Annotated in this window: 94 protein-coding genes and 1 pseudogene (2 of these 95 cut by a window edge); 39 read left to right on the top strand and 56 right to left on the bottom strand. The window is 65.5% G+C overall.

Annotated features, from left to right (window positions below; translation table 11 throughout):
- The 4 genes from J8G26_RS04375 to J8G26_RS04390 form a co-directional block, all read right to left on the bottom strand.
- Positions 1–677 carry the 5' portion of an FAD-dependent monooxygenase gene (locus J8G26_RS04375; protein ID WP_210568075.1) on the bottom strand. It extends 532 nt beyond the left edge of the window, so only the first 677 of its 1,209 coding nucleotides appear in the window; the start codon lies at positions 675–677; the stop codon falls past the left edge of the window.
- Between the two features lie 76 nt (positions 678–753).
- Positions 754–3,684 carry an aconitate hydratase gene (locus J8G26_RS04380; RefSeq protein ID WP_210568076.1) on the bottom strand — a complete coding sequence of 977 codons (2,931 nt, stop codon included), beginning with the start codon at positions 3,682–3,684 and terminating at the stop codon, positions 754–756.
- Between the two features lie 551 nt (positions 3,685–4,235).
- Positions 4,236–4,523, bottom strand: coding sequence for an H-NS histone family protein (locus J8G26_RS04385; protein ID WP_087747103.1), 288 nt, complete (start codon positions 4,521–4,523; stop codon positions 4,236–4,238).
- Between the two features lie 125 nt (positions 4,524–4,648).
- On the bottom strand, positions 4,649–5,953 hold the full coding sequence (locus J8G26_RS04390; RefSeq protein WP_087747105.1) for a hemolysin family protein: 1,305 nt from the start codon (positions 5,951–5,953) through the stop codon (positions 4,649–4,651).
- A gap of 24 nt (positions 5,954–5,977) precedes the next feature.
- On the opposite strand from J8G26_RS04390, the gene J8G26_RS04395 reads away from it, so the two are divergent.
- On the top strand, positions 5,978–6,823 hold the full coding sequence (locus tag J8G26_RS04395; RefSeq protein ID WP_087747108.1) for a symmetrical bis(5'-nucleosyl)-tetraphosphatase: 846 nt from the start codon (positions 5,978–5,980) through the stop codon (positions 6,821–6,823).
- 197 nt (positions 6,824–7,020) lie between these two features.
- On the opposite strand, the gene J8G26_RS04400 is transcribed toward J8G26_RS04395, so the two are convergent.
- From J8G26_RS04400 to J8G26_RS04455, 12 genes are all read right to left on the bottom strand, one after another.
- The gene (locus J8G26_RS04400) at positions 7,021–8,514 is read right to left on the bottom strand and encodes a DEAD/DEAH box helicase (RefSeq protein WP_210568077.1); all 1,494 of its coding nucleotides are present in this window, start codon (positions 8,512–8,514) and stop codon (positions 7,021–7,023) included.
- Positions 8,515–8,736: 222 nt separating this feature from the next.
- Entirely contained in the window at positions 8,737–9,609 is an 873-nt protein-coding gene (locus J8G26_RS04405) for a neutral zinc metallopeptidase (protein WP_210568078.1), read from the bottom strand.
- 305 nt (positions 9,610–9,914) lie between these two features.
- Positions 9,915–12,245 carry an esterase-like activity of phytase family protein gene (locus tag J8G26_RS04410; RefSeq protein WP_210568079.1) on the bottom strand — a complete coding sequence of 777 codons (2,331 nt, stop codon included), beginning with the start codon at positions 12,243–12,245 and terminating at the stop codon, positions 9,915–9,917.
- Positions 12,246–12,369: 124 nt separating this feature from the next.
- On the bottom strand, positions 12,370–12,942 hold the full coding sequence (gene dcd, locus J8G26_RS04415; RefSeq protein ID WP_210568080.1) for a dCTP deaminase: 573 nt from the start codon (positions 12,940–12,942) through the stop codon (positions 12,370–12,372).
- Between the two features lie 54 nt (positions 12,943–12,996).
- Positions 12,997–14,295, bottom strand: a complete 1,299-nt coding sequence (gene guaD, locus J8G26_RS04420; RefSeq protein WP_210568081.1) for a guanine deaminase — start codon at positions 14,293–14,295, stop codon at positions 12,997–12,999.
- 45 nt (positions 14,296–14,340) lie between these two features.
- The gene (locus tag J8G26_RS04425; RefSeq protein ID WP_210568082.1) at positions 14,341–15,441 is read right to left on the bottom strand and encodes a BMP family ABC transporter substrate-binding protein; all 1,101 of its coding nucleotides are present in this window, start codon (positions 15,439–15,441) and stop codon (positions 14,341–14,343) included.
- Between the two features lie 127 nt (positions 15,442–15,568).
- On the bottom strand, positions 15,569–16,618 hold the full coding sequence (locus J8G26_RS04430) for an adenosine deaminase (protein WP_210568083.1): 1,050 nt from the start codon (positions 16,616–16,618) through the stop codon (positions 15,569–15,571).
- Positions 16,618–17,595 (bottom strand): aromatic ring-hydroxylating dioxygenase subunit alpha, encoded by a 978-nt coding sequence (locus tag J8G26_RS04435; protein ID WP_210568084.1) that lies wholly within the window; start codon positions 17,593–17,595, stop codon positions 16,618–16,620. Before J8G26_RS04435 ends, J8G26_RS04430 begins: the two co-directional genes overlap by 1 nt.
- 68 nt (positions 17,596–17,663) lie before the next feature.
- Entirely contained in the window at positions 17,664–18,824 is a 1,161-nt protein-coding gene (locus tag J8G26_RS04440) for a BMP family ABC transporter substrate-binding protein (protein WP_210568085.1), read from the bottom strand.
- A 45-nt stretch (positions 18,825–18,869) separates the two neighbouring features.
- Complete coding sequence (locus J8G26_RS04445) at positions 18,870–19,790, bottom strand: ABC transporter permease (protein ID WP_087747129.1); 921 nt, start codon at positions 19,788–19,790, stop codon at positions 18,870–18,872.
- 2 nt (positions 19,791–19,792) lie between these two features.
- Positions 19,793–20,809 carry an ABC transporter permease gene (locus tag J8G26_RS04450; protein WP_246881245.1) on the bottom strand — a complete coding sequence of 339 codons (1,017 nt, stop codon included), beginning with the start codon at positions 20,807–20,809 and terminating at the stop codon, positions 19,793–19,795.
- 43 nt (positions 20,810–20,852) lie between these two features.
- The gene (locus J8G26_RS04455; RefSeq protein ID WP_246881238.1) at positions 20,853–22,478 is read right to left on the bottom strand and encodes an ABC transporter ATP-binding protein; all 1,626 of its coding nucleotides are present in this window, start codon (positions 22,476–22,478) and stop codon (positions 20,853–20,855) included.
- Positions 22,479–22,745: 267 nt separating this feature from the next.
- Between J8G26_RS04455 and xdhA the strand changes: the two genes are divergently transcribed.
- Positions 22,746–24,257, top strand: coding sequence for a xanthine dehydrogenase small subunit (gene xdhA, locus J8G26_RS04460; RefSeq protein ID WP_210568086.1), 1,512 nt, complete (start codon positions 22,746–22,748; stop codon positions 24,255–24,257).
- Positions 24,254–26,602, top strand: coding sequence for a xanthine dehydrogenase molybdopterin binding subunit (gene xdhB, locus J8G26_RS04465; protein WP_210568087.1), 2,349 nt, complete (start codon positions 24,254–24,256; stop codon positions 26,600–26,602). Before xdhA ends, xdhB begins: the two co-directional genes overlap by 4 nt.
- 1,012 nt (positions 26,603–27,614) lie before the next feature.
- On the opposite strand, the gene J8G26_RS04470 is transcribed toward xdhB, so the two are convergent.
- Both J8G26_RS04470 and J8G26_RS04475 read right to left on the bottom strand, forming a co-directional pair.
- On the bottom strand, positions 27,615–29,729 hold the full coding sequence (locus J8G26_RS04470; RefSeq protein ID WP_210568088.1) for a diguanylate cyclase: 2,115 nt from the start codon (positions 29,727–29,729) through the stop codon (positions 27,615–27,617).
- Positions 29,730–29,905: 176 nt separating this feature from the next.
- Positions 29,906–30,529 (bottom strand): Crp/Fnr family transcriptional regulator, encoded by a 624-nt coding sequence (locus tag J8G26_RS04475; RefSeq protein ID WP_210568089.1) that lies wholly within the window; start codon positions 30,527–30,529, stop codon positions 29,906–29,908.
- Positions 30,530–30,785: 256 nt separating this feature from the next.
- Between J8G26_RS04475 and J8G26_RS04480 the strand changes: the two genes are divergently transcribed.
- Complete coding sequence (locus J8G26_RS04480) at positions 30,786–31,808, top strand: porin (protein WP_210568090.1); 1,023 nt, start codon at positions 30,786–30,788, stop codon at positions 31,806–31,808.
- A gap of 139 nt (positions 31,809–31,947) precedes the next feature.
- Here the strand turns inward: J8G26_RS04480 and J8G26_RS04485 are convergent, their stop codons facing one another.
- From J8G26_RS04485 to J8G26_RS04500, 4 genes are all read right to left on the bottom strand, one after another.
- Positions 31,948–33,291: a glycerate kinase gene (locus J8G26_RS04485; protein ID WP_210568091.1), complete on the bottom strand. Its 1,344-nt coding sequence runs from the start codon at positions 33,289–33,291 to the stop codon at positions 31,948–31,950.
- 141 nt (positions 33,292–33,432) lie between these two features.
- On the bottom strand, positions 33,433–34,893 hold the full coding sequence (locus J8G26_RS04490; protein WP_210568255.1) for an efflux transporter outer membrane subunit: 1,461 nt from the start codon (positions 34,891–34,893) through the stop codon (positions 33,433–33,435).
- A gap of 7 nt (positions 34,894–34,900) precedes the next feature.
- Positions 34,901–38,059, bottom strand: a complete 3,159-nt coding sequence (locus J8G26_RS04495; protein ID WP_210568092.1) for an efflux RND transporter permease subunit — start codon at positions 38,057–38,059, stop codon at positions 34,901–34,903.
- Positions 38,060–38,071: 12 nt separating this feature from the next.
- A complete protein-coding gene (locus tag J8G26_RS04500) occupies positions 38,072–39,385 on the bottom strand; it encodes an efflux RND transporter periplasmic adaptor subunit (protein WP_210568093.1) in 1,314 nt (437 codons plus the stop codon).
- A 178-nt stretch (positions 39,386–39,563) separates the two neighbouring features.
- Between J8G26_RS04500 and J8G26_RS04505 the strand changes: the two genes are divergently transcribed.
- A complete protein-coding gene (locus J8G26_RS04505; protein ID WP_210568094.1) occupies positions 39,564–40,196 on the top strand; it encodes a TetR family transcriptional regulator in 633 nt (210 codons plus the stop codon).
- A gap of 11 nt (positions 40,197–40,207) precedes the next feature.
- On the opposite strand, the gene J8G26_RS04510 is transcribed toward J8G26_RS04505, so the two are convergent.
- Positions 40,208–41,431 (bottom strand): urate hydroxylase PuuD, encoded by a 1,224-nt coding sequence (locus J8G26_RS04510; protein WP_210568095.1) that lies wholly within the window; start codon positions 41,429–41,431, stop codon positions 40,208–40,210.
- A 186-nt stretch (positions 41,432–41,617) separates the two neighbouring features.
- The gene (gene xdhC / locus J8G26_RS04515) at positions 41,618–42,493 is read right to left on the bottom strand and encodes a xanthine dehydrogenase accessory protein XdhC (RefSeq protein ID WP_210568096.1); all 876 of its coding nucleotides are present in this window, start codon (positions 42,491–42,493) and stop codon (positions 41,618–41,620) included.
- 139 nt (positions 42,494–42,632) lie between these two features.
- On the opposite strand from xdhC, the gene J8G26_RS04520 reads away from it, so the two are divergent.
- Positions 42,633–43,103: a hypothetical protein gene (locus J8G26_RS04520; protein WP_087748348.1), complete on the top strand. Its 471-nt coding sequence runs from the start codon at positions 42,633–42,635 to the stop codon at positions 43,101–43,103.
- A gap of 115 nt (positions 43,104–43,218) precedes the next feature.
- On the opposite strand, the gene uraH is transcribed toward J8G26_RS04520, so the two are convergent.
- Positions 43,219–43,569: a hydroxyisourate hydrolase gene (gene uraH / locus J8G26_RS04525; protein WP_086911577.1), complete on the bottom strand. Its 351-nt coding sequence runs from the start codon at positions 43,567–43,569 to the stop codon at positions 43,219–43,221.
- Between the two features lie 280 nt (positions 43,570–43,849).
- Between uraH and puuE the strand changes: the two genes are divergently transcribed.
- The 10 genes from puuE (at position 43,850) to otnI (ending at position 56,004) form a co-directional block, all read left to right on the top strand.
- On the top strand, positions 43,850–44,800 hold the full coding sequence (gene puuE, locus J8G26_RS04530; protein WP_086911576.1) for an allantoinase PuuE: 951 nt from the start codon (positions 43,850–43,852) through the stop codon (positions 44,798–44,800).
- Between the two features lie 64 nt (positions 44,801–44,864).
- Positions 44,865–46,643, top strand: a complete 1,779-nt coding sequence (gene uraD / locus J8G26_RS04535) for a 2-oxo-4-hydroxy-4-carboxy-5-ureidoimidazoline decarboxylase (protein ID WP_210568097.1) — start codon at positions 44,865–44,867, stop codon at positions 46,641–46,643.
- Entirely contained in the window at positions 46,640–47,890 is a 1,251-nt protein-coding gene (locus J8G26_RS04540; protein ID WP_210568098.1) for an ArgE/DapE family deacylase, read from the top strand. The genes uraD and J8G26_RS04540 overlap by 4 nt, the downstream gene beginning before the upstream one ends.
- 348 nt (positions 47,891–48,238) lie before the next feature.
- The gene (locus J8G26_RS04545) at positions 48,239–50,545 is read left to right on the top strand and encodes an NADP-dependent malic enzyme (RefSeq protein ID WP_210568099.1); all 2,307 of its coding nucleotides are present in this window, start codon (positions 48,239–48,241) and stop codon (positions 50,543–50,545) included.
- Between the two features lie 224 nt (positions 50,546–50,769).
- The gene (locus tag J8G26_RS04550) at positions 50,770–51,801 is read left to right on the top strand and encodes an ABC transporter substrate-binding protein (RefSeq protein WP_210568100.1); all 1,032 of its coding nucleotides are present in this window, start codon (positions 50,770–50,772) and stop codon (positions 51,799–51,801) included.
- Positions 51,802–51,898: 97 nt separating this feature from the next.
- A complete protein-coding gene (locus J8G26_RS04555; protein WP_086911571.1) occupies positions 51,899–52,723 on the top strand; it encodes an ABC transporter ATP-binding protein in 825 nt (274 codons plus the stop codon).
- A 23-nt stretch (positions 52,724–52,746) separates the two neighbouring features.
- Complete coding sequence (locus tag J8G26_RS04560; protein WP_210568101.1) at positions 52,747–53,514, top strand: ABC transporter permease; 768 nt, start codon at positions 52,747–52,749, stop codon at positions 53,512–53,514.
- Between the two features lie 162 nt (positions 53,515–53,676).
- The gene (locus tag J8G26_RS04565; RefSeq protein ID WP_210568102.1) at positions 53,677–54,729 is read left to right on the top strand and encodes a patatin-like phospholipase family protein; all 1,053 of its coding nucleotides are present in this window, start codon (positions 53,677–53,679) and stop codon (positions 54,727–54,729) included.
- 120 nt (positions 54,730–54,849) lie between these two features.
- Positions 54,850–55,173 (top strand): GntR family transcriptional regulator, encoded by a 324-nt coding sequence (locus J8G26_RS04570; protein ID WP_210568103.1) that lies wholly within the window; start codon positions 54,850–54,852, stop codon positions 55,171–55,173.
- A 33-nt stretch (positions 55,174–55,206) separates the two neighbouring features.
- Positions 55,207–56,004 carry a 2-oxo-tetronate isomerase gene (gene otnI, locus J8G26_RS04575; protein WP_210568104.1) on the top strand — a complete coding sequence of 266 codons (798 nt, stop codon included), beginning with the start codon at positions 55,207–55,209 and terminating at the stop codon, positions 56,002–56,004.
- A gap of 30 nt (positions 56,005–56,034) precedes the next feature.
- Here the strand turns inward: otnI and J8G26_RS04580 are convergent, their stop codons facing one another.
- Positions 56,035–57,030: an isopenicillin N synthase family oxygenase gene (locus J8G26_RS04580; RefSeq protein ID WP_210568105.1), complete on the bottom strand. Its 996-nt coding sequence runs from the start codon at positions 57,028–57,030 to the stop codon at positions 56,035–56,037.
- A gap of 437 nt (positions 57,031–57,467) precedes the next feature.
- Between J8G26_RS04580 and J8G26_RS04585 the strand changes: the two genes are divergently transcribed.
- The 13 genes from J8G26_RS04585 to J8G26_RS04645 all read left to right on the top strand — a co-directional run bounded on the left by J8G26_RS04585 (position 57,468) and on the right by J8G26_RS04645 (position 68,171).
- Positions 57,468–57,995, top strand: coding sequence for a nucleoside deaminase (locus J8G26_RS04585; RefSeq protein ID WP_043566080.1), 528 nt, complete (start codon positions 57,468–57,470; stop codon positions 57,993–57,995).
- Positions 57,996–58,062: 67 nt separating this feature from the next.
- Positions 58,063–58,719, top strand: a complete 657-nt coding sequence (locus J8G26_RS04590; protein ID WP_110959840.1) for a TetR/AcrR family transcriptional regulator — start codon at positions 58,063–58,065, stop codon at positions 58,717–58,719.
- A gap of 189 nt (positions 58,720–58,908) precedes the next feature.
- A complete protein-coding gene (locus J8G26_RS04595; RefSeq protein ID WP_210568106.1) occupies positions 58,909–59,211 on the top strand; it encodes a 2Fe-2S iron-sulfur cluster binding domain-containing protein in 303 nt (100 codons plus the stop codon).
- A gap of 32 nt (positions 59,212–59,243) precedes the next feature.
- A complete protein-coding gene (locus J8G26_RS04600; protein ID WP_210568107.1) occupies positions 59,244–59,831 on the top strand; it encodes an NAD(P)H-dependent oxidoreductase in 588 nt (195 codons plus the stop codon).
- Positions 59,832–59,854: 23 nt separating this feature from the next.
- Positions 59,855–61,195 carry an amidohydrolase family protein gene (locus tag J8G26_RS04605; protein WP_210568108.1) on the top strand — a complete coding sequence of 447 codons (1,341 nt, stop codon included), beginning with the start codon at positions 59,855–59,857 and terminating at the stop codon, positions 61,193–61,195.
- Positions 61,192–61,668, top strand: a complete 477-nt coding sequence (locus tag J8G26_RS04610; protein ID WP_210568109.1) for a RidA family protein — start codon at positions 61,192–61,194, stop codon at positions 61,666–61,668. Before J8G26_RS04605 ends, J8G26_RS04610 begins: the two co-directional genes overlap by 4 nt.
- A 29-nt stretch (positions 61,669–61,697) precedes the next feature.
- Entirely contained in the window at positions 61,698–62,561 is an 864-nt protein-coding gene (locus J8G26_RS04615) for a creatininase family protein (RefSeq protein WP_210568110.1), read from the top strand.
- Between the two features lie 86 nt (positions 62,562–62,647).
- Complete coding sequence (locus J8G26_RS04620; protein WP_210568111.1) at positions 62,648–63,652, top strand: ABC transporter substrate-binding protein; 1,005 nt, start codon at positions 62,648–62,650, stop codon at positions 63,650–63,652.
- 113 nt (positions 63,653–63,765) lie between these two features.
- On the top strand, positions 63,766–64,566 hold the full coding sequence (locus tag J8G26_RS04625; protein ID WP_210568256.1) for an ABC transporter ATP-binding protein: 801 nt from the start codon (positions 63,766–63,768) through the stop codon (positions 64,564–64,566).
- 131 nt (positions 64,567–64,697) lie between these two features.
- Entirely contained in the window at positions 64,698–65,483 is a 786-nt protein-coding gene (locus J8G26_RS04630; protein ID WP_043566071.1) for an ABC transporter permease, read from the top strand.
- A gap of 101 nt (positions 65,484–65,584) precedes the next feature.
- On the top strand, positions 65,585–66,970 hold the full coding sequence (locus tag J8G26_RS04635; protein ID WP_210568112.1) for an FAD-binding oxidoreductase: 1,386 nt from the start codon (positions 65,585–65,587) through the stop codon (positions 66,968–66,970).
- 92 nt (positions 66,971–67,062) lie between these two features.
- Complete coding sequence (locus J8G26_RS04640) at positions 67,063–67,899, top strand: urease accessory protein UreD (RefSeq protein WP_210568113.1); 837 nt, start codon at positions 67,063–67,065, stop codon at positions 67,897–67,899.
- Positions 67,887–68,171: a hypothetical protein gene (locus tag J8G26_RS04645; protein WP_210568114.1), complete on the top strand. Its 285-nt coding sequence runs from the start codon at positions 67,887–67,889 to the stop codon at positions 68,169–68,171. Before J8G26_RS04640 ends, J8G26_RS04645 begins: the two co-directional genes overlap by 13 nt.
- A gap of 617 nt (positions 68,172–68,788) precedes the next feature.
- Here J8G26_RS04645 and alaC read toward each other — a convergent pair.
- Positions 68,789–70,018 (bottom strand): alanine transaminase, encoded by a 1,230-nt coding sequence (gene alaC, locus J8G26_RS04650; protein WP_210568115.1) that lies wholly within the window; start codon positions 70,016–70,018, stop codon positions 68,789–68,791.
- Between the two features lie 174 nt (positions 70,019–70,192).
- Between alaC and J8G26_RS04655 the strand changes: the two genes are divergently transcribed.
- On the top strand, positions 70,193–70,939 hold the full coding sequence (locus tag J8G26_RS04655) for a haloacid dehalogenase type II (protein ID WP_210568116.1): 747 nt from the start codon (positions 70,193–70,195) through the stop codon (positions 70,937–70,939).
- A 28-nt stretch (positions 70,940–70,967) separates the two neighbouring features.
- On the opposite strand, the gene J8G26_RS04660 is transcribed toward J8G26_RS04655, so the two are convergent.
- The 3 genes from J8G26_RS04660 to J8G26_RS04670 all read right to left on the bottom strand — a co-directional run bounded on the left by J8G26_RS04660 (position 70,968) and on the right by J8G26_RS04670 (position 74,185).
- Positions 70,968–72,050: an adenylate/guanylate cyclase domain-containing protein gene (locus tag J8G26_RS04660; protein WP_210568117.1), complete on the bottom strand. Its 1,083-nt coding sequence runs from the start codon at positions 72,048–72,050 to the stop codon at positions 70,968–70,970.
- 211 nt (positions 72,051–72,261) lie between these two features.
- Positions 72,262–73,083: a metallophosphoesterase gene (locus J8G26_RS04665; protein WP_210568118.1), complete on the bottom strand. Its 822-nt coding sequence runs from the start codon at positions 73,081–73,083 to the stop codon at positions 72,262–72,264.
- Positions 73,084–73,126: 43 nt separating this feature from the next.
- On the bottom strand, positions 73,127–74,185 hold the full coding sequence (locus J8G26_RS04670) for a diacylglycerol kinase family protein (RefSeq protein ID WP_210568119.1): 1,059 nt from the start codon (positions 74,183–74,185) through the stop codon (positions 73,127–73,129).
- Positions 74,186–74,487: 302 nt separating this feature from the next.
- On the opposite strand from J8G26_RS04670, the gene J8G26_RS04675 reads away from it, so the two are divergent.
- The gene (locus J8G26_RS04675) at positions 74,488–75,339 is read left to right on the top strand and encodes a phosphatase PAP2 family protein (RefSeq protein ID WP_210568120.1); all 852 of its coding nucleotides are present in this window, start codon (positions 74,488–74,490) and stop codon (positions 75,337–75,339) included.
- A gap of 16 nt (positions 75,340–75,355) precedes the next feature.
- On the opposite strand, the pseudogene J8G26_RS04680 reads toward J8G26_RS04675, so the two are convergent.
- From J8G26_RS04680 to urtA, 6 genes and pseudogenes are all read right to left on the bottom strand, one after another.
- Positions 75,356–75,544: pseudogene (locus J8G26_RS04680) on the bottom strand (CocE/NonD family hydrolase C-terminal non-catalytic domain-containing protein); the annotation flags it as partial.
- Between the two features lie 97 nt (positions 75,545–75,641).
- Positions 75,642–76,334, bottom strand: coding sequence for an urea ABC transporter ATP-binding subunit UrtE (urtE, locus tag J8G26_RS04685; protein WP_210568121.1), 693 nt, complete (start codon positions 76,332–76,334; stop codon positions 75,642–75,644).
- Between the two features lie 76 nt (positions 76,335–76,410).
- Positions 76,411–77,286: an urea ABC transporter ATP-binding protein UrtD gene (gene urtD / locus J8G26_RS04690; RefSeq protein ID WP_087747183.1), complete on the bottom strand. Its 876-nt coding sequence runs from the start codon at positions 77,284–77,286 to the stop codon at positions 76,411–76,413.
- The gene (urtC, locus tag J8G26_RS04695) at positions 77,283–78,416 is read right to left on the bottom strand and encodes an urea ABC transporter permease subunit UrtC (RefSeq protein ID WP_210568122.1); all 1,134 of its coding nucleotides are present in this window, start codon (positions 78,414–78,416) and stop codon (positions 77,283–77,285) included. The genes urtD and urtC overlap by 4 nt, the downstream gene beginning before the upstream one ends.
- 140 nt (positions 78,417–78,556) lie before the next feature.
- Positions 78,557–80,140, bottom strand: a complete 1,584-nt coding sequence (gene urtB / locus J8G26_RS04700) for an urea ABC transporter permease subunit UrtB (protein WP_210568123.1) — start codon at positions 80,138–80,140, stop codon at positions 78,557–78,559.
- Between the two features lie 180 nt (positions 80,141–80,320).
- The gene (gene urtA / locus J8G26_RS04705) at positions 80,321–81,583 is read right to left on the bottom strand and encodes an urea ABC transporter substrate-binding protein (protein WP_210568124.1); all 1,263 of its coding nucleotides are present in this window, start codon (positions 81,581–81,583) and stop codon (positions 80,321–80,323) included.
- A 392-nt stretch (positions 81,584–81,975) separates the two neighbouring features.
- Here urtA and J8G26_RS04710 point away from each other — a divergent pair, with 392 nt between their 5' ends.
- On the top strand, positions 81,976–82,941 hold the full coding sequence (locus tag J8G26_RS04710) for an aliphatic sulfonate ABC transporter substrate-binding protein (RefSeq protein WP_210568125.1): 966 nt from the start codon (positions 81,976–81,978) through the stop codon (positions 82,939–82,941).
- A gap of 306 nt (positions 82,942–83,247) precedes the next feature.
- Here J8G26_RS04710 and J8G26_RS04715 read toward each other — a convergent pair whose 3' ends face one another.
- Together J8G26_RS04715 and J8G26_RS04720 are read right to left on the bottom strand one after the other, a co-directional pair.
- Complete coding sequence (locus J8G26_RS04715; protein ID WP_210568126.1) at positions 83,248–84,318, bottom strand: response regulator; 1,071 nt, start codon at positions 84,316–84,318, stop codon at positions 83,248–83,250.
- Entirely contained in the window at positions 84,318–87,965 is a 3,648-nt protein-coding gene (locus J8G26_RS04720; protein WP_210568127.1) for an ATP-binding protein, read from the bottom strand. Before J8G26_RS04720 ends, J8G26_RS04715 begins: the two co-directional genes overlap by 1 nt.
- A 440-nt stretch (positions 87,966–88,405) precedes the next feature.
- Between J8G26_RS04720 and J8G26_RS04725 the strand changes: the two genes are divergently transcribed.
- From J8G26_RS04725 to ureG, 7 genes are all read left to right on the top strand, one after another.
- Positions 88,406–88,708, top strand: a complete 303-nt coding sequence (locus J8G26_RS04725) for an urease subunit gamma (RefSeq protein ID WP_055399013.1) — start codon at positions 88,406–88,408, stop codon at positions 88,706–88,708.
- A gap of 34 nt (positions 88,709–88,742) precedes the next feature.
- On the top strand, positions 88,743–89,357 hold the full coding sequence (locus tag J8G26_RS04730) for a HupE/UreJ family protein (protein ID WP_210568128.1): 615 nt from the start codon (positions 88,743–88,745) through the stop codon (positions 89,355–89,357).
- 26 nt (positions 89,358–89,383) lie between these two features.
- Positions 89,384–89,689, top strand: coding sequence for an urease subunit beta (locus tag J8G26_RS04735; RefSeq protein WP_087747210.1), 306 nt, complete (start codon positions 89,384–89,386; stop codon positions 89,687–89,689).
- A gap of 92 nt (positions 89,690–89,781) precedes the next feature.
- Complete coding sequence (gene ureC, locus J8G26_RS04740) at positions 89,782–91,527, top strand: urease subunit alpha (RefSeq protein WP_210568129.1); 1,746 nt, start codon at positions 89,782–89,784, stop codon at positions 91,525–91,527.
- Positions 91,528–91,535: 8 nt separating this feature from the next.
- Positions 91,536–92,180: an urease accessory protein UreE gene (gene ureE, locus J8G26_RS04745; protein WP_210568130.1), complete on the top strand. Its 645-nt coding sequence runs from the start codon at positions 91,536–91,538 to the stop codon at positions 92,178–92,180.
- Between the two features lie 124 nt (positions 92,181–92,304).
- Entirely contained in the window at positions 92,305–93,015 is a 711-nt protein-coding gene (locus tag J8G26_RS04750; RefSeq protein WP_210568131.1) for an urease accessory UreF family protein, read from the top strand.
- A 50-nt stretch (positions 93,016–93,065) separates the two neighbouring features.
- Positions 93,066–93,755, top strand: a complete 690-nt coding sequence (ureG, locus tag J8G26_RS04755) for an urease accessory protein UreG (RefSeq protein WP_087747218.1) — start codon at positions 93,066–93,068, stop codon at positions 93,753–93,755.
- Positions 93,756–93,801: 46 nt separating this feature from the next.
- Here ureG and J8G26_RS04760 read toward each other — a convergent pair whose 3' ends face one another.
- The 18 genes from J8G26_RS04760 to apbC form a co-directional block, all read right to left on the bottom strand.
- The gene (locus J8G26_RS04760) at positions 93,802–94,887 is read right to left on the bottom strand and encodes a M48 family metalloprotease (RefSeq protein ID WP_210568132.1); all 1,086 of its coding nucleotides are present in this window, start codon (positions 94,885–94,887) and stop codon (positions 93,802–93,804) included.
- A 22-nt stretch (positions 94,888–94,909) separates the two neighbouring features.
- Positions 94,910–95,509 (bottom strand): LemA family protein, encoded by a 600-nt coding sequence (locus J8G26_RS04765; protein WP_210568133.1) that lies wholly within the window; start codon positions 95,507–95,509, stop codon positions 94,910–94,912.
- Between the two features lie 198 nt (positions 95,510–95,707).
- Positions 95,708–96,139, bottom strand: coding sequence for a group II truncated hemoglobin (locus tag J8G26_RS04770; RefSeq protein WP_210568134.1), 432 nt, complete (start codon positions 96,137–96,139; stop codon positions 95,708–95,710).
- Positions 96,140–96,229: 90 nt separating this feature from the next.
- Positions 96,230–98,749, bottom strand: coding sequence for an FtsX-like permease family protein (locus J8G26_RS04775; RefSeq protein WP_210568135.1), 2,520 nt, complete (start codon positions 98,747–98,749; stop codon positions 96,230–96,232).
- 73 nt (positions 98,750–98,822) lie between these two features.
- Entirely contained in the window at positions 98,823–99,710 is an 888-nt protein-coding gene (locus J8G26_RS04780) for a formate dehydrogenase accessory sulfurtransferase FdhD (RefSeq protein WP_210568136.1), read from the bottom strand.
- Positions 99,711–99,879: 169 nt separating this feature from the next.
- On the bottom strand, positions 99,880–100,269 hold the full coding sequence (locus tag J8G26_RS04785) for a hypothetical protein (RefSeq protein ID WP_210568137.1): 390 nt from the start codon (positions 100,267–100,269) through the stop codon (positions 99,880–99,882).
- An 11-nt stretch (positions 100,270–100,280) separates the two neighbouring features.
- A complete protein-coding gene (locus tag J8G26_RS04790) occupies positions 100,281–101,504 on the bottom strand; it encodes a formate dehydrogenase subunit gamma (RefSeq protein ID WP_210568138.1) in 1,224 nt (407 codons plus the stop codon).
- An 8-nt stretch (positions 101,505–101,512) separates the two neighbouring features.
- Positions 101,513–101,749: a hypothetical protein gene (locus J8G26_RS04795; protein ID WP_210568139.1), complete on the bottom strand. Its 237-nt coding sequence runs from the start codon at positions 101,747–101,749 to the stop codon at positions 101,513–101,515.
- On the bottom strand, positions 101,746–102,366 hold the full coding sequence (fdh3B, locus tag J8G26_RS04800; protein WP_087747228.1) for a formate dehydrogenase FDH3 subunit beta: 621 nt from the start codon (positions 102,364–102,366) through the stop codon (positions 101,746–101,748). The genes J8G26_RS04795 and fdh3B overlap by 4 nt, the downstream gene beginning before the upstream one ends.
- Positions 102,367–102,395: 29 nt before the next feature.
- Positions 102,396–105,362 carry a formate dehydrogenase subunit alpha gene (locus J8G26_RS04805; RefSeq protein ID WP_087747230.1) on the bottom strand — a complete coding sequence of 989 codons (2,967 nt, stop codon included), beginning with the start codon at positions 105,360–105,362 and terminating at the stop codon, positions 102,396–102,398.
- Positions 105,363–105,376: 14 nt separating this feature from the next.
- Positions 105,377–105,586: a formate dehydrogenase gene (locus J8G26_RS04810; protein ID WP_087747232.1), complete on the bottom strand. Its 210-nt coding sequence runs from the start codon at positions 105,584–105,586 to the stop codon at positions 105,377–105,379.
- Positions 105,587–105,735: 149 nt separating this feature from the next.
- A complete protein-coding gene (locus J8G26_RS04815; protein ID WP_210568140.1) occupies positions 105,736–106,368 on the bottom strand; it encodes a molecular chaperone TorD family protein in 633 nt (210 codons plus the stop codon).
- Positions 106,365–108,434: a 4Fe-4S binding protein gene (locus J8G26_RS04820; protein WP_210568141.1), complete on the bottom strand. Its 2,070-nt coding sequence runs from the start codon at positions 108,432–108,434 to the stop codon at positions 106,365–106,367. Before J8G26_RS04820 ends, J8G26_RS04815 begins: the two co-directional genes overlap by 4 nt.
- On the bottom strand, positions 108,394–109,125 hold the full coding sequence (locus J8G26_RS04825; RefSeq protein ID WP_210568142.1) for a DUF3306 domain-containing protein: 732 nt from the start codon (positions 109,123–109,125) through the stop codon (positions 108,394–108,396). Before J8G26_RS04825 ends, J8G26_RS04820 begins: the two co-directional genes overlap by 41 nt.
- Positions 109,118–109,675, bottom strand: a complete 558-nt coding sequence (locus J8G26_RS04830) for a DUF3305 domain-containing protein (protein ID WP_087747239.1) — start codon at positions 109,673–109,675, stop codon at positions 109,118–109,120. The genes J8G26_RS04825 and J8G26_RS04830 overlap by 8 nt, the downstream gene beginning before the upstream one ends.
- Before the next feature lie 83 nt (positions 109,676–109,758).
- Positions 109,759–112,653, bottom strand: a complete 2,895-nt coding sequence (gene fdhF, locus J8G26_RS04835; protein WP_210568143.1) for a formate dehydrogenase subunit alpha — start codon at positions 112,651–112,653, stop codon at positions 109,759–109,761.
- Positions 112,650–114,548: an NADH-ubiquinone oxidoreductase-F iron-sulfur binding region domain-containing protein gene (locus J8G26_RS04840; RefSeq protein ID WP_210568144.1), complete on the bottom strand. Its 1,899-nt coding sequence runs from the start codon at positions 114,546–114,548 to the stop codon at positions 112,650–112,652. The genes fdhF and J8G26_RS04840 overlap by 4 nt, the downstream gene beginning before the upstream one ends.
- A 119-nt stretch (positions 114,549–114,667) precedes the next feature.
- Positions 114,668–115,343 carry the 3' portion of an iron-sulfur cluster carrier protein ApbC gene (gene apbC / locus J8G26_RS04845; protein WP_210568145.1) on the bottom strand. 416 nt of this gene lie beyond the right edge of the window, so only the last 676 of its 1,092 coding nucleotides appear in the window; its start codon lies off the right edge, out of view; the stop codon is at positions 114,668–114,670.

The following is a 115,343-nucleotide window of genomic DNA, read 5'->3' on the forward strand; positions in this document are numbered from 1 at the left end:
ACCAGATTCTGCAACTCGCCCCGGCGCACGGGGTACTGCACCACATGCAGGCGCGGCCCCAGCCAGGCGGTGACGTCGCTGGTGCGCAGCGCCTTGGGCAGCGCGTGCTGCGGCACCAGGGCGCGGTAGGCCAGGTGCCCGGTCACGCGCGGGCGCTGCTCGCCCAGCAGCTGTGTGCGGGTGCGGCTCCACAGGCCGTCGGCCCCCACCAGGGCATCGCCCTCCACTTCCTTGCCCCGGCTGGTGCGCACGGTCACCACGCCCTCGGCGTCGGTGAAGCGGTCGATCGCGTGGTCGAGATGAAATTGCGTGTCGGTGTATTTGCTGACGGCCGCCAGCAGCAGGCCATGCAGGTCGGCGCGGTGGACGGTGGCGTAGGCCGCGCCGTAGCGCTCTACCGCCGTGCTACCCAGCGGCATGGCCGCCAGCGCTTGGCCCGTGAGGGCGCTGCGCACCTGCAAACGCCCCGGAAATACCGCCACATCCTGCAGCGGGCGCTGCAGGCCCCAGGCCTGCAGGCGGCGCACCACGTTGGGCCCCAGCTGCACGCCGGCGCCCACCTCGCTGAATGCGGCGGCACGCTCATACAAGCGCACCTCCCACCCGGCGCGCGAAGCCCCCAGGGCCGCAGCCAACCCGCCAATGCCGCCACCCGCGATTAACACCTGTTTTCTCATGCCCGCATTGTGCCGCGCGCCGTCGGCGGGCAAGCGGGCGGGCAGGCGGGCGGGGCTTGCGCGTTCGGCAGTCCGATCAGGAACCCGTCAGCAGCTGCCGCAGCACGTACGGCAAAATGCCGCCCGCCTGGTAGTAGTCCACTTCGATCGGGGTGTCGATGCGCAGCGTGACCACCACCTCCTGACGCGTGCCATCAGCGCGGTGGATGACCAGCGTGGCGTCGCTTTGTGGGGTGAGTGCGGCATCGGGCAGCACGTCGATGACCTCATTGCCCGTCAGGCCCAGCGACGCCCATGAATCACCCGCCTTGAATTGCAGCGGCAGCACGCCCATGCCCACCAGGTTGGAGCGGTGGATGCGCTCGAAACTGCGCGCCACCACGGCCTTGATGCCCAGCAGCTGCGTGCCCTTGGCGGCCCAGTCGCGGCTGGAGCCGGTGCCGTATTCCTCGCCGGCAAACACCACGGCGGGCGTCTTTTGCGCCATGTATTGCATGGCCGCGTCGAAGATGAACATCTTCTCGCCCTGCAACGGCCCCTCGTTCTGGAACACCGTGACACCGCCCTCTTCGCGCGAGCCCTCGGCCGTGGGCGCGATCATGAGGTTCTTGATGCGCACGTTGGCAAAGGTGCCGCGCATCATCACGTCGTGGTTGCCGCGGCGGGCGCCGTAGCTGTTGAAGTCGGCCTTTTGCACGCCGTGCTGCAGCAGCCATTGGCCGGCGGGCGAGCTTTCCTTGATGGAGCCGGCGGGCGAGATGTGGTCGGTAGTGATGGAGTCGCCAAACAGCGCCATGATGCGGGCACCCTGCACAGAAATCGGGTCATTTTGGCCTGTAGTGCCCGCCCCTTCTGCGCCGGCAGCTCCTTTTTCAAGAGCAAAATCGGCAAAGAATGGCGGCTCGGCGATGTAGGTGCTCGCGGGCCAGGTGTAGGTGTTTCCAGCCACGCCCTTGATTTTTTCCCACAGCTTGCCAGGCTCGGTCTTGACCTTGGCGTAGTTTTCGCGGAAGGCCTTGCCCTTCATGGCGAACTTCATGAGCGCGTAGATCTCGTCGCTGCTCGGCCAGATGTCGCCCAGGTAGATGTCCTTGCCGCCCTTGCCCTGGCCCACGGGCTCGGTCATCAGGTCCTTGAGCACCGTGCCGGCAATGGCATAGGCCACCACCAGCGGCGGGCTGGCCAGGAAGTTGGCCTTGAGGTTGGGGTGGATGCGCGCCTCGAAGTTGCGGTTGCCCGACAGCACGGCGGCGCACACCAGGTCGTTGCTGGTGATGGCCTCGTTGAGCTCGGGCGTCAGGTCGCCCGCGTTGCCAATGCAGGTGGTGCAGCCGTAGCCCGCCAGTGCAAAGCCAAGCTTTTCCAGATACGGCAACAGCCCGGCTTCGCGCAGGTATTCGGTGACGATGCGCGAGCCCGGCGCCAGCGAGGTCTTGATGTGCGGCTGCACCTTGAGCCCCGCCTTCACCGCCTTCTTGGCCAGCAGGCCAGCCGCCAGCAGCACGCTGGGGTTGCTGGTGTTGGTGCAGCTGGTGATGGCGGCGATCAGCACGTCGCCATTGCCGACTGTCAAGGCCTTGTCGGCATCGCCGGGCAGGTCGCACACCGAGACGGATGGGCTGTCATGCTGCGCCGTGGCCAGTGTCGGGCGGTTGCCCACCATTTCCACCACCGAGCGCGTGGCACCGGGTTGTGGCGCAGGCGCGTCCTCGGCCGGCCCCCCTTCGCCACAGCCGACCCGGTGGCGCTGCAGCAGGCGCTCGGCCGGCTGGTTGAAGCCGTTGTCGGCATTGGGCTTGCTGAACAGGTCGGCAAACTGGCCCGCCACCTTGCCCAGCTCAATGCGGTCTTGCGGGCGCTTGGGGCCGGCCAGGCTGGGGGTGACTTGCCCCAAGTCGAGCTTCACCACCTGCGAATAATCCACTTCGCCCGCCAGCGGCACGCCAAACAGACCCTGCGCCTTGAAATAGGCCTCGAAGGCTTCGATCTCGCCCTTGGTGCGGCCCGTGCCCTTGAAATATTCCATCGTCCGCTCATCCACGGGGAAGAAGCCCATGGTGGCGCCGTATTCGGGCGCCATGTTGCCGATGGTGGCGCGGTCGGGCAGGGACAGCGTGCGCGTGCCCTCGCCAAAAAATTCGACGAACTTGCCCACCACCTTGTGCTGGCGCAGGATCTCGGTCACCGTGAGCACCAGGTCGGTGGCGGTGACGCCTTCGCGCAGCTGGCCGGTCAGCTCCATGCCCACCACATCGGGCGTGAGGAAGTACACCGGCTGGCCCAGCATGGCGGCCTCGGCCTCGATGCCGCCCACGCCCCAGCCCACCACGCCAATGCCGTTGATCATGGTGGTGTGGCTGTCGGTGCCGACCAGGGTGTCGGGGTAATACACACCATCGTTGCGCTTGTGCACGCCACGCGCGAGGTATTCGAGGTTGACCTGGTGCACGATGCCAAAGCCCGGCGGCACCACGCCAAAGGTGTCAAAGGCCTGCATGCCCCATTTCATGAATTCGTAGCGCTCGCGGTTGCGCTGGAATTCGAGCTTCATGTTCAGGTCGAGCGAGTTCTTCTGGCCATAGTGATCGACCATGATGGAGTGGTCCACCACCAAGTCCACGGGCACCAGCGGTTCGATCTGCTTGGGGTTCTTGCCCAGCTTGGCGGCCACGCTGCGCATGGCGGCCAGGTCGGCCAGCAGCGGCACGCCAGTAAAGTCTTGCAGCACCACGCGCGAGACGACAAACGGGATCTCGTCCTTGCGCGCAGCCTGGGGCGCCCAATTGGCGAGCTGCTGCACATGCTCGGCCGTGACCTTGCGTCCGTCGCAGTTGCGCAGCACCGATTCGAGCACGATGCGAATCGACACCGGCAGGCGGCTGATCTGCGGAAACTGCTTGGCCAGTGCGGGCAACGAATAAAACTGACCCGATTTGCCGGACGCGGTTTTGAAACGCTTGAGTGTGCTGGAAAAAGCGTGGCGGGCGGGCTTGGACGACGAGGCCATGGGAGAACTCCTTGAAGAAACAACGGGTCTGTAACGGGGTCTATTCTGGCAGTCCCCTGCGGGCGCGCAATGGTGGGGCCATGCAAATGGGCGCGAAACAGGCCTTGCGCCCTGCATTCGGCACTTGCAGCAATGACCTGTCTTGGTTGCGTGCCGTGGGTGCCATGGGTATTGCAGGCATGCAGCGAATCGAATCGAATCGAATCGAACGCCTGCGCCATTCCATTCAGGCCACCGCAGACCCTGCGCATTCAAGGCGAATAATTGTTGCCCGTGTAACTGTGGATTGCAATCAAAACAACGTGTCGCCAGACCCTTCCCTCACGCCACGAGGATATTGGGCACCCCCACCGACATCACCTCGTAAAAACCAGCAGAAACTGGCCATGGAATCGTTTGTTCCGGCCCATCATTTCACAGCCGAAGCCTGGCAAACCCTGGCACGCCTTTGCCATCCCGAGGCGCAAAAGCCCGCCATCCTCGGCATCGGAATGGCCACCCATAAAAAAAGTCCGCCAAGGCGGACTTTTTTGAATGAATGCACACCCCGGTTAAATGGCAAACTGCTCACGGCTTTCGTTCTGGATCCACTTTGGTGGTTTGCCGCGGCCGGTCCAAGTCTGGCCGGTAGCGGGATTGCGGTATTTGGGGGCCACCTTGGAGCCAGCGCCGGCACTGCGCGCCCGGCCCGTGGGAAACACGTCTTGCGCTGTCAAACCAAACTCTGTCACCAGCGCACGAACCTGTGCAACCGCTTCCGAGAGCTCATTGCGCCGGGCTTCGTTGATTTTCTGCTCAAGGGCTTCACGCTGCTTCAGGAGTTCTTTGTAGCTGGACATGGTGTGTAACAAAAGTAATTGCGAAGGAGCCTGCATTATAGGAATAATGCGCGCGCTGTGCACGCAGCCTCCCATTAGCGGTCCATTCCACCCATCATTTTCGTCACGGGGGCCACGCTCAATATTCAATCTTGCTCAACCTGGGGGTCCGGCTGCGCAAGCACCTTATCAATACGCTTGCCGTCCAGGTCCAGAATTTCGAATATCCACCCGGCACAGGCAATACGCTCGGCAACTTCGGGCAAATGACCGGTTTCTGCCATCAACAAGCCTGCGAGCGTGTTATAGCGTCCCCGGTCTTCTTCGGGTAAATCCCGAATATCGAGCCTGGCCTTAAGTTCGGTCACGGGCATCAAGCCATCGAGCAGCCAGGTGCCATCGTCACGCCGGGTTGCCCATGCATCGGCGGATGCGCCCGGCTGCAATTCCCCGGTAATGGCTTCCAGCAAATCGCGCGGCGTCATGATGCCCTGCACCACGCCATATTCATCCACCACGAATACCATGCGCCCCGACCGCGCGCGAAACTGCTCCAGCAATTCCATCCCGCTCAGGGTTTCGGGCAGAAAGGCGGCGGGCTGCGCATACGACTCCACGCTGCCAGGCGCCTCGGGGCCCAGTTCCAGCATGCGCGCCACGCTGATCACGCCCACCACTTCATCGAGCGAACCCCGGCACACCGGGTACCAGGAATGGGCGCCACGGTCCCCGCCGGAGCCCGCCATGCGCAGGCCTTCAAGCACCGAGAGACCCGCATCGAGCCATTGCACATCGGTGCGCGGCACCATCAGCGACGTCAGCGGCCGGTCGTCCAGGCGAAACACGTTTTGCACCATCTGGTGCTCGTGGTGCTCGATCACACCGGCATCACGTCCTTCTTCGAGGCTGGCGGCAATCTCCTCTTCAGTCACCATCCGGCCTGCGTCGTTGTCCACCCGCAGCAGCTTGAGCACCCCCTGGGTGGACAGCGCCAGCAGACGCACGAAGGGCTTGGCGACCTGGGCCACCCAGGTCATGGGGCGCGCCACGAACCGGGCCACAGATTCCGGATACAGCTGGCCAATGCGCTTGGGCACCAGTTCGCCAAACACAATGGTGATGAAGGTAATGATGGTGACCACAATGGCCGTGGCGCTCACACTGGCCGCGCTCTCGGGAACGCCCAGGGTCTGCAGCCACAAGCCCAGATCGCTGCTGAAAGCGGCTTCGCCAATGATGCCGTTGAGCATGCCGATGGAGGTAATGCCCACTTGCACCGACGACAGGAACTGCGTGGGGTTGTCGAGTAAGGTCAGGGCAGCCTGCGCGCCCTTGTCGCCACCCTCCGCCATGGCAACCAACCGGGATTTGCGGCTGGACGCCAAGGCCAGTTCCGACATGGCAAACACGCCATTGAGCAGCGTCAGCAGCGTGATCAGCAGAAAATCCATGAATCAAAAGGTAAGAAGAACACCATGGCACTTTACTGTATTGGCGACATCCAGGGTTGCGACAGCGCACTGGGGCGCCTGCTCGATCGGATCGGCTTTTCTGCAAGCCGAGATACCGTCTATCTTCTGGGCGACCTCGTCAACCGGGGGCCGGACTCCGCTGCCGTGCTGCGCCGCTGCATGGCGCACGGCGATGCCCTGCGCCCCCTCCTGGGCAACCATGACCTGCACCTGCTGGCAGCCGCCCATGGCGCCCGCAAACCCTCGCGGCGCGACACGCTGGCCAGCGTGCTCCATGCCCCGGACCGCGATGCACTGCTGCAATGGCTGCGCCTGCAGCCACTGGCCCGCCAGCATGTGCACGGCGGACAGGCTTTGCTGATGGTGCATGCCGGCGTTCTGCCGTCATGGACTGCGGCCGACACCATGACCTTGGCTGACGAAGTGCAGCGTGTGTTGCGCAGCGCCGATCTGCCCGCATTTTTGCAACAGATGTACGGCAACACGCCGAACCACTGGGACGATTCGCTGACCGGCCCGGACCGCCTGCGCGTGGTCGTGAATGCGCTCACGCGGCTGCGTTTTTGCTCAGCACAAGGCGTGATGGATTTCAATAGCACCGAGAGCGCCAGTGCCGCGCCCGCTGGCCTCCTGCCCTGGTTTGATGTGCCTGAACGGCGCACGGCTGGCACGCTGATGGCCTTCGGGCACTGGTCCACACTGGGTTGGCTTAACCGCAGCGATGTGATCGGGCTGGACACGGGCTGCGTGTGGGGCGGCTGCCTGAGCGCGGTGCGCTTTGGCGCGACGCTTGCCGAACGCGAACTGCTGCAGGTGCACTGCGAACAGGCGCAAGCCCCGGGCGCTTGAAAAAGTCGTCTTCAGGCGACCCCGCACGCCAGTGCGGCATCCACGCCAGCGGCACCCCCTGCGTGGGGCCTCATCGATCAAACTATTTTGATAGCAGCTTGCGCTTGCTGCATAAGCGCTAACGGCCTTTTTGCCTCATGTTGGCAAGACCGGCCTGGCTGTGCCATCCAGGCCTGCACCGCCGCCCCGTCAGCGAATTACTGGTCCGAGGTTTCCGGCTGCACGGCCTTGAACAGGGCTGCCACCTTGCGCTTGGACTTGATGTTGGCCGATACGCTGCTGCGCGCGGGCGACTTGGCTGCGGCTTCCCAGGCGGGAGCGGCTTCGGCGTTGCTCGGCTCATACGGTTTTTCGAAGAACGGATCGCGCGAAGCCACCGCTGGACGAAAGCCCCGGTAGTTTTCACGCGGCTCGCGGGGCTCGCGGTGGTCCCGGCGCTCACTGCGCTCGCGAATCGGCGGCGGGGGAATCGCATCGCGCGGGTCCCCCGTTTCGCCCGCTTCGCGCCAGGCGCGGCGGCCATCGTTGATGCGGCCACGGGGCTTGTCTTCGTCGTATTCGAGGGCCTCGATATCGAGCTTGGTCTTGAGCAGCTTCTCGATGTCGGCCACCAGGCGGGCGTCGCTGCCCGACACCAGGGTGACGGCCAGGCCCGACGCGCCAGCGCGGCCGGTGCGGCCAATGCGGTGCACATAGTCTTCGGCGTTGAACGGCACGTCGAAATTGAACACAGCCGGCACGTCCTTGATGTCGAGGCCACGGGCCGCCACATCGGTACACACCAGCAGATCGACCTCGCCGCTCTTGAAGGCTTCGAGCGCCTTCAGCCGTTCGTCCTGGCTCTTGTCGCCATGCAAAGCGGTGGTTTTGAGGCCTTCGCGCTCCAGGCTGCGGGCCAGGCGCGCACAACCGAGCTTGCTGTTCACGAAGATGAACGCCTGCTTGATGCCGCGTGTGCGCAGCACCTGGTGGATGGCACGGCGCTTGTCGTCATCGTTGGCGCTGTAAAAGCGCTGTTCAACCGTGGAGGCGGTTTCGTTGGGCCGGGCCACCTCGATGGTGACCGGGTTTTGCAGGTAGCTGCCGGCCAAGCGCTTGATCTCGGGCGAGAACGTGGCGCTGAACAAGAGCGTGGTGCGCTGCTTGGGCAGGTACGAAAGAATGCGCTGCAGGTCAGGCAAAAAGCCGATGTCCAGCATGCGGTCGGCCTCGTCGAGCACCACGTACTCGACCTGGTTGAGCACCGCGTTCTTGGCCTCGATGTGGTCCAGCAGGCGGCCTGGCGTGGCCACCAGCACTTCCACGCCCTTCTTGAGCTCCAGCGTCTGCGGCTTCATGTCCATGCCGCCAAACACCACGGTGCTGCGCAGCTTGGTGTATTTGGCATACAGCGCGATCTGCTGGGCGACCTGGTCGGCCAGTTCGCGCGTGGGCAGCAACACCAGCGCGCGCACGGGGTGGCGGGCGGGCGAGGTGGAACTGCTCTCGTGCTTGAGCAGGCGTTGCAACAGGGGCAGCGAGAACGCCGCCGTCTTGCCGGTGCCCGTCTGGGCTGCGCCCATGACGTCTTGCCCGGTAAGCACCACTGGAATGGCCTGCTCCTGGATGGGCGTCATGGACTCGTAGCCCATTTCGGCCACGGCGCGCGCCAGCGGCTCGGCCAGCGATAAATTGGAAAAAGAACTTGTCATTTAGCCCGCTATTGTCGCACCGGTGGCAAAAGTGGCGCTATTTTTGCGCGTTGCCCCTGCACGACGGGCGCACGGCACCGACGCTGCGGGCCGTGAATTGCTATTATTTATATAGCTACAAGCGCTTTATCCATGAGCGCTATAGCCACATTTACAGTGGATCGCTTTCGTACCACGGTCCCCCAGGGTGCCACGGCTGCGCCGCCACGCGACACCCTGAAATCAGAGATTGCGGCTCGAAAATGTGTCACAGCCCTTGACGTTGCCGTTTTGCAGCCCATTGTTGAACCAGCGCTGGCGCTGGGCGCTGCTGCCATGCGTAAAACTTTCTGGCACCACGGCGCCGCCGCTAGAACGCTGCAGGGCATCGTCGCCAATCTTGGCTGCGGCGTTCATGGCTTCTTCGACATCGCCCTGCTCCAGAATCTGGCGCGCATTTTGTGCGTGGTGCGCCCACACACCGGCAAAACAGTCGGCCTGCAATTCGAGCCGCACCGACAAGGCGTTGTATTCGGTCTGGCTCACCCGGCCGCGCATCTGGTCCACCTTGGCGCTGATACCCAGCTGGTTTTGCACATGGTGGCCCACCTCATGGGCAATGACGTAGGCCTGCGCAAAATCGCCCGGCGCCCCCAGGCGGCTCTTGAGCGTTTCGTAAAACCCGAGATCGATGTACACCTTCTGGTCGGCCGGGCAATAAAAGGGCCCCATGGCGGCCTGGCCCGTGCCGCACGCCGTGGGCGTAGCGCCCCGAAACAACACCAGGCGCGGCTCTTGGTAGGTGCCGCCGGCCTGGCGAAAGATGCTTTGCCAGACGTCCTCGGTGTCTGCCAGCACGGTCGCGACAAAGCGCCCCATGGTGTCATCGGCGGGCGGGCGCTGGGCGGGGCCCTGCTGCACCTGCGCCGTGGGCGCACCGCCGCCGCTGAGCAGGCTCAAAATGGTCAGCGGGTTGATACCCAGCGCCCAGCCACCCAGCAAGGCGATGACGATGGTGCCAATGCCAATGCTGCGCCCCCCGAACACGGGCATCCCGCCGCCTCCACTGCGGCGGTCTTCCACGTTGTCCGATTCGCGGTTGCCTTCCCATTTCATGATGCACCTCCTGGCGCGCCCAGCGGTGCGGGCGCAAGTTTGTGCAGTTTACGCGCTACCCTGCAGGTGGTGCCGTTCGTGCCATCGGCGTTGTGCACCGTGCGGCGCGCGATGGCTCTACCGATTGATCTGCCTGCAGCCCAGCAGTGTTCGACGCTTGGCGGCACAATTCAAAGCGGCTACAGCGAAAACGTGGAAAACGTGGAAAACGTGGAGAACGGCAAAAAAGTGAAAGGCGGGAAAGCACCCGCCTGCTGGCGCACAGCGCAGTGCGCGCAGGCGCCCGGCCTGCGCGCTGCCGTGCATCAGTTCAGATTGAGCTTGCCCAGGTTGAGCAGCCAGGTTTCGCCGTTGTTCTCGTCCACGCCGTCGTTGTCGTTGACCAGCAGCGCATCGCCATTGGCCAGCACTGCCAGGCCCTCGATCTTCTCGACCACCAGACCGTTGGTCTTGCGCAGGTCGGGCAGCACGTCGCGCACCAGCGTCTTGCTCAGCGTGGCGCCATTGGCCATGCCGCTCAGGTCGATGCGGTAAAGCTTCTTGACGCGGGCATCGGGGCCGCCCTGGTTGTCACGCTCGATGACCAGGAAGCGGTTGTTGCCCAGCGCCGTGATGTCCGACAGCCCCACCCAGCCCTTGTTGGGCGAAGTAACGGCGTCCAGTGGATAGAACATGAACTGCCAGGTCTTGGCGGCCAGGTCGTACACGCCGATGCGCGGCTGGGTCTCGCCCGCCCACGCGCGCTGGAAGGCCACCACCAACTTGCCGTTGGACTCGGCAATGCCCTCAAAGCCAAAGCGCTGCTGCTTGGCGTTCACGTCGGCAGGCAGCTGGATGATGTCTTCGATCACGCCCGTGGCCGAGAGCTTGAACACCAGGTTGGCCGACAGCACCGGGCGGGCGGCCTCGCCCACCGTGCCGTTGCCTTCGGAGGCAATCCAGAAGCCGCCAGCCGAGGCCAGCGAAATGCCTTCAGGGTCAAGGTTGACGCTGCCGTCGGCGTTCACCAGCGCGGCCAGGTCGGTGGCATCAAAGGCGTTGGCGTCCTTGGCGGCGGGCAGCACGGCGGCCAGAGCGGCAATCTTGCCGTTCGGATCGGTGATGCGGATCTCGCGCTGGAGGCTGGCGGGCTTGGCGCTGGTGTCGATCTCGAAAATCCGGTTGCCGCGGAAGAAGCTGTCATCCACGCCATACACCACGGTGCCGCTGGCCGCAGCCACCAGGCCCGACATGGCAGACCAGGGAATCGGCGTGCCATCGGCACGGTTAACCGACTGGATGGTCGGGTAGGCCGCGGGTGCGCTCTGGTACTGGTAGATGTTGAGTGCCGAGCGCAAGGTGGAGCTGGTGGCGCGGTCATCGTTCTCGCTGGCCGCGATCAGCAGGTTGCGCGAGGGGATGGCCAGCACGCCTTCGGGCGCCAGCGCTGCGGGCAGCACTTGCTTGAACACGGGCTGGTTTTTCTGGCCCATGTCGTATACGGCCAGCACGCTGGAGCGCTCGGATGCGACAAACAGGTAATCGGTGCCATCAAAACGGCCAAAGGCCACGTTCTCGGGCTCGTTGCCCTTGGCGTCCGAGCGCTTGTCGTTGGTGTGGCCGATGCGTGCGACCAAGTGCTCAAGGGTGTTGCCGGCGTCGTAGCCCACCGTGCCATCGCTGTTGAAAATGGTGAAGCCACGGCTGCCGCCGCTCAGATCGCCTTCGTTGGCGGTGGCGAACTGGGTCTTGGAGAACCAGGTCACGCCATCGGGCTCGCGCAGGCGATTGGCCTGGGTTTGCGTGAGGCTGACGATGTTGGGGCGCGGCGCATCGGTCAAATCGACCTGGCTGAGCGTGACTGCGCCGGCGCTGAAATGCTTGGTGACCTTGCCCGTGGGCAGATCGACCAGCGCAATGTGGTTGTTCTCTTGCAGCGTGACCACGGCCACGTTGTCGTCGTTGATGGAAACATACTCAGGCTCGGCATCTTCGGGGAACAGCGTCGCCAGGCCCTTGAGTTCCACAACCCGGGTTTTCCAGGTGGCGGGCGCGCCCACCGAGTCCACGATGGTCAGGTAGCCCGAAGGCGCCTGGGGCGGTGCGCCATTGCCCAGGCTCTCGTCGCGCTCGTTCTCGATGACCACGGCCACATACTTGCCGTCCTTGCTGCGCGCCACCGAATCGGGCTGGCCGCCCAGCTGAATCTCGGTAACCACACTGCGCTTGGCGATGTCCACCACCACCAGCTTGCCCGAGGCGTTGATGAAATTCTGCGAGGTATTCACCGCCACCAGCGCATGAGCGCCCAGCACGGTGACCGAGGTGGGCTCGCCGCCCATGGCCAGGCGACCCAGGGCCTTCGGCGCGGCGGGATCGACGATGTCCACAAAACCGACCTCACCCTTGAGGCTGTTGGTGTAGACCAGGGTCATGCCGTCTTCGCTGGCAGCGACGATTTCTGCCGCCGTGGGCGTGCTGTCTTCGCACGAGGCGCCCACCTGCGAGCACACCGCAAACGTGGCCGTGCGGTTGAAGAACTTGCCTGGATTGCTGACCGAGGGAACCTCCGCCGGGCCGTCGTCGCTACCGCCACACGCTGCCAAAAGCCCGGACAAGGCTACGCTAACCGCCAGTGCAATCGCTGATTTCTTCATGGAACCTCCAGATGGATAAAAGGGTCCAATCTATGAAGCTTCTGTGTCAGTGGTTTGACAGCTCACGCCAATGCGCCTGAGGCTCCCGACACCGCCGTCTGAAGCCACCGCGTGCGGGCGCCGCTCAGGCCTTGGGCAGCGTCACGCCCACCTGGCCCTGGTATTTGCCGCCCCGGTCCTTGTAGGAGACTTCGCAAACATCGTCCTTGTCGCTCTCGAAGAACAGCACCTGGGCGCAGCCCTCGCCCGCATAAATGCGCGCGGGCAGTGGCGTGGTGTTGGAGAACTCCAGCGTCACGTAGCCTTCCCACTCGGGCTCGAAGGGCGTGACATTGACGATGATGCCGCAGCGCGCATAGGTGCTCTTTCCCAGGCAGATGGTGAGCACGTTGCGCGGGATGCGAAAGTATTCCATCGTGCGCGCCAGCGCGAAGCTGTTGGGCGGAATGATGCAGCTGTCGCCGTGAAAATCAACAAAGCTTTTTTCGTCGAAGTTCTTGGGGTCCACCACCGTGCTGTGGATATTGGTGAACACCTTGAATTCGGGCGCACAGCGGATGTCGTAGCCATAACTGCTGGTACCGTAGCTGATGATTTTTCGGCCCTCGACCTCGCGCACCTGGCCGGGCTCGAAGGGCTCGATCATGCTGTGCTCGGCCGCCATGCGGCGGATCCATTTGTCGCTCTTGATGCTCATGGTGGAGGGCTCCTGGCCAATACTACGTTTTTGATAGCTATCAGCGCTTGACCATCAAGCGCAAGAGCCGTATTTTGCTTGAGAAATGACCGTTTTTTCTACCAGCCGGTCGTCGCCCAGCACGATCATGGCGAACAGCAGCTCATCAAGGCTGTCCGCCTGGGCTGTGCGGCGCGCCAGCAGCGGCGTGGCCTGGGGGTTGAGCACCACAAAGTCGGCCTCGCACCCGGGCTGCAGATTGCCCACCACGCCGGCCAGGCCCAGCGCCCTGGCGGCACCGGCCGTGTGCTGCCACCACAGGTGCGCGGGCGACAAGCTCAGGCCGCGCTTGGTCTGCCCCTCCCGGCCCACGTAATACGCCGCCATCATGGTGTGGAACGGGCTGAAGCTGGTGCCACCGCCCACATCGCTCGCCAGTCCGTAGCCCACGCCAACGCGGTCGGCCTCGGCATAGTCGAAAAAACCACTGCCCAGGAACAGATTGCTGGTGGGGCTGATGGCCGCTACCGCCCCGGTGTCGCGCAGCAGGGCCCGGTCTGGTTCGTCCAGGTGGATGCAGTGGGCATACACGGCGCGCTCGCGCAGCAGGCCGAAGTCGGCGTACACCGACAGGTAGCTGCGCGATGCCGGAAACAGCTCACGCGCCCAGCGGATTTCATCGAGGTTCTCGGCCACATGCGACTGAATCCACACGTCGGGGTAGCGCGCCGCCAGTTCCCCGGCGCCGCGCAGCTGCGCGGACGTGCTGGTGGGTGCAAAGCGCGGCGTGATGGCATAGCCCAGGCGGTCCACGCCGTGCCAGCGCTGGATGAGTGCCTCGGTGTCGATCAGGCTCTGCGCGGTGTCGTCGCGCACGCCGTCCGGCGAGTGACGGTCCTGCAGGACTTTGCCGGTGATCAGGCGCATCTGGTGCCGCTGCGCTTCCACGAACAGCGCCTCGGCCGATGCGGGGTGCGAAGTGGCAAACGCCAGCGCCGTGGTCACGCCGTTGCGCAGCAACTCCGCTATGAAAAACTGAGCTACCTGCGCACTGTAGTCGGGCGCTGCAAAGCGTTTTTCATGGGGAAAGGTGTAATTTTCCAGCCAGGGCAGCAGGCCATCGGCCGGCGAGCCGATCACATCGGTCTGCGGGAAGTGGATGTGCATGTCCACAAACCCGGGGGCAATGATGCGGCCCGGCAGGTGCTCGACGGGCCCGCCACCAAAGCGCGGCGCCAGGCCAGACCAGGCCCCCGCGGCCAGCACCCGCTGGCGCCCCTGGGCGTCCGGGCCCACGGCCAGCAAGCCATCGGGGTCATACAGGGCCGTGCCATCGTCGGCAAAGCGCAAAAGGGCGGAGCGAAATACGGGCATGGCTGCTAGCTTAACGGCAGGCAGTGCTGCCGCCTTCGATAGGCATCAGCGGGGCAGCTTGCCCTGCACGCCTTCGGCCAGCCAGTTCATCTGCAAGATCTGCGGGTCGGAAAGCGTTTGCCCGGCGGGGATGACCTCGTGGCCTTCGTTGTCGCGCACAGCGGCCTTGCCAGCGCGAAAGGGGTGCAGCCTGCCCGCCCCCACCGCCTTTTGCGCGGCCAGCACCTCATGCTGCACGGCGGCGGGCACGCGGCGGCCAAAGTCGCCCACGCGGATCATGCCCTCGCGCACGCCGCCCCATACATTGCCGCTTTTCCAGCGGCCGTTTTGCACGGCACGCACGCGCTCGGTGTAGTAGTTGCCCCACTGGTGGGTGATGGCCACGATCTGCGCATCCGGCCCGGTGCGCCGCATGTCCGAGTGGTAGGCCACGGCCATCTTGCCGCGCTCCTGCGCCGCTGCCATCACGGCGGTAGAGCCAGTGTGAAAGGCGATCACATCCACATCCTGGTTGAACAGCGCCATGGCTGCATCGCGCTCCTTGGGCGGGTCGAACCACACGTTGAGCCACACCACCTTGACCATGGCCTGCGGGTTGACCGAGCGCATGCCCAGCGTAAAGGCGTTGATGCCCTGCAGCACCTCGGGGATCGGAAAGCCCGCCACAAAGCCGGCCACGCCGGTCTTACTCATGCGGCCTGCGGCAATGCCCGCCAGGTAACGGCCTTCGTAGTAGCGTGCGTTGGCCGTGGCCACATTGGCCGTGGTCTTGTAGCCGGTAATGGACTCGAACTTCACGCCGGGATAGTCCTGCGCCACCTTGAGCGTGGGCTCCATGTAGCCAAAGCTGGGCGTGAAAATAATCTGGTGACCCGTGGCCGCCAGGTCGCGGATCACGCGTTCGGCATCGGCCCCTTCGGGCACGTTTTCGACAAAAGTGGTTTTCACCTGCGCCCCCAGCGCGGCCTCGACGGCCTTGCGGCCTTCGTCGTGCTGGCGTGTCCAGCCCGCCTCGGTGACCGGCGTGACATAGACAAAGCCGGCCTTGACGGGCTCGGCGGCGCTTCCCTTGGCGGGCGCGGTCTGGGAAAAAACGGGGGAGAAAAAACAAGCGGCCACGAGCGTGGCTGCGAGGTTTTTGTACATGGTGTTCCTCTACATGGTCCCGGAAACAAAAAACAAAAGGCTGCCGGGACAGCAGCCTTTGCGCCGGTATTTTACGCGAGGAGAACTGCCTGGAGCTCCAACCCATGCCCAGGCGCAGGCTGAGAGGCTAGTCGTGCTCGACGAAGCGCTCGAAGGCTTCCTTCAGGCGATGCTCCCACACGCGCTTGTCGGCATGGCTGGCAAAGCTGGCTTCGAAACTGTTGAACGCCAGCTGGTAGGCGTGTCGGACCGTCATGTCCGTGGCGGCAAACACCTGGGTGAAGTTCTCGTTGATGTAACCGCCAAAATAGGCCGGGTCGTCCGAGTTGACCGTGGCGCACAGGCCGGCGTCCAGCAACTGGCGCAGGTTGTGGTTTTTGAGGTCGGGAAACACACACAGTTTCTGGTTTGACAGCGGGCACACCGTGAGCGGGATACGGTCTTGCGCCAGGCGCTGCATCAGGGCCGCGTCGTGCATGGCCTGCACGCCGTGGTCGATGCGTTCGGCCTTGAGCACATCCAGCGCGCTCCAGATGTAGGCGGGCGGTCCCTCTTCCCCCGCGTGGGCCACCAAGTGCAGTCCCAGCGCGCGGCAGCGCGCAAAGACACGGGCGAACTTTTCTGGCGGATGCCCCAGCTCGCTGCTGTCCAGGCCCACGCCCACGATCTTGTCGAGCAGGGGCTGCGCCTGCTCCAGCGTTTCAAACGCCGACTCCTCGCTCAGGTGGCGCAGGAAACACAGGATCAGCGTGGCGCTGATGCCCAGCTCGGTGCGTGCGTCCGTGCAGGCGCGGTGCAAGCCGTTGATCACGGTCTCCATCGCCACTCCGCGTGCGGTGTGGGTCTGCGGGTCGAAAAAAATTTCTGCGTGTGCTACGTTATCCATAGCAGCTCGCGCAAGGTAGGCGCGGGCCATATCGTAAAAATCCTGCTCATGCAGCAAAACGCTGGCACCCGCGTAGTAGATGTCGAGAAAGCTCTGCAGGTTGGTGAAGGCATAGGCCTGCCGCAAATCGTCCACGCTGGCATAGGGCAGCGGCACCCCGTTGCGCTGCGCCAGGGCAAAGATCAGCTCGGGCTCCAGCGAGCCCTCGATGTGGATATGCAGTTCGGCCTTGGGCATGGCGCGCAGCAACTGCTGCAGACGCGCTGCGGCGACAGGGGGCACTTTAAACATCAGCAGACTCCGAAGGTGATGCCGTTTTTCTTCAGCAAACGGCGGTAGGCGGATGATGCCTTGTCGGCCGCGGTGTGCAGCTCGGCGCGCAAGTCCAGCGGCAGGCGTTTGGGCCTTTGCGACTCCAGCACCGGCTGATCCTGCGTGAAGATGGTGTGCTGAAAGGCCTGCAGCTTTTCGTCCGGCGACTCAAAGTCGGCCACCGCCAGCCGAAACCACACCCGGCTGGTTTCTGGCGTCAGCGGGCAGATGAACAAGGCGATGGACTCGCGCCAGCCCTGCACTGCCGTGGTGTGCGCCTCGGGCACCTTGGTCAGCACCGCCGCATAGGGCGCCGTGACTTCATAGGTGTATTCCACCTGCGCAGCGGCCGTGGAATGCAGGTTCGACTGAGGTTGCCAGGCCTTGCAGCCGGTGGCCAGCAGCCCCGTGGCGGTGGACTCGACCCGATAGTCATCGATGGCCGCTGCGTCGCGGCTGCCCAGCCAGCCTTCGTGCACAAAGCCAAAGTGCGACATATCCAGAAAGTTCTCAATGATGCGCGGCGCACTGGCCGCCACGTCATAGGGACCGCAGTTGAGCTTGCGCAGGTGCGCATCTTCTTCGGCGCGAAACTCCGGCAGCGCTGCAGCGCCCTCTGCCAGGCGCACCCACACCAGACCATGCTGCTCGCAGCACTCGAATCGGCGGGCGCAGTGGGTGGGCGGGGGGACGAACGATGGCAGCGCCGGCACATGCTCGCAGTGGCCACTGCCGGCGAACTGCCAGCCGTGGTAGGGGCACTCCAGCCGCCCGTTGACCACGCGGCCGAGCGACAGCCGCGCGCCCCGGTGTGGGCACTGGTCCGCAAAGGCCTGCACGGCGCCGCTGGCGTCGCGCCAGAGCACCAGGGGCCGCTCCAGCAACTGCACGCCAAGCGATTGCGACGCAACCTCCCGCGCATCAGCCACGGGGTGCCAGAGGGTTTCCTCCATCATGGGTCTCTCCCAAAAATCCAGAAAAAAAGGCCGCCCTAAGGCGGCCAGGGTGTCAGCAAGCCGTGAGCTTACTTCTTGTCGCCACCGGGAATCTTGCCTTCCACGCCCTTGACGTAGAAGTTGATGCCACCAAGGAACTTGTCGTCAGCCACCACGTCTTTTTCCAGCACTGGCTTGCCATCCTGGCCCACGATGGGACCTTTCCAGATGGAGTAGCTGCCATCCTTCAGGCCCGCCTTGATGGACTCGACCTTGGCCTTGATGTCGGCCGGCACGTCGTCGGCGATGGAGACGATGTCGATCGTGCCTTCCTTCACGCCCCACCAACTCTGGCCCGTGGCCCAGGTGCCTTCCAGCGCATCCTTGGTGGCCTTGATGTAGTAGGGACCCCAGTTGATCACGGCCGAGGCCAGGTGGGCCTTGGGGCCGTAGGCGGTCATGTCGCTGTCCCAGCCGAAGGCGCGCTTGCCCTTTTCCTGGGCGGTCTTGAGCACCGCGGGCGAGTCGGTGTTCTGGAACAGCACGTCTGCGCCGCCGTTGATCAGCGAGGTGGCGGCTTCGGTTTCCTTCGGTGGGCTGAACCACTCATTCACCCAAACCACCTTGGTCTTGATCTTGGGGTTGACCGACTGCGCACCCAGCGTGAAGCTGTTGATGTTGCGGATCACTTCAGGAATTGGCACCGAACCCACCACGCCCAGGGTGTTGGTCTTGGTCATGGCGCCAGCGATCACGCCTGCCATGTACGCGCCTTCATAGGTGCGGCTGTCGTAGGTGCGCACGTTCTCGGCGGTCTTGTAGCCAGTGGCGTGCTCGAACTTCACGTCCTTGAAGTCGGGGGCGATCTTCTGAATGGACTCCATGTAGCCAAAGGTGGTGCCGAAGATCAGCTTGTTGCCCTGGCCGGCCATGTCACGCAGCACACGCTCGGCATCGGCCGACTCGGGCACGCTTTCGACAAAGCTGGTCACGACCTTGTCACCGAACTCCTTTTCCAGGGCCTTGCGACCGTTGTCGTGCGCGTAAGACCAGCCGCCATCACCCACGGGGCCCACGTAGGCGAATGCGATCTTCAGAGGCTCGGGCTTGGGTGCGGGGGCTTCGGCGGCAGGCGCCGGTGCGGGCGCAGGGGCCGGCTCTTCCTTCTTGCCGCAGCCCACGAGCGCGGCAGCAGCCACGGCGGACAGCGCGGCCACTTTGAGCAGCGAGCGTTTCTGGAGATCAGTCATGTCGTTTCCTTGTAAAAAAAGGGTTGCCAGAATGTAAGCAAATTTTCAGGTGCCAGGATAGAACGGTTTGCCCAGCGATGCCGGCATGTTCACCCGGATCCACGCCGGATTGCGTGAAATCAGCGCCAGCACCACGATGGTGGCCACGTACGGCAGCATGCTCAGCAACTGGCTGGCCACCTGCACGCCGGTGGCCTGCAAATGGAACTGGAGCATGGTCACGCCACCAAACAGATAAGAACCAAGCAATACGCGTGCCGGGCGCCAGGTGGCAAAGGTGGTGAGGGCCAGCGCGATCCAGCCGCGCCCGGCCACCATGCCCTCCACCCACAGCGGGGTGTACACGGTGGAGATGTAGGCGCCCGCCAGGCCGCACAAAGCGCCCCCCGCCATCACGGCCGCCAGCCGGATGCGGCGCACGGGGTAGCCCAGCGCATGGGCCGATTCGGGCGACTCCCCCACCGAGCGCAACACCAGGCCCGCGCGCGAGCGGTACAGGAACCAGATCAGCCCCGCCACCAGCGCCATGGTGAGGTACACCAAGGGATGCTGCTGGAACAGCGCGGGCCCGAGCAGCGGCACATCGCCCAGCACGGGAATCGCGTACTTGGGCAGTTCGGGCAGCTTGGCCTGCACATAGCTGATGCCCGCAAACGCCGAGAACCCCACGCCAAACAGGCTGAGCGCCAAGCCTGTGGCGTATTGGTTGGTGTTGAGCCAGATCACCAACACGCCAAAGATGGCGGCCAGCAATGCCCCTGCCGCCATGCCCGCGGCAAAGCCCAGCCAGGTGTTGCCGGTGTGCACCACGGTGGCAAAGCCCGCGATGGCGGCGCACAGCATCATGCCCTCGGCCCCCAGGTTCACGATGCCGGCCTTTTCGTTGATGAGCAGGCCCAGCGCCGCCAGGGCCAGCACGGTGCCCGCGCTCAGCGTGGCGCCGATCAGCAATGCATACGATTCCATCATCAACGCACCTCCTTGCGGGCACCCACCCACCGCACGCGGTAGGCGATCAGCGTGTCACAGGCCAGCAGCGTGAACAGCAGCAAGCCCTGGAACACGCCGGTGAGCGACTTGGGCAGGCCCAGGCGCGACTGCGCCAGCTCGCCGCCGATATAGAACATGCTCATGAGAATGGCCGAAAACACCATGCCCACCGGGTGCAGCCGCCCCACAAAGGCCACGATGATGGCCGCAAAGCCGTAGCCCGCGGGCACATAGGGCGTGAGCTGGCCAATGGGGCCCGCCACCTCCAGCGCGCCCGCCAGGCCCGCTGCGCCGCCCGAAATGAGCAACGCCGTCCACAGCGCGCGCCGTGACGAAAACCCGGCATAGCGCGCCGCCGCCGGCGCCAGCCCGCCCACCTGCTGGGCAAAGCCCGCACGCGTGCGAAACAAAAACACCCACAGCGCGCCCGCGGCCGCCAGCGCCAGCAACAGGCCAATGCTCACGCGCGAGCCCTGCATGAGGCGCGGAATCTGCGTGACCTTCTCGAAGGTCTTGGTTTGCGGAAAGTTATAGCCCATGGGGTCTTTCCAGGGCCCATAAACCAGGTAGCCCAGCACCAGCGTGGCCACGTACACCAGCATCAGGCTGACCAGGATTTCATTGGCATTGAACTTGTCGCGCAGCAGCGCCGTGAGCCCCGCCCAGGCCATGCCGCCCAGCACGCCGGCCAGCAAGATGGCGGGCACGATCCAGGGGCCCGTGCTCTTGTCGGCCAGCAGCGCCACGCCACCGGCCACCACGGCACCGATGACAAACTGACCCTCGGCGCCGATGTTCCAGACGTTGGAGCGAAAGCACACCGCCAGCCCCAGCGCAATCAGCAGCAGCGGCGTGGCCTTGACCATGAGCTCGCCCAGCGCGTAGGACGAGCGTACCGGCTCCCAGAAGAACACCTGCAGGCCGCGCACTGGGTCCTTGCCCAGCGCGGCAAACAGCGCAATGCCGATCAGCACCGTGACGGCCAGGGCCAGCAGCGGCGAGCCATAGCTCCACCAGCGCGATGCCTGCGGGCGCGGTTCAAGTCAGAACATGCTGCGCCCCCTGGTTCAGTTGGGCAAGCTGCTCGCGGTTGCGGGCCAGATGCGCCTGCACGTCGGCATGCCACAGGCCGCTCATCCATTCGCCAATGCGCTCCACGGTCGCGTCGGCGCGCGGCACCGAAGGCGAGAGCTGCCCCTTGGCCACCACATGCAGGCGGTCACAGATTTCAAACAATTCGTCCAGCTCCTCGCTCACGACCAGCACGGCACAGCCGGCGTCGCGCAGCGCCAAAATCTCGCCGCGAATCTGCGCGGCTGCACCCACGTCCACGCCCCAGGTGGGCTGCGAGACGATGAGCAACGCAGGGTTGGCGTCGATCTCGCGCCCCACGATGAACTTTTGCAGATTGCCCCCCGACAGCGACCGGGCCGCCGCGTGGGGGCCGCCCGCCTTCACATTGAAGCGCTCGATGATGGCCTGGGCGTGCTTTTGCAGCGCCCCCAGCTGGATCCAGCCACTGCCCGCGACCGCGTTGGTGCGCGTAAGCAGCAGGTTGTGCGCCAGCCCCATGGTGGGCACAGCGCCACGGCCCAGGCGCTCCTCGGGCACAAAGTGCAGGCCCAGGGCGCGGCGCTGGCCCGGCCCCATGCGCCCGGCGTGCTGGCCCGCCACCTGGATGCTGGCGGGCTCGGCACGCTGGTCTTCGCCCGACAGCGCATACAAGAGCTCTTTTTGCCCATTGCCCGACACCCCGGCAATGCCCACCACCTCGCCCGCCTTCACCTCGAATTGAACATCGATCAAGTCCACGCCAAACTGGTCGGCGCGCGGCAGCGACAGGCCCTGCACGCGCAGCACGGTGGCGCCGGTCTGCACGGCGCGGTGCGTGAGCGCGGGCGGCTCGGCGCCAATCATCAGGCGCGACAGGGATGCATTCGACTCTTCGGCCGGGTTGCACACCCCCGTCACCTTGCCACCGCGCAGCACGGTGCAGGCGGTGCACAGCGCACGGATTTCGTGCAACTTGTGGCTGATGTAAAGAATGCTGCAGCCCTCGCTGGCCAGCTTGCGCAGCACCACGAACAGCATTTCGACCGCCTGCGGGGTGAGCACCGAGGTGGGCTCATCCAGGATGAGCAGCTTGGGCTGGGTGAGCAGCGCACGGATGATTTCCACGCGCTGCATTTCGCCCACGGAAAGGGTGTGCACCGGGCGCACCGGGTCGATGCCCAGGCCGTACTCGGCCGCCGTGGCGGTGATGCGCTGCGTGACCTCGGACAGCGTGATGCGCTTGTCCAGCCCCAGCCACACGTTCTCGGCCACCGTGAGGGTGTCGAACAGGCTGAAATGCTGGAACACCATGGCGATGCCCAAAGCGCGGGCCTCTTGCGGGTTGCGCACCTGCACGGCCTGGCCGTTGAAGTGCACGCTGCCCTCGTCGGGCTTGACCGAGCCGTAAATGATCTTCATCAGCGTGGACTTGCCCGCGCCGTTTTCGCCCAGCACGGCATGGATCTCGCCGGGCTGCACCGTCAGCGAAACCGCACTGTTGGCCACCACGGCCGGGTAGCGCTTGGTGATGCCCACCAGCTGCAGCCGGGGCGGCACTGCGCCGGACATGCCCGGAGTGCCCGGCGGGCGGGAGATGGGGGTGGAGCTCATGCAGGCGATTGTCTCTCAGTTTTCATGAACGGCAATTGGATTCAAATCAGGGCTTTGCGCTTGTTCCATATGCGCCAGCAGCTATCTTTTTAGCAGCAAAGCCACCACGGACCGGCGCCCGTGCGCCTGCCACGGCATGGCCTGCATCTGGCGTGGAAATTGCGGTGCTTGCCCGGTCGGCATAAGCTTGCGCTGGCGCCCTTGCCCGGTGCGCTGCACCCCGACAACCTGTTTACGATCTCCGCGCATCGACGTGGCACTTTTCATATGACAACCCGACCCTTGCAATTTCTGCGCCGAGGCCAGCCGGTGGCGCTGCGCAATGTACCACCCGACCGCACGCTGCTGCAGGTGCTGCGCGAGGACCTGGGCTGCACCGGCACCAAAGAGGGCTGCGGCGAGGGCGACTGCGGCGCCTGCACCGTGGTGCTGGGCGAGGCACGCGATGGCAAGGCGCATTACAGCGCCGTGAACAGCTGCATCCGCCTGGCGCATTCGATCGACGGCATGGCGCTGTGGACGGTGGAAGACCTGGCGGAAGACCCGTTGATCCAGCCGGTGGGCGACGCCACATCAGCGCCGCGCCAGTCACCCACACTGCATCCCGCTCAAGAAGCCATGGTCCAGTGCCATGGCTCCCAGTGCGGCTTCTGCACCCCCGGCTTTGTGATGAGCCTGTTCGGCATGTACCAAAACCATATCTGCCATGGTGAACCCATCACCCGCGAACTGGCGCAGGAAGAACTCTCGGGCAACCTGTGCCGCTGCACCGGCTACCGCCCCATCCTCGATGCCGCCCAGCAGATGACATCGCTGCCAACCATGCGCGTCAACGAAGCCGATTTGCTACAAAAATTAGAGCTACTAGCGCACACCCAACAAGCGCCAGAGGCCGATTTTTCCTATATTTCCCCCACCACGCTTCCCACCCTGCTCGCGGCGCGTGCGGCGCACCCCGACGCCCAGGTGGTGGCCGGCTGCACCGATGTGGGGCTGTGGGTGACCAAGCTGCACAAGCAATACGCGCAAGTACTGGACGTGACCCGCGCGGCCGAACTGCGGCAGGTGGTGCAACACGCCGACGCGATTCACATCGGCGCCGCCGTCACGCTGACCGACGCGTTTGCAGCCCTCACCGCGCAGTGGCCGCAGCTGCACCGTTTTGCCACGCGGTTTGCCGGGCTGCCGGTGCGCAACGCGGGCACGCTGGGCGGCAATGTGGCCAACGGTTCGCCCATTGGCGACTCCATGCCGCTGCTGATTGCGCTGCGCGCCCAGGTGGTGCTGGCCAGCCAGGCCAGGGGCGAGCGCCAGCTGCCACTGAAAGACCTTTACACCGGCTACCGCCAGAACGTGATGGAGGCCGATGAGCTGCTGGTGCGCATCGTGGTGCCCCGGCCTGCGCAGACCGAAAGGCTTGCCGCGTACAAGATCTCCAAGCGCTTTGACGACGACATCTCCGCCGTGTGCCTGGTGCTGAACCTGGACATCGCCAACGGCACCGTGCAGCGCGCCAGCATTGGCGCGGGCGGCGTGGCCGCCACCCCGGCCCGCGCGCGGCAGACCGAGGCTGCGCTGACAGGCCAACCGTGGACCGAAGCCACCGCGCAACGCGCCGCCACCGTGCTGCAGGCCGAGTTCAGCCCCATCTCGGACATGCGTGCCAGCGGCGCCTACCGCCGCCAGGTGCTGGGCAGCCTGCTGCAGCGCTACTGGCTGGAGAGCCAGGGCCAGCCCTCGGTCAGCCTGGACACCTTGACGCTGGAGGCCGCCGTATGAACGCCCCCCACACCATCGCCGAAACCGCCCTGCCCGCGCCCACCCGCGCCGCCATGGGCCAGTCGCACATCCACGAAAGCGCCCGCGCCCAGGTGGCTGGCGCCGCGCACTACATCGACGACCTGCCCGAGGTAAAGGGCACGCTGTATGCGGCGCCCATCCTCTCCACCGTGGCCCACGGCACCTTGAACGGCGTGGATGCCGCAGCCGCACTGGCACTGCCCGGCGTGCGTGGCGTGGTGCTGGCCAGCGACGTGCCGGGCGACAAGCTCCTGGCCGCGTTCGCGCACGACGAGCCGGTGTTTGCGCTGGACAACGTGCAGTTTGTCGGCCAGGTGATCGGCCTGGTGGTGGCCGACTCGGTCATGCAGGCGCGCCGCGCGGTGCGCGCTGTGAAGCTCGACATCACGCCCCTGCCCGCCGTGCTGACGGTGCACGACGCGCTGAAGGCACAAAGCTATGTGCTGCCCCCGGTGTTTGTGCGCCGGGGCGATGCGGCCACCGGCCTCGCGCAATCAGCGCACCGCATGCAGGGTGCGTTTGAAGTCGGCGGGCAGGAGCATTTCTACCTGGAGGGCCAGATCGCCTACGCCCTGCCGCTGGAGCAAAACCAGTGGTCGATCCATTCGAGTACGCAGCATCCCGGCGAGGTGCAGCACTGGGTGGCACACGCTTTGGGCATCGACAACCATGCGGTGCGCGTGGAATGCCGCCGCATGGGTGGCGGCTTTGGCGGCAAGGAGACTCAGGCCGGCCACCTGGCCGTGTGGGCCGCCGTGGCCGCCAACAAGCTGGGCCGCCCCATCAAGCTGCGGCTGGACCGGGACGAAGACTTCATGGTCACCGGCAAGCGCCACCCGTTTGCGTACGAATACGACGTGGGCTTTGACGACACCGGCCGCATCACGGGCCTGAAGCTGCAAATGGCCGCCAACTGCGGCTTCAGCGCCGACCTGTCGGGCCCGGTGGCCGACCGGGCGGTGTTCCATGCCGACAACGCGTATTACCTGAGCGATGTCGAGATTGCCTCGTACCGCTGCAAGACCAACACCCAGAGCCACACCGCCTTCCGCGGCTTTGGCGGCCCGCAGGGCGTGATCGTGATCGAGGCCATTTTGGGCGACATTGCGCGCGCCCTGGGGCGCGATGCGCAGGACGTGCGCCTGGCCAACCTGTACGGCAAGGACGCGAGCACGGGCCGCAACGTCACCCACTACCAGATGGCGGTGGAAGACAACATCCTGCACGAGCTGCTGCCCACGCTGGAGCAAACCTCGGGCTACCGCCAGCGCCAGGCCGACATTACGGCCTGGAACGCGCAAAGCCCGGTGCTCAAGCGCGGCCTGGCCATCACGCCCGTCAAGTTCGGCATCAGCTTCACGGCCACGCTGTTCAATCAGGCGGGTGCGCTGGTGCATGTGTACACCGACGGCAGCGTGCAGGTGAACCACGGCGGCACCGAAATGGGCCAGGGCCTGCACACCAAGGTGGCGCAGATCGTGGCCGACGAGCTGGGCGTGCCGCTGCACCGCGTGCTGGTAACAGCCAGCGACACCAGCAAGGTGCCCAACGCCAGCGCCACCGCTGCCAGCAGCGGCACCGACCTGAACGGCCGCGCCGCCCAGTACGCTGCGCGCAATGTGCGCGACAACCTGGCCTCGTTCGTGTGCGGGCTCGATGGTTGCGGCGCGGGCGCCATCCGCTTTGCAGGCGGCCAAGTCATCTCGCCCAAGACGGTGCGCAGCTTTGAAGAGGTGGTGCAGGCCGCGTACGCCAACCGCATTCAGCTGTGGAGCGATGGCTTTTACCGCACGCCCAAGATCCACTACGACAAGACCACGCTGACCGGGCGCCCGTTCTACTACTTCAGCTACGGCGCAGCCTGCACCGAGGTGGCCATCGACACCCTCACCGGCGAGAGCCGTGTGCTGAAGGTGGACATCCTGCACGACGTGGGCCACAGCATCAACCCGGCCATCGACATCGGCCAGATCGAAGGCGGCTTTGTGCAGGGCATGGGCTGGCTGACGACCGAGCAGCTGGTGTGGAACGACAAGGGCACCCTGGCCACCCATGCGCCCAGCACTTACAAGATTCCGGCGACGGGCGATATTCCGGCGCACTTCAAGGTGGACCTGTGGCCTGAAGCCAACCGCGAGGACAACGTGGGCGGCAGCAAGGCGGTGGGCGAGCCGCCGTTCATGTTGGCGATCAGTGTGTATGAGGCGCTGCGCAATGCGGTGGCGGCTGGGCGTGGTGGCGTTAATGCTGCGGCGCCGGTGGTGTTGATGGCGCCGGCGACGGCGGAGCATGTGCTGCGGGCGTTGGGGCGGGTGATGGATTGAGTGTTTTCTGGTTGTGGCGCTTGTGTATCAAGCGTTTTTCGCTATTGTTTTGATAGTTTTTCCGGGTTCTTGCTAAGGATGGGGGCCGGGTTGCGCCCCGGCGGGCGCCTCACTTTCTTTTGCTTCGCCAAAAGAAAGTAAGCAAAGAAAAGGCGACCCTGCTGTCTGCGACCCTCCGCTTCGCTGCGGGCAACCTGGGGTGCTCGTGCGCGGGGTGCGCCGTGGAACTCGCTTTGCGCTGCGCGCGCCGCTCAGACAACCACGGCGAGTCAGATCACGAAGCGGGTGTGTCCTGCGGCACACCCGCCACCCCGCGCCCTGCGCGCCCCAGGCGCATCCAGAAGGGGTGGGGAGCCAACAGCCACACGGGCCATCGCTGCGCTCGGCCCAGGTTGCGCAGCGCGTGGCACTTGCGCCAGCGAGACGGGGCCGAGCGCAGCGATGGCCCGTGGGGCTGTTGGGCTGTTTCGGCTGCTCCCCCCCCCCATCTGGCTGCGCCTGCGGCGGTGCGGTTGCGGGGTGAGCATGCGCGTCGAAGCGCGCATGCCTCGTCATCTAGCTCGCCGTGGTTGTCTGAGCGGCGCGCGCAGCGCAAAGCGAGTTCCACGGCGCACCCCGCAAGCGCACCGACGCAGGTTGCCCCGTAGCAACGCGAAGGGGCCGCAGACTGTGGGTCGCCTTTTCTTTGCTTACTTTCTTTTGGCGAAGCAAAAGAAAGTGAGGCGCCCGCCGGGGCGAGACCCGGCCTCCGCCCTGAGCAAAGGCACGCCACGAACTATCAAAACAATAGCTACCAGCGCATGCTACATAAGCGCAAAAGCCCAAAAACGCCTGATTAGCTACCTATCTCAGATGCCTTCTATCAACCGTTCGGGCTGAGCTTGTCGAAGCCTGGGCACTCCTTGCAAACAGCCCTTCGACAAGCTCAGGGCGAACAGGGGTTGGTCTGAGGTATGTAGCTAATCAGGCAAAAACGTTCCATATCAAAAAATCAACCCAAAAAGCAAAAAGGCTAATCCCCCTCCCCCGGCCCCAGCGGCATACGCCCCGAAGCCGCCGCCTGGCTGGCATGGCGCATCTCCACCCGGTTGCGCCCCGCTCGCTTGGCGTCGTAGCACGCCATATCGGCCGCATACAGCACCGACGGCACATCCTGCAGGCTGGCATCCAGCACCACCAGACCAATGCTCACGCCCAGCGTGAAGCTGCGGCCCTGATACGACGGCTCCCAGGCCTGCACGGCGGCGCGCAGTTGCTCGGCCACCGCCTGCCCCCGCGTAGGCGAGCAGCCTGGCAGCACCACGGCAAACTCGTCGCCGCCCAGCCGCGCCGCCCAGCCGATCTGACGCACCTGCGACTCCAGCAGTCGCGCCACATGGCGCAGCACATCGTCGCCAGCATCATGGCCGGCAACATCGTTGACCACGGTGAAATGGTCCAGGTCGAGGAACAGCATCACTCCGTCGCCCTCGGCCTGTGCCTCGGCTTGTGCGGCCGCCATGTCCGGCGTGCGCGCCCGCGCAGCCCGCTCGGCCAGCAACACGCCCATGCGCTGGACAAACGCGTCGCGGTTGCGCAGCTGCGTGAGCGGGTCATGGATGGAGGCCCAGTCCTGCTGCTGCTGCGCCTCGCGTGCGGCGGTCATGTCCTCCAGAATCCAGACCGTGCCGCCCACCATGTCGTCCGCCTGCACCCCTCGCCCCTGCACCCGCGCCCAGACGGGGCTGCCATCCTTGCGCATGAAGCACACATCCCCGTCAAACGCGCCATGGGCCCGGAATGCGGCCTGCACGCGCTCGCCCAACCGAGCGTAGTCGGCGTCCGTCGCATAAAGGGTGCGCGCCGGGCGGCCGTGCAGTTCCTCGTCGCAGTAGCCAAGCATCTGGCAGGCCTGCCGCCCCACCACTTCGAGAATGCCCCGGCGGGTGATCACGATACCCACGGAGGCGTTGTCGAGGATGGCCTGAAACTGCCCTTCCAGTTGTGCCCGCTGCTGGCGCTGCTGGGCGCTTTGCTGCATCTGCCCCTCAAACACCTTGACCAGCGCCCCCACCTCGCCGCTGGCGCGGGGCCACTGGATGGCTCCGCTACGCTCCCCGTGCGCCAGTTGCAGCGCGCTGTGGCACAGCCGTGCCAGAGGCTGCGCCATCCACGCCATGAACGCCGCCAGCAAGGCCATGCTGGCTGCCATCACCGCGGCGGCAAGCCACCAGGCCTTGCGCTGCGCACCTTCCAGGGGCGCCATCATGGCGCGAAAATCACTCACTCGGGCCACCAGCCACTGCGGCAGCGGCATTCCGGCCATGCTCACGATGTGCGCCGGCTGCACCACGGTGGTGCCACGCCCGACCACGGGCTGCGCCTGTTGCAGCCATTGGGCATAGACCGGCCCCAGCCCGGCTTCGTCGCGCACGTTGCCCAGCAGGCGCAGGGGATCGGGATGCGACAGGATGGTGCCGTCGCGGGTGAAGACGATCAGGCGCGAATCGTCCCGCGCCGGGAGCGTCATGGACGGCGGCAGCAATCCTTGCGAATGCAGCTTGAGCACCCCGGCCACCACCCCCAGAACCGGGCCATCCTCTCGGCGCAGCGGCATGGTGAACATGACCCGCGCCGCGGCGGTGCGCCCGCCCACCAGCTCGGACACCAGGGGCTTGCCGCCACTGAGCGTGCGCCGCAGGGCATCGCGCTCGACAGGGTCCAGGTTGGCCGCATCTTCCAGCCGCCCGGAATGCAGGTTGACGCGCAGCTCGCCATCCTGGCGGGCCACCTGCATCGAATCAAAAAACTGCACGGCCGGCAGGCCCTGCCGCAACAGCGATTCGAGCGACGATGGCGAATTGAGCACTTCCGGCGTGATGCCCTCGGCCACGGTGCGCAGCACTTTCTGGCTTTGCTCGATCTTGCTGGCCAGCAGCCGGGCCATCACCTCGACCTCTTCGTTCTGCTGGCCCACCACGCGGCGGATGGCCTCGCGCTCCGCGGCACGCGAAGCCAGCCACGCCGACAACACCCCCGACACAGCCACGGCCAGCATGGCCACAAGCATCAGGCGCAGCACCAACGATCCGGGCGGCCACCAGGTGGGCGACTCCGTCTGCGCCTGTGCATGCGCCAACGGGGTCATGGGCACCCCGCGCGCGACAGGCTCAACACAGCAAGAAGTTCAGGGGGGCAACATGAGAGCCGGGTTTGCCAAAGAGTTCTCAGGCAAATATACGCAGCCCCCCGCCCCAGACGCTTGGGTGGAACCCTCGCTTCAGCCCAAGGAATAACCCTGAGTCAAAGGGTCGCCCGGCAGCTTCAGCAACCCGCCACAGACTGCAGCGCGTGCGGCTGCGGGAGATTGAGCACGTTGCCGGTGCCGGCAATCAGCCCGTGCTCGCGCAGGTGGCGCAGCACGCGCGAAAAGGTTTCCGGGGCAATGCCCAGTTGCGCGGCAATGAGGCGCTTGCGCTGGTGCAGTGTCACGCTCATGGCGCCGCTGTGGTCGGGCTGCGCGTGGTTGAGCAGCCACTGGGCGCACCGCGCCTCTGCATCCTGTGCAAGCCGGCTCACCGCCAGCTCGGACTGCTGCCGATAGCCGGTGGCCAGGTCCCGCAAAATGCCCTGCGCCACGGCAGGCAGCGACGCACATCCGCGCCGGAACGCCTCGATCGGCAGGCGGCGCACCTGCACGCGCGTCTCTGCCACCATGTCCACGGGAAAAGGCATTTCCAGCAACGCAGAAGCCGCATCCAGCCAGAAGGGCCCTTCCACCACGCCCAGCTGGTGGCGCATGCGCCCTTCTTCGTAAATGCCGCGCAGCACCCGCCCGCTTTCGAGGTGCAGCACCGAAGTCAGGTCCTGATTGCGCCTGCGCAGCACTTCGCCGGCAGCTAGCACTTCGATCTGGGCGGGGAGGGAAAAGAATGTGGATGGCAGCATGCAGCCCACTTTGCCGTGCGATAGCGCGGTGCGTTTTGAGGAAGATCAAAAGGAAGCCGGACCCTGGCAGGGGCCGCGCCTGCCCTCTGAGCCCGGTCAAACAGCACGAAAAACAACATCCGCCCCCGCATGAGGCATGGAACTTGCAACAAGTTGTTGGGGACACGATCATCGAGTGCGCGATGCACTGTCATGACGGTGTCATGCCCTTTCAGGCCAGGATAACCGGCGTTTTCAACCCCCTGCAGGAGTTTCAATGAAAAAAAACCTGATCGCCCTGAGCGCCGCACTGCTGTGTGCCGCCGGGGCCCATGCCCAAAGCTCCGTTCAGCTCACCGGCCTGATGGACGTGTTTGCCGGCTCCATGAAGATGGCTGGCGATGCCAAGAGCAAGTCCGTGGTCGATAGCGGTGGTCTGACCACCTCGTGGTTTGGCTTCAAGGGCACCGAAGACCTGGGCGGCGGCCTGAAGGCCCACTTCAACCTGACCTCGTTCATCAAGGTGGACGCCGGCACGCAAGGGCGCTTTGTCAACGACACCTTCTTCTCGCGCGATGCCAACGTCAGCCTGTCGGGCGGTTTTGGCTCGGTGCTGCTGGGCCGCTGGATGGCGCCCAACTTTCTGCCTTCGGTGGTGGGCAACCCGCTGGGTGACTCGTTCACCTTCTCTCCGCTGATCCTGCACAAGGATGTGCCGTTGTTCAACGGCACGGGCTGGCGTTCCATGACGCCCGCCGACACGGGCTGGAGCAACCAGATCGTGTATTCCACGCCCGACATCGGCGGCTTCAAGGCCAACCTGCAATACCAGTTTGGTGAACAGGCGGGCGAAACCGGCAAGAACAACGTGGGCGTCAACTTCTTCTATTTTGGCGGCCCGCTGACCCTGACCGGCTTCTATGAAAACGCCGACATCGGCAACCCTGTGAACACGCTGCTGCCCAACAACCACAAATACTGGATGCTGCTGGGCGCCTACGACTTCGGCATGGTCAAGCCCTACCTGAGCTATGGCGAAAAGAAAATCGATGACACCGCCTCCACCAAGGGCAAGACGGTGCAGGTCGGCGCCTCGGCCCCGCTGGGCAATGGCAAGCTGCTCGCCGAGTGGGTGAAGACCGAGTGGTCCACCCCCGACGTGAGCCGCAAGACCTTCACGCTGGGCTACGACTACAACCTGTCCAAACGCACCGATGTGTACGCCATGTACATGAACGACAAGATCACCAGCCAGACCAACGGCAACAGCTTCGGCGTGGGCATTCGCCACCGCTTCTGATCGCCGCGCCCCCGGGCTCAGGCAAAAAAGGCACGGCAGAGCCATCTGCCGTGCCTTTTTTCATGCCACGACGCTGGTGGCCACCCCCATGAATTGAAGCAAAAAGTGCTTCAAGCGCTTATTGGATAAGCGCTAGCAGCTATAAAACAAGTAGCACCCTGAAGTCATTCACATTGGTATGCGTGGGCCCGGTGACGACCAGATCACCGAGCGCCTCGAAGTAGCCATAGGCATCGTGGCGATCCAGGTGGTCGGCTACGCGCAATGGCGCCGCTGCGGCACGGGCCAGCGTGTCGGGCGTGACCAGCGCGCCCGCGTTGTCTTCGATGCCATCGATGCCATCGGTGTCGGCCGCCAGCGCCCACACGCCAGCCATGCCCTGCAGCGCCTGTGCCAGGCCCAGGCAGAACTCGCCGGCACGCCCGCCGCGGCCGGGGGCTGCGCCCGCGCGGCGCGGGCGCACCGTGACCGTGGTTTCGCCGCCGCTCAAAATCACGCAGGGCCGCTCGAACGGCTGGCCGCGCAGCGCCACGCCACGCGCCAGTGCCGCGTGCACGCGCCCCACGTCGCGGGATTCCCCTTCCATCTCGTCCGACAGGATATAGGCCGCCAGCCCAGCCCCGCGCGCCACGGCCGCAGCCGCCTCCAGCGCCTGCCAGGGCGTGGCCACCAGGTGCACGGAATGCCCAGTAAAGACACCATCTGTCGGTTTGGGGGTCTCCAGCGTGCCGTTTTGCAAGGCCTGGCGCACGGGCTGCGGCACGTCGATGCAGTAACGCGCCAAAATTTCCAGCGCGTCGGCGCAGGTGGTGGTGTCGGGCACGGTGGGGCCGCTGGCAATGACCGAGGGGTCATCGCCCGGCACATCGCTGATGGTGAGCGTGACCACGCGCGCCGGTGCACAGGCCGCGGCCAGGCGCCCGCCCTTGATGCGGGACAGGTGCTTGCGCACGCAATTCATCTCGCCAATGCTGGCCCCGCTTTCGAGCAGGGCGCGGTTGATGCGTTGCTTGTCTACCAGCGCCAGGCCCTCGGCCGGCAGCGTCAGCAAGGACGAGCCGCCGCCCGACACCAGGCACAGCACCAGGTCGTCGGCCGTCAGCCCCGCAGTGAGCGCCAGCATGCGCTCGGCCGCCGCCATGCCTGCCGCGTCGGGCACGGGGTGCGCTGCCTCGACCACATCGATACGCTGCGCCAGGCCCTCTGGCCGGGGCGGCACATGGCCATAGCGCGTGACCACCAGGCCCGACAGCGGCGCGTCGGCAGGCCACAGGGCCTCCAGCGCCTGGGCCATGGAGCCCCCCGCCTTGCCCGCGCCCAGCACCAGGGTGCGCCCACGCGGCGGCTCGGGCAGCCAGGCGCGCATGCCGTGCAGCGGCTGGGCGCTGCGCACGGCGGCATCGAAAAGCGCGCGCAGAAATGCGCGCGGCTGGGTGCGAAAGTCCGGCGGGCTCGCGCCCAAAAGGTCAGAAGGTGCTTGCATGGCAGACATTGTCGCCGCAGCCTGCGCTGCGCAAAGCCGCCGCAGGCGACATGGCGCAGGCCCCTCTTCCCAACCCTCGGGAGCGATACGCCGCTGGCTTAAAAAACTGCACAGGCCGACGCAAAGCCGGGCCAGTGGACCTCAGTTTTGCGTTGCAGCGGGTGCTGCGCCCTCGGCCGCATCGCGCCAGCCGCCACCGAGCGCCTTGTACAGCGCCACCTGGTTTTGCCGCTGGGCCAGCTGCGACTGGGCCAGCGCCTGCTGCGTGGCAAACAGGGCGCGCTGGGCATCGAGCACATCGAGGTAGCTGGCCACGCCGTTGCGGTAGCGCAAGTCGGCCAGGCGGAAGCGGTCGGCCTCGGCCGTGGCCTGCGCCTGCTGGGCCAGCACCTGCTCGCCCAGGGTGGCGCGGCCGGCCAGGGCATCGGCCACCTCACGGAACGCGCTCTGGATGGCCTTGTCGTACTGGGCCACCGCAATGTCGCGCCCGGCACGGGCCGAGTCCAGCCCGGCCTGGTTGCGCCCGGCATCGAAGATGGGCAGCACGGCCTGGGGCGCAAGCGTCCAGCCCCACGAGCCGCTCTTGAACAGGCCCGACAGCGCATTGCTGGCGGTGCCAGCGCTGGCCGTGAGGGCAATGCGCGGGAAGAACGCTGCCCGCGCCGCACCAATATTGGCGTTGGCCGCGATCAGTTGCCGCTCGGCTTGGCGGATGTCCGGGCGGCGCTCCAGCAAATCGGACGGCATGCCTTCGGGCACGTCGCGCAGGGCCACGACTTGGCCATTGGCCTGCGCGGTGGGCAACAGCCGTTCGGGCAGGGGTTGCCCCACCAGCAGCGTGAGCGCGTTCACATCGAGCGCGCGCAAGCGTTGCTGCTGGGCCAGGGTGGAACGCGCGGCCGCCGTCAGGGATTCGGCCTGGCGCAGGTCCAGGGCCGAGGTCACGCCCTGGTCAAAGCGCATGCGGTTGAGCCGCAGCGAGTCGTCCCGGGTGGCCAGCGTGCGCTGCGTCAGGGCCAGCAGTTCCTCGTTGGTCTGCAGGCTCAGCCAGGTGCTGACCACCGAGGCGACCAGGCTGGTCTGCACCGCGCTGCGCGCCTCCTGCGTGGCCAGGAACTGCGCCAGCGCCGCTTCCTTCAGGCTGGCCACGCGGCCAAAGAAATCGATTTCCCAGGACGCCAGCGCGAGACCTGCGGTGTAGGCGCTGGTGATGCTGTCGCTGCCATCGGCGGCGGGCTGGCGGTTACCCGTGACGCCGGCATTGATGGTGGGCAACTGGTCGGCGCGGCGGATCTGGTACTGCGCCCTCGCCTGCTCGATGGAGAGCACCGCCACGCGCAGGTCGCGGTTGTTTTGCAGCGCCAGCTCCACCAGCTCGCGCAGGCGCGCATCGCCCACAAAGTCCTGCCAGGGCAGATCGGCTGCCGCCGTGGTGGCGGTGACGGCTGTGCTGCCGCCCAGAGCAGGCCATTGCGCCGCCACGGGGGCCTCGGGCCGCTCATAGGTGGGAATCATGGAGCAACCGGCCAGCAGCGCCACCGCGGCAAGCGCCGTGGCAGCAGGCAGGCGGGCCTCACTAGGGCCGGCAGCCCGGCGGGGCATGAAAATATTAAGCATGGGTGTTCCCTGTGTCCGCTTGGTGCGAATGCTGGGCATCAAATTGCCGCTGGCGCGCGCTGCCCTTGAACAGGCTGCGCACCACCACGAAGAAGATCGGCACGAAAAACACGGCCAGGAAGGTGCCCACCACCATGCCCGAGATCACGCCGGTGCCAATGGCACGCTGGCTCGCCGAACTGGCGCCCGAGGCAATAGCCAGTGGCACCACGCCAAGAATGAAGGCCAGCGAGGTCATGACAATCGGGCGAAAGCGCAGATGGGCAGCCGCCAGCGCCGACTCGATGATGCCCTTGCCCTGCGCCTGCAGGTCTTTGGCGAACTCGATGATCAGGATGGCGTTCTTCGCCGACAGGCCGATGATGGTGATCAGCCCCACCTGGAAGTACACGTCGTTGGTCATGCCGCGCAGGCTGACGCCCAGCAGCACGCCCAACACACCGAGCGGCACTACCAGAATGACCGACAGCGGAATCGACCAGCTTTCATACAGGGCCGCCAAGCACAGGAACACCGCCAGGATGGCAAAGCCATACAGCACCAGCGCCTGTGAGCCTGCCAGTTTTTCTTCGCGCGACTGGCCCGTCCATTCGAAGCCGAAGCCGGCGGGCAACTGCGCTGCCAGACGCTCCATCTCGGCCATGGCGTCGCCGGTGCTGTAGCCAGGCGCCGCACCGCCGGCGATGCGCATGGCGGAATAGCCGTTGTAGCGCACGGTCTGCATGGCACCGCTGACCCAGCGCGTGGTGGCAAACGACGACAGCGGCACGGCCTTGCCCTGGCTGTTCAGCGCCGTGAGCTTCAGAATGTCGTCCGGCTGCATGCGTGCCTGGGCTTCGGCCTGCACCACCACACGCTGCATGCGTCCGGCGTTCGGGAAATCGTTGATGTAGGCCGAGCCCAGCGCGGTAGAAATGGTGCTGTTGATGGCGGCAAAACCCACGCCCTGTGCGCTGGCCTTCTCGCGGTCGATATCGACCTGCAGTTGCGGCGCGTCTTCCAGGCCGTCGGGTCGCACGCCGGCCAGCACCTTGCTTTGCGAAGCCATGCCCAGCATCTGGTTGCGTGCTGCTACCAGCGCGTCATGGCCATTGCCACCGCGGTCCTGCAGGCGGAAGGTGAAGCCGGAGCTGACCCCCAGCTCGGGAATGGGCGGGGGGCTCAGCGCAAAGATGAACGCATCGCGCACACCCGACAGCGCACCCATGGCCCGGCCGACAATGGCCTCAGCCGTTTGCCCGGCGCCCTTGCGCTCGGACCAGTCCTTGAGCGTCACAAACGACAGGCCGGCGTTCTGTCCCTGGCCGGAGAAGCTGAAGCCCAGCACGGCAACCATGTTCTTGACTTCAGGCTGCTGCAGCATGAATTCCTCGACCTTCTCGACCACGGCCTGGGTGCGCTCCAGCGTGGCGCCGGGCGGCAACTGGATGTTGACCAGCAGGTTGCCCTGGTCTTCGTTGGGCAGGAAAGAGGTGGGCAGGCGCATGTACAGCACGCCCACGGCGGCGATCAGCGCGACATAGATGACCATCATGCGGCCACTGCGGCGCAGCAGCTTGGCGACCCAGCCCTCATAGCCCTTGGCGCTACGGGCGAAGCCGCGATTGAAGCCGCCAAAAAAGCCCTTCTTGGCGTGGCCATGCCCGGCCTCGACCGGCTTGAGCAAGGTAGCGCACAGTGCCGGCGTGAGCGACAGCGCCATGAACGCCGAAAAGGCGATGGACACCGCCATCACCGCCGAGAACTGGCGGTAGATGTTGCCCACCGAGCCGGCAAAAAAGGCCAGCGGCACGAACACCGCGATCAGCACCACGGTGATGCCGATAATGGCGCCCGAGATCTGGCCCATGGCCTTGCGCGTGGCCTCCAGCGGACTCAATCCTTCCTCGTTCATGATGCGCTCGACGTTTTCCACCACCACGATGGCATCGTCCACCACGATGCCAATCACCAGCACCATGCCAAACATGGTCAGCACGTTGATCGAAAAGCCCATTGCCAGCAGCGCGCCAAAGGTGCCCAGCAGCGCCACCGGCACCACGATGGTCGGGATGACGGTGTAGCGGAAGTTCTGCAAAAACAGATACATCACCAGAAACACCAGCGCAATGGCTTCGAGCAGGGTCACTGCGACCTGCTTGATGGAAATCTGGACGAATTCGGAGCTGTCGTAAGGAATGGTCCAGCTCATGCCGGGCGGGAAGTATTTTTCCAGCTCGGCCATGCGGGTTTTGACCGCCGTGGCTGCGGCCAGCGCATTGCCCGATGGCGACAACTGCACCCCCATGCCGGTGGCCGGCTTGCCGTTCAGACGCGCACTGGTGGCATACGACTGGGCGCCCAGTTCGATGCGCGCCACATCCTTGAGGCGCACCGCGGAACCATCAGCGTTGGCGCGCAGCACGATGTCGCCAAACTCCTGGGTCGAGCTGATTTGCCCGGGCACCACCACGGTGGCCGAGATGCTCTGGCCGCTCAGGTTGGGCAACTCGCCCAGGCTGCCGGCCGACACCTGCGCGTTCTGCGCCTGGATAGCGCTGGCCACGTCGGCAGCGGACAGGTTCACCCCCTGCAGTTTGGCTGGATCGATCCACACGCGCATGGCGCGCTCGGCACCGAACAACCGCACCTGGCCGATGCCTGGCAGGCGCTGCAGTTCGGGCACCACGTTGCGAGCGGCATAGTCGCTCAGCGAATTGACATCGAACTTGGGATCGGACGACGACAGCATGGTGAACAGCAGGAAGTTCGATTGCGACTTCTCCACGCGCACGCCCTGCTGGTTGACCACCGCCGGCAGACGTGGTGTAGCACGCGACAGGCGGTTTTGCACCTCGACCTGGGCCAGATCGGGGTTCGTGCCCGGCTCGAAGCTCAGCGTGAGGGTGCCCGTGCCATTGGCCTGGCTCACCGCCTCCATATAGGCAAGGCCGGGCGCGCCGTTCATTTCGCGCTCGATCACGGCCAGCACACTGTCTTCGAGGGTCTGCGCCGAAGCACCCGGATAGGCGACGGTGACCACGATGGTCGGCGGCGCTACGGTGGGGTACTGCGAGATCGGCAGCTGGGTGATCGACACCGCGCCGAGCACCATGATGAACAGGGCGACCACCCACGCGAAGATGGGGCGCTCGATAAAGAATTTGGCCATGGGGCTGGCTCCTTATTTCTGGCCGGCGCTGGCGGCTGCAGCAGGGGCACTGGCCGCTGGCGCAGCACCCGATGCAGCTGCAGGCGGGTTAGCAGCCGATGCTGCGGCACTGCCCGGGGCCTGCCATGGCACCGCCTTCACCGGCGTGCCGGGCGGCATCATCTGTAGTTTCTGGAAGCCATCAACCATGACCTGCTCGCCTTCTTTCAGGCCTTCCAGCACGACCCACTGGTTGTTGCGGGCGGCACCCACCTTCACTGTGCGCTGGCTGAGCTTGCCGTCGGCGCCCACCACCGTGATCTTGTCGCCCTGCTGGGTGCGCGTGACCGCCTGCTGCGGCAGCGAGATGGCGTTGGCCACCTGGGCCTGCTCCAGCCGCACGCGCACATACAGGCCCGGCAGCAATTCGCCCTTGGGGTTGGGCACCTCGGCGCGCAGCGTGATCTGGCCCGTGGTGGCATCCACCGTCAGGTCGGAAAACAGCAGCTTGCCCGCACGGGCGTATTCGCTGCCGTCCTCCAGCACCACGCGCACGCTGGCGGCTTCGCTGCCTGCCGCCCGCTGCAGCTGACCATCGGCCAGGGCCCTGCGCAACTTCATCACCTCGCCGGCGGACTGGGTGAAGTTGACATACACCGGATCGATCTGCTGGACTACTGCCAGTTGCGTGGCCTCTCCCTGCCCCACCAGTGCGCCTTCGGTGACCAGGGCGCGGCCAATGCGGCCCGAAATCGGCGCCGTGACGCTGGCGTAATTCAGGTTGATGCGGGCGGTCTGCACAGCGGCCCTGCCTGCGGCCACATCGGCCTCGGCCTGCTTTTGCGCCGCCACGGCATTGGCGTATTCCTGCTGGCTGACCGCGTTGGCGGCGAGCAGGGGCTTGTAGCGCCCGGCCAGCGCTGCGGCCTGGGTCAGGTTGGCCTGGGCCCGGGCCAGCGTGGCCTCGGCACTTTGCAAGGCGGCCGCATATGGCGCGGCATCAATGGCAAACAGCAGCTGGCCGGCCTTCACGTCACTGCCTTCGCGGAACAGGCGTTTTTGCAAAATGCCTGCCGCACGGGCCCGCACCTGCGCCACGCGCGAGGCCTCCAGGCGCCCGGGCAACTCGGTGACCAGGCCCACATCGCCCGGCGTTGCCACGACCACGCCCACCTCAGGGGGCGGCATGCCACCACCGGCCGCAGCCGCTGGCGCATCGGACTTGCCACAGGCCGCCAGCAGCAATACAACGGACAGGCTACCCGCCGCAACGCCCAGGCGCACCAGCGCGGGGGACGAGGCAGAGGCAACAACGGGGACAGTCTTGACATAGCGCAAGGCAGGCATGGTGTTCCTTGGAGTAATGAATGGATCGCGGCGCGCCGCAAATTGGGCCAGGTTAGTGTGACGCGACGCGCTGCGCGCAGGCCCACGGCACGGTAACGAAGTGCTGCATTAAAACATACATACATTCAAGAATGTATGTATAGTGACGGAAAAACACCGCCCATAAGTGAGGTATTCCATGGCCCGACGCACCAAGGCAGACGCACAGACCACGCGCAACAACCTTCTGGATGCTGCGGAACAATTGTTTCAATCGCGCGGCGTTTCGCACACGTCCCTCAATGACATTGCAGTGGCCGCGGGCACCACGCGGGGGGCGATCTATTGGCATTTCAAGGACAAGGCCGACCTGTTCAACGCCATGATGGAGCGCGTGACCCTGCCGCTGGAACAGACGCTGGTGGTGGCTTATGTAGAGCAGGCGGCCGACCCGGTGGCCGAGATCCGCAGCGCGATGCTGGAGGCGCTGCGCCTGATCGCCACCGACGCGCAAACGCACCGCGTGCTGCAAATCGCCACCCACCAGGTCGAATACACCGCCGACATGGGCGCCGTGCTGGAACGCCACCTGAGCGTGCACGACGGCTGCCTGGCGCGCAACCATGTCGCGCTGGAGCGGGCCTTCGCGGCCCGCAACCAGCCCCCGCCGGTGGCGCTGGACTGCGCGGCGCGGGGTTTGCAGGTGCTGGTCGAAGGGCTGGTGCACCAATGGTTGCTCCACCCCGAGGCCTTTGATCTGCTGGCCAACGGTAGCGCGGCGCTGGACGTGTATCTGGCCGGCCTGGGCTTGCAGGACAGCGCGCACACCTGAACACCGCCGGGTCATTGTGTGGCGCCCCCGGCCAGGTACCAGCGGCCAATCAGCGCCCGCTCCGCGTCGGTCATCTGCGTGGCGTTGTTCATGGGCATGAGCTTTTGCACCACGGCCTGCTGGTAGATGGCTTGGGCGTGCTGCCTGACGCTGTCGGCCAAGTCGAGCCGCAGGTTCTTCATCTGCACCTGCGCGCCATGGCACTGGATGCAGCGCTGGGCCAGCACCGCCTGCACGGATTTGTAGTCATTTTTACCTGTAGCGCTTTCTGTACTTGCGCCAACAGCTACATTATTAATAGCAACTGACGTCGGCCGCAGCCCAATCACCACCGCGACAACAAGCGCCACCCCCACCATGGCGTAGGGCAGCGGATGGCTATTGCGCCCCAGCTTGTAGCCATGGCGCAGCACGAAGAACTGGCGGATGGCGGCCCCTGCCAGCATCATCACGATCAGCACCAGCCAGTTCTGCGGGTGGCTCCAGGTGAAGCTGTAATGCCCGCTGAGCATGGCAAACAGCACCGGCAGCGTGAAATAGGTGTTGTGCACGCTGCGCTGCTTGCCGCGCTTGCCGTGCACCGGGTCCACCGGCTGGCCGGCCTTGATTTGTGCCACCACGGTGCGCTGGCCCGGGATGATCCAGAAAAACACATTGGCGCTCATGGCCGTGGCCATCATCGCGCCCACCAGCAAAAAGGCGGCGCGCCCGGCGAACCAGTGGCAGGCCAGCCAGGCCGCCACGCACACCAGCACCAGCACCAGGCCACCCACGATGGCGTCGCCGTGCTTTTTTTGTCCAAAGAGACGGCAGACCCCGTCGTACAGCAGCCAGAAAACCGCCAGAAACGCCAACGCCACCGCAATGGCCTCGGCGGGCGCCCAGTCCATGCGCGACTTGTCAATCAGATAGGTGCTGGCGCTCCACAGGTACGACACCGTGAACAGCGCAAAGCCGCTGAGCCAGGTACTGTAGCTTTCCCAGTAAAACCAGTGCAGGTGGCCCGGCAACCGGGGCGGCGACACCGCAAACTTGACCGGGTGGTAGAACCCGCCGCCATGCACGGCCCACAGCTCGCCGCTTACGCCTTGCTTTTTCAGATCCTCATCCACCGGCGGCGTAAGGCTGCTGTCCAGAAAAACGAAATAAAACGATGACCCGACCCAGGCAATCGCGGTAATGACATGGACCCAGCGCAAAAGCAGGTTGGCCCAGTCGAGAAGATAGTTTTCCATATCTCAACCCCGGCAGCGCCGACGCGCCGCGTTGCAAACCTGCTCACCACTGCGGGCGCTCTGAGCAGACGAAAAGGCCGCGCACCATGGCAGAAATCTGCCGGGGCACCGCTGCGACCCAGAACCCTTATGGTTCGGCAAAAAGTGTATGCAGGAATTGTTCCCGGCACCAACCCACCATTGGCATCAGGGACGGCGACTAACCAAATGTGTGCAGTCCATGGCCTGATCCGGCGCCTGCGTCTGCCTGGGCGCGCGAGCATCCCGCACGGTCTGCAGCAATTGCGCGGCCACCGCCACGGCAATCACCTCGGGCTCCTTGCCGCGTATGCCCGGCACCCCGATGGGGCAGGTCACCTGCGCCAGCTCGTGCGGCGTGAACCCCCGCCCCTGCAGCCGGCTGGTAAACGTGGCCCATTTGGTGCGGCTGCCAATCAGCCCGATGAAGGACAAGTCGCCCTGCGCGCGCTGGCGCTTGAGGCAGGCAGCCACCACCTCCAGGTCTTCGGCATGGCTGAAACTCATGACCAGCACCCGGCTGCCGGGCGCCAGCCCCGGCACCGCGCTGTGCACCGGGTCGGAGTGTTCACACACCACGTCGCCCGGCGGATGCGGCGGAAAAACCCCATCGCGGCTGTCGATCCAGGTCAGCACAAACGGCAGCGGTGCCAGCACCCTCGCCAGCGCATGGCCGACATGCCCGCCGCCGAACAAGGCCACCGGGTGGCGCGCTGGCGCAAGGCGCTGCTTCAAATCCGCCACGTCTTGCGCCCCCACCAACGCGAAACCCAGGTGCACCACGCCACCGCAACACTGGCCCAGGGCCGGACCGAGTGCGTAACGCAGCTGCGCAGCCCCCTGAACGCCCCCCAATCGGCGCCGGGCCTCGGCAATGGCCTGGTGCTCAATGTGCCCGCCGCCGATGGTGCCCACCAGGCCTTCAACGAAAACCGCCATCCAGGCGCCCGCTTCCCGCGGAACAGAGCCTTGGGTAGACTCCACGGTCACCAGGCAAGCCGGGGCGGCCCGCAGTCCCTCCAGCAGTAACAACAGATCCGCCACGGCAACCTTTCAATACGTTCATCGCACGCCATGCACTGCCCGCATGGATCGTGCCCACCAGCATAGCGACAACACCATGCCACCCACTTCGCCCCAACGCTCTTCCCGAACTGGCCGCCACTGGCTGCTGGCCGGGCTCATGGCTGCCGTGGGCGCCATCGTGGCCGCCTGCAAGTCCGCCCCCGAAAACGTGCCCCCGCCGCCCGAAAGCCGCTCGCCCAGCGACGATGCCGCCGGGCATTCACTGGGCAAATCGGTGGCGTCCGGCCCCTCGGCGGCCAGCACTGCGCGGGCCTATCGCCGCGACGCGGCTACCCACCTCTACAACCAGAACAACCAGCGTGTATTCAAGGGCAAGCTGCCGCCCATGCTGTACGCCATTGGCGTGCTGGAAGTGGACATCGACCGCGGCGGCCGCATCACCAAGTTGCACTGGATGCGCGCACCACACCATGCACCCGAAGTGATTGCCGAGATCGAGCGCACCGTGCGCGCCGCCGCACCGTTCCCGGTGCCCGCCCGCCTGGGCCGCGTCACCTACACCGATACCTGGCTGTGGGACAAGAGCGGGCATTTCCAGCTCGACACGCTGACCGAAGGCCAGCTCTGACAAGCGGCACTCACCAAAAAAGAGCGGCCAGCGCTTGAGCCGCTTGGGGTTTACGCATTTTTTGCCTCAACCCCGCGCAGACAAAGCGCAAGCAGCTCCTGTTTCAGGAGCACCCTCACGACCCCCGATAGGTGGAATAGCTCCACGGGCTCACCAGCAGGGGCACGTGGTAGTGCTGATCGGCATGGGCAATGCCGAAATCCAGGCTCACCCGGTCCAGAAAATTAGGCTCTGGCAAAACCACCCCCCGCGCCTTGAAATAGGCCGCCACATCGAACATGAGGCGGTAGGTGCCCTTGCGCAGGCTGGCGTTGTCAAACAGGGGCGCATCGGTGCGGCCGTCGTGGTTGAGCACCAGACGCTGGAGCAGCGTGGCCTCGTCACCCTGGGTGGAAAACAGCGACACCACCATGCCGGCCGCGGGGCAGCCATGCATGGTGTCCAGAACGTGGGTGCTCAAGCCCATGGGGAAATCTCCTGAAGGTGGATGGCCGCCAAAGGCAGCCGAGGGGTGCCCAAAGTGTATGCACTGCGCACCGTTCAACCTATCATCGCGTCCATGTTTTTGTCGCCTGCCAGCGCCCTCGCCAAGGCCTTGGTGCCTGCCGGAGCCCCCCAGCGCCCGCACCCCACCACCGGGCTGGCCTGTCATTTGCTTGCTGACGCCGTGCCCACCAGCGCCCCGCTCGCAACCTGTTAGCGACGCGGCCCTTGACGCATTAATCCCCTGCCGTTTGCCGCCATCCATGATCTACGACTCCACCCTGCCCTACCCCCGCGACCTCATCGGCTACGGACAGAACCCGCCGCACCCGCAGTGGCCGGGCGGCGCCCGCATTGCCGTGCAATTCGTACTCAACTACGAAGAAGGCGGCGAGAACGCCGTGCTGCATGGCGACGCGGGCAGCGAGCAGTTTCTGTCGGAAATGTTCAACCCCGCCAGCTACCCCGAGCGGCACATCAGCATGGAAGGCATCTACGAATACGGCTCGCGCGCGGGCGTATGGCGCATCCTGCGCGAGTTTGAAAAGCGCAAACTCCCGCTCACGGTGTTTGGCGTGTCCACCGCACTGCAGCGCCACCCCGAACTCACAGCAGCCTTTGTGGAACTGGGCCACGAGATCGCCTGCCATGGCCTCAAGTGGATTCACTACCAGCACATCCCCGAAGCGGTGGAGCGCGCGCACATGGCCGAGGCCATGGCCATCATCGAGCGCATGACCGGAGAAAGGCCCCTGGGCTGGTACACCGGCCGCGACAGCCCCAACACCCGCCGCCTGGCGGCCGACTTTGGTGGCTTTGCATACGACAGCGACTACTACGGCGACGACCTGCCCTTCTGGATGAAGGTGCAGCGCACCGACGGCACCGCCGTGCCCCAGCTCATCGTGCCGTACACACTCGACTGCAACGACATGCGCTTTGCGCTGCCCCAGGGCTACTCGCACGCCGACCCGTTCTTTCAGTACATGAAGGACACGTTTGATGCGCTGTACGCTGAAGGAGCGCCCGACGGCGACAACGCCCCCAAGATGATGAGCATTGGCATGCACTGCCGCCTGCTGGGCCGCCCGGGGCGCATCACGGCGCTGCAGCGCTTTCTGGACCACATCGGGCAGCACGACAAGGTGTGGGTGGCACGCCGCATCGACATCGCGCGCCACTGGGCGCAGCGGTTTCCCGCGCCGATTTTTTGAGTCAAATAGGCCTCTAGCGCTTATTCCGTAAGCGCGAGTAGCTCACTTTATTGAAGCAAACAGCATGAGCCTGACCCTGGAACAACTCAACACCGCCAGCGCTGCCGATGCCCTGCTATGGCTCGACGGCGTGTACGAACATTCGCCCTGGATTGCCGAGCACGCCCTGGCGCAGCGGCCCTTTCGCTCACTGGCGCACCTCAAGCACGCCATGGCCCATGCCGTGCGCACGGCCAGCACCGAGGCGCAGCTGGGCCTGATCCGCGCCCACCCCGAGCTGGCCGGCAAGGCCATGGTGGCGCAAAACCTCACTGCTGAATCGACCAACGAACAATCCAAGGCGGGCCTCACCCAATGCACGCCCGAAGAATTTGCGCGCATCCAGCAGCTCAATGCCGACTACAACGCGCGCTTTGGCTTCCCCTTCATCCTGGCGGTGCGCGGGCCGCGCGGCACGGGGCTGACCCGGCAACAGATCATCGACACCTTTGCGCGGCGGCTCGACAACCATACGGACTTCGAGCGCGCCGAGGCCTTGCGCAACATCCACCGCATCGCCGAGATTCGCCTGAACGACAAGTTCGGTGCCCAGCCCCTGCTGGGCAACGACGTGTGGGACTGGCATGAAAAGCTGGCCGCACACTCCGACCCCGGCTTTGCCGAAAAGGGCCAGCTCACCGTCACCTACCTCACCGATGCACACCGCGCCTGTGCCCAGCGCATCAGCCACTGGATGCGCGACTGCGGCTTTGATGAGGTGGAAGTGGACGCCGTGGGCAACGTGGTAGGGCGGTATCGCGCCGCAACACCCGGTGCGAAGTACCTCATGACGGGCTCGCACTACGACACCGTGCGCAATGGCGGCAAATACGACGGCCGCCTGGGCATCTTCGTGCCCATGGCCTGCGTGCGTGAGCTGCACCGCGCGGGCCGGCGCCTGCCGTTTGGCATCGAGGTGGTGGCCTTTGCCGAAGAGGAAGGCCAGCGCTACAAGGCCACCTTCCTGGGCTCGGGCGCGCTCATCGGGCACTTCAACCCGGCCTGGCTGGACCAGAAGGACGCAGACGGTGTAACCATGCGCGAGGCCATGCAGCATGCGGGCCTGTGCATTGACAACATCGCTCAACTGCAGCGCGACCCGGCGCAATACCTGGGCTTCATCGAAGTCCACATCGAACAGGGCCCGGTGCTCAACGAGCTGGACCTGCCGCTGGGCGTGGTCACCTCCATCAACGGCGGCGTGCGCTTTGTGGGCGAAATGATCGGCACCGCCAGCCACGCGGGCACCACCCCCATGGACCGCCGCCGCGATGCGGCCGTCGCCGTGGCGGAGCTTGCGCTGTACATCGAGCAGCGCGCCGCGCAGGACGGCGACTCGGTGGGCACGATAGGCCTGCTCAGCGTGCCCGGCGGCTCCATCAACGTGGTGCCAGGCCGCTGCCTTTTTTCATTGGACCTGCGTGCGCCCACCGATCCGCAACGTGACGCGCTGGTGCGCGATGTGCTGGACCAGCTGGGCCAGATCGCCGCTCGGCGCGGCCTGCGCTATACGCTGGAGGAATCCATGCGCGCCGCCGCAGCCCCCAGCGCCCCGGCCCTGCAGCACCATTGGGAGCGTGCGGTGGACCACCTGGGCGTGCCCGTGTTCCGCATGCCCAGTGGCGCGGGGCATGACGCGATGAAGCTGCACGAAATCATGCCGCAGGCCATGCTGTTTGTGCGCGGAGAAAACTCCGGCATCAGCCACAACCCACTCGAATCCACCACCAACAACGACATGCAACTGGCCGTGGACGCCTTCACCCAGGTGCTGCACCAGCTTGCCGAGGAAACCCACCCATGACCACTCCCACACCGGCCTCTTACGCCGCCATGGACGCCTGGATCGACCAGCACTTTGACGAAGAAGTGCGCTTTCTGCAGGCCCTGGTGCGCGTACCTACCGACACGCCGCCCGGCAACAACGCACCCCATGCCGAACGCACGGCCGAGCTGCTCAAGGACTTTGGCTACGAGGCCGAGAAACACGCCGTGCCCGCCGCCGATGTACGGGCCTATGGCATGGAATCCATCACCAACCTCATCGTGCGCCGCCAGTACGGTGCGCAGGGCAGCGGCGGCAAAACCATCGCCCTGAACGCCCACGGCGACGTGGTGCCGCCCGGCGAAGGCTGGACGCACGACCCCTACGGCGCCGAGATCGTGGATGGCGCCATGTATGGCCGCGCCACTGCCGTGAGCAAAAGCGACTTTGCATCGTTCACCTTTGCCGTGCGCGCGCTCGAAGCCGTGGCCCAACCCGCCCAAGGCGCGGTGGAATTGCACTTCACCTACGACGAAGAGTTTGGTGGCGAACTGGGCCCCGGCTGGCTGCTGCAAAAAGGCCTCACCAAGCCTGACCTGATGATTGCGGCAGGTTTCAGCTACGAAGTGGTCACCGCTCACAACGGCTGCCTGCAGATGGAGGTGACCGTGCACGGCAAGATGGCGCACGCCGCCGTGCCGCACACGGGGGTTGATGCCCTGCAGGGCGCGGTGCACATCCTGAATGCGCTGTATGCGCAGAACGATGAATACAAGAAGGTCACGTCCAAGGTCACCGGCATCAAGCACCCCTACCTGAATGTGGGCCGCATCGAAGGCGGCACCAACACCAACGTCGTGCCCGGCAAGGTGATGTTCAAGCTCGACCGCCGCATGATCCCCGAGGAAAACCCGGTGGAGGTCGAAGCCACCATCCGCCGCGTGATCGAGCAGGCCGCGGGCGAGCGCGCCGGCATCAGCGTGGACATCAAGCGCCTGCTGCTGGCCAACGCGATGACCCCGCTGGCGGGCAATGCGCCCCTGGTGCAAGCCATCCAGAAACATGCGCAGACGGTGATTGGCGAGCCGGTGCCCGCAGTGGGCACGCCGCTGTACACCGACGTGCGCCTGTATGTGGAGCGGGGCATTCCCGGCGTGATCTACGGCGCGGGCCCGCGCACGGTGCTCGAATCGCACGCCAAGCGCGCAGACGAGCGGCTTCAGCTAGAAGACCTGCGCCGCGCCACCAAGGTGATTGCGCGGGCGCTGAGCGACCTGCTCGCCTGACGGCGACGCCAAAGCACCCTGCAACCGTCAGGATTCGTTCAGCTTGCGTTGCAATCGGGTTATCCTGTCAGCCGACTCCATCCAGGGGCACCACGAGGCATTCCAATGCCCTGGAAACACCCAGCCGCCACACCGGTGCGACTGGGCGCCCACGCACCCGGCCACCGCGCACCCGCGTTCGGCACGGGCAGCGCCAGATGAAGGCGAAGAACGATGGAGCCCCATCCGCGCAGTGCATGGGTGCGCAGGCCGTGCTTCACGCCGCGTACGCATTGACCGGCACATGGCCCCGATTCACCATCGGATTTGCTTGTTTTTGCAATCCGCTGAGAACTTTCAGGTTTCCGTATGACACAGAACATTTCCACCGCCGAACAAGCCCTGCGCGACGCTGCACGCGAATACCACCGCAACCCCAGCCGTGGCAAGATTGCGGTCACCCCCACCAAGCCTCTGTCCAACCAGCGCGACCTGTCGCTGGCCTACTCGCCGGGCGTGGCCTATCCGTGCCTGGACATCGCCGCCGATCCGTCCAAGGCGTTTGACTTCACCTCGCGCGGCAACCTGGTGGCCGTGATCACCAACGGCACGGCGGTGCTGGGCCTGGGTGACATCGGCCCGCTGGCCAGCAAGCCGGTGATGGAAGGCAAGGGCTGCCTGTTCAAGAAGTTTGCCGGCGTCGATGTGTTCGACATCGAACTGGCCGAGCGCGACCCCGACAAGCTCATCGAAATCATCGCGGCGCTGGAGCCCACGCTGGGCGGCATCAACCTCGAAGACATCAAGGCACCCGAGTGCTTCTACATCGAACGCGAGCTGTCCAAGCGCATGAACATCCCGGTGTTCCATGACGACCAGCACGGCACCGCCATCATCAGTAGCGCCGCGCTGCTCAACGGCCTGGAGCTGGTGGGCAAGGACATCGGCGCCGTCAAGATCGCCGTGTCGGGCGCTGGCGCCGCCGCCATTGCCTGCGTGGGCGTGATGGTGGGCCTGGGCGTGAAGGTGGAAAACATCTTCATGTGCGACTCCAAGGGCGTGATCTACGAAGGCCGCCCCGGCGGCTACGACGAATCGAAGGCAGCCTATGCGCAAAAGACCGATGCGCGCACCCTGGCCGATGCCGTCAACGGCGCCGACGTGTTCCTGGGCTGCTCGGCCCCCGGCGTGCTCACGGCCGAGATGGTCAAAACGATGGCCGCAAAGCCCATCATCCTGGCGCTGGCCAACCCCGAGCCCGAGATCCGCCCCGAGCTGGCCAAGGCCATCCGCCCCGACTGCATCATCGCCACAGGCCGCTCGGACTACCCCAACCAGGTCAACAACGTCCTGTGTTTCCCGTACATCTTCCGGGGTGCACTGGACTGCGGCGCCACCAAGATCACCGAGGCCATGAAGCTGGCCTGCGTGCGCCAGATCGCCGACCTGGCCAAGGCCGACATCAGCGAGGAAGTGGCCAGCGCCTACGCGGGCAAAGAGCTGACTTTCGGCCCGGACTACCTCATCCCCACGCCGTTTGACTCGCGCCTGATCCTCAAGATCGCGCCCGCCGTGGCCAAGGCCGCGGCGGAATCGGGCGTGGCCACGCGCCCCATCGAAGACATGGAGGCCTACAAGGAAACCCTGTCGCGCTTTGTGTACCAGACCGGCATGCTGATGCGCCCCGTGATCAACGCGGCCAAGGCCCTGCCCGATGCACAAAAGCGCGTGGCCTATGCCGACGGCGAGGACGAGCGCGCCCTGCGTGCCGCGCAGATGGCCATCGACGACAAGATCGCTGCGCCCATCCTCATCGGCCGCCCCGCCGTGATTGCCGCCCGCATCGCCAAGGCCGGTCTGCGCATGCAGCTGGGCAAGGATGTGGAAGTGTGCAACCCCGAGGACGACCCACGCTTTCGCCAATACTGGGAGCACTACCACCAGCTCATGAAGCGCAATGGCGCCACGCCCGAAGTGGCCAAGGCCGCCGTGCGCCGCTCCAACACCATCATCGCCTCGCTAATGGTGAAGCTGGGCGATGCCGACGCCATGATCTGCGGCCTGGTGGGCACCTACGAGACGCACCTGGAGCGCATCCACAGCATCATCGGCCGCCAGGAAAGCGCCAACAACTACGCCGCGCTGAACGCGCTGATGACCAGCCGGGGCACACTCTTCATTGCCGACACCTATGTGAACGAAGACCCCACGGCCCAGCAACTGGCCGACATCGCCTGGATGTCGGTGCAGGAAGTACAGCGATTTGGAATTCCACCCAAGGTCGCTTTCCTGTCGCATTCGAGCTATGGCTCGTCCAAACGCGCATCGGCCCGCAAGATGCGCGAGGCGCGCGACCTGTTCGTGGCCGCCCACCCCGAGATCGAGTGCGATGGCGAGCTGCACGGCGATGCCGCGCTGGAGCCCAACATCCGCAACGCCTACATGGCGGACTCGACCCTGACGGACTCGGCCAACCTGCTGATCTGCCCCAACCTGGATGCCGCCAACATCCTCTACAACGTGCTCAAGACGACCACCAGCGGTGGCGTCACCGTGGGCCCCATCCTGATGGGCGCTGCTGCCACAGCCTACATCCTGACCCCAGCCGCCACCGTGCGCCGCGTGCTCAACATGACGGCCCTGGCCGTGGCCAGCGCGGCAGCACGCCCCAGGTAAAGGCAAGCGCAAGGGCGCAATGCGCGCTGCAGCCCAGGGCGGGGCAGGCGCACAGGGTTTCGCGCCATGTCGGGAAACCCTGCATGCCCCCCGTGCACCACTTCGGGGAAGAATGGCTTCATGCCCGGTTCTACTGCGGCGAAAGCGGGCATTAATTTTGCTGAGTTCATGGCCAAGCGGCCGTGAAAACGGCACCTTTCAACGCCTTTGTCCCAGGAGCCCCCATGAAGAAACACTCGTTCCTGCAGTGCGCCGCACTGCTGGCCGCGGCCAGCACCGTCTCGCTGGCGCACGCACAAACGCCCACGCCCATCAAATTCCAGCTCGACTGGCGTTTTGAAGGCCCTGCGGCGCTGTTTCTGCAGCCCGTGGCCAAGGGCTATTTCAAGGCCGCCGGGCTGGATGTGACGGTGGATGCCGGCAACGGCTCGGGCGGTGCCGTGCAGCGCGTAGCCTCGGGCACGTATGACATGGGCTTTGCCGACCTGGCCGCCGTGATGGAGTTCCACGCCAACAACCCCGACGCGCAAAACAAGCCCGTGGCGGTGATGATGGTCTACAACAACACGCCGGCCTCGGTCATGGCGCTCAAGAAGAGCGGCATCACCAAGCCCGCCGACCTGGCCGGCAAAAAGCTGGGCGCCCCCGTGTTCGACGCAGGCCGCCGCGCGTTCCCCATCTTCCAGAAGGCCAACGGCATCGGCGCCGTGACCTGGACGGCCATGGACCCCCCGCTGCGCGAAACCATGCTGGTGCGCGGCGATGTGGACGCCATCACCGGCTTCACCTTCACCTCGCTGCTCAACCTGGAAGCCCGTGGCGCCAAGGCTGCCGATGTGGTGGTGCTGCCCTATGCCGACTTCGGCGTGAAGCTGTACGGCAACGTGGTCATTGCCAGCCCGAAGCTCATCAAGGAGAACCCGGCCGCCGTCAAGGCCTTCCTGTCGGCCTTCACCAAGGGCGCCAAAGAGGTCATCGCAAACCCTGCAGCCTCCATCGAGTACGTGAAAGCGCGCGACGGCATCGTGAACGTGCCGCTTGAAACCCGCCGCCTGCAACTGGCCATCGACACCGTCATCAACAGCCCCGACGCACGCGCCGAAGGCTTCGGGCAGGCCAAGCCCGGCCGCATGTCGCTGATGGCCTCGCAGGTGTCGGATGCGTTCAACACCAAAACGCGTGTGAACCCCGACGATGTGTGGAACGCCAGCTTCCTGCCCAGCGCGGCCGAGCTGAACATCCTGCCCAAGAAGTAGTCAAGCAAGCAAGCGCCGCACGTTTACTATCAATTTAATAGCTTTCAGCGCTTATCCAGCAAGCGCTAGAGGCCATTTTTATTCAAAACTCTATCCCATGCAGGCTGCCGACTCCTATTTTGTGGACTTCCGCGACGTCTGGCTCGCCTACAACGACGAGCTGCGCGCGCAAAACCAGTTTGCGGTCGAGGCCATCAACCTGCAGGTGCGGCGCGGCGAGTTCATCGCCATCGTCGGCCCTTCGGGCTGCGGCAAGTCCACCTTCATGAAGCTGGCCACGGGGCTGAAGATGCCCTCCATGGGCAAGATTTTCATCGACGGGCAGCCGGTCACGGGGCCGCTCAAGGTCTCGGGCATGGCGTTTCAGGCGCCATCGCTGCTGCCCTGGCGCACCACGGTGGACAACGTGCTGCTGCCGCTCGAAATCGTCGAGCCCTATCGCAGCCACTTCAAGCAAAAGCGCAAGGAATACGAAGAACGTGCCCGCAAGCTGCTGCAAAAAGTGGGGCTGGCGGGCTATGAAGACAAGTTCCCCTGGCAGCTGTCGGGCGGTATGCAGCAGCGCGCCAGCATCTGCCGCGCGCTGATCCACGAGCCCAAAATGCTGCTGCTGGACGAGCCGTTTGGCGCGCTCGATGCATTCACGCGCGAAGAACTGTGGTGCATTCTGCGCGACCTGTGGACCGAGCAGCAATTCAACGTGATTCTGGTCACGCACGATCTGCGTGAGTCGGTGTTCCTGGCCGATACCGTGTATGTCATGAGCAAAAGCCCGGGCCGTTTTGTGGTGCGCAAGGAGATCGAGCTGCCCCGGCCGCGCGATCTGGAAATCACCTACACCAAGGAATTCACGGACATCGTGCACGAGCTGCGCGGCCATATCGGTGCCCTGCGTAAAGCCGGCGCCCCTCTCCAGCAGTAACCACTGACCGACACACAAGCACCATGCACAAGAAAACCGTAGAACGCTGGTCGCCCTGGCTGCTGTTGCTGGCGATCGTCCTGCTGTGGCAGATCATCTGCTCAGCCTTCAATGTCTCGGAGTTCATCTTCCCCAGCCCCTGGGCCATCGGCACGCAGCTGGTCGAATTTGGTGGCGTGATCGCAGGCCACGCCTGGCGCACCTTTTGGGTGACCATGGCCGGCTTTGGCATCGCCATCGTAGTGGGGGTGCTGCTGGGCTTTGTGATCGGCTCTTCGCGCCTGGCCTATGCCGCCGTGTACCCGCTGATGACAGCCTTCAACGCCCTGCCCAAGGCGGCGTTCGTGCCCATCCTCGTGGTGTGGTTCGGCATTGGCGTGGGCCCGGCCATCCTCACGGCCTTTCTCATCAGCTTCTTTCCCATCATGGTCAACATCGCCACCGGCCTGGCCACACTGGAGCCCGAGCTCGAAGACGTGCTGCGCGTGCTGGGCGCCAAGCGCTGGGACGTGCTGACCAAGGTGGGCCTGCCGCGCTCGATGCCCTACTTTTTTGGCTCGCTCAAGGTGGCCATCACACTGGCGTTTGTGGGCACCACGGTGTCGGAGATGACAGCGGCGAATGAAGGCATTGGCTACCTGCTCATCAGCGCGGGCTCGTCCATGCAGATGGGCCTGGCGTTTGCCGGCCTGATGGTGGTGGGCGCCATGGCCATGGCCATGTACGAGCTGTTCAGCTGGATTGAGAAGCGCACCACGGGCTGGGCGCACCGAGGCTCGCAGGGAGAGTGAATTTGTACGGGCGGCCGTCAAAAAAATCAGCGCAAATGCCACCTAGTGCTTATCCATAAAGCGTTTGAAGCTACATTTTTAGGAGCAAAAAGCGCCACCCACGGTGTGGGAGCACCGCCGCCGCTATACTTCGCGCCCCGTTGCACCGCAGGATCGCCTGGCATGCGCTTGACCGCTTTTCTCCACCCGCTGGCCGCCCGTGTCACCGTGACCGTGCTGGTAGCCCTGGCTCTGGGCGCATGTGGTGGCACCACTCCCAACCGATCCGACGCGGGGACGCAGCCCCCTCTTCCCGCCTCCGCTCCCCCCATCCGCATCGGCATCGCACTGGGCGGCGGCGCAGCCAAGGGTTTCGCGCACATCGGCGTCATCAAGATGCTGGAAGCCAACGGCTTCGCGCCCGCCGTTGTCTCCGGCACCAGTGCGGGCAGTGTGGTGGGTGCGCTGTACGCCAGCGGCATGAATGCTTTCGAAATGCAGGAAAAGGCTGTGGCACTGGACGAAGCCAAGATCCGCGACCTGCAGCTCTCATCCGGCGGCCTGGTGCTGGGCCAGAAGCTCGAAGACTATGTGAACGAGCAGGTGCGCCGCAAGCCGCTGGAGCAGATGGCCAAACCGTTTGTGGTGGTGGCAACGCGCCTCGAAGATGGCGAGCGCACGGTGTTCGCACGGGGCAACACCGGCCAGGCCGTGCGTGCATCCAGCAGCGTGCCGGGTGTGTTTCAGCCCGTCACCATCGGTAAATACCACTTCGTGGATGGCGGTATCGTGAGCCCCGTGCCGGTGGATGCTGCACGCCAGCTGGGTGCCGACATCGTGATCGCGGTAGACATCTCCAACAGGGCCCGTGGCCAGACTCCCGCCAACATGCTGGGCGCACTGAACCAGTCCATTGCCATCATGGGCCAGAAGCTGGGCCAGGCCGAGCTGGCGCGGGCGGACGTGATCATCCGCCCGCAGGTGCTGGACATTGGCGCCGCCGACTTCAGCCAGCGAGCCAATGCCATCGTGGAAGGCGAGAAGGCCGCGCTGGCAGTGATGCCGCAAATCCGAGAGCGTGTGGCCCAGTTGCAGGCCGAACGCGCCAAGGCCGCGGCGCAGGCCCAGCAGAAGGCAGCCCAGGCGCAGTACCAGGCCTGTCTGGACAACCGCAGCCGGCTGCAAAAGCTGGCAGGTCTGGCCAAACTGGACGACTCCTGTACGGCGCCCCAGTAGAACGTAGAACGTAAAACGACCACCCCAGGCCAAGGCGCGCTTTGGTCACAGTCATTGCGCTCCAGTCCCTTCAACGACACCCCGCAACGTCCTCACGCTCATCCACCGCCTTCCCCATCCATGGCTTGGCCTTTCTCCGCCATCAGAACCTGCGCCAGGCTCTCCGATCAGGGCGCCAGCGCGCTGGAGGGCGAGATCCGCACAGACCGCATCCAGGTAGCCGAGAAGCTACCCACCGAGGCTCTGCTGGTGCAGCATTTCCAGATGAGCCTCACAGTGGTGTGCGAGGCGATCGCGCGCGTCAGGCCGCTGGGAGTGCTGGGCTCGCGCCAGGGCAGTGGCGTGTATGTGCTAGCACCCAGCATCAAGCCGCTGCAGTTCGATGTGCCGCTGACCGAGCCCCAGATCGAACAACTGCGCCAAACCTTTGGCGCGCACTGGTAAGGCCCAGCCTTTACCCCAGAAAGAAAGACACCCATGCCCCGCTTTGCTGCCAACCTGTCCATGCTCTACAACGACGTGGAGTTTCTCGACCGTTTTGCCGCCGCCGCGCGCGATGGCTTCAAGGCGGTGGAGTACCTCTTTCCCTATGCCTACCCTGCGCAAGAACTGGCCGCGCGGCTGCAGGCCAACGGGCTGCAGCAGGTGCTGTTCAACGCCCCGCCCGGCAACTGGGACGCGGGCGAGCGTGGGCTGGCCTGCCTGCCCGGGCGCGAGGCCGAGTTCCGCGAAGGCATTGCCAAGGCCATCGAATACGCCCAGGCACTGCAATGCCCCCGCATCCACGTGATGGCCGGGCTGGTGCCCCAGGGTGCAGACGCAGCCACCGTGCGAGCCACCTACATCGACAATGTGCGCCACGCCGCCGAACAGGCTGCGCCCCATGGCATCCAGATGCTGCTGGAGCCCATCAATGGCCGCGACATGCCCGGCTTCTTCCTGAGCCGTCAGGACCAGGCCCATGCGCTGATCGCCGAGATCGGTGCCACCAATGTGAAGGTGCAGATGGACCTGTACCACTGCCAGATCGTGGAAGGCGACCTGGCCATGAAGGTGCGCCAGTACCTGCCCACAGGCAACGTTGGCCACTTCCAGATTGCCGGTGTGCCCGAGCGCCACGAACCCGATGTGGGCGAAATCAACTACACCTACCTGTTCAAGCTGCTGGACCAGTTGGGCTACGACGGCTGGATTGGCTGCGAGTACCGACCCGCGCGTGGCGCAGCAGCCCACGCCACCAGCGACGGGCTCGGCTGGCTCAAGCCCTGGCTGTAAGCCGCACGGCTAACGGCAGCCTACGCGCCATCAATACGCCTTGAAGTTCGCCGCCACCCGCTGGTTCAGGTAGTCGCCCGCGGCAATCGCCGGGTACTTCTTGTCGGGCCCTTCGATGATGGCGTCGCGGTTGGCCTGGGCAAAGAAGGCGATGCTGTAGCGCGGCCCCATGTACTCGCCGGGTAGAGGGTTCTTCACGCGGTGGAAGTTGCTGGGCAGCTGGTCGTCGCTCCAGCGCATCAGCATGTCGCCGATATTGCAGGTGATGGCCTGCTCGTCGGGCTCCACCGAGGTCCAGGCCTGGCTGTCCATCTCCTTGCCCGGGCACACCTGCAGGCCGCCCTGGCCCTGGCGCTGAAAGAGCAGGGTCAGGCAATCAAAGTCGGTATGCGCCCCGGCGCGCCACAGGCCCAGGCTGGCTTGTTGCTCGGGCGGGGTCGCAAAGTAGTGCAGCAGGCGCAAGGTGCTTTGGTAGCTGGCCTGCGCAGGGTCGTGCGCGCGGGCAAAGAAGGCCTCGTCAAACCCCAGCTTCCCCGCAAAGCATGACAGCACTTGCATGGCCACCTGCCAGCACTGGCCCTCAAAGGCCAGCATGGTGGCCTGAAAGCCCGCCAGTTCCTCGTCGGCGGGCCACAGGCCTGCCATGTGCGGGCGGGTGATCTGGTACGACTCCTTCTGGTCCGGCGTACCGGTGGAGGGCCGCACCTGCGCGCGGCTCTCCCAGCCCACGTTGAGCGCCTTCTTGAGCGGGTACTGCGCCTTCACGGCATCCGGCAACGCAAAGAAGCGCTCGGTCATCGCAAAGGCGTTGTGCACCTCGGCCAATTCAATGCCGTGGTTCACGATCTGGAAAAAGCCGACATCGACGGCGGCGTCCCATAGCTGGTCGGCAATCTCGGTCTTGCGCTGCGCAAAGTGGCTGAGGTCGATGCGGCGGATCTCGCGGCTCGCGGTTTCCGAGCCCATCGCGCCCATGCGCGTTTCTTTTTGCAGCTCGGCGAGGTCGTAGGTGGCAGTGGTGGTCATGCAGTTCTCCTGAAGACAAGTGGAAGGAAGAAAGGCCCTCCCGCTGGGTGCTTCAAGAGCGTTTGGCACCGCCTGCTGCGGCCGGCCGTTCAACCCTTGAAGCCACGGTGTGACAACGCACACCGCTGTGCGCACAGCGGGCTTCAAGAGCAATTTCCGACTGGCATCGCCTCGTGCAGGATGGCACAGGGACAACGCAGTGAACGCTTCTACTCTTGCCAATAGCGATGCAAGAAGAATGCCCACGCGCCTTGCATGTGTGCCAGCGCCAAGTCAGAGCGCTTGTGCACAGCGCGTCCAAAGCCATGCATACATGTCACTGATTGTGATTGGCATGCCAAATGCATAGCGCCCTGCACCTCAACGGCGGGCGTGCAGACAGTCCGGCGTTGCACAACGACAGCAACCCACCCACCATCGACGGAGACACCTACACCATGCACGCGCTCATGTCTGCACCCCCGGCTAGCTTTGACGACCCCACCCCCATCAACGACACCGACGGTACCTACCTGCGCCAGGCCATCGCGTGGTCGTGCACCGCCCGCGCACGCGGCAACCGCCCGTTTGGTGCGGTCGTCATCAGTGCCGAAGGGCGCCTGCTGGCCGAGGCCTACTGCAACACCACCGAGACCGGCGACTGCACCGGCCACGCCGAGACCAATGCCGTGCGCCAGCTCAGCCCGCGCGTGGGCCGCGATGCCCTGGCCAAGGCCACGCTGTATTCATCGGCCGAGCCCTGCGTGATGTGTGCGGGCGCCATCTTCTGGTCGGGCATTGGGCGCGTGGTGTTCGGCATTGATGCCGAACGCCTGCGCGTGTTCCGGGGCGAACGTGCCGAACAGCGCGACGCCGAGCTGTCGTGCCGCGACGTGTTTGCCGCCTCGCCCCACGCCATCGAATGCATCGGCCCGGCGCTGGTCGAAGAAGCCAGCGCACCGCATATCGGGTTCTGGAAAGTCTGACCCACTCCTGCGCGGGCAGAATCTGCGGCGCACACTCTGCAATCCCCCCATGCCTCGCACCAAAGCCATGACCGAATCCGAAGCCGAAGCCGCCTCCGGCGCGCTGCTCAGCCGCGCCAAACAGGGGCGCGAACGCATCTTGGGCGCCATCCGCGAGGCAGCCATTGCCGAGTTCAGTCGCCATGGTTTCAAGGGGGCATCCACCAAGGCCATTGCCGAGCGCGCCGGCCTGACCAAGCCCCAGCTGCACTACTACATCAGCAGCAAGGAAGAGCTGTATGAAGAGCTGCTGTACTCGGTGCTCAACGGCTGGTCGGGAGCCTTTATTTTTGACAGCAACAGCGACGATCCCAAGAAGGTGTTGAGCAGCTACGTGCGCAAAAAGCTCGACTACGCGCTGGACAACCCGGGCCTGTCGCGCATCTTCACCACCGAGGTGCTGGGCGGTGGGCGCAACCTGGGCAAGTACTGGCCCGTGGCCGTCAAGTCCACCCAGCAGAAGGTGGACCTCATCAACCGCTGGATTTCCGAAGGCCGCATGCGCGCCGTCAACCCCACGCTGCTGCTCATGCAGATCTGGGGCATGACGCAGCACTACGCCGACTACGGCGTGCAGGTGCACATCATGCTGGGCCTGGCGCCCGACGAGCCGATCGACCGCGAGCCCATCGTGCGCGAACTCACCAGCTTTGTGCTGCTGGGCTGCGGCCTCGCACCAGACTAAGGCCGCCGCCCCATTCTGGGCATGCCTCGGGTGCCCGAGGGGCGAATCCCGGGCAATTTGCACCAGCACGCGGCGTCAAAAGTCGCTTTCAGGCCGCGTTGATCCACCACAAAGACGTTTGACCGCTTTTTGTGGCTGGCACAGCCTTTGCAATAGTTTGACCAATCGATCAAATCACATGGTCAAACAATGCAGACAGCCCCTGACACCGCCAGCGCCACCCGCACAGAACACACGTTCGAGCTGATCCTGCAGCGCAGCCAGATGCGCTTGCCCGTTGGCCCCGGCGAGAGCGTGGCCGACGTGCTGCAGCTCGCTGGCGTACCGCTGGAAACCCTGTGCGAGCAGGGCGTGTGCGGCACCTGCGTGACCCGCTGGCTGGACGGCGAGCCCGACCACCGCGACAGCTGCCTGAGCGCTGCAGAGCAAGCCACCCACGTCGCCGTGTGCTGCGCGCGCAGCCACAGCGCCACGCTCACGCTGGACCTGTAGGTCCACCCCCCACAACCCGAAGGACCCCCGCCATGCGCATCCTCGTGATCTATTGCCACCCGGTAGAGACCAGCTACAACTCCGCCCTGCACACCGAGGTGGTGCAGCAGCTGCGCGGCGCGGGCCATGAAGTGGACGACTGCGACCTGTACGCCGAGGGCTTCAACCCCGTGATGACCCGCGAGGAGCGCCTGGGCTACCACGAGGTGCCCAGCAACCAGTTGCCCGTGCAGGGCTACGTGGACCGCTTGCTCTGGGCCGAAGCCGTGGTGTTCTGCTTTCCCACCTGGTGCTTTGGCATGCCGGCGATGCTCAAGGGCTTTTTCGACCGCGTGCTCATGCCCGGCGTGGCCTTTGACATCAGCGACCCGCACAACGTCAAGCCCTCGCTCACGCACATCAAGCGCATCTCGGCCGTGGTCACCTACGGCCGCCCGCGCTGGACGGCCCTGTTCATGGGCGACCCGCCACGCAAGTCCATCACCCGCTACATGCGCCTGCTCACGGGCGGCAAGGCGCGGGTGGACTACCACGCCTACTACCACATGAACGTGGCCACACCGCCCCGGCTGGCGGCCTTCAAGGCCCGTGTGGGCCAGGCGATGGCGCGCTTTGCGTAAGACCACGTTCTAAGGGCCACGGCATGCACGCATCCAACACCCCCGACCACATCCTGCGCACACGGTTGCCGCGCTGGCTGCTGCCCGCCGCCTGGCCGCAGCAGGGCCACCAGCCCGCACTGGCCGACCTGCACCTGGCCCAGGGCCGCATCGTGCAAGTGCTGCCCCACGGCACCCAGCCTGCGCTACACGGCGCTGTGTGGGACGTGGCAGGCGCGCTGGTGCTGCCCGGCCTGGTCGATGCGCACACCCACCTGGACAAGGCCTTCACCCTGCCGCGCATGGGAGAGGTCAAACCCGGCCTGCTGGGTGCCATCGAGGCCATGATGGTGGATCGCCAAAGCTGGACCGAAGCAGACATCCACGCCCGCGCCAGCCGCGCGCTGCAATGGGCCTACGACGCAGGCTCCGTCCACCTGCGCACCCACTGCGACTGGTGGGAGCCCGACGCGCGGCCACTGGCCTGGAACGTGTTGCGCGCACTGGCCCATGACTGGGCCGACCGCATCACGCTGGAGCGCGTAAGCCTGATCCCCCTGCACCTGTACGCAGAACGCAGCGCCGCCATGCAACTGGCCGCCACCGTGGCCGCCAGCGGCTCTGGCGCACTACTGGGCGGCTTTGTGCATTCCACCAACTGGGACCCGCAGGCACTGCGTCACCTGTTTGAAGCCGCACAACACCACGGGCTGAACGTGGACCTGCATGTGGACGAAGAACTGCACCCCGGCGCCCAGGGCTTGGCGACCACGGCCGCACTGGTCAAGGAACTGCGCTTTGAAGGCCATGTGGTCTGCGGCCACACCTGCGCCCTGGCCGCACAGGACGAGGCCACGGCCCTTGCCACGCTCGACGCGGTGGCACAAAGCCCGATCACGCTGGTCACGCTGCCCATCACCAACCTGCTGCTGCAGGACGCCACCACCGGCCGCACACCGCGCCAGCGGGGCCTGACGCTGGTGAAGGAAGCCCGTGCACGCGGCATCCCGGTGCTGGTCGCCAGTGACAACGTGCAAGACCCGTTCTGCCCCGTGGGCAGCTTCGACCCGCTGGAGGCCCTGGCCACGGGCGTTCTGGCTGCGCAGCTGGATGCACCTTTCGACCAATGGAGCGAATCGCTGTGCCGCACCGACTGGCTGCGCACCGGCCGCACTGGCCCCACGGCGCTGCCGCTGCAGCCTGGCACGGTGGCCGATCTGCTGGTCTTCACGCAGGCCGACCACTGGGGCTTTCCGTCCCGCACGCAAGGCGCGCAGAGCCGCGTGGTGCTGCGCCAGGGCCGCGTCGCTAGCGGCCATGCACCGGCCGCCTGGCATGTGCCCACCCACGTGTCCAACACCTCATCCGCAAGGAGCCTCGCATGAGTCCCGCATCTGCAACCGTACCTGCGCCGGGCATCGCCCAGCCCCTGGCCCGCTACGCCGCATGGCGCCGCGCAGGCGACTTCATCTACCTCAGCGGGATCATTGCCGTGGACCCTGCCGCCAGCCGCATCGTGCGTGGCTACGACGACATCCCGAATGAGGCTGCCACGCTGATTGGCCGCACGGGCGAGTTCAGCAGCGACATCAAGGAGGGCCCCATCCTCGCGCAGAGCTGGTATGTGCTCGACCGCATTCGCCAGACCATCGAGGCCGCCGGCGGCCAGATGTCCGACGTGTTCAAGCTGGTGCAGTACTTCAAGAACCTGGACCACTTCCCACAGTACAGCCGCGTGCGCAAGCTGTTCTTCCCCGGTGAGCCCCCCGCATCCACCGTAGTGGAAGTGAGCGGCATGTTGCCCACGCCCGACATCCTCATCGAGGTGGAGGCCACGGCCTACCTCCCTTTGCGCTGACAACAGCTTCCTTCACGAAAGAACCACCCATGCTGCACGGCTACAACCCGCCCCACCGCTACCTGCCCTACCTGAGCTGGACCGAGATCGCCGACCTGCCAGACAAGGAAAACACCGTCATCGTGCTGCCCACGGGCGCCACAGAACAGCATGGCCCGCACCTGCCGTGCGCGGTGGACACGGTGATCAGCGCGGGGGTGGTGGGCCATGCACTGACACGCCTGCCGGCCGATGTGCCTGCGTTTGCGATGGCCCCCATCACCTACGGCAAGTCCGAGGAGCACCTGCACTTCCCCGGCACGGTCACGCTGAGCGGCGAGACCCTGCTGGCCACCATGAACGAGGTGGGCGAGTCGGTGTACCGCGCGGGTTTTCGCAAGCTGCTGTTCGTCAACGGCCACGGCGGTCAGCCGCAGGTGATGGAGATGTGCGCACGCGAGCTGCGCCTGCGCCATGGCGACTTCATTGTGGTGCCCAGCTTCACCTGGCGTGTGCCGCATGTGGCAGGCAAGTACCTGTCCGACACCGAAAAGAAACTGGCCATGCATGCAGGCCACGCCGAGACGGCGCTGATGCTGGCGCTGGCCCCCGACACCGTGCACATGGAGCGTGCGGTAGTCAACTACCCGCCCGTTTTTGACTCGCCCCTGCTCTCACCCGACGGCCGCCCGGCCTGCGCCTGGAGTGCGCGCGACTTCGGCCCCACCGGAATCATTGGCGACCCGCTGCCCGCCACGGCCGAACAGGGGCACGCCATCCTCGACTCGCTGGCTGTGAGCTGGGCCGCCGCCATTACCGAGCTGCACAAGCTGCAGTGGGCACCGCGCACTGAGCCCACCTGGGGCCGCGCCAATCACACCGGCCACGTGGAGCACTCCAGCGCACTGGCCTGAAACCTGCAAACGCTACCGCAAAACCTTTTCGCCTTCCCCTTCGTTGTCCCTTCGTTCCACCTCCACCACCCTACCGGAGTACCACCATGATGAAGACCGCCTCCCGCCTTTCCAAACTTGGTGCAGCCGCGCTGCTCGCTGTTGGTGCCGTCGGCACCATGTCGAGCACAGCCCACGCGCAGGAAAAGTTCACCTACATGACCAACTGGTACGCGCAGGCCGAGCATGGCGGCTTCTACCAGGCGGTGGCTACGGGCCTGTACAAGAAGTACGGGCTGGACGTGACCATCAAGATGGGCGGCCCGCAGGTCAACATCGTGCAGATGATGGCCGCCGGCCAGGCCGAATGCGTGATGGGGTCGAGCGACCTGCAGATGATCCAGATGCGTGAAGGCGGCGTGCCTGTGGTCAATGTGGCGGCCGTGTTCCAGAAGGACCCGCAGGTACTCATCGCGCACGAGGACGTGAAGAAATTCGAAGACCTCAAGGGCAAGACCATCCTGATCGCGTCGTCGGCCCAGCGCGGCTACTGGCCCTGGCTCAAGGCCAAGTACGGCTTCACCGACTCGCAGACGCGCCCCTACACGTTCAACATTCAGCCCTTTGTGGCCGACAAGAACACCGCCCAGCAGGGCTACCTGACCTCCGAGCCCTTTGCCATTGCCAAGGCGGGCGTCAAGGCCAACACGCTGATGTTCAGTGACCACGGCTACCCCGCCTACGCCACCACCATCTCGTGCATGGAAAAGACGGTGAAGGACCGCATCGCCGCCGTGGCGTCGTTTGTGAAAGCGTCAATGGAAGGCTGGAAGAGCTACCTGAACGATCCAGCCCCCGCCAATGCACTCATCAAGAAAGACAACCCCAACATGACCGACGAGCAACTGGCCTACAGCGTGGCCAAGCTCAAGGAGTTGGGCATGGCGACGGGCGGCGACGCAGCCACCATGGGCATCGGCATCATGACCGACGCACGCGCCAAGGCCAGCTACGACTTCCTGGTGGACGCCAAGCTCATCGACCCTGCCAAGGTGAAGCTGGCCGAGACCTACACCACGGCCTTCGTCAAAGACCTCAAGGTTCTGCCCTGAGCCCTGACAGCCCTGAAACAGCGGCCGGTGCGCCCCCCTGCCCGCCCGGCCGCATCCATCGAAAGGCGACCATGACATCCCCCGCTGACTCTCCGCCGCTGGTGCACACCCCGATGCCAGCCACCTATTCCACACCCGCCGTGGAGGTGCTCTCTGCCGAAAAAACCTACCCCAATGGCACCCAGGCCCTGCTGCCGGTGGACCTGACCATTGAGGAAGGCGAATTCGTCACCCTGCTCGGCCCTTCGGGCTGCGGCAAGAGCACGCTGCTGAAAATGGTGGCGGGCCTGCTGGAGCCCACTGATGGCCGCCTGCACCTGTGGCGTAAGCCCGTAGCGCAGCTGGAAGAGAGCGGCAAGAAGATGGCGTTTGTCTTCCAGTCGCCCACGCTCATGCCCTGGGCCAGTGTGCAGACCAATGTGCGTCTGCCGCTCGACCTGGCGGGCGTGCCCCGCGCCGAGGCCGATGCGCGCGTGACCGAAGCGCTGGCGCTGGTGGGGTTGTCGAAATTTGCCCATGCGCTACCCCGCGCGCTGTCCGGCGGCATGCAGATGCGCGTATCGATTGCGCGCGGCCTGGTCACCCAGCCGGACCTGCTGTTGATGGATGAGCCCTTTGGCGCACTGGATGAAATCACTCGCCACAAGCTCGACGCTGACCTGCTCGACTTGTGGCGCAAGAAAAAGCTCACCGTGATCTTTGTGACGCACTCGATCCACGAGGCGGTGTTCCTCTCCAGCCGCGTGGTCATGATGGCCGCACGCCCCGGTCGCGTGGTCGAAGAGTTCCGCATCGACGCGCCCTACCCCCGCACGGCCGACTTCATGGTGTCGCCCGAATTCAGCCGCTACGCCAAGCTGCTGCAGGACAGCCTGCTGCGCGCCAGCGTGGACACCGAGGAGACCGTGGCATGAGCACCCCCTTCCCTTCCGCACCGATGGCGTCGCCCGTGGTCACCGCCCACCCCTCAGCCGCCCCGCGCTCGACGCCTGCACCAGTCGCTGCCAAACCTGCCACCAAGACAACGCCCAAACGCCCGCCGCTCATGGCCCAGCCCCGCGTGCAGCGCGTGGTGTACCCCGTGCTGGTCGGCCTGGTGCTGATCGCGCTCTGGCAGGGGCTGGTCACGGCCATGGAGCTACCGCCCTACCTGGTGCCCTCACCCATCCTGATGATGAAGACGCTGTTCACCGACTGGGCCGCCCTGGGCGGCTCGCTGTGGGTCACCGTCAAGATCACGGTGCTGGCCTTTGTGGTGGCCACGGTGGCGGGCGTGCTGATCTCGTTCCTGTTTGTCCAGAGCAAGCGCATCGAGACCGCGCTCTTCCCCTACGCCGTGCTGCTGCAGGTCACGCCCATCGTGGCCGTGGCACCACTCATCATCATCTGGGTCAAGGACCCGACGGCCTCGATGGTGATCTGCGCCGCACTGGTGGCCCTGTTCCCCATCATCAGCAACACCACGCTGGGTTTGCGCAGTGTGGAGCCTGACCTGCAAAGCTACTTCCAACTCAACCGCGCCACGCGGCTGCAGACGCTGCTGCGCCTGCGCATCCCAAGCGCGCTGCCCTACTTCTTTGGCGGGCTGCGCATTTCCAGCGGCCTGGCGCTCATCGGCGCCGTGGTGGCGGAGTTTGTGGCGGGCACCGGGGGCCAGGGTGCGGGGCTGGCGTACCAGATCTTGCAGGCCGGCTTTCAGCTCAACATCCCGCGCATGTTTGCTGCGCTGCTGCTAATCTCGCTCACCGGCGTCGCCTTGTTCGTGCTAATGGCCTGGCTCACCCGCGTCGCCCTGGGCGGCTGGCACGCCAGCGAAACGTCGCACGACTAGACCTTTCAACCCCATCGCCAACACACCGCGCGCAGCCACTGGCGCGCGGCAAGGGCTTCCTTTTGCCCCAAACGGCCGCCAGCGGCCAAGGAGATACCGACATGACCACCACCGCCCAACAACTGCCTGACCAACTGCCCGACCTGGACTGGATCGCCGACCCGCTGCGCGTGGGCCGCCTCTCGCAGGACTTTGCCTGGTTCAGCCCCGTGCTCAAGCGCGACCTGGCGGGCAAGCGTGGCGACATCGCGGTGCGCCCACGCACCGAAGAAGAAATCCGCCAGGTGGTGGCCGCCTGCGCCAGCGCGGGCATTCCCCTCACCGTGCGCGGCAGCGGCACCGGCAACTACGGGCAAAGCACGCCGCTGCACGGCGGCGTGATCCTGGACCTGTCGGGCTACAACGCATTTGGCTGGGTGCGCGGCGGTGTGGGCCGCGCGCAGTCTGGCATCCGGCTGGCAGACTTTGATGCGCAGGCCAAGCCCCATGGGCAAGAGCTGCGCTGGCTGCCCAGCACCTACCGCAGCGCCACGCTGGGCGGTCTGTTTGGCGGCGGATTTGGCGGTGCGGGCTCCATCAACCACGGCCCTCTGGCCGCGCCTGGTAACGTGCTGGCCGTGCGTGCGATGACGGTGGAGCCCGAGCCCCAGGTCATCGAACTGCGCGGCCCCGAGGCCATGCTGCTGCACCACACCTACGGCACCAACGGCATCGTGCTGGAGCTGGAAGTGGCCCTGACCCCTGCCGTGGAGTGGACCGAATGCATCGCCACCTTCGAGCAGTTTGACGCCGCGCTGGACTTTGCCGACCGCTTTGGCAGCGCGCCCGGGCTGGAGAAAAAGGAGGTGTGTTTTGTAGCCGCCCCCATCCCGCAGTACTTCACCGGCCTGGCCGAGCACCTGCCCGCCAACCAGCACGCGGTGCTGCTGCTGGTGGCCCCGCACTCCGAGGCGGGCATGCGCGACATGGTGGCGCAGCACGGCGGCCAGGTCACCTACCGCAAGACGGCCGACGAAGTGGCCAGCAGCCACAAGACGCTGCTCGAATACACCTGGAACCACACCACCTTGCACGCGCTGAAGGTGGACAAAGGCCTGACCTACATCCAGAGCGGCTTCGCGCCCACGCGCAGGCTAGAGCAAGTCAAGGCACTGGAAGCTGCGCTCGGCGGAGAGGTGATGATGCACCTGGAATTTTTGCGCACCAAGGAAGGCGCCTTCAACTGCAGCGGTCTGCAGATCATCCGCTACACCACCGAAGAGCGCCTCAACCAGATCATGCAGATCTACCGCGACCACGGCGTGCAGATCAACAACCCGCATGTGTACATCGTGGAAGACGGCAAGCAGAACCACCTGGACCCGGCCGTGGTGGGCATGAAGCGCCGCTTTGACCCGCAAGGGCTGCTCAACCCCGGCAAGCTGCGCAGCTGGTATGCGGCCGGGTCCACGGCCCCCGTGCAGACCCCCGTACGCCAAACAGCGTAGGAAAAGCGGGTACCACCTATTGCTCCCACAGGCCTCTACCGCCCGCCTGCAGGGCATAATCAGCTACTCATTTAGTAGCATACCAATACAACATGCCCTGGCACGCCCGCCTTCAGCTCGACTACACGGCAGAACATAGCGCCCGCACGGTAGCCCGCTACGAACACAACGGGCCGCTGCGTATCCTGCAAAGCCTGTACCCCGAGGGCGACGCCATCTGCCACAACGTGCTGGTGCACCCGCCCGGCGGCCTGGTGGGCGGCGACACGCTGGACATCACCACCACCGTCGGCCCCGGCGCCCATGGCCTGGTCACCACGCCCGGTGCCACGCGCTTTTACCGCTCCACCGGCCCGCTGGCGCTGCAACGCAGCCACCTCACCCTGGCCGAAGGCGCACGCCTGGAATGGCTGCCGCTCGAAGCCCTGTGCTACAGCGCCTGCCACGCTGAAAACCACCTCACGTTGAACCTCGCCCCCGGCGCCGAATGCATCGCCTGGGACGTGACCGCGCTGGGCCTGCCCCACGCGGGCCAGCCATTCGAACAAGGCCGCTTCACCCAGCACCTCGAAGTGCCCGGCCTGTGGCTGGAGCGCTGCGTGATCGACGCCGCCGATGACCGGCTGCTGAGCAGCCCCTTGGGTTTAGCGGGCCACCGTTGCATGGCCAGCATGTTCTTTGCCGCAGGCAGCCCACTTGACCGCACGCGCCGCGACGCGGCCTTGGACGCGGCCCGCGCGGTGATGGATCAGCACCCCCAAGTCAAGGCCACTGCAGGCGCCACCAGCCCCAACGACCGCATGGTGGTGGTGCGCGTACTGGCACCGCAGGTGGAGCCCGCGATGAAACTGCTCAAGGCAGTGCGGGTGGCCTGGCGGGAGGTGTTGTGGGGGCTGGAGGGGGAGGCGCCTAGGATATGGGCGATGTAGGTGGGCCGCGTGAGGCAGCGCTTGTGGCCGACGACAATCCGGTTGAATTGAAAGGTTGTATGGACGCCCTTTTTGAACTGATCACGATGTTGGCGTTTCACTGGCGCATTGGACTCGCGGTGCTTTTTGCGCTGATTTCAGCCGTTTTTTTGGCTACAAACATCAGTTGGTTCACCGGGTGGTACGGCGTGTTGCTCGTGATATTCAGCTTTGGCGCAGGGCTGATTTGGGAAAGCGCTCCAAGGTCGCCCAAGGCGGGCGGTAGTGAATGAACCTAGAGGATGAGATGGTCTAGGCTCATCCCTGAGAACCAGATAAGGCACCCGCATTTCACGCGAACAGCCGGCGCAAGCAATCTCTTATTCTTTCTTGCGCCAGACGATCATCCAAACCAACACAACAATGCCAAAGGTTGCGGCAACACCGGAGACGCCCAACACAGTTCGCTGTGCGCCGAAGGGTATTGACCGGACGACGGCGGCACCCAGTTCGCATACAAACTTGCGGGGTTGCACCGGACACACGACCTCTACCGGGCCAGGAGTCATGAGCAGCGGTATTGATCCGAAAATCAGCATACCCGCCATTGCCACTAGGAGCAGGACCATAAGTCCTCTGAACACCGGCCGCGCATGGAGTTCCTTTCTGTCAAGTCCGCTCGGAAACATTGGTAGCGATAGATAGTTTTGGAGACGAGGTTTCGATACTACCAATGCAGTACGCGTCACAGAATCGCCGCGGTGAGCATTTCAAGGTTGCATTTGAAGCACGGCCCCGGGGAAATGGACAACCCTGAAGACCACCGCCCCCCGAACCGGATATGGCAGTGGTCGCTCAGTGAAACGCGACTACTAGATCGCTCGAAGGTGAACCCGAAACTTGAAAAAAGTCAAAGTTCGGAGGTCGATGCCGGCGCTTTCAGCAACCCATCCGCCTTGAACATCCCCCGAATCCCCCGCACCGCCTGCCGAATCCGCGCCTCGTTCTCGATCAGCGCAAAGCGCACATACTCGTCCCCCTGGTCGCCAAAGCCGATGCCTGGCGACACACACACCTTGGCCTTGTCCAGCAGTTGCCGCGCAAACTCCAGCGAGCCCAGCGCGCGATAGGGCTCGGGGATGCGGGCCCAGATGTACATGCTGGCCTTGGGGCAGTCCACGGCCCAGCCAGCTTCGGTGAGGCCCTTGTAGAGCACGTCGCGGCGGCGCTGGTACTGGGCGGCGATGTCTTTCACACACTGCTGGTCACCCTCCAGCGCGGCAATGGCGGCCACCTGCAAGGGCGTGAAGGTGCCGTAGTCGTGGTAGCTCTTGATGCGGGCCAGCGCGGCCACCAGGTCGGGGTTGCCCACCATGAAGCCCACGCGCCAGCCGGCCATGTTGTAGCTTTTGCTGAGCGTGAAGAACTCCACCGCCACATCCTTGGCGCCGGGCACTTCCATGATGCTGGGCGCGCGGTAGCCGTCGTACACGATATCGGCGTAGGCCAGGTCGTGCACCACCAGGATGTCGTGCTTCTTGGCCAGGGCAATCACGCGCTCGAAGAAGCTCAGGTCCACGCACTGCGCCGTGGGGTTGCTGGGAAAGCCAAAGATCATCATCTTGGGCTTGGGGTAGCTGCCGCGGATGGCCTTTTCCAGCTCAGCAAAAAAGTCCACATCGGGCGCCACGGGCACGCTGCGGATGTCGGCACCGGCAATCACCGCACCGTAAATGTGGATGGGGTAGCTGGGGTCGGGCACCAGCACGGTGTCGCCCCGGTCCAGCGTGGCCAGCATGAGGTGGGCCAGGCCCTCCTTGGAGCCGATGGTGACGATGGCCTCGGTATCGGGGTTGATGTCCACCGCGTAGCGGTCTTTGTACCAGTGGCTGATGGCGCGGCGCAGGCGCGGGATGCCTTTGCTGGCGCTGTAGCCGTGGGTGTCGGGCCGCTGGGCCACTTCGGTGAGCTTGGCGACAATGTGCGGTGGCGTGGCCCCGTCGGGGTTGCCCATGCTCATGTCGATGATGTCTTCGCCCCGGCGGCGGGCGGCCAGCTTGAGCTCGGCCGTGATGTTGAAGACGTAGGGAGGGAGGCGATCGATGCGCGCAAAACGGCGATTGCCCTGCGATGCAGACATGCGGTGTGACTTTCACGTAAGCGCCCGGAACCGTCCGAGCGACGTGGCTGGCAGAAAGGCCGGCCCACAGCCAATGTAGCGCAAGCTGCGGGCAGCACTCCAGCCCTTTATGCGCAGTGTGGCGGCAATGCCGCAGTCGGGACGAGGGCTCGCCGCCCCCTCTACGATGGGCGCATGAACACCTTTGCTCCAAACAGCACCTCTGCCCTGCCTGCCGACCACCCCTTTGCCCAGGTGCAGGTGCTGGCCTTCGACATCTTTGGCACCGTGGTGGACTGGCACGGCAGCATTGCGCGCGAGGTGCGGGCCCTCTATCCCCAGGTGGATGCCGATGCGTTTGCACTGGCCTGGCGCGCGGGCTACCAGCCCGCCATGGCGCGGGTGATGCGCGGCGAACAGGGCTGGACGCTGATCGATGCCCTGCACCGGCAGATCCTGGACGAGATCCTTCCGCGCTTTGGGCTGGCACACCTGGGCGAGGCCGAGCGCCACCACCTCAACCGCGTGTGGCACCGACTCCATGCCTGGCCCGACAGCGTGCAGGGCCTGACGCGGCTCAAGCAGCGCTACACCATCACTACGCTATCGAACGGCAACATCGGCCTGCTGACCCACATGGCCAAGCGCGCCGGGTTGCCTTGGGACTGTGTGTTGAGCGCCGAGGTGTTCAAGGCCTACAAGCCGCATCCCGACACCTACCTGGGCGTGGCGCGCGTGTTTGACCTGCCGCCACACCAGGTGGCGCTGGTGGCAGCGCACCACGACGACCTGGCCGCTGCGCAGGGCTGTGGCCTGCGCACGGCGTACATCGAACGGCCACACGAGTTTGGCGTGGCACAGCCCAAGGATGTGTCGCCGCAGCCGGGCAATGACTTGCATGCCAAGGACCTGACCGATCTGGCCAGCCTGCTGGGATGCTGAACGGCCAGCGGTGGGGTGTGCGCGCGCGTCAGTGCGCCACCAGCAGCTGCACGAACATCTGCACCTTGGCGCGGCACTCGGCGCTGATGGAGGTGAACTCCAGCCCAGCCACCCATTCGTCGCCCTCTTGCTTGAGGGTGATGACGCGGGCATACACATCGGCCACGCGGTAGTCCACCAGCGGCAGTTCAAACTCCAGCTTGATCTCACTGTGGGGTTCCAGCGGCTCGATCAGCTCCACCAGCAGGCCGTGGTAGCCAATGTCGCGGATGGCGCCGTGCACGATGTGGGGCACCACGATCTTGTCCTGCATGCGCTGGCACAGGCAGGGCAGGCGCGCGTCCACGCGGTGGCTGCGGCGGAACTCCTGGCGGGGCACCTTGAGCTTGTGCGAAGGGATGGCGATCAGCTCGCGCAGGCTGACGGGTTGCGTGCGCCCCTTGACGAACACCTGCATGGGCGCGGATGCCGACACCAGCCCCCAGCAGCGCTGGTAGGTAGAGTCGCTGATGAGCACCTGGCCCCGCAGGCTCAGCGCCTCGATGCGCGAAGCCAGGTTCACGGCCTCGCCGATCACCGTGTATTCGGAATACACATCCGAGCCAAAGCGCCCGGCCATCACGGTGCCCGTGTTCACGCCGATGCCCAGAAACACCTCCGGCAGCCGCTCGCTCAGGTGCGCAAGGTTCAGCTCGCGCATGGCGATCTGCATCTCCACCGCACACAGCAGCGCACGGTCCACATCGTCGTCGCGGGCCACTGGGGCGCCAAACAGCACCATGATGGAGTCGCCCATGAACTTGTCGATGGTGCCCTGGTACTTGAACACCACCTCGGACAGTCGGGCCAGGCAGCGGTTGAGCGCGGCGATGACCACCGATGCCGGCTGCGAGCCCGACAGCGCTGTGAACCCGCGCAGATCGGCCAGCAGGATGGTGACCTCGCGCGGCGCCACAGCCAAGCCATCGGCGGCGGCACCATCGGGGTTTTCCATGCCGTGCAGGATGTCCGCCATTTCGGCCTGCGCTGCTTCGCCCAAGGGGGCCCCAGTTTCTCGCTCAATCAGCGCCTGCAGGCGGCGCACGGCATCGTGGTGGAATTCTTTGTGCATCTGGAGGTGATCAGGCCTCCAGCACCGGGCAACGAACCGCACCCGCGCCGGCCGAGGGCCTGCAAACAATAGCACCCAGAATAGGCGGGCGCTGTGAACGGGTCAAGCCGGTGAAACCAGTGTCAGCGAAACTGCAACACCGCGAGAGATCCTCTTCACGGATCGAGCGAAACGTGTGCAGATGATCCCTGCCTCTCCAAATTCATCACCGTCAATCCATTCCCAACGTCTGGCTGGCGTTGTCGGTCTCTACACGCTGGCGCTGCACGCAGCAGAACTCACCTGCCGTACTGTCATAGTCCCACCGCGCTGCATACCGGGCCTGCATGCCCGCAGCGTTGCCCGATAGCTCCACGCTCAGCACCACCAGGCTGTTGGGGCTGCCGTGCCGCAAGCGGTGCGACACCGCTGTGCCCGCGCGGCTGACCCACAGGCCGGGTCGGGGTTGCAAGACAGCAGGCTCGTGCACATGGCCCGACAGCAGCATCTGCGCACCCGCAGCCTGCCAGCGTTGCACAGCCTCGTCGGCACGCGACGGTCGGTGTGCGCGGTCTTGGGCATCCCGCCCCACCAGCGGGTGGTGACTGGCCACAATGGGCCATGCGCCAGGCGGTGCGCGCGCCAGCAGCCGGGCCACCTGCTCGACCTGCGCAGAAGAAAGGCTGCCGCGCTCATGTCGCCAAGGTCGTGTGGTGTTGACGCCCACCACATAGAACACACCCGCTTGCCGCACGGGCTCCTGTTCCCATCCAAACTGGTGGGCATAGCGCTGGTAGGCCCGACCCCAGCGCATCCACCACGCAAAGAGCGGCACATCATGGTTCCCCGCCAGCACCAGGGTGTTGCGCGCGTGCAAGCCCTGCACAAACCGTGCAGCCTGCGCAAACTGTGCGGCGGTGGCACGCTGGGTGAGGTCGCCCGACACCACTGCCATCGACACATCCAGCCGCTGTGCCAACCGCAACGCAGCCGCGCACACCTGGGGGTCGTGCGCCCCGAAGTGCAGGTCCGAAAGGTGCATCAGAACGGTCATGACAACAGGCTCAGGGGTATGAGTCGGCAGTATCGCCACTCCATCATGCGGGTAACCCATCAGGTCCGGGATCAGGTCCGGGGCCAGACTCCGCCACCCCTGGCCGGTGCGTGCCATGAGACGCCAGCGTATGCGGTGCCACCAGCCACAGAGGTCGTGCACTCAGCCGGAAATGCAGCGGCGGCGCCATCCACTCGCGCTCCCCATCAAATGCCACTTTGACCTGGGGCGGACGCCAGCTGGCTGGCGCTACGGTCAACTCAGTGCAGGCCATGCTGACCACCGCATTGTCTTTGTGCAACTGGCCGGTGGCCGCATTCCACACGGTGCGGGCGATGGCCCAGCGCCCCTGCGGCTTGAGCATCACCACGGCAAGATGCCCGCCATCGGCCACCTTCTGCGCCTGCGGCAGGCCCATGCGGTCCAGCTGCAAGGGGTTATTGCCGACGAACAGGGTGGTAACCAAATGCTCTTCTTGACGCTCCTCTGCGCCCTGGTGGGTTTTCATCACCACGCGCCAGCGGCGGCTGGATGCCGGGCGGAACATGCTCCACACCGATGACAGCACCGCCACCCAGCGCTTGCGGCCAAAGCGGCGCGAGGCCATTTCGCGGTCAGCCAGCAGCTTGGGGTACAGGCCTACGCTGGCGTTGACGACAAACATGCGGCGGTTGACAAACCCCACCTGCACCGGCCGCAGGTCGCCCGCATGCAGCGCCTGCAGCAGGTCTTGCACAGCGGTCTCCGGGTCCATGGCCAGGCCATGCTCACGGCTGAAATAGTTGAACGTACCCATAGGCACCACACCCAGCGGTACCCCCTCACGCAGTGCTGCCGATGCCACGGCGTTGATGGTGCCATCGCCACCAGCAGCCACCACCAGCCCACCGTCAGCATGGGCAGACCGCGCCGCATCGTCGGCCAGCTGCACGATGTCGCCACGGCGGTCAGGCACATGCCACACCACATCGTGGGCCTGCAAGGCGGGTACCCCCTCCAACTTGGCACGCAGCAGGTCCAGGTTGGCGCCCGGCCGCTGGGGCACCACCAGATGGATAGGGCCTCGGGGCCGGGGAGGAAGAGAATGGTCCGAAGGTGTCATGCAAAAACTCTGCAGCAAACAAGAGCAACCCCACAGCGTGCAAGGAGTAGCGCGGGGGATCAGTGTGCCAGCAGCACCGCGCGACCTGTTCTTCGCGGGCTGCAGGGGCCCCATGCTCGCAGCCAGTGCCCCCCAGCGCCGCCGGTAACCATGCCCTTTAACTGTCAGCCTCCGCCGACACCCGCAAGTACCGCGCAATACACCCACCCGCGTGCGGGGTGCTGGGAACTTCGGTACAAACCCCGGCGTCTCTCTGTGCGTGACCTACAGCGCGCAACCTGAAACAACAACACCTTCTCACCATGACGATGACCTCCGGCGTATCCGCAGCCACCCAGGCCGGCACCCTGCTCGCACAGTCCCCCTTGGGCTGGTGGATGGCTGGCATGCTGGTCTGCGCGCTGCTGGGCATCGCCGCACTGGCCGGCCTGCGCAGACTGCGCCGCCATGCGGGCCCACCGCTGCGCCGTGTGGTGCCAGCGCAAGCGCACTGGATCATGCTGGCAGCCATGGCCGCATCGGCCTGCACCCTGGTGCTGGCTGGCATCGCGATGGCAGGCCTGGCCGAGAGCGGGCGCACCCTGGGGCCATGGGGCGTACTGGACGACGTCTTGGCCACCGGCCTGCAAACCCAAGCATCGGCCGCCGTGCTGCAGTGGTTTGCCGCACTCACCCACCTGGGTGACACCTGGGTGCTGACCGCGCTGGCGCTGGGGGTGGCTGCCGCGCTGTGGCTGTACCAGCATCGGCTGCTGGCCTTGGGCTGGCTCGTGGCCCTGGCAGGTAACGGAGCACTGACCAGGGTATTGAAAAACCTCTTCGAGCGGGTGCGCCCCGAACACACCCACGGCATTGCCGAGGCCAGCGGCTACAGCTTTCCCAGCGGTCACAGCAGCGCTTCGATGGTGGCGTACGCCATGCTGGCCTACCTGGCCACGCGGCTGCTGCCCCGTGCCTGGCACCTGCCCGCCGCGATGGTGGCGGGCGCACTCATCTTCACCACCGGATGGAGCCGTGTGGTGCTGCATGTGCACTACGCCAGTGACGTCCTCGCAGGCTGGCTGCTGGGCAGCACCTGGATGCTGTGTACGGTACTCATCATGGAAAGCGTTGCGCGCTGGAGGCGCGCGGGTTCCGTTCCGGTCCGCACCTGAGGCCGCTCCGTGTGGGTCAAGGGCTCTTCACCCAGGGCAACACCAGACGGGATGCCCGGCCTCCCCCGGTATGCACGCTGTTGCGCGCCACCGCACGGGGCCCTGGGCTCGCCTCCGGGGCGCCGGTGTTGGGATTGACGTCGAACCCGGGGAAGTTGCTGGTGGAAATGTCCAGCCGTATCCGGTGCCCCTGGCGGAACCTGTCACCTCCATCTCGAGTTCTCTGGTACGCGTCTGCGGCCTGTGGCTTCGAGGGGAACAAAGCAATATGAAGTGCGAAGCCGCCGATGTGAATGAATCCGTCAGATCGCCACCAGGTTGCGAATGCCTTTGGACTCCATCTCGCTGCCGGGGCCGCGTGCGATGACCTCGCCGCGCTCCATCACCAGGTAGTCGTCGGCAAGTTCCTGCGCAAAGTCGTAGTACTGCTCGCACAGCAGAATGGCCATCTCGCCCTGATCGGCCAGCATACGGATCACACGGCCGATGTCCTTGATGATGCTGGGCTGGATGCCCTCGGTGGGCTCGTCCAGGATGAGCAAACGTGGACCTGGGGCCAAGGCACGGGCGATGGCCAGTTGCTGCTGTTGTCCGCCCGACAGGTCTCCGCCCCGGCGCTTGAGCATCTGCTTGAGCACGGGAAACAACTCGTACAGTTGGGGCGGCACCGGGGTGGAGCCGCTTTTGTAGGCCAAGCCCATGCGCAGGTTTTCTTCCACCGTCAGACGCCCGAAGATTTCGCGGCCTTGGGGGACGAAGCCGATGCCTGCGCGCGCGCGGTCGTAGGGGGTGGCCTTGTCGATGGCCTTGCCGTCAAACTGGATGGAGCCGCTCTTGATGGGTACCAGGCCCATGAGGCTTTTGAGCAGCGTGGTCTTGCCCACGCCATTGCGGCCGAGCAGCACGGTGACCTTGCCGGGGGTAGCGGTGAGGCTCACGTCACGCAGGATGTGGGAGCCGCCGTAGTACTGGTTGATGTTCTGGACGGTGAGCATGGTGACTTGGAGTGTTTTTGGCCGCTAGCGCCCTTTGAATAAGCACCGGCAGCTATATTTTTAATAGTGAATACTTTCACCGGCCGAGGTACACCTCGATCACGCGCTCGTCGGCCTGCACCTGGTCGAGCGTGCCTTCGGCCAGCACCGACCCATCGCACAGCACCGTCACCTTCTCCGAAATGGTGCGGATAAAGCCCATGTCATGCTCCACCACCATGAGCGAATGTTTGCCCTTGAGCGTGAGGAACAACTCCGCAGTCCGCGCCGTTTCCTCATCCGTCATCCCCGCCACCGGCTCGTCCAGCAGCAACAGCTTAGGGTCCTGCATCAGCAGCATTCCAATCTCCAGCCACTGCTTTTGCCCGTGGCTCAGGTTGCCCGACTGCCGCGTGACGCTGTCGGCCAGGTGAATGGTGTGCAGGATCTCGGCCAGCCGGTCCGACTGCGCGGAGTCGAGCTTGAAGAACATGCTCGACTTCACGCCCTTGTGGGTCTTCAAGGCCAGCTCCAGGTTTTCGAACACGCTGAGCTGCTCGAACACCGTGGGCTTCTGGAACTTGCGGCCAATGCCCAGGCTGGCAATCTCGGGCTCGTTGTGGCGCAGCAGGTCAATCGTTGAGCCAAAGAACACCGTGCCTTTTTGCGGCCGGGTCTTGCCGGTGATGATGTCCATCATCGTCGTCTTGCCCGCACCGTTGGGGCCGATGATGCAGCGCAGCTCGCCGGGGGCGATGTCCAGGCTCAGGCCGTTGATGGCCTTGAAGCCGTCAAAGCTCACATGCACGTCTTCGAGGTACAAGATGCGGCCGTGGGTCACATCGACCTCGCCCGGCGTAGCAATGCGCGAGAAGCCTGCAGCCCGGCCGCCGGATTCCGTCTGGCCCTGCGCAGTGGGTGTCAGCCGGGTCTGAATGCGCCGCGCGCCTTCGTCCATCAGATCAGGCGTCATGGCGCGGCTCCTTCGGTCTTCTTGTTGTTCTTCTTCTTCAGCTTCTTCGCCAGGCCCACCACACCATCGGGCAGGAACAGCGTGACCGCAATGAACAGCGCGCCCAGAAAGTACAACCAGAACTCCGGCGCCGTCACCGTGAGCCAGCTCTTGGCACCATTGACGATGAACGCGCCCACGATGGGCCCGATCAGCGTGGCGCGGCCACCCACGGCCGCCCAGACGGCGATCTCGATGGAGTTGGCGGCGCTCATTTCGCCGGGGTTGATGATGCCGACCTGGGGCACATACAGGGCGCCCGCCACGCCGCACATCATGGCGCTGATGGTCCAGATGGTGAGCTTGTAGGGCAGCGGCGAGTAGCCCGAGAACATGACCCGCGTTTCGGCATCGCGCACGGCCTGCAGCACGCGGCCAAACTTGCTGCGCACCAGCCAGCGGGCCATGAGGAAGAACCCGAGCAAGGTGAGCCCCGTGAGCACGAACAGCGTCATGCGCATGTTCTGTGTGGCGATGGGCATGCCCAGGATGCGCTTGAAGTCGGTAAAGCCGTTGTTGCCACCAAAGCCCGTCTCGTTGCGAAAGAACAGCAGCATGGCCGCATACGTCATGGCCTGCGTGATGATGGAGAAGTACACGCCCTTGATGCGCGAGCGAAAGGCGAAGTAGCCGAACACAAACGCGATCACGCCCGGCACGGCCACGATGAGGATTAGCGTGGCCACAAAGCTGTCGGACAGCGCCCAGTGCCAGGGCAGCTCCTTCCAGTCGAGGAACACCATGAAGTCGGGCAGGTCGCTTTTGTAGTTGCCGTCGCGGCCGATCTGGCGCATGAGGTACATGCCCATCACGTAGCCGCCCAGCGCAAAGAACAGGCCGTGGCCCAGGCTCAGGATGCCGGTGTAGCCCCAGATCAGGTCCATGGCCAGCGCACAGATGGCGTAGCACATGATCTTGCCGAGCAGCGCCACGGCGTAGTCCGACAGGTGGAACATGCTGCCTGCGGGCACCCAGAGGTTGAGCACGGGGGCCACGGCGCACACCACGATGAGCGCCACGATGAAGGCCGACCAGCCACCGCGCGTGAGCAGCGGTGCCGGTGCGGGCAAAACGACAGGAGATGGGGTCACGGGACGGCCTTGCAAAACGGGCTGATGCACACCCCCGTCCGTTCGCACTAAGCTTGTCGAAGTGCCGGGCCGGGCTTCGACAGGCTCAGCCTGAACGGTCAAGGGCTGGGACAGAGGAGATGAAGAGGAGCCAGTGGTTGTCATGCGTCGGCACTCCGCCCCTTGACCGCGAAGATGCCCTGGGGCCGCTTCTGGATGAAGATGATGATGAACACCAGCACCGCAATCTTGGCCAGCACCGCGCCCGCCCAGCCTTCGAGGAACTTGTTCAACAGCCCCAAGCCCAGCGCCGCATACACCGTGCCCGCCAGCTGGCCCACGCCGCCCAGCACCACCACCATGAAGGCATCGACAATGTAGCTCTGGCCCAGGTCCGGCCCCACATTGCCCACCTGGCTCAGCGCGCAACCGGCCAGGCCCGCAATGCCCGAGCCCAGCGCAAAGGCCACGGTGTCGATGCGGGCGGTGTTCACGCCCATGCACGAGGCAATGGGGCGGTTTTGCGTGACGCCGCGCACAAACAGGCCCAGGCGTGTGCGGCCAATCAGGTAGCCCATACCCAGCAGCACGGCAATGGCAAAGCCGATGATGACGAGGCGGTTGTAGGGCAGTGTGAGGTTGGAGAGCACCTGCACGCCACCGCTCATCCACGCGGGGTTTTCCACGCCCACGTTCTGCGCACCAAAAATCGTGCGCACCAGCTGCATCAGCACCAGGCTGATGCCCCAGGTGGCCAGCAGAGTCTCCAGCGGGCGGCCATACAGAAAGCGCAGCACGCCGCGCTCCAGCACCGCGCCCACGGCGGCGGATGCGCCAAACGCCAGCGGCAGTGCGGCCACCAGGTACCAGTCGAACGCGCCCGGAAAATACTTCTGGAAGATGCCTTGCACCACATAGGTGGCGTAGGCGCCAATCATCATCAGCTCGCCATGGGCCATGTTGATCACGCCCATCAGGCCGTAGGTGATGGCCAGACCCAAGGCGACGAGCAGCAGGATGGAGCCCAGGCTGATGCCCGAGAACGCAGCGCCCAGGCGCTCGCCCCAGGCCAGCTGGCCGTCAATGGCTTTGAGCGCGGCTTGCAGGGCCGCCTTGACCTTGGTGTCTTCTTCGATGGTGACGCGCTCGTTAAGCAGCAGCCGCGTGTCGGGCGTGGCGCTGAGCGACAGCGCCTGGGCTGCAGCAATGCGCTGCGCTGCGTCGTCACTGCCCAGCAGCGTGGCGGCACGCGCCAGCCCCAGCTGTGTTTTGATCTTGTCGTTGCTTTCCTGCGCCAGGGCTTTGTCCAGCAATGGCAGGCGGCCCGCATCAGGCTCCTTGGTCAGGGCCTTGGCGGCGGCCATGCGCTGGGTTTCGTCCTTGCCAAACAGCGCCAGGCCCGCCAGGGCCGTATCGATCTCGCCGCGCATGCGGTTGTTGTTGATGATGTCTTCGGCATCGGCGGGCACGGGCACCTCGGCACCGGTCACAGGGTCGATGCCCTTGTCGCCCTGCACGATCAGCGCCTTGCCGTCGGCCACTTTCACCGCATCTTCCGCCAGCGCCTGCAGGAAGGCGGCAGTGCGTTCGCCGGGCTCCACCACGGCCTGCTGCACGGCGGCCACACGGTCGTCGGTCTCGCCAGCGGCCATGGCCAGAGCCTGCTCGGCAGTAAGGGCGTGCGCCTGAACCGTTGCACACAACAGAACGCAGGCAATCAGGCGGGGGAAAAATGAGGAAAGCATGGAAGGGCCAGTGGGTCAAAAAGCGGTCGGCCTGTGCGACGCGCACAGCCCAGACCAGTGCCCCCCGCGCAAGGGCCGCCAAGCCGCGCATGCGGCGCTTCGCTTGCGTGCGCTGGGGGCGTCCCCCTCCCATGCGCAGCGTGAGAGAGGAAGAAGCGGCGCAGCCGCTCAGGAGGAGCCTTACTTCTTCTCGGGTTCGTCCTTCTTCTTGTCGTTGCCTTCGATGTACGGAGACCATGGCTTGGCCTTCACGGGGCCGGGGGTCTTCCACACCACGTTGAACTGGCCATCGGCCTTGATCTCGCCAATGAACACGCTCTTGTGCAGGTGGTGGTTCTTCTCGTCCATCTTGCTCACGATGCCCGACGGCGCCTTGAAGGTCTGGCCGGCCATGGCGGCGATGACCTTGTCCACGTCCGTGCTCTTGGCCTTTTCAACCGCTTGCTTCCACATGTTGATGCCGATGTAGGTGGCTTCCATCGGGTCGTTGGTGAGCGGCTTGTCCTTGTGGCCGGCAATGCCCTTGGCCTTGGCGTAGTCGCTCCACTTCTTGATGAACTCGGTGTTGGCCGGGCTCTTGATGGACTGGAAGTAGTTCCAGGCAGCCAGGTGGCCCACCAGCGGCTTGGTGTCCACGCCGCGCAGTTCTTCTTCGCCCACGCTGAACGCGACCACCGGCACGTCCTTGGCCTTCAGGCCTGCGTTGCCCAGTTCCTTGTAGAAGGGCACATTCGAGTCGCCGTTGATGGTGGAGACCACCGCCGTCTTGCCGCCCTGGCTGAACTTCTTGATGTCGGCCACGATGGTCTGGTAGTCAGCGTGGCCGAACGGGGTGTACTTCTCGTCGATGTCGCTGTCCTTCACGCCCTTGGACTTGAGGTAGGCGCGCAGGATCTTGTTGGTGGTGCGGGGGTACACATAGTCGGTACCCAGCAGCACCCAGCGCTTGGCACCGCCGCCGTCCTTGCTCATCAGGTAGTCCACAGCGGGGATGGCTTGCTGGTTGGGCGCTGCGCCGGTGTAGAACACGTTCTTGGACAGCTCTTCACCCTCGTACTGCACGGGGTAGAACAGCAGGCCGTTCATTTCTTCCACGACGGGCAGCACCGACTTGCGCGACACCGAGGTCCAGCAGCCGAAGATGACCGAGACCTTGTCCTGGCCCAGCAGCTGTTTGGTCTTTTCAGCGAACAGGGGCCAATTGGAGGCCGGGTCCACCACCACGGGTTCGAGCTTCTTGCCCAGCACGCCGCCCTTGGCATTGATCTCGTCGATCGCCATGAGCACGGTGTCTTTCAGCACGGTCTCAGAGATGGCCATGGTGCCCGACAGGCTGTGCAGGATGCCGACCTTGATGGTCTCCTGCGCATGGGCTGGCAGCGCAGACAGGCCAGCGAGCGTAGCGACGGCCGCGAGGGCCTTGAGGGAATGACGACGTTGCATGTGTGCTTCTCCAGTGGTGGTTTCAAACCGTTTCGCCCGATGACCCCGAATGGGGCTTTGCTCGGTCGATGGAATGGATTCTGGAGACTGCACCCCCGATCGGAAATACGCCGGGTGGCGTATGCCGCAGGCACCGGCACGCGCCCATGCCACGCTGCGCAGGGCACCTGCGCCCGTTTGCCCGTGCGCTCACCCCAGAGTTCACACCACGCTTCGCATAAGCATCTGCACTTTGCGCATTCGACACCGGCTCCACTCACGCCTACGCTGCACACCCATGCCGAACGGTTTCCTGCACAACCGACGCCACCCAACGCGCACCAGGAACCTGCCTGTAGTTCTTTGACTGCATCTCCCTTGGGAGTGCGCCGACCAACGACGAGGAACCCTCCATGCAAAAAATGATCAATCGCCGAACCTTCAGTGCCGGACTCGCGGCACTGGCCACCCTGTCGGGCTTGCATGCGCGAGCCCAGGGTGCCCTGCCCAAGGAGGTCCGGATCGGCTTCCAGAAAGGCTCGGCCATCCTGGTGCTTGCCAAGAAGCAGCAGGTGATTGAAGCCCGGCTCAAAGCGCTGGGCGTCGCCAGCGTGAAGTGGATTGAATTCCAGTTCGGTCCGCCCCTGCTGGAGGCACTGGGCGCCGGCGCCGTGGACCTGGGCTCGGTCGGTGACACGCCGCCCATCTTCGCGCAGGCAGGCGGCGCCAACCTGGTGTACGCCGCCGCCTCGCCCTCCAGCCACAGTGCGGTGCTGGTTCCGCGCAACTCGCCCATCCATAGCCTGACCGATCTCCGGGGCAAAAAGGTGGCGTTTGGCAGAGGCTCCAGCGCACACAACGTCACGGTGCGGGCGCTGGCCCTGGCGGGCCTGAAGTTCGACGACATCGTGCCCACTTACCTGTCTCCGGCCGACGCCACGGCGGCATTCAACGGCGGCAACATCGACGCCTGGGTGGTGTGGGACCCGTACTACGCCATCGCGGTGGAGCGCTACGGCGCCCGCGTGATCGCCGACACGTCGGACAGGCGCCTGGCCAGTTCGTCCTACTACATCGCATCACGCAGCTTTGCCACGCAATACCCGGCGGCCCTGTCAGCCGCTCTCGAAGAAATCGGCAAAACCACCGTGTGGGCTGGCCACAACCGCGCCGAGCTGGCCGCACTGGCCGCCGAAGCCACGGGCATTGATGTGAAGTCCTGGACCACCGCGTTCGCGCGCGCCGAGTTCTCACTGGGCCCCGTGACGGAGTCGCACATAACCCAGCAGCAGCAACTGGCCGACACCTTTCACGCGCTGGGCATCATCCCGCGCAAAATCCAGGTGAAAGACATCGTCTGGCGGGTGCCTGCGCCGTAACGGCCCGGGATGGCAGACACAACAGTGTTTGGGCCACCATGCGCCATTGCGGCGAGCGCTGCAATACCCTGGTCAGCCCTCCTCTGTCCATGTCCGACCGCATCGTTCGCAGCGGGATCTCATGGGGCACACACACAGCCCTTCGCCCACAAAAGCGCGTATTGCCACCACCGGCCAGGACGACACGGACACGCGGGTCAAGTCACCGGGGATGTGAACGGTGGCTAGTCGAAGCGAGCAAAAGCTACAAATACGATAGCTGTTTGCGCTTTACAGACAAGCGCTTGCCACCGAAAAGGCATGAAATCAGCCTTCGAACTGCGGGTGAAACTGGCGGATGCGGTTCATCGCCATGGCGGCGGCGGCGGTGCGCGTCTCCACCCCCAGCTTGGCGAACACGCGCTCCAGGTGTTTCTTCACCGTAGCGGGGCTGGCGCCCAGAATGTCGCCGATGTCGCGGTTGATCTTGCCCTTGACCACCCAGTACAGCACCTCGGCCTCGCGCGCGGTGAGTTTGAAGGACAGGCTCATGGATTCGATGATCTTGGCGTCGGACACCTCGCGCATCACGATGAGCCAGTCGCCGCCGCCCGCACTGTCGCCGGCCTGCTGGTGCAGGCGGAAGGTGAGCCGCCGCGCGCCTTGCTCAATGGCCAAGCGCGGTGGCTCGGCCAGTGATGCAGCCAGCAGCTCGGCGGCGTTGTCGGCCAGCACATGGCGGCGCAGCCAGGCCTGCACCGGCTCGGGCGCCCATTGGCCGAATGCGGTGGGCGCGCCATCCGGACCCACCTCGCCAAAGTAGCTTTGCAGCAGTTCGCGCGCCAGCGGCGTCTGCCAGACGATGCGGCCATCGGACGCACGCACGGTGATGCTGGCGTAGCCAAAGGCGTCGAGGGCGTTGCGCGCCTCGCGGGCCTGGCGGGCGTCCTGCCGGGCCTTGCGCGCTGCACCCAGGTGCACGCCCATGCGGGCCATCACCTCGCGCGGCTTGATGGGTTTGGTGACGTAATCCACGCCGCCCGCCTCCAGCGCGGCTACGAGGTGTTCGGTCTCGGTGAGGCCGGTCATGAAGATGATGGGGATGTGCTCCGTGGCGGGCGACGCCTTCAGGCGCCGGGCCACTTCAAAGCCATCCATGCCGGGCATCATGGCGTCGAGCAGCACGATGTCGGGCAAGGCCTGCGCGGCGCGCTGCAACGCGGCTTCGCCATGCGTGGCCACGAGCACGGTGTAGCCGGACTCATCGAGCGCGTCGTGCAGCACGGCCAGGTTGTCCGGCACGTCGTCCACGATGAGCACCACGTCGCTGTCGCTGCGGTCCAGCGCAGCACCGGGCGCTGCAGGCGCCTGGAAGGAAGATGGGTTGGCGGTGGTCATCACGAAGGTGCCTGCTCCAGGATTTGGCCCATGGCATCGAACTGGAACTGCTTAGCCAGCTGCCGCATGGTGCCCACAAAAGCCATGTGCGCGGGCTGGCTGCGTTCGATGTCGTCCAGGGTATTGAGGATGCCCCGGTAATAGCCCAGCGCCACCACCTGCGCCAAGGCCGCCAGCGCGGTGACGTCGGGATAGGTGAGGGGCGCTGCTGCTTGTGGGGCGCCCGTTGAAATGGTTACGTCGGCAGATGCAGCGGGCGCATCGTAGAGCCACTGCAGGCCCAGGCGGCGCTCCAGCCAGTCCAGCAGCTCGCTGTGGCGCACGGGCTTGACGATGAAATCCTCGGGGCGGATGTCCACGTCGTTGTCCAGCGCCTTGTCGAAAGCATTGGCGGAGACGATGGCGCAGTGGACGTTATCAAGGTGCATCTGCCGCACGCGCCGCAGCGTCTCCCAGCCGTCAATGCCGGGCATGGCCAGGTCCATGAAGATCGCGTGGGGCCGGTAGCCCGTGGCCAGCAGGTCCAGCGCGTCGTGCCCGCTGGCGGCCTGGCGCAACTCGAACCCCAGGGGTGCCAGCAGTTGCACCAGCAGCTCGCGGTCGGGCTCTTCGTTGTCCACCACCAGTATGCGGCGGCGCTCGCCTGCATAGCCCCTGCGGGCGCGCTCGGTGCGTGCGGCCCAAGCGGTGGGCACTGCCACGGCCTTGCCCAGTGCATCGGCATGCACCTCGGGCAGGAACAGCTTGACGTGGAACACCGAACCCACGCCCGGCGTGCTGCTCACCGTCAGCTCGCCGCCCATGAGCGCGGTGAGCATTTTGGCAATGGTCAGGCCCAGGCCCGCACCGGGTGCGGCAGCGGTGCTGCCACCGCCCGAGCCACCGCGCGCAAAGGGCTCGAAGATGCGCTCGATCTCTTCGGCCGTGAGGCCCGGCCCGGTGTCCTGCACCTCGATGCGCGCCATCTCGCGGGCATAACGCACGCGCAGCGTGACGGTGCCCTGCGCGGTGAACTTGACGGCGTTGCCCAGCAGGTTGATGAGAATCTGCCGCAGTCGCTTTTCATCAGCGCGCACCACGTCCGGAATCACCCCTTGCACGTCGAAGGTGAACGCCAGGCCCTTGGCGGCAGCCTGCAGCTCGAACAGGCTGGCCATCTCGTGCAGGCCGTCGGCAAAACGCATGGGCGCGACATCCAGCGTGAGCTTGCCCGACTCGATGCGCGCGATGTCCAGCGTGCCTTCGATGAGCGACAACAAATGCTCCCCCCCGCGCCGGATCACATGCACCGCCTGCTTTCGGTGGGGCGGCACGCCCGCGTCCTCGCCCATCAGCTGCGCATAGCCCAGGATGGAGTTGAGCGGCGTGCGGATCTCGTGGCTGATGGCGCTGATGTAGCGGCTCTTGGCCTGGTTGGCCTGGTCGGCTGCGCGCTGGGCATCTTCGGCCACCTGGCGCGCCTGCTCGGCCACGCTGCGGGCGGTCTGCAGGGCTTCGTCGGTCTGGCGGTGCAGCTCGATCTCGCGCACCAACAGGCCCGTCTGGCGATTCGATTCCTCCTGCGCCACCTGGCGGCTCTTGTGTGCCAGCACCAGCCACCAGGCCACGATGCCCGAGATGACCAGCAGCGCCAAGTACGCCTTGAGCAAACCCGAGCGCAACGCCACTTCGGGCGCGGCCAGCACCTCGGTGTCGGTCGCGGCCTGGGCAATGGTGTTGAGTTCCTGGTGGTACAGCAGCCCCATCACCGAGGCCAGCAGGGGCGCAATCACCAGCATCAGCAGCAGGAAGTGGCCCAGGCCCGTATCCAGATAGCGCCACATGCCGCGCGGCAGCACCCAGCGCAGCGCGGCCGACCACTGCACCGCCATGCTAGCGTGCGGCTTGCACAGGTCACCGCAGCGCGCATCGAGCGTGCAGCACAACGAGCAGATGGCGCCCCGGTAGGCGGGGCACTGGGCCATGTCGGGTGCTTCGTACTCGCGCTCGCAGATCACGCAGCGCTGCACGGTGGTGCGCCGGTAGCTCCCCACCTCTGTGCCCAGCCCCCCTTCGGCATTGCGGCGCAGCGGGCCATGCAGGGGCGACGCCACCACGTCGGCCAGCGCAGCGGGCTCGGACTGGCGTGCAATGTAATAGCGCCCCCCGGTGGCCCAGGCAATGAGCGGCGCGGTGACAAACGCCACGGCCATCGCAATCACGGCCGAAAACGCCTGCGGCAGCGGGCCGAACAGCCCCAGGTGCGCGCTGATGGACAGGATGGACGCCAGCGCCATCGCGCCCACGCCCACCGGGTTGATGTCGTACAGGTGCGCGCGCTTGAACTCGATGCCTTTGGGCGACAGGCCCAGCGGCTTGTTGATGACGAGGTCGGCCACCACCGACATGATCCAGGCGATGGCGATGTTCGAATACAGCCCAAGCACCTCACCCATGGCGCGGAACACGTTCATCTCCATCAGCATGAAGGCAATCAGCGTGTTGAACACCACCCACACCACGCGCCCCGGGTGGCTGTGCGTGAGGCGCGAGAAGAAGTTGGACCAGGCCAGCGAGCCTGCGTAGGCATTGGTCACGTTGATCTTGAGCTGCGAGACCACCACGAACAACGCCGTGGCCGCCACCGCCCAGCCGTAGTGGGGGAATACATATTCATACGCGGCCAGGTACATCTGGTTAGGGTCCACCGCGCGGTCGGCCGGCACCATGTGCGTGAGCGCCAGATAGGCCAGCAGCGCGCCGCCCAGCATCTTGAGCACGCCCAGCACCACCCAGCCCGGCCCGCCCACCAGCACGCCCAGCCACCAGCGCCCGCGCGTGGCGGGCGTGCTGGCGGGCATGAAGCGCAGGTAGTCGGCCTGCTCTCCCATCTGGGTGATCAGCGCAATACCCACCGTGAGCGCCGCACCAAACAAGGGCAACTGAAACGTAGCGCCGCGCATCGATTCACCGCCGTAGTGCATCACCCCGGAAAACGCACCAGGATCGCGCAGCAGCACATAGGCAAAGGGCACCACCAGCATCACCAGCCACAGCGGCTGCGTCCACACCTGCAGGCGGCTGATGGCCGACACGCCATGCGTGACCAGCGGAATCACCACCACGGCGCAGATCAGGTAGCCCCAGGTGGGCGGAATGTCGAGCGCCAGCTCCAGCGCATAGGCCATCACGGCGGCCTCCAGCGCGAAGAAGATGAAGGTGAAGCTGGCGTAGATCAGCGAAGTGAGCGTGGAGCCGATGTAGCCAAAGCCCGCGCCACGCGTGAGCAGGTCCATGTCTACGCCATAGCGCGCCGCATATACGCTGATGGGCAACCCGGCCAGAAAGATGATGAGCCCCGTGGCCACGATGGCCCAGAAGGCGTTGATGAAGCCGTACTGCACCAGCAGCGTGGCACCCACGGCCTCCAGGATCAAAAACGACGCCGCGCCGAAGGCGGTGTTGGCCACCCGCCATTCGGACCACTTGCGAAAGCGCTGCGGTGTGTAGCGCAGCGCGTAGTCCTCCATGGTCTCGGTGGCCACCCAGCTGTTGTAGTCGCGGCGCACCTTGACGACCTGCTGGGGGGCTTGCGCATCCACATCCGGCCCCGACGGCTGCACCGGCGCAGCATCGGCGGGAGCAAGAGAAGCGGAGGAAAGTGGCATGGGCATGGAATGACAGCAAGCACTGCAGGTGCAGTTTCCATGCCACGGCCGCCCCAGCGAGCACAGCCCCTGCGCCAGATGACGTATGGCGGGCACGGGGCTTGCTGCCTATGATGAATCCGCTGCCACCAGATCACCCGGTACACCATGAAACTCACCCCTCGTGTTCGACCGCCTCGGCGGTCGCGCGAGCCATTGACCCCAGCATTGAGTGAAACGAAATGGAACTGACTCCTCGCGTTCGGCCGCACAGCGGTCGCGCGAGCCATTGACCCCAGCATTGAGTGAAACGAAATGGAACTGACTCCTCGCGTTCGGCCGCACAGCGGTCGCGCGAGCCATTGACCCCAGCATTGAGTGAAACGAAATGGAACTGACTCCTCGCGTTCGGCCGCACAGCGGTCGCGCGAGCCATTGACCCCAGCATTGAGTGAAACGAAATGGAACTGACTCCTCGCGAAAAAGACAAGCTGCTGATCTTCACCGCCGCCCTGCTGGCCGAGCGCCGCAAGGCCCGGGGCCTCAAGCTCAACTACCCCGAGGCCATGGCCCTGATCAGCGCCGCCGTGATGGAAGGTGCCCGCGACGGCAAGACCGTGGCGCAACTCATGAGCGAAGGCCGCACCGTGCTGACCCGCGCCGATGTGATGGACGGCATCGCCGAAATGATTCCGGACATCCAGGTGGAGGCCACCTTCCCTGACGGCACCAAGCTCGTCACCGTGCATCAGCCGATCGTTTGACCCCCTCTTCCCCCTTTCTCTCTGTGGAGCCCCCATGCGCATCGCACACACACACCGCCACACAGTCGCTCTTATTTTTATAGCAATCAGCGCAGTATCCACAAGCGCTATCGCCCATACAGGGGCTGAATCCCACATCCACCACAGTTTTCTGAGCGGTTTTGCCCACCCGCTCTTTGGCCTGGACCACCTGGCCGCCATGGTGGCCGTGGGCCTGTGGAGCGCCCTGGCCGCACGCAGCGCCGGGCGCGATCTGCTGTGGGGCCCCGTGGGTTTTGCAGCCATGCTGCTGGCGGGCGCCGTGCTGGGGTTGCAGGGCGTGGCACTGCCTGCGGTAGAGCCGATGATTGCCGCGTCGCTGCTGGTCACCGGCCTGCTCGTGGTGTCGCGCCTTCGCGTGCCCGGCCTCGTGGCCGCGCTGGGCGTGGGGGTGTTTGCGGTGTTCCACGGCGTGGCCCACGGCCACGAGCTGGCGGGCAGCGACAGCGCCTGGCAAACCCTGGCGGGCATGCTGACGGCCACCGTGCTGCTGCACAGCGCAGGCCTGGCAGCTGGCTGGGCCCTGCGCCACCGCCATGTGTGGCTGGCACGCGCAGCCGGCGCTGGCGTGGCCGCGTTCGGCGGTGCGCTGCTGGCGCAAATGGCCTGAACCCGTCTGCCCACCAGGAGCACGCAATGATCCCAGGCGAACTCTTCACCGAACCCGGCGAACACCCGCTCAACACCGGCCGCCGCACGCTGACCTTGGTGGTGCGCAACACCGGCGACCGCCCCATCCAGGTGGGATCGCACTACCACTTTGCCGAGACCAACAACGCCCTGGGCTTTGACCGCGCCGCCGCGCGCGGCATGCGGCTGAACATTGCATCGGGCACCGCCGTGCGTTTTGAGCCCGGCCAGCAGCGCACGGTAGAGCTGGTGGACTACGCGGGCGAGCGCCGCGTGTATGGCTTTCAGGGCCTGACGCAGGGCGCACTGTAGAAATTTCAAGCCAAAACAGCCTCTAGCGCTTGATGGATAAGCGCTAGCAGCTATCAAAAATATAGTTACCAGTTCTCGCGGAGTACCCCACCATGGCAACCATTGGACGACGCGCCTACGCCGAAATGTTCGGCCCCACCGTGGGCGACCGGCTGCGCCTGGCCGACACCGACCTCATCCTGGAGGTCGAGGCCGACTACACGCTGCGCGCTGGCAGCTACGGTGAAGAGGTGAAGTTTGGCGGCGGCAAGACCATTCGCGACGGCATGGCGCAGTCGCAACGCAGCAATGCGCAAGGTGCAGTCGATACGGTGTTGACCAACGCCCTGGTGGTGGACCACACCGGCATCTTCAAGGCCGACATTGGCCTCAAGGCAGGCCGCATCGCAGCCATCGGCAAGGCGGGCAACCCCGACGTGCAGCCCGGCGTGGACATCATCATCGGCCCCGGCACCGAGGTCATCAGCTGCGAAGGCAACATCGTCACCGCAGGCGGCATTGACAGCCACATCCACTTCATCTGCCCGCAGCAGATCGAAGAAGCCCTGGCCAGCGGCGTGACCACCATGCTGGGCGGCGGCACCGGCCCCGCCACGGGCACGCTGGCCACCACCTGCACGTCGGGCCCCTTCAACCTGGAGCGCATGCTGCAGGCCGCCGACGCCTTCCCGATGAACCTGGGCTTTTTGGGCAAGGGCAACGCCAGCCTGCCCGATGCGCTGCACGAGCAGATCAACGCGGGCGCCATTGGCCTGAAGCTGCACGAAGACTGGGGCACCACGCCCTCGGCCATCAGCAACTGCCTGGATGTGGCCGAAGCCACCGACACGCAGGTGGCCATACACAGCGACACGCTCAACGAATCGGGCTTTGTGGAGAACACCATTGCCGCCGTGGGCGGGCGCGGGATCTGCGCCTTCCACACCGAGGGCGCAGGCGGCGGCCATGCACCGGACATCCTGCGCGTGGTGGGCGAGGACAACTTCCTGCCCAGCTCCACCAACCCCACCATGCCGTACACGCACAACACGCTCGACGAGCATGTGGACATGCTCATGGTGTGCCACCACCTCGACGCCAGCATCGCCGAAGACCTGGCCTTTGCCGAAAGCCGCATCCGCAAAGAGACGATTGCCGCCGAAGACATCCTGCACGACCTGGGTGCCATCAGCATGATGAGCAGCGACAGCCAGGCCATGGGCCGGGTGGGCGAGGTCATCCTGCGCACCTGGCAAACGGCGCACAAGATGAAGGTGCAGCGCGGCTGGCTGGCCCCCACCGCCGGGCGCGATGAGCTGGCGGAAATCCTGCAGCGCAACGACAACTTCCGCATCAAGCGCTACGTGGCCAAGTACACGATCAACCCCGCCATTGCCCACGGCATCAGCCACGAGGTCGGTTCGCTCGAAGTGGGCAAGTGGGCCGACATCGTGATCTGGAAGCCCGCCTTCTTTGGCGTGAAACCCGCGCTCATCTTGAAGGGCGGGCTGATCGCCATGGCCGCGATGGGCGACCCGAATGCCTCCATCCCCACACCGCAGCCGGTGCACTACCGGCCCATGTTTGGCGCATTTGGCGGGGCCGTGGCCAAGACCTCGCTCACCTTTGTCTCGCAGGCGGGCCTGAACGCTGGCATTGGCGAGCGCTTTGGCCTGCGCAAAACCTTGAGCGCCGTGCACAACATCCGCGGCATCCGCAAGCGCGACATGGTGCACAACAGCTACACACCCAAGATGGAAGTGGACGCGCAAACCTACACCGTGCGCGCAGATGGACAATTGCTCACCTGCGAGCCCTCCACGGTGTTGCCGATGGCGCAGCGCTATTTCCTTTTCTGACCCCATCGATGATCCAGATCTCCAAACTCATCCCCCAAGGCCAAGGCCTTGCGCCTGTGCTACTCAAGCGCGCCACCACCATCGAGCTGGACTGGGACGTGCGCCAGAAAAGCCGTTTTGCCGCTACGGATTCGGCCGGGCGTGAGCTGGGCGTGTTTCTGCCACGCGGCACGCTGGTGCGCGGCGGCGATGTGCTGGTGGCCGAAGACGGCTCTCTGGTGCGCGTGCTGGCCGCGCCGCAGCCGGTGCTGGTCATCACGCACTGCGCCCATCACGGCACGCCGTTTGACCTGACCCGCGCCGCCTACCACCTGGGCAACCGGCATGTGCCCATCGAGCTGCAGCCCGACCACCTCAAGATCGAGCCCGACCATGTGCTGGCCGACATGCTGCGCGCCATGCACCTGATCGTGACCGAGCAAAACCTGCCGTTTGAGCCCGAAGGCGGTGCCTATGCGGCGGGCCACGGCGGGGGCCATAGTCACAGCCATGGTCACGGCCATTCCCATGACCACGCGCACGATCATGACCACGGACATGCCCACACCGATGCACCGGCTGCGACCGAGCCCCCCGCCCGTGGCCGCACCGTGTCCATCCCCGTGGTCGCCCAGGGCCATGTGCACGGCCCGCACTGCAACCACGACCACTGAGCAGGCAATGAGCCGCCCGCAACGCAACCCCCTCTCCGTTCGGGCTGAGCCTGTCGAAGCCAAGGCACGCTGCATGCCCCACCTGCGCCCCCACCCCCAGCCACTGGGCTGACCCACCACCACCATGCGCGCCGACCGCCCCACGCCCCTGCCCGCCGCCAGCTTCTTGCAGCTGATGTGGCTCGCCTCACCCGCGCTGCCGGTGGGCGGTTTTTCGTATTCCGAGGGGCTGGAAAGCGCCGTCGAATACGCTGGCATCGACAGCGAGGCCGCGGTGGCCAACTGGCTGCTGGACCAGCTGCACATTGCCCAGGCGCGCGGCGACATGGCGCTGATCACCAAGGCCGTGGGCGCCTGGCGCCGCGCCGACTGGGATCGTGTGCGCGAGCTCAACGACTGGGTGCTGCACACCCGCGAAACCAGCGAGCTGCGGCTGCAAACCGAGCAGATGGGCCGCTCCATGGCCGACTGGCTGCGCAACCAGCACCAGGGCGATGCACAACGGATGCCCGCCGTGCGCCACCTGGCCACCCTGCCCCCCACCTACCCCGTGGCGTATGCACTGGCCGCGTCCATCACCCAGGCCAGCGTGCGCGATGTGCTGCTGGCCTACGCCTTTGGCTGGGCCGAAAACATGGTGCAGGCCGCCCTCAAATCGATGCAGCTGGGCCAGAGCGCGGGCCAGCGCATCCTGGCCCGCCTGGCCGAAGCCATCCCCGCTGCCGCCGACCACGCCATCGGCCTGATGGACAGCGAGCGCCAGGCTTTCTCACCCATGCTGGCCATACTCAGCAGCCAGCACGAAGTCCAATATTCAAGGCTTTTTCGCTCCTAGCGCACGCACCGCCTGCGCAAGCAGCTATTGATTTAATAGTAACAAACGCCATGACCAACGCACTGCACCACATCCCCCACCGCACCAAGAACCTGCCCCCCCTGCGCGTCGGCATCGGCGGCCCGGTGGGCTCGGGCAAGACCACGCTGCTGGAAATGCTGTGCAAGGCCATGCGCGATGACTACGACCTCATTGCCATCACCAACGACATCTACACCAAGGAAGACCAGCGCCTGCTCACGGTGAGCGGCGCCCTGCCTGCGGACCGCATCCTGGGCGTGGAGACCGGTGGCTGCCCGCACACGGCCATCCGCGAAGACTGCTCCATCAATTTGGAGGCCATCGACCGCATGCTGGGCGAGTTCCCCAACGCCGACATCGTGTTTGTCGAAAGCGGCGGCGACAACCTGGCCGCCACCTTCAGCCCGGAGCTCTCGGACCTCACCATCTACGTCATCGACGTGGCGGCTGGCGAAAAAATCCCGCGCAAGGGCGGCCCCGGCATCACCAAGAGCGACCTGTTCATCATCAACAAGACCGACCTGGCCCCCCATGTAGGCGCCAACCTGGAGGTGATGCACGCCGACACCACCCGCATGCGCACCAACGCCCAGGGCCTCAAGCCCTTTGTGATGACCAACCTCAAGACGCTGACAGGCGTGGCCGAGGTGGTGAAGTTCATCGAGACCCGGGGCATGCTACAAAAGCCGGCATCCGCAGCGGGCCCAGCGCCGCGATAGCCATCAGGCCCAAGCGACTCCGGCAGGGCACCCTGCCAAGCGAGATTTACAGGCGGGCGAACGGGTCGACCAGCGAGGCCAGCGTCACGGCACCTGGCGCCACGGTGCCCGCGCGGCGTGTGGCCTCGGGCGGCTCGTTGACCGGTGTGAGCGGCAGCGGCTGCATGCTGCGGCCATAGATGCGCTGCACGCGCTCTGCCAGCGTGGGGTGCGAGTCGAGCCAGCGCTCCATGGCGCCCGCGCCCGGCAGGTCCACCAGCAGCATGTGCTGCACCGCGGGGTGCGCCAGCCCCTGGTGGGTTGCGCGCTCGTAGCCTGCGGGGGTGTCGCGCCGCTGCGCCATCACCTTGCGCAACACGCCGCCCAGGCCGTCGCAGCTGCGCGTCCATTGCACGGCGCGGGCATCGGCAAGGTATTCGCGCTGGCGCGACACGGCAGCCTTGAGCATGCGGCCTGCCAGCCAGCCGGCAAATCCCGCCAGCATGATGGCCGAGCCAAACAGCCATGCCAGGCCACGGCGCTCGCGCAGTTCGTCGCCAAAGTTGTAAACCAGCTCCAACCCGAACACCATGCCCGCCAGGCGCATCTTCAGGCGCGTGTCGCCTTCGTGCAGGTGGCTCAGTTCGTGGGCCACCATGCCCTGCAGTTCCTCGCGCGTGAGGTGGTCAAGCGCGCCCTGGGTGACGGCCACCACGGCGTCGCTCGCGTCCCATCCGGCGGCGAAGGCGTTGATGGCTTCGGTGCGTGGCAGCACCATGACCTGCGGCGGCGGCATGTGGGCCGCGATGCACAGTTCATCCACGACATTGCACAGGCGTTGCTCGGCATGCGACACGTTGGGCCGGGCCTCGCGCGCGCCAATGCGCTGGGCGAGCTTGACGCCACCCGCACGCAGGTTGGACGTTTCCACCCACCAGCCGCCAAGCACCAGCATCAGTGACACCCCCACGTTCACCGCCAAAAAACCGGCCGGAAACGGCAGATGCACCGGCAACACCGCCGCCATCAGCAGCCAGGCCACCACCAGCGCCCCATGCACGGCCGCCACCAGCACGGCCACGGCCAGCGCAAAGGCGAGCAGCAGCCGCCGCGTTTCGCTGCGGGCGGTGTGCTGGTGGTCCCAGAACCTCATGGGGAAAGCTTACGCAGGTCGCCTATTGTCCGAACTGCACCCGGGGCGCGGCACGCTCTTCCTCGCTGCGCGTGGCTTCGAGCATGGGCGCCGTGGGAAAGCCCAGCAGCCGCGCCACCACGATGGCCGGAAACCGCGCGGCCTGGTCGTTGAAGTCGAGGACCTGGTCGTTGTAGGCCTGGCGCGCAAAACCCAGGCGGTTCTCGGTGCTGGTGAGTTCCTCGCTGAGCGACTGCATGGTGGTGTCGGCCTTGAGATCGGGGTAGTTTTCGGCCACCGCCATCAGGCGCCCCAGGCTGCCGCCCAGGGCCTGCTCAGCCACGGCCAGCGCCCCCAAGGCGCCCGCGCTGGTGGGCGCCGTCCGTGCTGCGGTGGCGGCCCTCTGCGCCTGGCCGCGCGCCTTGATCACCGCCTCCAGCGTAGCCGCTTCATGGGCCAGATAGCCGCGCGCCACTTCCACGAGGTTGGGCACCAGATCGTAGCGGCGCTTGAGTTGCACGTCGATCTGGGCAAAGGCATTGGCAATGCGGTTGCGCAACTGCACCAGCCGGTTGTAAACCGCAATGGCCCAGAGCACCAACGCAGCGATCACTGCCAGAACAATCCATGCAGTTGCCGACATATCCCACCTCCCGTTTGATTGAATGAGGGCATCTTAGCGGCCGAAGATGGCTTGGCTGAAACCGCCAATGCAGGCCGCAGTGCATGGTGCGCAGCCGCCAAAGCAGCGCACACAATGGATATGAATGAAAACAGGCTCAACCCATTTATTGGCAAGCGTTAGCAGCTATGTAACTCATAGCAATCGCATCCTGCAAGCTCACACGCCCTTGTTGCGCATCCAGTCGGCCGTGCCCATGAAGCTCTCTTTCAGCCGCGCGCGCAGATCCTGCGGCACACCGGTTTCGCCCATGGCCTGATCCATGCAGGCCACCCACTGGTCGCGCTCCTTGATGCCGATGGCAAACGGCATGTGGCGCGCACGCAGGCGGGGGTGGCCAAACTGGTCTGTGTAGTACGACGGCCCACCCAGCCAGCCGCACAGGAACATGAAGAGTTTTTGCCGTGCATCGGCCAGGTCGCTGCCGTGGACGGCGCGCAGGTCGGCGTAACCGGGCTCCAGGTCCATCAGGTCGTAAAAGCGCTCGGTCAGCGCGCGCACGCGCTCTTCGCCGCCGATCCATTCAAAGGGCGTTTCGGCGGCTGCGGGTTTGGATGGCTCGCCGTGCGTATCAGGGGTTGAAGAATTCATATAAAAACAGGCTCTAGCGCAATGCTATCAAGCGCTAATAGCTATCAAATTAATATCAAGACAAGCATGCTGAGGCAGGCCTTGCATCGCCTAATCCGCGGAACGCCGCAGTGTCTCGACCACGGGGCGGTTCAGCACATCGCGCAGCCCCCACCAGCCCGCGGCCAGCGCCAGCACGGCGCCCGCCAGGGCCCCCGCCAGCGGCACCCAGGGCGCGGCGGTCCAGGCGAAGTCGAACACATAGCGCGCCAAGGCCCAGCCCACGGCCACAGCCACGCAGCTGGCCAGAAAGCCCGCGAGCAGACCCACGCCCACCAGCTCGGCACGCTGCACCTGGCGCAGCAAGCTGGCGCGCGCCCCCACGGCGCGCATGATGGCAAACTCGCGCGCACGCTCCTCGCGCGTGGCCGTGACGGCGGCAAACAGCACCACCAGCCCGGCAGCGAGCGTGAAGGCGAACAAAAACTCGACCGCCTGGATCACCTGCTCCAGCACGCGCTGCACCTGGGCGATGGTGGCGCCCATGTCCACGTTGGTGATGTTGGGAAACTGGCGCACCAGCGCATTGTCGAAACCCGCCTTGTCGGGCGCCCGGTAGGCGGCGAGGTAGGTCACCGGCACATCCTTGAGGCTGGCCACCGGATACATCACGAAGAAATTGGCGCGCATGGAACCCCAGTCCACCTTGCGCAGGCTGGTGATGCGGGCCTCGTTCTGCACGCCGCCCATGTCGAACTGCAGGCGGTCGCCCAGCTGCAGGCCCAGGGTTTGCGCAATGCCCTCTTCCACGCTGATCGCGCCCTCTTCGCCCGGCGTCCATCGGCCGGCAACCACCTGGTTGTGGCCGGGCGGCTCGACGGCGGTGGACAGGTTGAACTCGCGGTCCACCAGGCGCTTGGCGCGGTCTTCAACGTAGCTGTCGGGGCCCACGGGCCGGCCGTTCACGGCCAGCAGGCGGCCGCGAATCATGGGGTACCAGTCGTAGCGGGCCACGCCAGCATCCTTGAGCACCTGCTGAAAGGCATCGGCCTGGTCGGGCATGACGTTGATGACGAAACGGTTGGGCGCGTCGGGCGGCGTGGCCTTGCGCCAGCTGGCAATCAGGTCGGTGCGCAACAGCACCAGCAGCACCAGCGCCAGCAGCCCCACGGCCAGGCTGCTGACCTGCACCACGGCGTAGGCCGGGCGCGCTGAAATCTGCCGCGTGGCCAGCACCAGCCAGCGCGGCGCCGTGGACTCGTTGACGCTCTTGCGCAGCAGCTTCACCGCCACCCAGCTCAAAAGCGCAAACAGCGCCACGGCCCCGGCAAAACCGCCCACTGCAATCAGGCCGAGCAACAGATCACTGCTCACGGCCAGCAGCAGCGCCGCAAAACCGGCCACGCCTACCGCCAGCACGGCCAGCGAAACGGGCTTGAGCCCACCCATGTCGCGCCGGATCACGCGCAGCGGCGGCACCTGGGCCAGCTGCAGCACCGGCGGCAGCCCAAAGGCCAGCAGCAGCGTCAGGCCCATGCCCAGGCCAAATGCCACGGGCCACAGGCTGGGCGCGGGCAGGGCCGACTCCACCAGCCCGGCCAGCAGCAGCACAAACACGTTGTGCACCAGGTAGCCGAGTGCCACACCCAGGGCACTGGCAAACAGGCCGATCAGCGCGAACTCGGTGGTGTAGGCGCCCGCGATGGCGCGCTGGCTTTGGCCCAGCACGCGCAGCATGGCCGAGGCATCCAGGTGGTCGGCTGCAAAACCGCGCGCCGCCAGCGCTACGGCCACGGCCGACAGCAGTGCCGCCAGCAGGGCCACCAGATTGAGGAATTTCTGGGCGCGGTCCAGCGTCTGGCGCATTTCGGGGCGGCCGCTTTCGAGCGACTCGACGCGCACGCCGTGCACATCAGGCTTCTTGGCCTCGGCGGCGGCCCATTCGCTGAAGGCCTTGACGGCAGCGGGCGATCCGGCCACGGCAAAGCGGTAGGTCAGGCGGCTGGCCGGCTGCACCAGGCCGGTGGCGGGCACGTCGGCCTGGTTGAGCATGACGCGCGGCGCAAAGCTCATGAAGCCCGCGCCCCGGTCGGGCTCCACCACGATGATGCGGGCAATGCGCAGCTGTGCATCGCCGAGCAGCAGCATGTCGCCCATCGACAGCCCCAGCGCCTCCAGCAAGGGGGCGTCCACCCACACCTCGCCCGGCGCCGGTATATCGCGCGTCACCTGCGCCACGGCATCGGGCGAATCGGCCACCTGCAGGCTGCCGCGCAAGGGATAGCCCGGCTCCACGCTCTTGAGGGCCACGAGCTTGGTGGCCCCGCCCTGCAGCTCGCTGGCGCGGCCCATGGTGGGAAAGCCCATGGTGGTCACCGCCTGCAGGCCCAGCGCGCGGGCACGCTCGGCAAAGGCAGGGGGGGTGGGGTTGTCGCTGGCCACCACGGCATCGCCGCCCAGCAACTGCAGTGCATCGCGCTGAAGCCCCCCCTGCAAGCGATCGGCAAAAAACCCTACCGACGTCAGCGCCGCCACCGCCAGCGTGACAGCCACGATGAGCAAGCGCAACTCTCCGGCACGCAGGTCACGAGCCAGGGTGCGCAACCCCAGGCGAAAAAAGGACAGATTCATGGGTACGGACCTTAGCGCAATTGCACCCCCGAAGCGGCTCTAGGGATTTGCCGCAGCACAGCGGCGCAGTCCCTTATCCGATGGGTGCCGGTGCAACAGGACGGGCCATCGCCAGTTCGGGCTGCAGCAGCAAGCGGTCGGCGCCGCTGTAGCAGACGAAGCGCCGGTTGGTTGCGCGGCCAATGGCGCACAGGCCAAGTTGCTGCGCCACGGCGTGGCCCATCTGCGTCATGCCGCTGCGTGACACCACGATGGGCACACCCATCTGCGCCGACTTGATGACCATCTCGCTCGTCAGCCGGCCCGTGGTGTAGAACACCTTGTCGCCGCCGGTCATGTTACCGGGCTGCATCGACATCCAGCCAGCGATGGTGTCGATGGCGTTGTGCCGGCCCACGTCTTCCACGAACGTGAGCAACTCTTCGCCGCGAAACAGTGCACAGCCATGCACCGAGCCGGCGGACTTGTAGGTGCTTTCCTTGAGGCGGATGGCATTGACGATGCCGTACAGCTGCGCCTGCGTGAGCTGCGCAGCCGGCAGCTCGATGCGATCGACCTCGTCCATCAGCCCGCCAAACACACTGCCCTGCCCGCAGCCGGTGGTCACCACCTTGCTGGCGGTGCGTTCTTCGATGCGTGCGATGCCGTGGCGCGTGCGCACGGCAGCGGCGTTTACTTCCCAGTCCACAGCAATGGATTCGATGTCAAAGGCCGACTCCACCAGCCGCTGGTTGCGCAGATAGCCCAGCACCAGCAATTCGGGCTGCGCACCCAGTGTCATGAGGGTGACGAGCTCGCGCTTGTCCACGTAGATCGTGAGCGGCCGCTCCGCCGGAATCTGCACCTGCTCGCGCTCGCCCAGCTCATTGACAACCTCCACGCCGTGGGTGAGGGGCGCCTGCGCTTTCGTAAGACGCGGCAGGGCTGGCGCAACAGAGGCAGGGTGCGAAGAACGTTTCATGGGGCCAATATACGCAGTAGCCGCTTATGCGGCATAGCGCGGAGACTCTCGACGGCTGGCTGCGCGGGTGCTGCGAGGCCCTGCGCGCTGTCCGCAAGACGTCGGTCCCGCTACAAAAAAAGCCGCGCTCACGCAGTGGGCACGGCTTTCATGCAGGCGATGGCTAACGTCAGGACTTGGGCGCCGACGCGGCTGCCGCAGCAGGCACCAGCGTGCTGGGCGGGCTGCTGGCTGTGCCTGGTGGCGAATGCGCACCAGCCGCCTCGGCGGGCTTTGCAGCGGGCGGCGTGTAGGCGAAGGGGCCGGGGTCGATGCATCCCGCGCCGACAGCAGTGGCTGGCTTGGCCGAAGGCGTCGTCTTGCGGTAGTGCGCTGCCACGCGGTCTTGCGACTGGCACAGCTTGTAGTTGCCTACCTTGCCAGCCCATGCGGCCTTTGCGGCAGCTTCTGCCGCCTTGGCAGCCGCTTCGGGCGAGGGAGCGGGCAGCTTGGCCGATGCCAGCGTACAAACGCTGGCAGCGCACAGCGCCAGTAAAGAAGAACGGAAAATTTGCATCATGGTGCGAAACCTCATACCTGCGCGGGCTGGCCCGCTGATGGTGTTGCGGCAGAACTGGCCACCGGTTGGCTGGCGCTGCGCTGCCGGGGAATCTTGCCTGCCTGGACATCGTCGTACCAGAGCTCATGGTGCTCTTTGGCCCAGCCCTCGCTGACGTAACCCGACTTCATGGCCTTGTAGGCGCCTCGCATGCCCACGGTGCCCATGTAGATGTGGCCGAAGATCAGCGCCATCATCCAGATAGCCAGGGTGGCGTGGATCATGTGGGCAATCTGCATGTCACCTCGCACATCGCCAAAGCCGTGAATCAGTTTGTCCAGCACCAAACCCGTGGCCACCACAAAGATGCCAGGGATGGTGATGCCCCACCAGAACAGTCCCTTCTCACCCGCGTTGAAGCGGTGCGATGGCACCTGGTGGTCACCGCCGCCCAGCATACCGCCACCCTTGCTAAGCCAGACGAAATCGGCGCGATTGGCGATGTTGTCCTTCACGAACGTGAGGATGATGACCAGCAGCGAAACAGCAAACAGGGGACCCATGAAGTTGTGCACGTTCTTGAGCGCGTAGGTCAACCAGCCAAACAGGGTGCTGCCGATAACCGGTAGCAGGAAGAACTTGCCAAACGCCATGACGATGCCCGACACGGCCAGCGCAATGAAAGCAAACGCGTTGGACCAATGCGCTGCACGCTCGAACGGCGTAAAGCGTTCGATGCGGCGGGCACCTGCCCCCTCTGGATGGTCATGACCCAGCGGCCCCTTGACGAAGTAGAAGATACCCAGCGCCAGCAGCACGATGGCGAACAAGGCCGCACCATAGGGAATGATCCACTGGTTGCGCACCTGGCGCCATGCCTCGCCTGCGTTGGTGAAACGCGAGCCGGGGTATTGCACAAAAGGCTGGATCAGATTGCCCGCTTCGGGCGCCTGGGTCTTGGGCAGGCTGCTGTAGCCCGTCACGCCCTGCCCCACTTGGCGCCACATGGGCGCGTTGTTGCCGGGCTGCACCTTCATGCGCTCGCCATTGCTCTGCTCGGCGTATTGGGGGTCGGCGCTGGCGTCGGGCTTGACCTGAAAGATGCTCTGGCTCTGGATGCCGCCAGTCGCGACGGGGATAGCCGGCGCAGCGGTTGCAGGCGCGGCAGCATCCGGCGCGGCTGGAGCCTGCTGCGCACTCGCAGGCCCCCAGGCCAAGCCAGCCGCGAAAGCCAAGGACCACACGATGTGTTTCATGGCGGGCCTCACTTGGACTGGGTGCGGGTGTATTCGTTCTGGCCGTATTGCTGGCGCGCCTTCAGCTGCTGCTCCCAGCTGGTCTTGTCGCCCGCCTTCCAGCCCGGCTGGGTGAAATTGCTGCCGGTGCCCGCGTAAGGTGCAGCGTCTTGCTTCACACCGCCACCGGTCTGGGGCTTTTCGGAGCAGGCGGCCAGGCCGGCAAGGGCCAACACCGCTGTCAGGATGAGGGTTACGCGCTTCATGACTTGGCTCCTGCAGGTGGCTGGGCACCCTTTTGCGTGCCATAGGCCGTGCCCCAGCCCCACACTTCGGCACCCTTGCCGCGCTGCACCACGCGGTTGCGGAAGATGTCGGCGACCACATCGCCGTCACCTGCCAGCAGGGCCTTGGTCGAGCACATTTCGGCACAAGCGGGCAGTTTGCCTTCGGCCAGACGGTTGCGGCCGTATTTCTCGAACTCTGCCTGGCTGCCGTTGACCTCTGGGCCACCGGCACAGAAGGTGCACTTGTCCATCTTGCCGCGCACGCCAAAGGTGCCTTGCGACGGAAACTGCGGCGCGCCAAACGGGCAGGCATAGCTGCAGTAGCCACAGCCAATGCAGACATCCTTGTCGTGCAGCACCACACCCTCTTCGGTGCGGTAAAAGCAGTTGACGGGGCAGACCGCCATGCAGGGCGCATCGCTGCAGTGCATGCAGGCCACCGAGATCGATTTTTCGCCGGGCACCCCGTCGTTGAGGGTGACCACTCGGCGGCGGTTCACACCCCACGGCACCTCGTGCTCGTTCTTGCAGGCGGTGACGCAGCCGTTACATTCGATACAGCGCTCTGCATCGCAGATGAATTTCATTCGTGCCATTGTTCTGTCTCCTGGTCAGTGCTGCGCGCTCACGCCCGTTCCACGTTGCAGATCGTGGTCTTGGTTTCCTGCATCATGGTCACGCTATCGTAGCCATAGGTGGTGGCCGTGTTCACGGCTTCGCCGCGTACCACAGGTGCCGCACCCTTGGGGTAATACGCCAGCATGTCCGCCCCTTGCCAGCGGCCAGAGAAGTGAAACGGCATCCAGACCGTGTCTGGTGCAACCCGTTCGGTGACCAGCGCCTGCACATTCAGGCGTGCGCCCGTAGGGCTGCTCAGCCACACACGCTCGCCGTTGCGGATGCCCCGGTCGGCCGCCGTCTTGGGGTTGATCTCGACGAACGACTCCTGCTGCAACTCGGCCAGCCAGGGGTTGGAACGGGTTTCCTCGCCGCCACCTTCGTATTCGACCAAGCGGCCGGAAGTCAGGATGAGCGGGAACTTCTCGTACACCTTGTCGGCCACGTTCTTGTCCTGCAGGCTCTTGTAGAGCGTGGGCAGGCGCCAGAAAGCCTTTTTGTCGTCGTGCGTGGGGTACTTGGCCACCAGGTCGGGACGCGTACCATAAATGGGCTCGCGGTGCTGAGGAATCGCATCGGGGAAATTCCAGACCACGGCACGGGCCTTGGCATTGCCAAAGGGGTGGCAACCATGCTTCATGGCCACACGAATGATGGCGCCTGTGGGGTCGGTCTTCCAGTTCTTGCCTTCGGCCTTGGCCTTCTCGGCATCACTGAGGTCGTCCCACCAGCCCAGCTTCTTGAGCAGCACATGGTCGAACTCTGGATAGCCCGTGGTGATCTCGCTGCCCAGCGAGTGCGATCCATCCTCGGCCAGCAGGTTCTGGCCGTCTTTTTCGACGCCGAAGTTGGCGCGGAAGTTACCACCCCCGTCCATCACATGCTTGGAGGTGTCGTACAGGTTGGGCGAGCCCGGGTGCTTGAGCTCGGGTGTGCCATAGCAAGGCCAGGGAAGCCCAAAGTAGTCGCCAGCGAAGTCGTACCCGGTTTCCTTGTCCTTGCCACCCTTGGCCTTGAGGGTTTTCACATCGAACAAATGCATGTTCTTCATGTGGGCCTTCAGGCGCTCAGGGCTCTGGCCGGTGTAGCCAATGGTCCAGACGCTCTTGTTGATTTCGCGCAGGATATCCTCGGGCACGGGCTCGTCCATGCCCTTGACCTTCTGCATCTTGTAGTTCTTGACCAACTCGTCGGCAAAACCGAGTTTTTGCGCGAACTGGTACATGATCATGTGGTCGGTGCGGCTCTCCCACAGCGGTTCGATCACCTTCTCGCGCCACTGCAGGGAACGGTTCGATGCCGTGCACGAGCCGCTGGTCTCGAATTGCGTGGCCGCTGGCAGCAGATACACCGCACGGTTGGGGTTCAGGTCTTCGGGCTTGCCGGGCATGGCCGCCATGGCGGCGGTGGCCGATGGATACGGGTCCACCACGACCAGCAGATCGAGCTTGTCCATGGCCCGCTTCATTTCCAGGCCGCGCGTCTGCGAGTTGGGCGCATGGCCCCAGAAGAACACACCGCGCAGGTTGGAGTCCTGATCGATCAGCTCGTTGTTCTCCAACACACCGTCGATCCAGCGCGACACGGTGATGCCGTTCTTGGTCATCATCGCAGGCGACGCATACTGTTTCTTGATCCACTCGAAGTCCACGCCCCACACGGCGGCGAAGTGCTTCCACGAGCCTTCGGCCAGGCCGTAGTAGCCAGGCAGCGAATCGGGGTTGGGGCCCACATCGGTGGCGCCCTGCACGTTATCGTGGCCGCGGAAAATGTTGGTGCCGCCGCCGCTTTTACCCACATTGCCCAGTGCCAGTTGCAGGATGCACGAGGCACGCACAATGGCGTTTCCGATGGTGTGCTGTGTCTGGCCCATGCACCATACGATGGTGCCGGGATTGTTCTCGTGCAGCAGCGTGGCAATTTGCAGCACCCGCGCCTCGGGAACGCCGCAGGCTTCCTCCACCTTGTCGGGCGTCCACTTGGCCAGCACTTCCTCGCGCACCTTGTCCATGCCATAGACACGGTCGTTGATGTACTTCTTGTCTTCCCAGCCGTTCTTGAAAATGTGGTACAGCAGGCCAAACAGGAAGGGGATGTCGGTGCCCGAGCGGATGCGCACGAATTCGTCGGCCTTGGCTGCGGTGCGGGTGAAGCGGGGGTCCACCACGATCATCTTGCAACCGGTTTCCTTGGCGTGCAGCATGTGCAGCATGCTGACCGGGTGGGCTTCGGCCGCGTTGGAGCCGATGTACAAAGCGACCTTGCTGTTTTGCATGTCGTTGTACGAATTGGTCATGGCGCCGTAGCCCCATGTGTTGGCCACACCCGCCACCGTGGTGGAGTGGCAAATGCGCGCCTGGTGGTCGCAGTTGTTGGTGCCCCAGAAGCTCACGAACTTGCGCAGCAGGTAAGCCTGCTCGTTGTTGTGTTTGGACGACCCTACAAAGTACACGCTGTCAGGGCCGCTGGCCTTGCGCAGCTCCTGCATCTTAGCCGTGATTTCGTTCAGAGCCGTGTCCCAGCTGATGCGCTCGTATTTGCCATTGACCAGTTTCATCGGATAGCGCAGGCGGTACTCGCCATGGCCGTGCTCGCGCAGGGCCGCGCCCTTGGCGCAGTGGGCGCCCAGATTAATGGGCGAGTCGAACACCGCCTCCTGCCGCACCCAGACGCCGTTTTCCACCACGGCATCGACCGCGCAACCCACTGAACAGTGGGAACACACCGTGCGGCGCACTTCGATCTTGCTGTCGCCGATGCCGACCTTGGCGCCTTCGGCTGCGTTGGATTTCTTGACCAGCGTGAGCTGCGAGGCGGCGATGCCCACGCCCACCCCCAAGCCAGAGCGGCGCAGGAACGAGCGGCGGTCCATAGTGGGCAGAGCCTGCGACAGGCCACGGCGCAGGCTGTGCACAAAAGGCGATGCAGAGCTGTTGCCCTGCACGGAATGGGAAGGCTTCTTGGTTAGCAACATGGCGTGCCCCGTTGTCAGAGTTGGGTGGTCTTGTAGTACTGCTTCACGCGGGCAGACAGGTGGTAGCCACCGCCCTTTTCGGGTGCGACGCGAGCGGGCTCGGACACCACAGCATCGGACGGCGCAACATGGGGAAGCGCCACAACGGCTGCTGCGGCAGCCCCTGCGGTGGCGGCGCCAGAAAAGAAACTCCGGCGGGAGGAATTGGGCTGGCGGTTCTGCATGCTTGTCTCCAGAATGGCTGGCAGCTATGAAAAGGAATTCATATGAGTCTATGTCAGTGTGTGAAAGCCTGCAATGCGACACCACAACCGCCGACCAAAGCGCTCATCTTTTGGAACACGCGGATCAGGGTTAATGCTGACCCACAGGCTCACTCCATCATGTCGAAGCCCTGGGTTTCTACCGACACAAAAGCCCGCGTAAACTGGGCCACAGCGGCATAAAACCGGGCCTGCGGCTGAGCCGCAAGGGCATCACACAACAGCAATACCCAGGGCTGTAGATGCGTTGCAAAAAAATCGCGCTGCGCCGTCAGGTTACAGACAGCGACGTCATCACCCGCGATCAGGTAGCGCATCACTTCGCACAAGTAGGCGACGTGGTCCTCGGTCTCGGACATGGCCTCGTCGCGTGCCAACCCCAGCCTATCCAGGTCGGTGCGCAGGCGGGCGAGCGGCTTCTCATTGAGGAAACCGCTCAGGTAATGCGAGCCGTACAAAAACACCTCCGGCTTGCCCACGCCGCCAAAGAGGCGGTCGAACTCTTGCGCAATCACGCCGTCGCTCAGTTCACGGGCCGCGCCCACCAGCACCTGCCAGGGCTCTTGCAAAAAGGCACCATCGGCGGGCGCCTCGGTCACGGCCACCCGCAGGGCAGACAACAGATCGGCGCTGGGCGCGGCGTAATACAGCTGCGACAGCAGGCCATACAGCTCGGCGCGTGCGGTTTCCTCGTCGAGCGCAGAGCTGCCGCCCAGGGGGGTCAAAGTGGATGGGGCGCTCACAGGTCGGTCACTTTCGTTTCGCTTTGGGAGGAATACAGGTCGATCACACGGCAGTCGCTGCACATCTTCAGCCGCTCCAGCGCCTCGCCCTGGAACATGGGGTGGCCCGACAACTTGCCCAACATAGCCTCGATGGCCTTCACGGTGCCAAACGGCTTGCTGCAGCGCACACAGGCCCACGGCTTGGCTTCGTTGAGCACACGCAATTGCGCACGCTCGGGCGCCAGCAGCAGGCGCGGCTGCAGGGTGATGGCGTTCTCTGGGCAAGTGGTGGCGCACAGGCCACACTGCACGCAGTTCTTTTCGATGAAGCGCAGCTGCGGCAGCTGCGGGTTGTCCTGCAGCGCACTCGCCGGGCAGGCGCTCACGCAGCTCAGGCACAGGGTGCAGCGGTCTTTGTTGACCTCAATGGTGCCCAGGGGCGACCCCACTGCGGGCAAGACAATGGCCTGGGGCCGCTCGGCCACGGGCATCGGGGCCTGCTCGATGAGGTGGTCGAGCGCCATCTCCAGCGTGCTGCGTTTTTCCTGCGCCACGGCAAAGCGTGCGGCCACGGTCGGGGTCTTCTGACGGGTCTGGCCCAGGGCCTGCAAGGCGGCATCCAGCTCGGTGGGGTGCGCAGCGCGCAGCAGTTGCACATGCGTGCCGGTGTAGCCCAGGCCCCGCAAGATGGCTTGCGCCACATCCATCTGCGCCTGCAGGCCGTCGAGGTACTGCGGCGCCTCTTCGTACGTCGCCAGCACCACCACCGTCGAGGCACCGTAGGCAATGGCGCTCAGCCACAAGTCCACCCCGGTGCTGGCCGTGTGCCACAGCGCCACCGGGATCACGTTGGCAGGCACGCCCTGCGCCAGTTTGAGCTGCGCGGCGCGGCCCAGCTCTTCCACCAGTGCCTGGCCGCGCTCCTGGCTGTGCAGCAGCAGCACGGCGTCCTTGCCGCCTGCTGCGGTGTAGGTGGACAACAGGGTCTTGAGCTTGGTGCCCTGCTCTGTCGCGCTGGGGTAGGCATAGGTCAGCGCACCCGTGGGGCACACCGTGGTGCAAGCGCCGCAGCCCACACACAGGTTGGGGTTCACCTTGATTTGCTGGCGGCTCTTGTCGCTGGCAATGGCCTCGGCCGAACAGATGTCCACGCAGGCGTTGCAGCCCACGGTTTCGTTGCGGCTGTGGGCGCAGAGTTTTTGTTTGTAGACAAAAAACTTGGGTTTCTCGAACTCGCCCACCAGCTCGCGCAACTTGAGCAGCGTGCCCAGGTCGCGCCCGTCCCAGCGCAGGTAGCCCTGCGGCAGCGCGTGCTGCAAGAAAGTAGGCGTCGCCGTCGGGGAGCGCAGGTCCAGCACCAGGTCGAAGCGCTCGGTCTGTGCGATGGCGTCGCGGGTGAAGTCGATGGCACCGGCCACCTGGCAGACCTTCACGCAGGCGCGGTGCGATTGGCAGGCGGCCATGTCGATCTGGTAGTCGAGGCCAATGGCGTTTTCGGGGCAGGCGGCCACGCAGGCGTTGCAGCGCGTGCAAAGGTCCAGATCAATCGGGTTGTCCGCCGCCCATTGCAGCTCAAACGCGCCCAACCAACCGGTGAGACCCGTAATGCGACCGCCCAGCACCGGAAAGCGCCGCGCCTGCGCGCCACCGGCGTTGCCAGGGCCTTGGGCGAACAGCGTCACATCCAGCACGTCCGATACCAGGGCGGCCGCCTGCTCGGCCTGATCGAGCGGGCCGATGATGAGCAAGCGGCCGGTGCTCTTGTAGGTGACCGTGGGCACGGGCGGCGGGTCGGGCAGCCGGGCGGCCGCCAGCAGCGCGGCGATCTTGGGGCTGGCCTTGGCGGCATCGCGGCTCCAGCCACCGGTTTCGCGGATGTTCACAAACCGGATGGGCGACACCGCGCCTTCGGTCTGCTGGCCCAGGTCGCCAAACAGGCGCTGCTCCTGGGTGCAGGCCACCACCACGTCGTCGCCCGACTGGATGGCTTTTTGGAACGCCCCCGCGTCGCGCCGACACAGGGTGGAGTGAAGGGTCAGGTCTTCATGCAGTGCCTCGCCCAACGCTTTGGCGTTGAGGGGCATCGTCTGGTTGCAGTCGCAGATGAGCGTCGTGGTCATTGTCGGTATGGCTGGCTGGCGTGACCACCGCATCCTGGGCAGAGCGTGGGTGCACCTCAGGCTCGCTAGAGGGAACGCTAGGAACAGCGTTGCATACCCGGGACTGTGCCACGTCTGCGGGGCTTTGCGCCTCCGCATCATCCCGAGGCTGACTGGCCGACGGGGATATTGGTGCCTCGGGGGCCGCATCCGGCACCAAATCGCCCTGCAGACTCTGCGCAGCTAACGTGGCTTTTTTCTCTTGGTCAAAAAAGCCCAGCGCATGCGCGCTGGCCATCTTTCGCAGCATGCCTGCGGGCAGCGGGTCGGGCTGGGTGTAGTCGCCGATGTAGATGTCCAAACCATCCATCACATTGAAGTGCGGATCGGCAAACAGCTTTTTCATGGCCAGGTTGCGCACCTCGGGCGACACGGCACGGGCCACGAACGGTTTGAAGTCGGACGCGGGCGTGAGGGCCTCAGCGTCAGCCAGCGTGGGCGGCGGTGGCACCTCGGCGACGGGGGATGCAGGTGTGGCTGGCGCTGCCACAGCGGCCGCCGCCGCTGGCGCTGGGGTTGCCACCTGGGGGGCGGGCGGGGGCGGGTCTTGCACGGGATTGCCCGCCAGCACGTCCTGCTTGCGGCGCGACCAGCGGCTGAGGAATCCGTCAGCCATGGCCACCCCCTCCTCCCCCGCCACGGAGCTTCTCGGTGGACACCGAGGCCGGGTTGCCAAAGCGGTCTTGCAACGTGCGAAAGCTCTCTGGACGCTTGCGGCGCTTGGGCTCGGGCTGGTAGTGCTCGTCAACAAAGGCGCGCAGCGCCTCCACCACTTCGGGCGCAGCAGGCACCTGCTCCACGGATTCCTGCGCGTCCAGCCAGCGGCCCGCGTCGTGGTAGCTCAGGCTCACCGCCACGGGACGGGCCAGCGGGACTTCGCCCGTGCCGGTGTCGTCATCGCGGCGCCACATCACAAACCAGCAGGGGGCTGGCGAAGTGAGGTTCAGGTGGTAGCCCTCGGCATCGTCGCGGAACAGCTCCACGCGAAAGCCGGGGAACAGCCAGCGCTGCTCTCGCTCGTCTTGGATCAGCAGGCGAGGTTCGGAGCCAAAGGCGGGCTCGTGGATCACCACCTCGGCCAGCGACCACCGCCAGGGCTGCCAGCGGTTGTCGATGTGCTCACACCGCATGATCACGGCAACGTCGGTGTAGGGGCGCTCAGTCATGGGCGCAGACTTTACCCCGGCGCAGCCCCCTCAGACAGCAATGCCCGCAAAGCCCCGCAACCCGCGTGCGGATACACGGCGCGTCAGACGATTTCGCTGCCGGTGCCCTGCAACACATCCACCGCCACCGCGCAGTACTTGAACTCCGGGATCTTTCCAAAGGGGTCCAGCGCAGCATTGGTGAGCAGATTGGCTGCCGCCTCCACATACGCAAACGGCATGAACACCGTGCCGCGCGGCGTGCCGTCGTCGCGGCGCACGCGCACCTGCAGCATGCCCCGCCGTGAACGGATGCCCACCAGCGCGCCGGGCGCCACGCCCAGCCGGGCGAGTTCATCGCCATGCAGCGATGCGGTGGCCATGGGCTCGATGGCGTCCAGCACGGTGCTGCGCCGCGTCATGCTGCCGGTGTGCCAGTGCTCCAGCTGGCGGCCAGTGATGAGCACCAGCGGGTAGTCAGCGTCGGGCTTCTCGGCGGCCGGGATCACGCTGGCGGGTACCAGTTGCAGGCGGCCCGTGGGCGTCGGGAAGTTCTCGATGAAGACGATGGGCTGGCCGGGGTCGTCGGCCGTGAGGCACGGGTAGGTCACGCTGGAGTCGCGCTCCAGCCGGTCCCAGGTGATGCCCTCAATGCTGGCGTGCATGGCCTGGCGCATTTCTTCGTACACGGCGGCCACGCCCGATTCCTCGCCCGCATAGTTCCAGTCCAGGCCCATGCGCCGGGCGATCTGCTGAATGATCCACAAATCCGGCCGTGCATCACCCGGCGGGTTCAAGGCACGGCGGCCCATCTGCACCATGCGGTCGGTGTTGCTGGCGGTGCCGGTCTTCTCGGGCCAGGCGCTGGCGGGCAGCACCACGTCGGCCAGCCAGGCGGTCTCGGTCAAAAAGATGTCCTGCACCACCAGGTGCTGCAGGCTGGCCAGCGCGTGGCGCGCGTGGTTCAGGTCGGGGTCGCTCATGGCGGGGTTCTCGCCCATGATGTACATGCCGCGCACCTTGTGCGGGTCGGTGTCAGGCGCCAGGGCCTTGTGCATGATCTCGACGACCGTGTAGCCCGGCGCTTCATCGAGCTGGGTGCCCCAGAAGTCTTCAAACCACGCATGTGCCCCGGCGTTATCCACACGCTGGTAGTTAGGGAACATCATGGGGATCAGGCCCGCATCGCTCGCGCCCTGCACATTGTTCTGGCCGCGCAGCGGGTGCAGGCCCGAGCCGGGCTTGCCGATCTGGCCGGTGACGGCGCACAGCGCGATCAGGCAGCGCGCGTTGTCGGTGCCGTGCACATGCTGGCTCACGCCCATGCCCCAGAGGATCATGGAGGACTTGGCGGTGGCAAACGCCCGCGCCACCTCGCGCAGCGTCTCGGCCGGGATGCCGCACACCGGCGCCATGGCCTCGGGGCTGCAGCCCATCACGTTGGCCTTGAGGGCCTCGAAGTTGTTGGCGCGATCCTTGATGAAGGCTTCATCCACCAGGCCTTCGTCAATCACCGTATGGATCAGCGCGTTGAGCATGGCCACGTCGGTGTCGGCCTTGAACTGCAGGGTGCGCCAGGCGTGGCGGCCGATGTCGGTCACGCGCGGGTCGGCCAGCACGATTTTGGCGCCGCGCTTGGCAGCGTTCTTCATCCAGGTCGCCGCCACCGGGTGGTTGGCCGTGGGGTTGGATCCGATCACGAAGATCAGCTCGGCATGCTCCACGTCATGGACCGGGTTGCTCACCGCGCCCGAGCCCACGCCTTCAAGCAGCGCGGCCACGCTGGACGCATGGCACAGCCGCGTGCAGTGATCCACGTTGTTGCTGCCAAAGCCGGTGCGCACCAGCTTCTGGAACAGGTAGGCCTCCTCGTTGCTGCCCTTGGCCGAGCCGAAGCCCGCCAGCGCCTTGGGGCCGTGGGTGTCGCGCAGGCTTTTGAGCGTGCCCGCCGCGAGGTCGAGCGCTTCGTCCCAGGTCGCCTCGCGGAACGCCGTGCGCCAATCGGCGCCGTAGAGCATCACCTCTTTCGGCACACCGGGCTTGCGGATCAGCGGCACCGTGAGGCGGTCGGGGTGGTGGGCGTAGTCAAAGCCGAAGCGCCCTTTCACGCACAGGCGGCCGTGGTTGGCCGGGCCGTCGCGGCCTTCGACGCTGATGATTTTTTCATCGCGCACGTTGTAGGTGATGAGGCAGCCCACGCCGCAAAACGGGCAGACCGAATCCACCTTGCGGTCCACCTTTTGCGAGCCGATGTGCGTCTTGGGGCTGAGCGCGCCCGTGGGGCAGGCCTGCACGCATTCGCCGCAGGCCACGCAGGTGCTGGCCGCCATGGGGTCGTCGAGGTCGAAGACGATCTTGCTGTCGGCCCCGCGCAGCGCGTAGCCGATCACGTCGTTCACCTGTTCCTCGCGGCAGGCGCGCACGCAGCGGTTGCACTGGATGCAGGCGTCCAGGTTCACCGCCATCGCGGGGTGGCTCAGGTCAGGCGCGGGCTGCTCGCGGCGCAGGGCTTGGAGGGCCGGACGCACGGCCACACCCAGGCGATCCGCCCATTGGCTCAGTTCGCCGTGTTGGCCCACCGTTTCAGCAGTTTTTGAATCAAATTGGCCTGTAGCGCTTGATGGATAAGCGCCACAAGCTATCAATTCAGGAGTATCTGATTTGTCATCGTTCCACCGGTAGCCCACATCCGGCATGTCCGACAGCAGCATCTCCAGCACCATCTGCTGGCTTTTGCGTGCACGCGGGCTGGCGGCCTGCACCTTCATGCCTTCGGTGGGCGCGCGGCAGCAGCTGGGGGCCAGCGTGCGCTCGCCAGCGATCTCGACCACGCAGGCGCGGCAGTTGCCGTCGGGGCGAAGGCCGTCGGTGTAGCAAAGGTGCGGAATCTCCACCCCGTGGCGTTGCGCAGCTTTCAGGATGGTTTCGTCAGGGTGGGCGGTGACGGGCTGGCCGTCCAGCTCGAAGGCCACGCCGCAGGTTGGTTGCAACGCGCTCATGGCTGGGCTCCCTTCGGCAGTTGCTCGGCCAGCGGGCTGTTGCGCGGCTTGGGCAGGTCGCCCGGCCAGGGGCCCTCGCCCACTTCGTGCGCAAAGTATTTGTGGATGCAGCGGATGGGGTTGGGCGCGGCCTGGCCCAGGCCGCAGATGGACGCGTCGGCCATCACCTGCGCCAGGTCGTCGAGCAGTTCTTCATCCCATTGCGGCGCTTGCATCAGCGTGGCCGCCTTGGCCGTGCCCACGCGGCAGGGCGTGCACTGGCCGCAGCTTTCGTGTTCAAAAAAGCGCATCACGTTCAGCGCCGCATCGCGCGCACTATCGTGCTGGCTGAGCACGATGACGGCGGCCGAGCCGATGAAGCAGCCGTAGGGCTGCAGCGTGTCGAAGTCGAGCTGGATGTGGCTCAGGCTCGCGGGCAGGATGCCACCCGACGCACCACCGGGCAGGTAGGCATAGAGCTGGTGGCCGTCCAGCATGCCGCCGCAGTATTCGTCGATGAGCTCCTGCACCGTGATGCCCGCGGGCGCGAGCTTGACGCCCGGGTGCTTCACGCGGCCGCTCACGCTGAAAGACCGCAGCCCCTTGCGGCCGTGGCGGCCAAAGCTGGCGAACCACGCGGGCCCGCGCTCCACAATGTCGCGCACCCAGTACAGCGTCTCGAAGTTGTGCTCCAGCGTGGGCCGGCCGAACAGGCCCACCTGGGCGATGTAAGGCGGGCGCATGCGCGGCTCGCCCCGCTTGCCCTCGATGCTCTCGATCATGGCCGACTCTTCGCCGCAGATGTAGGCGCCCGCGCCCCGGCGCAGCTCGATGTGCGGCAGGGGGCATGGGGGCTGGGCATGCAGGTCGTCCAGCGCCTTTTGCAGCAGCGCACGGCAGCCGTGGTATTCGTCGCGCAGGTAGATGTAGGCCGCCTCGGTGCCCACCACCTGGGCGGCGATGAGCACGCCTTCCAGAAAGCGGTGCGGGTCGCGCTCCAGATACGTGCGATCTTTGAACGTGCCGGGCTCGCCTTCGTCGATATTGACCGCCATCAGGCGTGGCGCGGGTTGGTCCCGAACAATGCGCCACTTGCGTCCCGCCGGAAAGCCCGCGCCCCCCAGGCCGCGCAGGCCCGAATCCTCCATGGCCGCAAGCACGGCCTCGGCATCCCGCTCGCCGTTGACCAGCGCGGCGGCCAGCTGGTAGCCACCGTGGGCGCGATAGGTGGCCAGGTCGGTGTGGGCAGGACTGACGGAGTCCGGCTGCGCAGGCACGCTTTGCTCGGCCAGCGCTGCAATATCAAAATTGATAGCTGCCAGCGCTGGTGGATGAAGCGCCAGAGCCCGATTTGGCTTCAAACTGACCGCTTCCAACACCGCATCCACGGTAGCGTGCGGCACCGGGCACTGGTGCACCGCGGCCACCGGCGCCTGCTCGCAGCGGCCCACGCAGGGCACGGCCACCACCTGCACGTCGCCCTGCCCGGCCGCAAGCAGGCGCTCGGGCAGCGCGGCCAGCAGCTCGCGGGCGCCCGCGATGCTGCAGCTCAGGCTGTCGCACACCCGCAGCACCAGACGGGGCGCCTGGGCATCCTCGCCGCGCACGATCTCAAAGTGGTGGTAGAAGCTGGCCACCTCATACACCTCGGCCATGGGCAGGTTCATCTGCTTGGCCAGCGCCACCAGGTGCCGGTCGTGCAGCACGCCGAAGCGGTCGTTCAGGCGGTGCAGGTATTCAATGAGCAGGTCGCGCCAAAAGCCGGTGGCCGGGCGCGGGCCCAGCAGCCGCGCCACATCGGCCATGGCAGCGTCTTCGGGCTGGCGGCCCTTGAGGCGGCTTTTGCGGCGGATGCGCTCGCGCATGTCGTCCGGTGTGCCCAGGGGCACGGCGGCGGTTGGCGGGGTGGTTTTCATCGGGCCGTCATACAGGAAGAGATCAAGCGCAGGCAGTGTGGCCGTTGCCCGCTATGGCGTCAATGCCGCAGTCCCACCGCCCAGGACAGCCCGCGCCGCCGGGCGCGGGCCCTATCGCATCAAGTGTTCTTGCTGACCGAGATGGTGGGAAACTTGCTGGAAAAATCCTTGGCCTGCTGGGCGATCTTCACCGCCACATCGCGCGCCACCTTCTTGTAAATCTGGGCGACCTCGCCATCGGGGTCAGCCACCACGGTGGGCTTGCCGCTGTCGGCCTGCAGGCGGATGCTCATGTTCAGCGGCAGCGCGCCCAGGTAGTCCATGCCGTATTCGGCCGCCATCTTCTTGCCGCCGTCGGCGCCAAAGATGTGCTCCACATGGCCACAGTTGCTGCACACGTGGGCGGCCATGTTCTCGACGATGCCCAGGATGGGCACGCCCACCTTTTCGAACATCTTGATGCCCTTTTTGGCATCCAGCAGGGCGATGTCTTGCGGGGTGGTCACGATCACCGCGCCGGTCATGGGCACGCGCTGGGAGAGCGTGAGCTGGATGTCGCCGGTGCCGGGCGGCATGTCGATGATGAGGTAGTCCAGGTCTTTCCAGTTGGTCTGGCGCAGCAGCTGCTCCAGCGCCTGGGTGGCCATGGGGCCGCGCCAGATCATGGCTTCGTCCTGGTCCACCAAAAAGCCGATGGACATGACCTGCACGCCATAGTTTTCGAGCGGCTCCATGGTCTTGCCGTCTTCGCTTTCGGGGCGGCGGTTGATGCCCAGCATCATGGGCTGGCTGGGG

Origin of the sequence: Acidovorax sp. JG5, assembly GCF_017939685.1 — a bacterium.
GTDB lineage: Bacteria > Pseudomonadota > Gammaproteobacteria > Burkholderiales > Burkholderiaceae_C > Acidovorax.

Excerpts from the sequence above, each read along its gene's own strand:
- J8G26_RS04380 (WP_210568076.1), bottom strand. The coding sequence starts at position 3,684 with ATGGCCTCGTCGTCCAAGCCCGCCCGCCACGCTTTTTCCAGCACACTC.
- J8G26_RS04385 (WP_087747103.1), bottom strand. The coding sequence starts at position 4,523 with ATGTCCAGCTACAAAGAACTCCTGAAGCAGCGTGAAGCCCTTGAGCAG.
- J8G26_RS04390 (WP_087747105.1), bottom strand. The coding sequence starts at position 5,953 with ATGGATTTTCTGCTGATCACGCTGCTGACGCTGCTCAATGGCGTGTTT.
- J8G26_RS04395 (WP_087747108.1), top strand. The coding sequence starts at position 5,978 with ATGGCACTTTACTGTATTGGCGACATCCAGGGTTGCGACAGCGCACTG.
- J8G26_RS04400 (WP_210568077.1), bottom strand. The coding sequence starts at position 8,514 with ATGACAAGTTCTTTTTCCAATTTATCGCTGGCCGAGCCGCTGGCGCGC.
- J8G26_RS04405 (WP_210568078.1), bottom strand. The coding sequence starts at position 9,609 with ATGAAATGGGAAGGCAACCGCGAATCGGACAACGTGGAAGACCGCCGC.
- J8G26_RS04410 (WP_210568079.1), bottom strand. The coding sequence starts at position 12,245 with ATGAAGAAATCAGCGATTGCACTGGCGGTTAGCGTAGCCTTGTCCGGG.
- dcd (WP_210568080.1), bottom strand. The coding sequence starts at position 12,942 with ATGAGCATCAAGAGCGACAAATGGATCCGCCGCATGGCGGCCGAGCAC.
- guaD (WP_210568081.1), bottom strand. The coding sequence starts at position 14,295 with ATGCCCGTATTTCGCTCCGCCCTTTTGCGCTTTGCCGACGATGGCACG.
- J8G26_RS04425 (WP_210568082.1), bottom strand. The coding sequence starts at position 15,441 with ATGTACAAAAACCTCGCAGCCACGCTCGTGGCCGCTTGTTTTTTCTCC.
- J8G26_RS04430 (WP_210568083.1), bottom strand. The coding sequence starts at position 16,618 with ATGTTTAAAGTGCCCCCTGTCGCCGCAGCGCGTCTGCAGCAGTTGCTG.
- J8G26_RS04435 (WP_210568084.1), bottom strand. The coding sequence starts at position 17,595 with ATGATGGAGGAAACCCTCTGGCACCCCGTGGCTGATGCGCGGGAGGTT.
- J8G26_RS04440 (WP_210568085.1), bottom strand. The coding sequence starts at position 18,824 with ATGACTGATCTCCAGAAACGCTCGCTGCTCAAAGTGGCCGCGCTGTCC.
- J8G26_RS04445 (WP_087747129.1), bottom strand. The coding sequence starts at position 19,790 with ATGGAATCGTATGCATTGCTGATCGGCGCCACGCTGAGCGCGGGCACC.
- J8G26_RS04455 (WP_246881238.1), bottom strand. The coding sequence starts at position 22,478 with ATGAGCTCCACCCCCATCTCCCGCCCGCCGGGCACTCCGGGCATGTCC.
- xdhA (WP_210568086.1), top strand. The coding sequence starts at position 22,746 with ATGACAACCCGACCCTTGCAATTTCTGCGCCGAGGCCAGCCGGTGGCG.
- xdhB (WP_210568087.1), top strand. The coding sequence starts at position 24,254 with ATGAACGCCCCCCACACCATCGCCGAAACCGCCCTGCCCGCGCCCACC.
- J8G26_RS04470 (WP_210568088.1), bottom strand. The coding sequence starts at position 29,729 with ATGACCCCGTTGGCGCATGCACAGGCGCAGACGGAGTCGCCCACCTGG.
- J8G26_RS04475 (WP_210568089.1), bottom strand. The coding sequence starts at position 30,529 with ATGCTGCCATCCACATTCTTTTCCCTCCCCGCCCAGATCGAAGTGCTA.
- J8G26_RS04480 (WP_210568090.1), top strand. The coding sequence starts at position 30,786 with ATGAAAAAAAACCTGATCGCCCTGAGCGCCGCACTGCTGTGTGCCGCC.
- J8G26_RS04485 (WP_210568091.1), bottom strand. The coding sequence starts at position 33,291 with ATGCAAGCACCTTCTGACCTTTTGGGCGCGAGCCCGCCGGACTTTCGC.
- J8G26_RS04490 (WP_210568255.1), bottom strand. The coding sequence starts at position 34,893 with ATGCCCCGCCGGGCTGCCGGCCCTAGTGAGGCCCGCCTGCCTGCTGCC.
- J8G26_RS04495 (WP_210568092.1), bottom strand. The coding sequence starts at position 38,059 with ATGGCCAAATTCTTTATCGAGCGCCCCATCTTCGCGTGGGTGGTCGCC.
- J8G26_RS04500 (WP_210568093.1), bottom strand. The coding sequence starts at position 39,385 with ATGCCTGCCTTGCGCTATGTCAAGACTGTCCCCGTTGTTGCCTCTGCC.
- J8G26_RS04505 (WP_210568094.1), top strand. The coding sequence starts at position 39,564 with ATGGCCCGACGCACCAAGGCAGACGCACAGACCACGCGCAACAACCTT.
- J8G26_RS04510 (WP_210568095.1), bottom strand. The coding sequence starts at position 41,431 with ATGGAAAACTATCTTCTCGACTGGGCCAACCTGCTTTTGCGCTGGGTC.
- J8G26_RS04520 (WP_087748348.1), top strand. The coding sequence starts at position 42,633 with ATGGCTGCCGTGGGCGCCATCGTGGCCGCCTGCAAGTCCGCCCCCGAA.
- uraH (WP_086911577.1), bottom strand. The coding sequence starts at position 43,569 with ATGGGCTTGAGCACCCACGTTCTGGACACCATGCATGGCTGCCCCGCG.
- puuE (WP_086911576.1), top strand. The coding sequence starts at position 43,850 with ATGATCTACGACTCCACCCTGCCCTACCCCCGCGACCTCATCGGCTAC.
- uraD (WP_210568097.1), top strand. The coding sequence starts at position 44,865 with ATGAGCCTGACCCTGGAACAACTCAACACCGCCAGCGCTGCCGATGCC.
- J8G26_RS04540 (WP_210568098.1), top strand. The coding sequence starts at position 46,640 with ATGACCACTCCCACACCGGCCTCTTACGCCGCCATGGACGCCTGGATC.
- J8G26_RS04545 (WP_210568099.1), top strand. The coding sequence starts at position 48,239 with ATGACACAGAACATTTCCACCGCCGAACAAGCCCTGCGCGACGCTGCA.
- J8G26_RS04550 (WP_210568100.1), top strand. The coding sequence starts at position 50,770 with ATGAAGAAACACTCGTTCCTGCAGTGCGCCGCACTGCTGGCCGCGGCC.
- J8G26_RS04555 (WP_086911571.1), top strand. The coding sequence starts at position 51,899 with ATGCAGGCTGCCGACTCCTATTTTGTGGACTTCCGCGACGTCTGGCTC.
- J8G26_RS04560 (WP_210568101.1), top strand. The coding sequence starts at position 52,747 with ATGCACAAGAAAACCGTAGAACGCTGGTCGCCCTGGCTGCTGTTGCTG.
- J8G26_RS04565 (WP_210568102.1), top strand. The coding sequence starts at position 53,677 with ATGCGCTTGACCGCTTTTCTCCACCCGCTGGCCGCCCGTGTCACCGTG.
- J8G26_RS04570 (WP_210568103.1), top strand. The coding sequence starts at position 54,850 with ATGGCTTGGCCTTTCTCCGCCATCAGAACCTGCGCCAGGCTCTCCGAT.
- otnI (WP_210568104.1), top strand. The coding sequence starts at position 55,207 with ATGCCCCGCTTTGCTGCCAACCTGTCCATGCTCTACAACGACGTGGAG.
- J8G26_RS04580 (WP_210568105.1), bottom strand. The coding sequence starts at position 57,030 with ATGACCACCACTGCCACCTACGACCTCGCCGAGCTGCAAAAAGAAACG.
- J8G26_RS04585 (WP_043566080.1), top strand. The coding sequence starts at position 57,468 with ATGCACGCGCTCATGTCTGCACCCCCGGCTAGCTTTGACGACCCCACC.
- J8G26_RS04590 (WP_110959840.1), top strand. The coding sequence starts at position 58,063 with ATGACCGAATCCGAAGCCGAAGCCGCCTCCGGCGCGCTGCTCAGCCGC.
- J8G26_RS04595 (WP_210568106.1), top strand. The coding sequence starts at position 58,909 with ATGCAGACAGCCCCTGACACCGCCAGCGCCACCCGCACAGAACACACG.
- J8G26_RS04600 (WP_210568107.1), top strand. The coding sequence starts at position 59,244 with ATGCGCATCCTCGTGATCTATTGCCACCCGGTAGAGACCAGCTACAAC.
- J8G26_RS04605 (WP_210568108.1), top strand. The coding sequence starts at position 59,855 with ATGCACGCATCCAACACCCCCGACCACATCCTGCGCACACGGTTGCCG.
- J8G26_RS04610 (WP_210568109.1), top strand. The coding sequence starts at position 61,192 with ATGAGTCCCGCATCTGCAACCGTACCTGCGCCGGGCATCGCCCAGCCC.
- J8G26_RS04615 (WP_210568110.1), top strand. The coding sequence starts at position 61,698 with ATGCTGCACGGCTACAACCCGCCCCACCGCTACCTGCCCTACCTGAGC.
- J8G26_RS04620 (WP_210568111.1), top strand. The coding sequence starts at position 62,648 with ATGATGAAGACCGCCTCCCGCCTTTCCAAACTTGGTGCAGCCGCGCTG.
- J8G26_RS04625 (WP_210568256.1), top strand. The coding sequence starts at position 63,766 with ATGCCAGCCACCTATTCCACACCCGCCGTGGAGGTGCTCTCTGCCGAA.
- J8G26_RS04630 (WP_043566071.1), top strand. The coding sequence starts at position 64,698 with ATGGCCCAGCCCCGCGTGCAGCGCGTGGTGTACCCCGTGCTGGTCGGC.
- J8G26_RS04635 (WP_210568112.1), top strand. The coding sequence starts at position 65,585 with ATGACCACCACCGCCCAACAACTGCCTGACCAACTGCCCGACCTGGAC.
- J8G26_RS04640 (WP_210568113.1), top strand. The coding sequence starts at position 67,063 with ATGCCCTGGCACGCCCGCCTTCAGCTCGACTACACGGCAGAACATAGC.
- J8G26_RS04645 (WP_210568114.1), top strand. The coding sequence starts at position 67,887 with ATGGGCGATGTAGGTGGGCCGCGTGAGGCAGCGCTTGTGGCCGACGAC.
- alaC (WP_210568115.1), bottom strand. The coding sequence starts at position 70,018 with ATGTCTGCATCGCAGGGCAATCGCCGTTTTGCGCGCATCGATCGCCTC.
- J8G26_RS04655 (WP_210568116.1), top strand. The coding sequence starts at position 70,193 with ATGAACACCTTTGCTCCAAACAGCACCTCTGCCCTGCCTGCCGACCAC.
- J8G26_RS04660 (WP_210568117.1), bottom strand. The coding sequence starts at position 72,050 with ATGCACAAAGAATTCCACCACGATGCCGTGCGCCGCCTGCAGGCGCTG.
- J8G26_RS04665 (WP_210568118.1), bottom strand. The coding sequence starts at position 73,083 with ATGACCGTTCTGATGCACCTTTCGGACCTGCACTTCGGGGCGCACGAC.
- J8G26_RS04670 (WP_210568119.1), bottom strand. The coding sequence starts at position 74,185 with ATGACACCTTCGGACCATTCTCTTCCTCCCCGGCCCCGAGGCCCTATC.
- J8G26_RS04675 (WP_210568120.1), top strand. The coding sequence starts at position 74,488 with ATGACGATGACCTCCGGCGTATCCGCAGCCACCCAGGCCGGCACCCTG.
- urtE (WP_210568121.1), bottom strand. The coding sequence starts at position 76,334 with ATGCTCACCGTCCAGAACATCAACCAGTACTACGGCGGCTCCCACATC.
- urtD (WP_087747183.1), bottom strand. The coding sequence starts at position 77,286 with ATGACGCCTGATCTGATGGACGAAGGCGCGCGGCGCATTCAGACCCGG.
- urtB (WP_210568123.1), bottom strand. The coding sequence starts at position 80,140 with ATGCTTTCCTCATTTTTCCCCCGCCTGATTGCCTGCGTTCTGTTGTGT.
- urtA (WP_210568124.1), bottom strand. The coding sequence starts at position 81,583 with ATGCAACGTCGTCATTCCCTCAAGGCCCTCGCGGCCGTCGCTACGCTC.
- J8G26_RS04710 (WP_210568125.1), top strand. The coding sequence starts at position 81,976 with ATGCAAAAAATGATCAATCGCCGAACCTTCAGTGCCGGACTCGCGGCA.
- J8G26_RS04715 (WP_210568126.1), bottom strand. The coding sequence starts at position 84,318 with ATGACCACCGCCAACCCATCTTCCTTCCAGGCGCCTGCAGCGCCCGGT.
- J8G26_RS04720 (WP_210568127.1), bottom strand. The coding sequence starts at position 87,965 with ATGCCACTTTCCTCCGCTTCTCTTGCTCCCGCCGATGCTGCGCCGGTG.
- J8G26_RS04725 (WP_055399013.1), top strand. The coding sequence starts at position 88,406 with ATGGAACTGACTCCTCGCGAAAAAGACAAGCTGCTGATCTTCACCGCC.
- J8G26_RS04730 (WP_210568128.1), top strand. The coding sequence starts at position 88,743 with ATGCGCATCGCACACACACACCGCCACACAGTCGCTCTTATTTTTATA.
- J8G26_RS04735 (WP_087747210.1), top strand. The coding sequence starts at position 89,384 with ATGATCCCAGGCGAACTCTTCACCGAACCCGGCGAACACCCGCTCAAC.
- ureC (WP_210568129.1), top strand. The coding sequence starts at position 89,782 with ATGGCAACCATTGGACGACGCGCCTACGCCGAAATGTTCGGCCCCACC.
- ureE (WP_210568130.1), top strand. The coding sequence starts at position 91,536 with ATGATCCAGATCTCCAAACTCATCCCCCAAGGCCAAGGCCTTGCGCCT.
- J8G26_RS04750 (WP_210568131.1), top strand. The coding sequence starts at position 92,305 with ATGCGCGCCGACCGCCCCACGCCCCTGCCCGCCGCCAGCTTCTTGCAG.
- ureG (WP_087747218.1), top strand. The coding sequence starts at position 93,066 with ATGACCAACGCACTGCACCACATCCCCCACCGCACCAAGAACCTGCCC.
- J8G26_RS04760 (WP_210568132.1), bottom strand. The coding sequence starts at position 94,887 with ATGAGGTTCTGGGACCACCAGCACACCGCCCGCAGCGAAACGCGGCGG.
- J8G26_RS04765 (WP_210568133.1), bottom strand. The coding sequence starts at position 95,509 with ATGTCGGCAACTGCATGGATTGTTCTGGCAGTGATCGCTGCGTTGGTG.
- J8G26_RS04770 (WP_210568134.1), bottom strand. The coding sequence starts at position 96,139 with ATGAATTCTTCAACCCCTGATACGCACGGCGAGCCATCCAAACCCGCA.
- J8G26_RS04775 (WP_210568135.1), bottom strand. The coding sequence starts at position 98,749 with ATGAATCTGTCCTTTTTTCGCCTGGGGTTGCGCACCCTGGCTCGTGAC.
- J8G26_RS04780 (WP_210568136.1), bottom strand. The coding sequence starts at position 99,710 with ATGAAACGTTCTTCGCACCCTGCCTCTGTTGCGCCAGCCCTGCCGCGT.
- J8G26_RS04785 (WP_210568137.1), bottom strand. The coding sequence starts at position 100,269 with ATGATGCAAATTTTCCGTTCTTCTTTACTGGCGCTGTGCGCTGCCAGC.
- J8G26_RS04790 (WP_210568138.1), bottom strand. The coding sequence starts at position 101,504 with ATGAAACACATCGTGTGGTCCTTGGCTTTCGCGGCTGGCTTGGCCTGG.
- J8G26_RS04795 (WP_210568139.1), bottom strand. The coding sequence starts at position 101,749 with ATGAAGCGCGTAACCCTCATCCTGACAGCGGTGTTGGCCCTTGCCGGC.
- fdh3B (WP_087747228.1), bottom strand. The coding sequence starts at position 102,366 with ATGGCACGAATGAAATTCATCTGCGATGCAGAGCGCTGTATCGAATGT.
- J8G26_RS04805 (WP_087747230.1), bottom strand. The coding sequence starts at position 105,362 with ATGTTGCTAACCAAGAAGCCTTCCCATTCCGTGCAGGGCAACAGCTCT.
- J8G26_RS04810 (WP_087747232.1), bottom strand. The coding sequence starts at position 105,586 with ATGCAGAACCGCCAGCCCAATTCCTCCCGCCGGAGTTTCTTTTCTGGC.
- J8G26_RS04820 (WP_210568141.1), bottom strand. The coding sequence starts at position 108,434 with ATGCCCCTCAACGCCAAAGCGTTGGGCGAGGCACTGCATGAAGACCTG.
- J8G26_RS04825 (WP_210568142.1), bottom strand. The coding sequence starts at position 109,125 with ATGGCTGACGGATTCCTCAGCCGCTGGTCGCGCCGCAAGCAGGACGTG.
- J8G26_RS04830 (WP_087747239.1), bottom strand. The coding sequence starts at position 109,675 with ATGACTGAGCGCCCCTACACCGACGTTGCCGTGATCATGCGGTGTGAG.
- fdhF (WP_210568143.1), bottom strand. The coding sequence starts at position 112,653 with ATGAGCGCGTTGCAACCAACCTGCGGCGTGGCCTTCGAGCTGGACGGC.
- J8G26_RS04840 (WP_210568144.1), bottom strand. The coding sequence starts at position 114,548 with ATGAAAACCACCCCGCCAACCGCCGCCGTGCCCCTGGGCACACCGGAC.